Annotated in this window: 95 protein-coding genes, 3 tRNA genes, 1 other RNA gene and 1 pseudogene (1 of these 100 running past the window's edge); 33 read left to right on the top strand and 67 right to left on the bottom strand. The window is 58.4% G+C overall.

Annotated features, from left to right (window positions below; translation table 11 throughout):
- Positions 1-244 precede the first annotated feature (244 nt).
- Positions 245-1,093, top strand: coding sequence for a carboxylating nicotinate-nucleotide diphosphorylase (gene nadC, locus V9L13_RS24805; protein ID WP_338800794.1), 849 nt, complete (start codon positions 245-247; stop codon positions 1,091-1,093).
- A 51-nt stretch (positions 1,094-1,144) separates the two neighbouring features.
- Here nadC and V9L13_RS24800 read toward each other — a convergent pair whose 3' ends face one another.
- Entirely contained in the window at positions 1,145-1,444 is a 300-nt protein-coding gene (locus V9L13_RS24800) for a DUF6388 family protein (RefSeq protein ID WP_003221556.1), read from the bottom strand.
- A gap of 467 nt (positions 1,445-1,911) precedes the next feature.
- Here V9L13_RS24800 and V9L13_RS24795 point away from each other — a divergent pair, with 467 nt between their 5' ends.
- Complete coding sequence (locus V9L13_RS24795) at positions 1,912-2,799, top strand: formyltransferase family protein (protein WP_338800793.1); 888 nt, start codon at positions 1,912-1,914, stop codon at positions 2,797-2,799.
- A gap of 76 nt (positions 2,800-2,875) precedes the next feature.
- Here V9L13_RS24795 and V9L13_RS24790 read toward each other — a convergent pair.
- The 16 genes from V9L13_RS24790 to rlmE form a co-directional block, all read right to left on the bottom strand.
- A tRNA-Thr gene (locus V9L13_RS24790) sits at positions 2,876-2,951 on the bottom strand.
- A 128-nt stretch (positions 2,952-3,079) separates the two neighbouring features.
- Positions 3,080-5,185, bottom strand: a complete 2,106-nt coding sequence (gene pnp, locus V9L13_RS24785) for a polyribonucleotide nucleotidyltransferase (protein ID WP_003221554.1) — start codon at positions 5,183-5,185, stop codon at positions 3,080-3,082.
- A 193-nt stretch (positions 5,186-5,378) separates the two neighbouring features.
- Positions 5,379-5,648, bottom strand: a complete 270-nt coding sequence (gene rpsO / locus V9L13_RS24780) for a 30S ribosomal protein S15 (protein ID WP_003221553.1) — start codon at positions 5,646-5,648, stop codon at positions 5,379-5,381.
- Positions 5,649-5,763: 115 nt separating this feature from the next.
- The gene (gene truB / locus V9L13_RS24775; protein WP_166220454.1) at positions 5,764-6,681 is read right to left on the bottom strand and encodes a tRNA pseudouridine(55) synthase TruB; all 918 of its coding nucleotides are present in this window, start codon (positions 6,679-6,681) and stop codon (positions 5,764-5,766) included.
- 4 nt (positions 6,682-6,685) lie between these two features.
- Complete coding sequence (gene rbfA, locus V9L13_RS24770; protein ID WP_003221549.1) at positions 6,686-7,084, bottom strand: 30S ribosome-binding factor RbfA; 399 nt, start codon at positions 7,082-7,084, stop codon at positions 6,686-6,688.
- A gap of 160 nt (positions 7,085-7,244) precedes the next feature.
- Entirely contained in the window at positions 7,245-9,764 is a 2,520-nt protein-coding gene (gene infB / locus V9L13_RS24765; protein ID WP_139055473.1) for a translation initiation factor IF-2, read from the bottom strand.
- A 27-nt stretch (positions 9,765-9,791) separates the two neighbouring features.
- A complete protein-coding gene (nusA, locus tag V9L13_RS24760; RefSeq protein ID WP_003221546.1) occupies positions 9,792-11,273 on the bottom strand; it encodes a transcription termination factor NusA in 1,482 nt (493 codons plus the stop codon).
- Between the two features lie 47 nt (positions 11,274-11,320).
- Complete coding sequence (gene rimP, locus V9L13_RS24755) at positions 11,321-11,779, bottom strand: ribosome maturation factor RimP (RefSeq protein WP_007973115.1); 459 nt, start codon at positions 11,777-11,779, stop codon at positions 11,321-11,323.
- A 138-nt stretch (positions 11,780-11,917) separates the two neighbouring features.
- Positions 11,918-11,994, bottom strand: a tRNA-Met gene (locus V9L13_RS24750).
- Between the two features lie 97 nt (positions 11,995-12,091).
- Positions 12,092-12,177, bottom strand: a tRNA-Leu gene (locus V9L13_RS24745).
- 22 nt (positions 12,178-12,199) lie between these two features.
- Complete coding sequence (gene secG / locus V9L13_RS24740) at positions 12,200-12,586, bottom strand: preprotein translocase subunit SecG (RefSeq protein ID WP_045122288.1); 387 nt, start codon at positions 12,584-12,586, stop codon at positions 12,200-12,202.
- Positions 12,587-12,590: 4 nt separating this feature from the next.
- Complete coding sequence (gene tpiA / locus V9L13_RS24735) at positions 12,591-13,346, bottom strand: triose-phosphate isomerase (RefSeq protein ID WP_003221542.1); 756 nt, start codon at positions 13,344-13,346, stop codon at positions 12,591-12,593.
- Between the two features lie 65 nt (positions 13,347-13,411).
- The gene (gene glmM, locus V9L13_RS24730) at positions 13,412-14,749 is read right to left on the bottom strand and encodes a phosphoglucosamine mutase (protein WP_338800792.1); all 1,338 of its coding nucleotides are present in this window, start codon (positions 14,747-14,749) and stop codon (positions 13,412-13,414) included.
- A 16-nt stretch (positions 14,750-14,765) separates the two neighbouring features.
- Positions 14,766-15,617, bottom strand: coding sequence for a dihydropteroate synthase (gene folP, locus V9L13_RS24725; RefSeq protein ID WP_338800791.1), 852 nt, complete (start codon positions 15,615-15,617; stop codon positions 14,766-14,768).
- A gap of 8 nt (positions 15,618-15,625) precedes the next feature.
- Positions 15,626-17,533: an ATP-dependent zinc metalloprotease FtsH gene (gene ftsH / locus V9L13_RS24720; RefSeq protein ID WP_027610779.1), complete on the bottom strand. Its 1,908-nt coding sequence runs from the start codon at positions 17,531-17,533 to the stop codon at positions 15,626-15,628.
- Between the two features lie 202 nt (positions 17,534-17,735).
- A complete protein-coding gene (gene rlmE, locus V9L13_RS24715; protein WP_003221536.1) occupies positions 17,736-18,365 on the bottom strand; it encodes a 23S rRNA (uridine(2552)-2'-O)-methyltransferase RlmE in 630 nt (209 codons plus the stop codon).
- 101 nt (positions 18,366-18,466) lie between these two features.
- Here rlmE and V9L13_RS24710 point away from each other — a divergent pair, with 101 nt between their 5' ends.
- A complete protein-coding gene (locus V9L13_RS24710; protein ID WP_003221534.1) occupies positions 18,467-18,775 on the top strand; it encodes a YhbY family RNA-binding protein in 309 nt (102 codons plus the stop codon).
- A 9-nt stretch (positions 18,776-18,784) separates the two neighbouring features.
- On the opposite strand, the gene V9L13_RS24705 is transcribed toward V9L13_RS24710, so the two are convergent.
- The 8 genes from V9L13_RS24705 to grpE all read right to left on the bottom strand — a co-directional run bounded on the left by V9L13_RS24705 (position 18,785) and on the right by grpE (position 29,256).
- Positions 18,785-19,189 carry a hypothetical protein gene (locus V9L13_RS24705; protein WP_003221532.1) on the bottom strand — a complete coding sequence of 135 codons (405 nt, stop codon included), beginning with the start codon at positions 19,187-19,189 and terminating at the stop codon, positions 18,785-18,787.
- A 28-nt stretch (positions 19,190-19,217) separates the two neighbouring features.
- The gene (gene greA, locus V9L13_RS24700) at positions 19,218-19,694 is read right to left on the bottom strand and encodes a transcription elongation factor GreA (protein WP_003221530.1); all 477 of its coding nucleotides are present in this window, start codon (positions 19,692-19,694) and stop codon (positions 19,218-19,220) included.
- Positions 19,691-22,912, bottom strand: coding sequence for a carbamoyl-phosphate synthase large subunit (carB, locus tag V9L13_RS24695; protein WP_007961429.1), 3,222 nt, complete (start codon positions 22,910-22,912; stop codon positions 19,691-19,693). The genes greA and carB overlap by 4 nt, the downstream gene beginning before the upstream one ends.
- A 126-nt stretch (positions 22,913-23,038) precedes the next feature.
- The gene (gene carA / locus V9L13_RS24690; RefSeq protein ID WP_003221524.1) at positions 23,039-24,175 is read right to left on the bottom strand and encodes a glutamine-hydrolyzing carbamoyl-phosphate synthase small subunit; all 1,137 of its coding nucleotides are present in this window, start codon (positions 24,173-24,175) and stop codon (positions 23,039-23,041) included.
- A 257-nt stretch (positions 24,176-24,432) separates the two neighbouring features.
- On the bottom strand, positions 24,433-25,239 hold the full coding sequence (gene dapB, locus V9L13_RS24685) for a 4-hydroxy-tetrahydrodipicolinate reductase (RefSeq protein ID WP_338800790.1): 807 nt from the start codon (positions 25,237-25,239) through the stop codon (positions 24,433-24,435).
- 9 nt (positions 25,240-25,248) lie between these two features.
- Entirely contained in the window at positions 25,249-26,373 is a 1,125-nt protein-coding gene (dnaJ, locus tag V9L13_RS24680) for a molecular chaperone DnaJ (RefSeq protein ID WP_003221522.1), read from the bottom strand.
- Between the two features lie 297 nt (positions 26,374-26,670).
- On the bottom strand, positions 26,671-28,587 hold the full coding sequence (gene dnaK, locus V9L13_RS24675; RefSeq protein ID WP_003221521.1) for a molecular chaperone DnaK: 1,917 nt from the start codon (positions 28,585-28,587) through the stop codon (positions 26,671-26,673).
- A gap of 102 nt (positions 28,588-28,689) precedes the next feature.
- The gene (gene grpE, locus V9L13_RS24670) at positions 28,690-29,256 is read right to left on the bottom strand and encodes a nucleotide exchange factor GrpE (RefSeq protein ID WP_007961425.1); all 567 of its coding nucleotides are present in this window, start codon (positions 29,254-29,256) and stop codon (positions 28,690-28,692) included.
- Positions 29,257-29,496: 240 nt separating this feature from the next.
- Between grpE and recN the strand changes: the two genes are divergently transcribed.
- On the top strand, positions 29,497-31,170 hold the full coding sequence (gene recN / locus V9L13_RS24665; protein WP_338800789.1) for a DNA repair protein RecN: 1,674 nt from the start codon (positions 29,497-29,499) through the stop codon (positions 31,168-31,170).
- A 75-nt stretch (positions 31,171-31,245) separates the two neighbouring features.
- Here the strand turns inward: recN and fur are convergent, their stop codons facing one another.
- On the bottom strand, positions 31,246-31,650 hold the full coding sequence (gene fur / locus V9L13_RS24660) for a ferric iron uptake transcriptional regulator (protein WP_003221515.1): 405 nt from the start codon (positions 31,648-31,650) through the stop codon (positions 31,246-31,248).
- A 97-nt stretch (positions 31,651-31,747) separates the two neighbouring features.
- Here fur and V9L13_RS24655 point away from each other — a divergent pair, with 97 nt between their 5' ends.
- Entirely contained in the window at positions 31,748-32,275 is a 528-nt protein-coding gene (locus V9L13_RS24655; protein WP_003221514.1) for an outer membrane protein assembly factor BamE, read from the top strand.
- A gap of 61 nt (positions 32,276-32,336) precedes the next feature.
- Here V9L13_RS24655 and V9L13_RS24650 read toward each other — a convergent pair whose 3' ends face one another.
- The 3 genes from V9L13_RS24650 to V9L13_RS24640 are packed head-to-tail and all read right to left on the bottom strand — an operon-like array spanning position 32,337 to position 34,489.
- On the bottom strand, positions 32,337-32,651 hold the full coding sequence (locus tag V9L13_RS24650) for an RnfH family protein (RefSeq protein ID WP_338800788.1): 315 nt from the start codon (positions 32,649-32,651) through the stop codon (positions 32,337-32,339).
- A complete protein-coding gene (locus V9L13_RS24645) occupies positions 32,644-33,078 on the bottom strand; it encodes a type II toxin-antitoxin system RatA family toxin (RefSeq protein WP_003221509.1) in 435 nt (144 codons plus the stop codon). Before V9L13_RS24645 ends, V9L13_RS24650 begins: the two co-directional genes overlap by 8 nt.
- Positions 33,079-33,085: 7 nt before the next feature.
- Positions 33,086-34,489 carry a sodium-dependent transporter gene (locus V9L13_RS24640; RefSeq protein WP_338800787.1) on the bottom strand — a complete coding sequence of 468 codons (1,404 nt, stop codon included), beginning with the start codon at positions 34,487-34,489 and terminating at the stop codon, positions 33,086-33,088.
- A 119-nt stretch (positions 34,490-34,608) separates the two neighbouring features.
- Here V9L13_RS24640 and smpB point away from each other — a divergent pair, with 119 nt between their 5' ends.
- The gene (gene smpB, locus V9L13_RS24635) at positions 34,609-35,091 is read left to right on the top strand and encodes an SsrA-binding protein SmpB (protein WP_003221505.1); all 483 of its coding nucleotides are present in this window, start codon (positions 34,609-34,611) and stop codon (positions 35,089-35,091) included.
- Between the two features lie 142 nt (positions 35,092-35,233).
- Here smpB and V9L13_RS24630 read toward each other — a convergent pair whose 3' ends face one another.
- Complete coding sequence (locus V9L13_RS24630; RefSeq protein ID WP_045122286.1) at positions 35,234-36,001, bottom strand: GntR family transcriptional regulator; 768 nt, start codon at positions 35,999-36,001, stop codon at positions 35,234-35,236.
- A 261-nt stretch (positions 36,002-36,262) separates the two neighbouring features.
- Here V9L13_RS24630 and V9L13_RS24625 point away from each other — a divergent pair, with 261 nt between their 5' ends.
- The 13 genes from V9L13_RS24625 to V9L13_RS24565 all read left to right on the top strand — a co-directional run bounded on the left by V9L13_RS24625 (position 36,263) and on the right by V9L13_RS24565 (position 52,322).
- Positions 36,263-37,957 carry a lactate permease LctP family transporter gene (locus V9L13_RS24625; protein ID WP_338800786.1) on the top strand — a complete coding sequence of 565 codons (1,695 nt, stop codon included), beginning with the start codon at positions 36,263-36,265 and terminating at the stop codon, positions 37,955-37,957.
- Between the two features lie 150 nt (positions 37,958-38,107).
- Positions 38,108-38,932: a (Fe-S)-binding protein gene (locus tag V9L13_RS24620; protein ID WP_226501744.1), complete on the top strand. Its 825-nt coding sequence runs from the start codon at positions 38,108-38,110 to the stop codon at positions 38,930-38,932.
- The gene (locus tag V9L13_RS24615; protein WP_338800785.1) at positions 38,929-40,383 is read left to right on the top strand and encodes a LutB/LldF family L-lactate oxidation iron-sulfur protein; all 1,455 of its coding nucleotides are present in this window, start codon (positions 38,929-38,931) and stop codon (positions 40,381-40,383) included. The genes V9L13_RS24620 and V9L13_RS24615 overlap by 4 nt, the downstream gene beginning before the upstream one ends.
- Positions 40,383-41,054 carry a lactate utilization protein gene (locus V9L13_RS24610; RefSeq protein ID WP_338800784.1) on the top strand — a complete coding sequence of 224 codons (672 nt, stop codon included), beginning with the start codon at positions 40,383-40,385 and terminating at the stop codon, positions 41,052-41,054. Before V9L13_RS24615 ends, V9L13_RS24610 begins: the two co-directional genes overlap by 1 nt.
- Positions 41,051-43,861 (top strand): FAD-binding and (Fe-S)-binding domain-containing protein, encoded by a 2,811-nt coding sequence (locus V9L13_RS24605; RefSeq protein ID WP_338800783.1) that lies wholly within the window; start codon positions 41,051-41,053, stop codon positions 43,859-43,861. Before V9L13_RS24610 ends, V9L13_RS24605 begins: the two co-directional genes overlap by 4 nt.
- 129 nt (positions 43,862-43,990) lie before the next feature.
- Positions 43,991-44,269, top strand: a complete 279-nt coding sequence (locus tag V9L13_RS24600; protein WP_338800782.1) for a hypothetical protein — start codon at positions 43,991-43,993, stop codon at positions 44,267-44,269.
- A 96-nt stretch (positions 44,270-44,365) separates the two neighbouring features.
- Positions 44,366-44,755: a transfer-messenger RNA gene (gene ssrA / locus V9L13_RS24595) on the top strand.
- A gap of 187 nt (positions 44,756-44,942) precedes the next feature.
- Positions 44,943-46,199 carry an integrase domain-containing protein gene (locus V9L13_RS24590; RefSeq protein ID WP_338800781.1) on the top strand — a complete coding sequence of 419 codons (1,257 nt, stop codon included), beginning with the start codon at positions 44,943-44,945 and terminating at the stop codon, positions 46,197-46,199.
- 914 nt (positions 46,200-47,113) lie between these two features.
- Positions 47,114-48,100 (top strand): integrase domain-containing protein, encoded by a 987-nt coding sequence (locus V9L13_RS24585; protein WP_338802902.1) that lies wholly within the window; start codon positions 47,114-47,116, stop codon positions 48,098-48,100.
- Positions 48,097-48,384 carry a hypothetical protein gene (locus tag V9L13_RS24580; protein WP_338800780.1) on the top strand — a complete coding sequence of 96 codons (288 nt, stop codon included), beginning with the start codon at positions 48,097-48,099 and terminating at the stop codon, positions 48,382-48,384. The genes V9L13_RS24585 and V9L13_RS24580 overlap by 4 nt, the downstream gene beginning before the upstream one ends.
- 669 nt (positions 48,385-49,053) lie before the next feature.
- On the top strand, positions 49,054-49,854 hold the full coding sequence (locus V9L13_RS24575; protein WP_338800779.1) for a hypothetical protein: 801 nt from the start codon (positions 49,054-49,056) through the stop codon (positions 49,852-49,854).
- A gap of 1 nt (position 49,855) precedes the next feature.
- Positions 49,856-51,301, top strand: a complete 1,446-nt coding sequence (locus V9L13_RS24570) for a DEAD/DEAH box helicase (protein ID WP_338800778.1) — start codon at positions 49,856-49,858, stop codon at positions 51,299-51,301.
- Entirely contained in the window at positions 51,282-52,322 is a 1,041-nt protein-coding gene (locus tag V9L13_RS24565; protein ID WP_338800777.1) for a hypothetical protein, read from the top strand. Before V9L13_RS24570 ends, V9L13_RS24565 begins: the two co-directional genes overlap by 20 nt.
- A 172-nt stretch (positions 52,323-52,494) precedes the next feature.
- On the opposite strand, the gene brxL is transcribed toward V9L13_RS24565, so the two are convergent.
- The 14 genes from brxL to V9L13_RS24495 all read right to left on the bottom strand — a co-directional run bounded on the left by brxL (position 52,495) and on the right by V9L13_RS24495 (position 72,223).
- Positions 52,495-54,588: a BREX system Lon protease-like protein BrxL gene (gene brxL, locus V9L13_RS24560; protein ID WP_338800776.1), complete on the bottom strand. Its 2,094-nt coding sequence runs from the start codon at positions 54,586-54,588 to the stop codon at positions 52,495-52,497.
- 12 nt (positions 54,589-54,600) lie between these two features.
- Complete coding sequence (gene pglZ, locus V9L13_RS24555; RefSeq protein WP_338800775.1) at positions 54,601-57,114, bottom strand: BREX-1 system phosphatase PglZ type A; 2,514 nt, start codon at positions 57,112-57,114, stop codon at positions 54,601-54,603.
- A gap of 171 nt (positions 57,115-57,285) precedes the next feature.
- Positions 57,286-59,031 carry a BREX-1 system adenine-specific DNA-methyltransferase PglX gene (gene pglX / locus V9L13_RS24550; protein WP_338800774.1) on the bottom strand — a complete coding sequence of 582 codons (1,746 nt, stop codon included), beginning with the start codon at positions 59,029-59,031 and terminating at the stop codon, positions 57,286-57,288.
- Positions 59,028-59,204: a hypothetical protein gene (locus V9L13_RS24545; protein WP_338800773.1), complete on the bottom strand. Its 177-nt coding sequence runs from the start codon at positions 59,202-59,204 to the stop codon at positions 59,028-59,030. Before V9L13_RS24545 ends, pglX (V9L13_RS24550) begins: the two co-directional genes overlap by 4 nt.
- Before the next feature lie 103 nt (positions 59,205-59,307).
- Positions 59,308-59,865, bottom strand: a complete 558-nt coding sequence (locus V9L13_RS24540) for a hypothetical protein (RefSeq protein ID WP_338800772.1) — start codon at positions 59,863-59,865, stop codon at positions 59,308-59,310.
- Complete coding sequence (locus V9L13_RS24535) at positions 59,865-61,004, bottom strand: AAA family ATPase (RefSeq protein ID WP_338800771.1); 1,140 nt, start codon at positions 61,002-61,004, stop codon at positions 59,865-59,867. Before V9L13_RS24535 ends, V9L13_RS24540 begins: the two co-directional genes overlap by 1 nt.
- Positions 61,001-62,809 (bottom strand): BREX-1 system adenine-specific DNA-methyltransferase PglX, encoded by a 1,809-nt coding sequence (gene pglX / locus V9L13_RS24530; RefSeq protein WP_338800770.1) that lies wholly within the window; start codon positions 62,807-62,809, stop codon positions 61,001-61,003. Before pglX (V9L13_RS24530) ends, V9L13_RS24535 begins: the two co-directional genes overlap by 4 nt.
- Positions 62,810-62,888: 79 nt before the next feature.
- On the bottom strand, positions 62,889-66,443 hold the full coding sequence (gene brxC / locus V9L13_RS24525) for a BREX system P-loop protein BrxC (RefSeq protein ID WP_338800769.1): 3,555 nt from the start codon (positions 66,441-66,443) through the stop codon (positions 62,889-62,891).
- Positions 66,444-66,453: 10 nt separating this feature from the next.
- Entirely contained in the window at positions 66,454-67,110 is a 657-nt protein-coding gene (locus tag V9L13_RS24520) for a DUF1788 domain-containing protein (RefSeq protein ID WP_338800768.1), read from the bottom strand.
- The gene (locus tag V9L13_RS24515; protein WP_338800767.1) at positions 67,107-67,721 is read right to left on the bottom strand and encodes a DUF1819 family protein; all 615 of its coding nucleotides are present in this window, start codon (positions 67,719-67,721) and stop codon (positions 67,107-67,109) included. The genes V9L13_RS24520 and V9L13_RS24515 overlap by 4 nt, the downstream gene beginning before the upstream one ends.
- Positions 67,718-67,915: a helix-turn-helix domain-containing protein gene (locus tag V9L13_RS24510; protein ID WP_338800766.1), complete on the bottom strand. Its 198-nt coding sequence runs from the start codon at positions 67,913-67,915 to the stop codon at positions 67,718-67,720. Before V9L13_RS24510 ends, V9L13_RS24515 begins: the two co-directional genes overlap by 4 nt.
- 303 nt (positions 67,916-68,218) lie before the next feature.
- Complete coding sequence (locus V9L13_RS24505) at positions 68,219-68,404, bottom strand: transposase (RefSeq protein ID WP_338800765.1); 186 nt, start codon at positions 68,402-68,404, stop codon at positions 68,219-68,221.
- A 220-nt stretch (positions 68,405-68,624) separates the two neighbouring features.
- Positions 68,625-69,929, bottom strand: a complete 1,305-nt coding sequence (locus tag V9L13_RS24500; protein WP_338800764.1) for an McrC family protein — start codon at positions 69,927-69,929, stop codon at positions 68,625-68,627.
- Positions 69,926-72,223: an AAA family ATPase gene (locus V9L13_RS24495; RefSeq protein ID WP_338800763.1), complete on the bottom strand. Its 2,298-nt coding sequence runs from the start codon at positions 72,221-72,223 to the stop codon at positions 69,926-69,928. The genes V9L13_RS24500 and V9L13_RS24495 overlap by 4 nt, the downstream gene beginning before the upstream one ends.
- A gap of 524 nt (positions 72,224-72,747) precedes the next feature.
- Here V9L13_RS24495 and V9L13_RS24490 point away from each other — a divergent pair.
- The 3 genes from V9L13_RS24490 to V9L13_RS24480 all read left to right on the top strand — a co-directional run bounded on the left by V9L13_RS24490 (position 72,748) and on the right by V9L13_RS24480 (position 76,000).
- Positions 72,748-73,752 carry an ankyrin repeat domain-containing protein gene (locus V9L13_RS24490; protein ID WP_338800762.1) on the top strand — a complete coding sequence of 335 codons (1,005 nt, stop codon included), beginning with the start codon at positions 72,748-72,750 and terminating at the stop codon, positions 73,750-73,752.
- Between the two features lie 110 nt (positions 73,753-73,862).
- Complete coding sequence (locus tag V9L13_RS24485; RefSeq protein WP_338800761.1) at positions 73,863-74,267, top strand: hypothetical protein; 405 nt, start codon at positions 73,863-73,865, stop codon at positions 74,265-74,267.
- Between the two features lie 278 nt (positions 74,268-74,545).
- Entirely contained in the window at positions 74,546-76,000 is a 1,455-nt protein-coding gene (locus tag V9L13_RS24480; protein WP_338800760.1) for a DUF726 domain-containing protein, read from the top strand.
- A 160-nt stretch (positions 76,001-76,160) separates the two neighbouring features.
- Here V9L13_RS24480 and V9L13_RS24475 read toward each other — a convergent pair whose 3' ends face one another.
- From V9L13_RS24475 to V9L13_RS24465, 3 genes are read right to left on the bottom strand one after another with little or no spacing between them, the layout of a single operon-like run.
- Positions 76,161-77,894, bottom strand: a complete 1,734-nt coding sequence (locus V9L13_RS24475; RefSeq protein WP_338800759.1) for a LeoA/HP0731 family dynamin-like GTPase — start codon at positions 77,892-77,894, stop codon at positions 76,161-76,163.
- Entirely contained in the window at positions 77,866-79,605 is a 1,740-nt protein-coding gene (locus tag V9L13_RS24470; RefSeq protein ID WP_338800758.1) for a hypothetical protein, read from the bottom strand. The genes V9L13_RS24475 and V9L13_RS24470 overlap by 29 nt, the downstream gene beginning before the upstream one ends.
- A 1-nt stretch (position 79,606) precedes the next feature.
- Complete coding sequence (locus tag V9L13_RS24465) at positions 79,607-80,401, bottom strand: hypothetical protein (protein ID WP_338800757.1); 795 nt, start codon at positions 80,399-80,401, stop codon at positions 79,607-79,609.
- A 147-nt stretch (positions 80,402-80,548) separates the two neighbouring features.
- Here V9L13_RS24465 and V9L13_RS24460 point away from each other — a divergent pair.
- The 5 genes and pseudogenes from V9L13_RS24460 to V9L13_RS24440 all read left to right on the top strand — a co-directional run.
- Positions 80,549-81,104: pseudogene (locus V9L13_RS24460) on the top strand (WYL domain-containing protein); the annotation flags it as partial.
- Between the two features lie 585 nt (positions 81,105-81,689).
- Positions 81,690-82,127: a hypothetical protein gene (locus tag V9L13_RS24455; RefSeq protein ID WP_338800756.1), complete on the top strand. Its 438-nt coding sequence runs from the start codon at positions 81,690-81,692 to the stop codon at positions 82,125-82,127.
- 254 nt (positions 82,128-82,381) lie between these two features.
- Complete coding sequence (locus V9L13_RS24450) at positions 82,382-83,788, top strand: DUF2252 domain-containing protein (protein ID WP_338800755.1); 1,407 nt, start codon at positions 82,382-82,384, stop codon at positions 83,786-83,788.
- Between the two features lie 220 nt (positions 83,789-84,008).
- Positions 84,009-84,596, top strand: a complete 588-nt coding sequence (gene rimJ / locus V9L13_RS24445) for a ribosomal protein S5-alanine N-acetyltransferase (RefSeq protein ID WP_338800754.1) — start codon at positions 84,009-84,011, stop codon at positions 84,594-84,596.
- 30 nt (positions 84,597-84,626) lie between these two features.
- Positions 84,627-86,105, top strand: a complete 1,479-nt coding sequence (locus V9L13_RS24440; RefSeq protein WP_338800753.1) for a glycosyltransferase family 39 protein — start codon at positions 84,627-84,629, stop codon at positions 86,103-86,105.
- Positions 86,106-86,180: 75 nt separating this feature from the next.
- Here the strand turns inward: V9L13_RS24440 and V9L13_RS24435 are convergent, their stop codons facing one another.
- Positions 86,181-86,849: a histidine phosphatase family protein gene (locus V9L13_RS24435; protein ID WP_003221481.1), complete on the bottom strand. Its 669-nt coding sequence runs from the start codon at positions 86,847-86,849 to the stop codon at positions 86,181-86,183.
- 255 nt (positions 86,850-87,104) lie between these two features.
- Here V9L13_RS24435 and V9L13_RS24430 point away from each other — a divergent pair, with 255 nt between their 5' ends.
- The gene (locus V9L13_RS24430) at positions 87,105-89,024 is read left to right on the top strand and encodes a methyl-accepting chemotaxis protein (protein ID WP_338800752.1); all 1,920 of its coding nucleotides are present in this window, start codon (positions 87,105-87,107) and stop codon (positions 89,022-89,024) included.
- 171 nt (positions 89,025-89,195) lie between these two features.
- Here the strand turns inward: V9L13_RS24430 and V9L13_RS24425 are convergent, their stop codons facing one another.
- From V9L13_RS24425 to V9L13_RS24395, 7 genes are all read right to left on the bottom strand, one after another.
- Positions 89,196-89,432 (bottom strand): plasmid stabilization protein, encoded by a 237-nt coding sequence (locus V9L13_RS24425; protein WP_217436894.1) that lies wholly within the window; start codon positions 89,430-89,432, stop codon positions 89,196-89,198.
- A gap of 187 nt (positions 89,433-89,619) precedes the next feature.
- Positions 89,620-90,993, bottom strand: coding sequence for a DUF1329 domain-containing protein (locus V9L13_RS24420; protein WP_338800751.1), 1,374 nt, complete (start codon positions 90,991-90,993; stop codon positions 89,620-89,622).
- A gap of 150 nt (positions 90,994-91,143) precedes the next feature.
- Positions 91,144-93,102, bottom strand: a complete 1,959-nt coding sequence (locus V9L13_RS24415; protein ID WP_336837834.1) for a DUF1302 domain-containing protein — start codon at positions 93,100-93,102, stop codon at positions 91,144-91,146.
- Between the two features lie 48 nt (positions 93,103-93,150).
- Entirely contained in the window at positions 93,151-94,440 is a 1,290-nt protein-coding gene (locus tag V9L13_RS24410; RefSeq protein WP_338800750.1) for a phospholipase, read from the bottom strand.
- 240 nt (positions 94,441-94,680) lie between these two features.
- Positions 94,681-96,249 (bottom strand): FGGY-family carbohydrate kinase, encoded by a 1,569-nt coding sequence (locus V9L13_RS24405; protein WP_338800749.1) that lies wholly within the window; start codon positions 96,247-96,249, stop codon positions 94,681-94,683.
- Between the two features lie 20 nt (positions 96,250-96,269).
- Positions 96,270-97,865, bottom strand: a complete 1,596-nt coding sequence (locus V9L13_RS24400) for a glycerol-3-phosphate dehydrogenase/oxidase (protein WP_338800748.1) — start codon at positions 97,863-97,865, stop codon at positions 96,270-96,272.
- A 5-nt stretch (positions 97,866-97,870) separates the two neighbouring features.
- Entirely contained in the window at positions 97,871-99,466 is a 1,596-nt protein-coding gene (locus V9L13_RS24395) for an FAD-binding oxidoreductase (protein ID WP_338800747.1), read from the bottom strand.
- Positions 99,467-99,677: 211 nt separating this feature from the next.
- On the opposite strand from V9L13_RS24395, the gene V9L13_RS24390 reads away from it, so the two are divergent.
- Both V9L13_RS24390 and V9L13_RS24385 read left to right on the top strand, forming a co-directional pair.
- Positions 99,678-100,694 carry an AraC family transcriptional regulator gene (locus V9L13_RS24390; RefSeq protein WP_282412674.1) on the top strand — a complete coding sequence of 339 codons (1,017 nt, stop codon included), beginning with the start codon at positions 99,678-99,680 and terminating at the stop codon, positions 100,692-100,694.
- A 522-nt stretch (positions 100,695-101,216) separates the two neighbouring features.
- Positions 101,217-101,582, top strand: coding sequence for a hypothetical protein (locus V9L13_RS24385; RefSeq protein ID WP_338800746.1), 366 nt, complete (start codon positions 101,217-101,219; stop codon positions 101,580-101,582).
- Between the two features lie 124 nt (positions 101,583-101,706).
- Here V9L13_RS24385 and V9L13_RS24380 read toward each other — a convergent pair whose 3' ends face one another.
- From V9L13_RS24380 to V9L13_RS24340, 9 genes are all read right to left on the bottom strand, one after another.
- Positions 101,707-102,075 (bottom strand): glyoxalase superfamily protein, encoded by a 369-nt coding sequence (locus tag V9L13_RS24380; protein ID WP_007962133.1) that lies wholly within the window; start codon positions 102,073-102,075, stop codon positions 101,707-101,709.
- Positions 102,076-102,226: 151 nt separating this feature from the next.
- Positions 102,227-103,684: a D-aminoacylase gene (locus tag V9L13_RS24375; RefSeq protein WP_338800745.1), complete on the bottom strand. Its 1,458-nt coding sequence runs from the start codon at positions 103,682-103,684 to the stop codon at positions 102,227-102,229.
- 25 nt (positions 103,685-103,709) lie between these two features.
- On the bottom strand, positions 103,710-104,348 hold the full coding sequence (locus V9L13_RS24370; RefSeq protein WP_338800744.1) for a YdcF family protein: 639 nt from the start codon (positions 104,346-104,348) through the stop codon (positions 103,710-103,712).
- A complete protein-coding gene (locus V9L13_RS24365; RefSeq protein WP_338802901.1) occupies positions 104,345-105,019 on the bottom strand; it encodes an HAD family phosphatase in 675 nt (224 codons plus the stop codon). Before V9L13_RS24365 ends, V9L13_RS24370 begins: the two co-directional genes overlap by 4 nt.
- Before the next feature lies 1 nt (position 105,020).
- Positions 105,021-106,196 carry an MFS transporter gene (locus V9L13_RS24360; protein WP_226501770.1) on the bottom strand — a complete coding sequence of 392 codons (1,176 nt, stop codon included), beginning with the start codon at positions 106,194-106,196 and terminating at the stop codon, positions 105,021-105,023.
- A gap of 62 nt (positions 106,197-106,258) precedes the next feature.
- Positions 106,259-107,980 (bottom strand): carbamoyltransferase C-terminal domain-containing protein, encoded by a 1,722-nt coding sequence (locus V9L13_RS24355; protein WP_338800743.1) that lies wholly within the window; start codon positions 107,978-107,980, stop codon positions 106,259-106,261.
- 563 nt (positions 107,981-108,543) lie between these two features.
- The gene (locus V9L13_RS24350) at positions 108,544-109,437 is read right to left on the bottom strand and encodes an NAD-dependent epimerase/dehydratase family protein (protein WP_201135858.1); all 894 of its coding nucleotides are present in this window, start codon (positions 109,435-109,437) and stop codon (positions 108,544-108,546) included.
- Between the two features lie 103 nt (positions 109,438-109,540).
- A complete protein-coding gene (locus V9L13_RS24345) occupies positions 109,541-110,452 on the bottom strand; it encodes a LysR family transcriptional regulator (protein ID WP_139055498.1) in 912 nt (303 codons plus the stop codon).
- A gap of 207 nt (positions 110,453-110,659) precedes the next feature.
- On the bottom strand, positions 110,660-111,250 hold the full coding sequence (locus tag V9L13_RS24340) for an NAD(P)H-dependent oxidoreductase (protein WP_338800742.1): 591 nt from the start codon (positions 111,248-111,250) through the stop codon (positions 110,660-110,662).
- A gap of 183 nt (positions 111,251-111,433) precedes the next feature.
- Between V9L13_RS24340 and V9L13_RS24335 the strand changes: the two genes are divergently transcribed.
- On the top strand, positions 111,434-111,748 hold the full coding sequence (locus tag V9L13_RS24335; protein ID WP_338800741.1) for a putative quinol monooxygenase: 315 nt from the start codon (positions 111,434-111,436) through the stop codon (positions 111,746-111,748).
- Here V9L13_RS24335 and V9L13_RS24330 read toward each other — a convergent pair.
- Positions 111,738-112,502: a sulfite exporter TauE/SafE family protein gene (locus tag V9L13_RS24330; RefSeq protein WP_338800740.1), complete on the bottom strand. Its 765-nt coding sequence runs from the start codon at positions 112,500-112,502 to the stop codon at positions 111,738-111,740. The two genes, V9L13_RS24335 and V9L13_RS24330, sit on opposite strands and share 11 nt — an antisense overlap.
- A 215-nt stretch (positions 112,503-112,717) precedes the next feature.
- On the opposite strand from V9L13_RS24330, the gene V9L13_RS24325 reads away from it, so the two are divergent.
- The gene (locus V9L13_RS24325; RefSeq protein WP_338800739.1) at positions 112,718-113,617 is read left to right on the top strand and encodes a LysR substrate-binding domain-containing protein; all 900 of its coding nucleotides are present in this window, start codon (positions 112,718-112,720) and stop codon (positions 113,615-113,617) included.
- Positions 113,618-113,712: 95 nt separating this feature from the next.
- On the top strand, positions 113,713-114,063 hold the full coding sequence (locus V9L13_RS24320) for a cupin domain-containing protein (RefSeq protein ID WP_003221437.1): 351 nt from the start codon (positions 113,713-113,715) through the stop codon (positions 114,061-114,063).
- Between the two features lie 267 nt (positions 114,064-114,330).
- Here V9L13_RS24320 and mmsB read toward each other — a convergent pair whose 3' ends face one another.
- Entirely contained in the window at positions 114,331-115,218 is an 888-nt protein-coding gene (mmsB, locus tag V9L13_RS24315; protein WP_338800738.1) for a 3-hydroxyisobutyrate dehydrogenase, read from the bottom strand.
- 9 nt (positions 115,219-115,227) lie between these two features.
- Positions 115,228-115,343, bottom strand: the 3' end of a protein-coding gene (locus tag V9L13_RS24310) for a CoA-acylating methylmalonate-semialdehyde dehydrogenase (RefSeq protein WP_338800737.1). It continues 1,411 nt past the right edge of the window; only the last 116 of its 1,527 coding nucleotides appear in the window; its start codon lies off the right edge, out of view; the stop codon is at positions 115,228-115,230.

Here is a 115,343-nt window from a genome sequence, read left to right as displayed (position 1 = left end):
CGGTGGGAGCGAGTTGCACGTCAAAGCTATGACGTCAAATGCAAGGCGGATTATCTTGCAAAACTTGTCCCCGGCGCTATAGCCGTCAGGGTTTCCCCTATGCCTGCAACACCTTTCAGTGACCACGAAAATCGGGCTTTGCTCAAAGAAAATCGACCAGATGCAGTCAGGCACGCGAGTTCTCGCCTTGGGTTGGCTCTCGCCATGCCCCTATAATCGGCGCACTTAGTCTGTGGAGCCCGTTATGCCGAATCTACGTCTCGCCGATTTGACCGCCGAAATCGAAGCCAACGTGCGCCGTGCGTTGCTCGAAGATGTCGGCAGCGGCGACATCACCGCGCAACTGATCCCGGCCGAACGCCTGGCCAAAGCCACCATAATCACTCGCGACGAAGCAGTTATCTGCGGTACGGCGTGGGTCGACACGGTGTTTCGCCAGCTCGATCCGCGGGTCGCGGTGCACTGGCAGGTGCGGGACGGCGAACGGGTCAAACCCAATCAGCCGCTGTTTCATCTGGAAGGCCCGGCCCGCTCGTTGCTGACGGGTGAGCGCAGTGCGCTGAACTTCCTGCAACTGCTGTCCGGCGTGGCAACGCGTGCGCAGTACCTGGCGGACTTCGTGGCGCAGACTCAGGTCAAGCTGCTGGATACCCGCAAGACCCTGCCAGGCCTGCGTCTGGCGCAGAAATACGCCGTGACCTGCGGCGGTTGCCACAACCACCGCATCGGCCTCTACGACGCGTTCCTGATCAAGGAAAACCACATCGCCGCCAGCGGTGGCATCGCGCAGGCCATCGCCGCCGCGCACAAGATCGCGCCGGGCAAACCTGTGGAAATCGAAGTGGAGAGCCTGGAGGAACTGAAGGAAGCGCTGGCAGCCGGCGCCGATATCGTCATGCTCGACGAGTTGAGCCTGGACGACATGCGCGAAGCCGTACGCCTGAACGGCGGCAAGGCCAAACTGGAAGCCAGCGGCGGCATCAACGAAAGCACGCTGCTGCCGATCGCTGAAACCGGCGTGGATTACATCTCGATCGGGGCGATGACCAAGGATGTGAAGGCGGTGGATCTGTCGATGCGTCTGAGCCTCTGAGGCCGTCGCGCAATAAAAAACGCCAGCCCGGTTGAGGCTGGCGTTTTTGTTTCAGACCACCAGATTGTTCATCTCGCAGTACTCGTCCCACTCGACGCCCAACACTTCGGCCGCCTCCTTGTGCAGCTCCAGACGCTTGGCCTCGAACTCTTCAGGGGTGCTGGTGTACTTGAGCGTCAACTCCCACGGCTGCAAACCCTGAGCTTCGGCTTCGTCTTCGAATGCCCACTGGATCTGGTCTTTCTGATCATCAGGACTCAGGTCCTTGATCTCTTCTTTCAGATCCGGCACGTCCAGAATGTATTTTTCCAGCGCTTGTTCGTGACGTTGCTCTTGAGTTAATTCGGTCATGGCGTTCTCGCTGATCGTAAGAATGGAGGATGGATCTGGATCATCAAGGATCTCTCTGACGCGGATTGTCCGGCCTTCGGAACCATTCGGGATCATCTGAAAACTGCTAAGCGATGCTCATGCAGGCACCGAATATAGGACGTTTGCATGACGAATTACACGGCTCTTTACATCTCTCCCACAAAAAGTTGACCTGAGAAACATAAATCGGGATTTGAGCCGCTCCTTCGAAAAATCGGGCAAAGGGGTGAAGCAGGCGAAGTCGAGCGTTGATCAGCGGCATCGGACGAGGCCCACCATGTGGCATGATTCGCACCATCGCTGTCAACGTGGAACATCATGAAGATCCCATGCAAACCGCGGGAGTCATCCGTGTCGGCCGCCGCGTACACCGTCCCAACGGCTGCCCCTTACGGCGACACAGTCAATATCCAAAGCGCAGATAAATTCAATCGGAACAAGCCAACGTGACCACATCGAATCTATTGACCCTGTTCGTAATGACGGAAAAAGGTCTGACATTCGTCGAGCAAGCAGTCGCTCAATTCAAGGAAATCATTGCCGAAGTTGTCATCGGCCAAGACAGCTCTGTGCTCAACGACTATTCAAATGAAATCGTTGCGGTATGCCAGTCCGCCGGCGTGAAGTTCAGCCACCGAAAAGACTTCCAGTCGATCAGATCGGAATACGCTATGGCCATTTCCTGGCGCTGGCTGATCAACCATCCGGCAGAGAAGCTGATCGTTTTTCATGACTCGCTGCTGCCCAAGTACCGAGGGTTTGCGCCCTTGGTCAACGCATTGATCAATGGGGAAAGTACGGTCGGAGTTTCGGCAATATTCGGCGCAAGTGAGTACGATCGCGGCGACATCATTCATCAGGCGTCCGTCGATATCCGTTACCCGATCACGATCGCCGATGCGATCACCGCTGTGGGCCACTGCTACCTGCGCGCAGGTCTGGCTGTTCTGAAAACATTGGCCAGCGGTGAACCGCTGAAAGCCACAGAGCAAGACCATAGTGAGGCTACCTACAGCCTTTGGCGCGATAATGACGATTATAAAATTGACTGGAGTCTGTCGGCGAGCCAGATCCGGCGCATGATCGATGCCGTCGGGCACCCTTACAAAGGAGCGTTCTGCCTGGTGGACGGCGTTCCCGCGCGCATCCTCGCGGCGGAAGACCTTGATGACGTACAGATCGAGAACCGAACTGCGGGGAAAGTAATATTCGTTGAGGGCGGGTTACCGCTAGTTGTATGTGGCATCGGTCTGCTGCGGGTAACCAACTGCGTCACGGATGACGGCGGCGACACGCTGTTGCCGCTTGCAAAGTTCCGCACGCGGTTTGGCTGACGGGTAATTGCGGTGCATCGTTTCCGGCGCATGCCCCTGGGAAATCCGACTCACCGAACGTCGGTGAAAACGAGTATGGTGCCCGAGACAGGAATCGAACCTGCGACCTTCGCGTTACGAGTGCGCTGCTCTACCGGCTGAGCTACACGGGCGGTGGGCTAAACCTAGCACCGGTTACGAGGGTCGGCAACTTCGTACGGCAATCCTATATGTCGCAGACAAAAAATGCCCCACCGTTTTCACGGTGGGGCATTTTCATTGCGCTAAAGCTGTGGGGTGATTAAACGCCCGAAGCCTTGGCCGCTGCCACGTCTTTGATGGACAGCTTGATACGGCCGCGGTTGTCCACGTCCAGTACCAGCACTTCCACTTCCTGGCCTTCTTTCAGGATGTCGGTGACTTTCTCTACGCGAGCGTCGCTCAGCATCGAGATGTGCACCAGACCATCCTTGCCCGGCAGGATGTTGACGAATGCGCCGAAGTCGACGATGCGCTCAACCTTGCCGACGTAGATCTTGCCGATTTCAGCTTCTGCAGTGATGCTCAGAACGCGCTGACGAGCAGCTTCTGCGGCATCCTTGGTTTCGCCGAAGATCTTGATCGAACCGTCGTCTTCGATGTCGATCGAAGCCTTGGTTTCTTCGCAGATCGCACGGATGGTCGCGCCACCTTTACCGATAACGTCACGGATCTTGTCGGTGTCGATCTTCATCGCGATCATGGTCGGAGCGTTGGCCGACAGTTCGGTACGCGACTGACCAATGATCTGGTTCATCTGGCCGAGGATGTTCAGGCGCGCTTCCAGGGCTTGGCCCAGAGCGATTTCCATGATCTCTTCGGTGATGCCCTTGATCTTGATGTCCATCTGCAGCGCAGTAACGCCTTTGGCGGTACCGGCTACCTTGAAGTCCATGTCGCCCAGGTGGTCTTCGTCACCCAGGATGTCGGTCAGGACGGCGAACTTCTCGCCTTCTTTAACCAGACCCATGGCGATACCGGCAACCGGCGCCTTCATTGGAACGCCAGCGTCCATCAGGGCCAGGGAAGCGCCGCAAACGGAAGCCATCGAGCTCGAACCGTTGGATTCGGTGATTTCCGAAACCACACGGATGGTGTACGGGAACACGTCAGCGGCTGGCAGCATGGCCGAAACCGAACGACGGGCCAGACGGCCGTGACCGATTTCACGACGACCAGCACCACCCATGCGACCACACTCGCCTACCGAGAACGGCGGGAAGTTGTAGTGCAGCATGAACGGGTCTTTCTTCTCGCCTTCCAGGGTGTCCAGCAGCTGTGCGTCACGGGCAGTACCCAGCGTCGCGACTACCAGAGCCTGGGTTTCGCCACGGGTGAACAGCGCCGAACCGTGAGTCTTCGGCAGAACGCCGACTTCGATGTTCAGCGGACGTACGGTGCGGGTGTCGCGACCGTCGATACGTGGCTTGCCGTTAACGATGTTTTCGCGAACGGTGCGGTATTCGATTTCGCCGAAAGCCGCTTTGACATCAGCAGCCGAAGGCTGGCCTTCTTCGCCGGACAGCTTGGCCACAACCTGGTCTTTCAGCTCGCCCAGACGGGCGTAGCGGTCAGCCTTGACGGTGATGGTGTAAGCCTGGGAGATCGCTTCGCCGAACTCGGCACGGATCGCGCCCAGCAGTTCGGTGGCTTCTGGAGCAGGCGCCCAGGTCCAGGTTGGCTTGGCAGCTTCAGCGGCCAGTTCTTTAACGGCGTTGATCACCACCTGGAATTCGTCGTGAGCGAACAGTACCGCGCCCAGCATCTGGTCTTCGGTCAGCTCTTTGGCTTCCGACTCAACCATCAGCACGGCGTCCGCAGTACCGGCAACGACCATGTCCAGGCTCGAAGCAGCTTGCTGCTCGTAGGTCGGGTTCAGCAGGTAGCCGGTGCTTTCGTGGAACGCTACGCGAGCGGCGCCGATCGGGCCGTCGAACGGAATGCCCGAGATGGCCAGGGCAGCCGAGGTACCGATCATCGCAGCGATGTCCGGATCGGTCTTCTTGCTGGTGGAAACGACGGTGCAGACAACCTGCACTTCGTTCATGAAGCCTTCTGGGAACAGCGGACGGATCGGACGGTCGATCAGTCGGGAAGTCAGGGTTTCTTTCTCGGAAGGACGGCCTTCGCGCTTGAAGAAACCGCCAGGGATCTTACCGGCAGCGTAAGTCTTTTCCTGGTAGTGAACGGACAGAGGGAAGAAGCCCTTGCCTGGATCGGCTTGCTTGGCACCGACGACGGTCACCAATACGCTGACGTCGTCGTCAACGGTGACCAATACTGCGCCGGAGGCCTGACGGGCGATACGGCCAGTCTCGAGGGTAACGGTCGACTGACCGAACTGGAATTTTTTGATTACCGGGTTCACGGTGTCCTACCTTCTTTGTGGCTCTTGGGGGAACTGGTTTCTTGCGAAATTCTTGGGCAATGTCGGGAATCGGCCCGCTGACTGTCCGGGTAAAACGGTAGTGCAGATAAAACTTGAGGCTGGGAGCCTGCCAGCCACCAGCGGAAAACCGCTGATGCCTGACAGACAACCAACCTCATAGCGCAATCGCTGATTAGCGACGCAGACCCAGGCGGCCGATCAGAGCGCTGTAACGGCTCAGATCTTTGCCTTTCAGGTAGTCCAGCAGCTTGCGACGCTGGTTTACCATGCGGATCAGACCACGACGGGAGTGGTGGTCTTTACCGTTGGCCTTGAAGTGACCTTGCAGTTTGTTGATGTTGGCGGTCAGCAGTGCAACTTGCACTTCTGGCGAACCAGTATCACCAACAGCTTGCTGGTAGTCGGCAACGATTTGAGCTTTTTCTTGAACGTCGAGAGCCATGAGGCAATCCTTTTATCAGGAAACTGTTTCAAAAACAGTTTCAACAGGCCAGGGACAAATCCCTGTATCTATAAATGAGTAGTGACCGTGCCTGTTAACAGCCACACTCGTTCGGTCATTCTGACCGAATCAGTCGACGCGGCGCGATGCGCCCGTCTTCGCTCACTTCACCGATACCGATGAAGCGACCATTGTGATCCTGTACCCGTACCATGCCGAACTTCGGAGCATCCGGGGCGCGTACCGGCTGGCCGTTGAGCCAGTAGAACGCACTCGCTTCGGAGAAGTGCAGCAGCGGCCAATCCTGCAGGCCGCTGTCCGATGGCATCAGGAAACGGTCGACCGCTTCGTTGCCGCCTTCGGCATGTACCGCTTCCAGCTCTTCGAGGGTTACGGTCTGCGCCAGGGTGAAAGGCCCGGCCTGGGTACGACGCAATTCCGCGACGTACGCACCACAACCGAGTTGCTCACCGATATCCTCCACCAGGGTGCGGATATAGGTGCCCTTGCTGCAATCCACCGCAAGACGCGCAGTATCGCCTTCGAAGGCCAGCAATTCCAAGCGCGCAATAGTAACAGAACGCGGTTCGCGCTCCACTACTTCGCCTGCACGGGCCAGCTTGTACAGCGGCTGACCGTCACGCTTGAGTGCCGAGTACATCGGCGGTATCTGACTGATTTGCCCACGAAATTTCGGCAGAACCGCTTCGACATCGACGCGACCAACGGTCACCGGACGCTCCTGCAAAACCTCACCCTCGGCGTCCGCCGTGGTGGTGGTCTTGCCCAGTTGCGCCAGGGTCTCGTAACCCTTGTCGGAATCGAGCAGGTATTGCGAAAACTTCGTTGCCTCGCCAAAGCACAGCGGCAAGACACCGGTGGCCAGCGGGTCGAGACTGCCGGTGTGACCGGCCTTCTCGGCGTTGAGCAACCAGCGAACCTTCTGCAACGCGGCGTTGGAGGTGAACCCCAGCGGCTTGTCGAGCAGGATGATACCGCTGACGTTACGACGGATACGTTTGACCTGAGCCACCGAATTACTCCTTGGTGTCTTCAGGTGCAGCGGCCAGGTGCTGATTGTCCTCAGCCACGGCGCGCTCGATCAGGGCCGACAGGTGCGCGCCACGCACGACGCTTTCGTCGTAGTGGAAGTGCAATTGCGGCACGCTGCGCAGCTTCATCTCACGGGCCAGCTGCATGCGCAGGAAACCTGCGGCAGCGTTGAGCACCTTGATGCTTTGCGCGATGTCTTCGGCGTTGTCCTGCCCCATCACGGTGATGAAGATCTTCGCGTGACCGACGTCACGGCTGACTTCCACAGCGGTAATGGTGACCAGGCCGACGCGCGGGTCTTTGACTTCACGACGGATCAGTTGGGCCAGCTCACGCTGCATCTGATCGCCGATACGTTGGGTACGGCTGTATTCTTTTGCCATGATTTTGTTACCTGTTACTGCCCCACGGTGAAACCCGCAAGGTCTGAAAGCGGCAAACGCCCGGCCTGACAAAAGCCAGACCGGGCGTTGCGTTTAGAGTCCTGACGCCGTGGCGCGCATCTGCATGCGGCGGCTCGGCGTGGCCCTTGAAGTGCGCGAGTCAGAGGCTGCGAGCAACCTGAACCTTCTCGAAGACTTCGATCTTGTCACCGACTTTGACGTCGTTGTAGCTCTTCACGCCGATACCGCACTCCATGCCGGCACGTACTTCGGAAGCGTCATCCTTGAAGCGGCGCAGGGATTCCAGCTCGCCTTCGAAGATAACGATGTCTTCACGCAGTACACGGATCGGACGGTTACGGTGCACAACACCTTCGATCACCATGCAACCGGCGATCGCGCCAAACTTCGGCGAACGGAACACGTCGCGCACTTCGGCCACGCCCAGGATGTTCTCGCGAACATCGCTGCCGAGCATGCCGGTCAGGGCTTTCTTGACGTCTTCGATGATGTCGTAGATCACGTTGTAGTAACGCATGTCCAGACCTTCCTGCTCGACGATCTTCCGTGCGCCAGCATCGGCACGCACGTTGAAGCCGAACAGTACAGCGTTGGAAGCCAGTGCCAGATTGGCGTCGGACTCGGTGATACCACCGACACCGCCACCGACTACGCGCACTTGCACTTCGTCATTACCCAGGCCGTTCAGAGCGCCCTGCAAAGCTTCCAGCGAACCACGGACGTCGGATTTGAGGACGATGTTGAGCGTCTTCTTCTCTTCCTGACCCATGTTTTCGAAGATGTTTTCCAGCTTGCCGGCGTGAGCGCGAGCCAGTTTGACTTCGCGGAACTTGCCTTGACGGAACAGAGCCACTTCACGGGCTTTCTTCTCGTCAGCAACCACGCTCATCTCGTCGCCAGCGTCTGGTGTACCGTCAAGACCCAGGATCTCGACCGGAATGGCCGGACCTGCTTCCTTGATCGGCTTGCCGTTCTCGTCGAGCATGGCGCGCACGCGGCCATAGTTCGAGCCGACCAGCACCATGTCGCCTTGACGCAGCGTACCGTCCTGAACCAGCACGGTGGCCACTGGGCCACGGCCCTTGTCCAGACGCGATTCAACGACAACACCACGGCCAGGAGCCGATGGAGTGGCGGTCAGTTCGAGAACTTCGGCCTGCAGCAGAACGGCTTCGAGCAGTTCGTCAACGCCTGTACCCATTTTCGCCGAAACCGGTACGAATGGAGTGTCGCCGCCCCACTCTTCGGAAGTCACGCCGTGAACCGACAGTTCGCTGCGGATGCGATCGAGGTCGGCACCAGGCTTGTCGATCTTGTTCACCGCAACCACCAGAGGAACGCCAGCCGCCTGAGCGTGCTGAACAGCCTCGATGGTTTGCGGCATCACGCCGTCGTCCGCCGCAACCACCAGGATCACGATGTCGGTCGCCTTGGCACCACGGGCACGCATTGCGGTAAACGCAGCGTGACCCGGGGTGTCGAGGAACGTCACCATGCCACGGTCGGTTTCAACGTGGTATGCGCCGATGTGCTGGGTAATGCCGCCGGCTTCGCCCGCTGCAACCTTGGCACGACGGATGTAGTCGAGCAGGGAAGTCTTACCGTGGTCAACGTGGCCCATTACGGTCACGACGGGGGCACGGGAAACTGCCTCACCTTCAAACTTCAGGGACTCGGCCAGGGAATCTTCCAGGGCGGTGTCGCTGACCAGGGTCACTTTGTGGCCCAGCTCTTCAGCAACCAGTTGAGCAGTTTCCTGATCGAGTACCTGGTTGATGGTCGCTGGAGTGCCCAGTTTGAACATGAACTTGATGATTTCAGCAGCCTTGACCGACATCTGCTGGGCGAGATCGCCAACAGTGATGGTCTCGCCGATCTTCACTTCACGCACGACAGGACCGGTAGGGTTCTGGAAACCGTGAGCGTTGCGTTTCTTCAGCTTGGCCTTGCCGCGACCACCACGACGGAAGCCATCGCTTTCTTCGTCGGTAGTGCGTGGTGCCACACGTGGAGCCGGCGCTTTTTCTTTGACCGATGCGCGATGCGGAGCGTTTTTGCGCTCGCCATCGCCACCACCGCCGCGACGATTGTTATCGTCGGCACGTGGCTTGTCCGGACGGCGCTGTTCGTCACGCTTGCGAGTGTCGGCAGCTGGCGCAGCAGCAACCGGCGCGGCATCGCGCACAGGTTCAGCGACTGGCGCAGGTGCTGCAACAGCTTCGGCAGGAGCGGACGGCGCAGCGGCAGGCTGGCGACGCGCTTCTTCTTCAGCGCGCTGCTTGGCTTCTTCTTCAGCCTTCTGACGAGCAGCATTTTCTACTGCGCGACGCTCTTCCAGTTCACGCTTGCGCTCGGCTTCGATTTCTTCCGGGCTACGCTGTACGAAAACTTTCTTTTTGCGGACTTCAACGCTGATGCTCTTGCTACCAGCCACACGTAGGGTGCTGGTGGTTTTACGCTGCAGCGTGATCTTGCGTGGTTCTTCCACTTTCGCCTTGTGGCTGCTCTTCAAGTGAGTCAGCAGGGATTGCTTCTCACTGTCAGTCACATTTTCTTCGGCGGCGGTGTGCGGCAGACCTGCCTCACGCATCTGCTGCAACAGGCGCTCTACCGGTGTTTTGACCTCATCGGCCAGTTGTTTCACCGTGACTTGCGTCATGCACTTCTCTCCTCAGGCCGCGCCTACTTACTCGAACCAGTGGGCTCGGGCGGCCATGATCAACTTGCCGGCACGATCATCGTCAATGCCGTCGATGTCGAGCAGGTCGTCAATAGACTGCTCGGCCAGGTCTTCGCGGGTAATTACGCCGCGCACCGCCAGTTCCATCGCCAAATCCTTGTCCATACCCTCAAGCGAGAGCAGGTCTTCGGCCGGATGGGCGTCTGCCAGCTTTTCCTCAGTAGCGATGGCTTTGGTCAACAAACGATCCTTGGCACGAGCGCGAAGCTCGTTGACGATATCTTCGTCAAAGCCGTCGATGTTGAGCATTTCTTCCAACGGTACGTAGGCAATCTCTTCCAGGCTGGTGAAGCCTTCATCTACCAGCACCTGAGCCAGTTCTTCGTCGACTTCCAGCTCGTCGATGAAGTTGCGCAGGATGTCGCCGGTTTCTGCTTGCTGCTTAGCCTGGATGTCCGATTCGGTCATCACGTTCAGGGTCCAGCCAGTCAACTGGCTCGCCAGACGCACGTTCTGACCACCCCGACCGATGGCCTGAGCCAGATTGTCTGCGCCAACGGCGATGTCCATTGCATGGGCATCTTCGTCAACGATAATCGCCGCCACTTCTGCCGGCGACATGGCATTGATCACGAACTGCGCCGGGTTATCGTCCCACAGGACGATGTCGACACGCTCGCCACCCAACTCGCCCGACACGGCCTGGACGCGCGAACCGCGCATACCAATGCACGCGCCCTGCGGGTCGATGCGTTTGTCCTTGGAACGGACAGCGATCTTGGCACGCGAACCCGGATCACGGGACGCTGCCATTACTTCGATCAGGCCTTCAGCGATTTCCGGCACTTCGATGCGGAACAACTCGATCAGCATTTCCGGCGCGGTGCGCGACAGGATCAGCTGCGGGCCGCGGTTCTCGGTGCGGATTTCCTTGAGCAGTGCACGCAGACGCACACCGACACGGAAGGTTTCGCGAGAAATGATGTCTTCACGGGCCAGCAACGCTTCAGCGTTGTTGCCCAGATCGACGATCACGTTGTCGCGGGTGACTTTCTTCACGGTGCCGGAGATGATTTCTCCCAGGCGCTCGCGATAGGCGTCGACCACTTGAGCGCGCTCGGCTTCACGCACTTTCTGCACAATGACTTGCTTGGCAGTCTGTGCAGCAATGCGGCCGAACTCGATGGATTCGATCTTTTCTTCGACGACGTCGCCGACCTTGGCACCAGGATGCGTTTCGGCAACCTTGCTTGGCCAGGTTTCGATCGCAGGATCGTCGAGGTCATTCTCTTCGACGACTGTCCAGCGACGGAAAGTCTCATAGGAACCGGTGTGGCGATTGATCTCCACACGCAGGTCAACTTCGTCTTCAAAACGCTTTTTGGTAGCAGTGGCCAGAGCCAGCTCCAGCGCTTCAAAAATCACGCTTGCCGGTACGCCCTTTTCATTGGATACCGACTCAACAACCAGCAGTACTTCTTTGCTCATCGTACGCCTCGCCTTTCGCAAGCCATTGGATCCGCGGGATCCGCGTCTCAGTCAAAACTGGGAATAATGTTGGCCTTGTCGATCATATCGATCGGCAACAGGAACTCATGGTCTTCTACCTGCACCACGACGTCCTGTTCTTCTACACCGCGCAGAAGGCCCTGAAAGTTGCGTCGACCTTCGAAAGGCGAGCGCAGCTTGATCTTCACTTGTTCACCGGCAAATTTTGCAAACTGCTCAAGAGTGAACAGTGGGCGTTCCATGCCAGGCGAGGAAACTTCGAGGGTGTATTCAACGGAGATCGGATCTTCAACATCCAGGACACCGCTGATCTGACGGCTGACAATGGCGCAATCGTCCACCAGCACGCCACCCTCTTTATCGATATAAACACGCAACATCGAGTGACGACCTTGAGCCGAAAACTCGATACCCCAGCATTCATAGCCTAGGGCCACGACCACCGGGGCCAACAAGGCCTGCAACTCTTCTAGCTTGCTCGACACCTGAACCCCCTCGTGCATGTAAATGCATGCGCTGCAAAATAAAAAAATGGGCGAAACGCCCATCCTTGAAACGCCGTCGAACAGCGGCGCAGAAAGTGTCCAGCTAACAAAAAGCCCCTGAAAAGGGGCTCCTTAAACTGGTTGCGGGGGCCGGATTTGAACCGACGACCTTCGGGTTATGAGCCCGACGAGCTACCAGACTGCTCCACCCCGCGACAAAGCTGGGGCGGAAGTATACGACCGATCCCTTATAGGGTCAATGTAACCTTCCACCTGCAAGAAAGCCCGCAACAGCGGGCTCTCCTGACTAATTGGTACCGAGAAGGGGACTCGAACCCCTACACCCTATGGGCACAACCACCTCAAGGTTGCGTGTCTACCAATTCCACCACCTCGGCAAAACTACGTTTGAAACCCTTCTTACTTCTGCTCTTGAGCTGGAGGTACGTCAGTCGCTGGAGTAGCCGACTTTTGCTCTTGAAGCACCGGGACATCATCAGAAGCCGGTTTTTGTTGCTTAGGTACTTCCAACACTGCTGGATCTGGCAAACCTGCTTGAGTCAGCTGATGAGCTTTCTCTTTAGCAAAGTAACCTAACCCCAAGCTGGTTATGAAGAAACCGGCGGCAAGTATAGCAGTAAACTTACTAAGAAAGGTAGAGGAACCTTGGCTTCCGAACACAGTATTTGAAGCACCTGCTCCGAAAGACGCGCCAGCGTCCGCACCCTTACCCTGCTGCAGCAAAACCAGAGCAACTACGCCCAATGCACCCAGCAGATGAAAAACGACTACGACTGTTTCCAGCATTTTTTCAGTTTCCCGCGGCGCGACAAATCGCACCGAACTCATCTGCATTCAGGGAAGCTCCACCAATGAGCCCCCCATCGATATCCGGCATGCCGAACAGTTCGACCGCATTGGCCGCCTTCACGCTGCCGCCGTATAGAAGTCGCACACCTCGTGCGACTTCAGAATTCTCTGCCGCCAACTGCTCGCGAATGGCTTTATGCACATCCTGAGCCTGTTGCGGCGTTGCAGTCAGTCCGGTACCAATGGCCCAGACAGGCTCGTAAGCAATAACTGCATTGGCAAAGGCACCAACACCCAGCTCCTCGATGATGCTGCCCAGCTGACGCCCGACAACCTCAAGAGTTTTTCCGGCTTCGCGCTGCTCGAGGGTTTCCCCTACACACAACACCGGAATCAAGCCACATGCCTGTGCCGCTGCGAACTTGCGATTCAGCATCCCGTCTCGCTCGCCCATTATCTGGCGGCGTTCGGAGTGCCCGACAAGCACCAGGGAACAACCTGCATCCACCAACTGACTCGGTGCAATTTCACCGGTCAACGCACCTTGCATGGATTCCACCGCAGAATTCTGCGCACCGACCGAAATCGATTTGCCTTTCAAACCATCAATCACTTGATTGATATGCAAGCAAGGCGGGAATACCGCGACATCAACACCGCTTGGCAAGGCCAGATGACGAAGGCCGTTGATCAGCTCAGCGACGCTGGCGCGGGTACCGTGCATCTTCCAGTTACCAGCTACCATAGGGCGACGCATGCTGTACCTCGTCGGTCAAAGTGGGCGCAGATGTTACCCAACACAATCATGGCTGGCAAGCCGAATCAGGCAGAAACTTCACTAACCAGTTTTGCCAGTTCTTCGGCATAGCTGCGAACCTGAGTTTCATCCTCGCCTTCGACCATCACACGCACCAGCGGCTCTGTGCCGGACTTGCGCAGAAGCACACGACCTCGACCCGCCATCGCCTGGGTTACGCGTGCACTGGCTTCCTTGACAGCCGGATGCTCAAGCGGGCTTTCGCCACCACCGAAACGCACATTGATCAGCACCTGAGGGCACTTGCGCAAGACCTGACGCGTTTGCGCAAGACCTTCATTGCGGGTTTTCAATGCCATCAACACCTGCAACGCAGCAATGATCGCATCACCTGTTGTGGTGTGATTGAAGCAGACGATGTGGCCCGAATTCTCACCACCTACCAGCCAGTTGCGCTCCAGCAGCTCGGCGATCACATAGCGATCACCGACATTCGCTCGAATGAACGGAATCGAGAGATCCGCCAACGCGAGCTCAAGACCCAGGTTGCTCATCAGAGTACCGACCACGCCACCCTGCAACTTGCCACGCTCGTGCAGATCGCGCGCAATGATGAACAGCAGCTCATCACCATCGACGATGGCGCCAGTGTGATCGACCATCAACACCCGATCACCGTCGCCATCGAAGGCGATACCCAGATCAGCGTGCTCAGCCAATACAGCAGCCTGCAACGGCCCCATATGGGTCGAACCGCAATTTTCATTGATGTTCAGACCATTGGGCTGAGCCGAAAGCACGACCACTTCAGCACCCAACTCACGGAATACACTTGGAGCAACCTTGTAGGTCGCACCGTTTGCGCAGTCGATCACGATTTTCAGGCCGGAAAAACTGGTGCCGGTGGGAACACTGCTTTTGCAGAACTCGATGTAGCGACCCGACGCGTCGTTAATGCGCGACACCTTGCCGATCTTGCTCGACTCAACCACAGCCATCGGGGTGTCAAGCAGTTCTTCGATCATAAGCTCCAGCTCATCAGGCAACTTCGTGCCCTTACCGGAAAAGAACTTGATTCCATTATCATCATGCGGATTGTGCGAAGCACTGATCACGATGCCTGCTTCGGCCTGGAAAGTACGCGACAGATAGGCAATCGCCGGCGTCGGCATCGGACCAAGCAGCATTACATCGGCGCCCGCCGACGTCAGGCCCGCTTCAAGAGCCGACTCGAACATGTAGCCGGAAATTCGCGTGTCCTTGCCGACCAGCACCTTGCAGGCGCCCATCTTGCGAAAGGCCATGCCAGCCGCCCAGCCGAGCTTGAGCATGAAGTCCGGAGTGATCGGATATTCACCGACACGACCACGAATACCATCAGTACCAAAGTATTTCTTGCTCATAAGTGCTCCATCATTCTTATTCGGCTGATTCCACGGCCGCGAGCATACGCACCACGTCTACCGTTTCCGCCACATCATGGACGCGCAATATACGCGCTCCTTTCACCGACGCCAGTGCCGCGAGTGCCAGACCACCATGCAGACGCTCGCCCACCGGACGATTCAGCGCCTGACCAATCATGCTTTTGCGTGAGACACCGACCAATAGCGGACGCCCCAGCGCATGCAGGGCTTCCATATGCTTGAACAAGCTTAGATTGTGCTGCAGGGTTTTGGCGAAACCGAAACCGGGATCAAGAATGATCCGCTCGGCAGGAATACCCGCCGCCGCACATTGAGCCATGCGCTCGGTCAGAAACTCACCCACTTCCCGAGTGACGTCCTGATAGTGCGGATTGTCCTGCATGTCACCTGGCTCACCGAGCATGTGCATCAGACATACCGGCAACCCGGTCGCCGCAGCGGCATCCAGCGCACCATCACGGCGCAGCGAGCGCACGTCATTGATCAACCCGGCACCGAGCCGCGCAGTTTCGCGCATCACTGCAGGGGTCGAAGTATCGACCGAGATCACCACATCCAGCTCGCGATTGATCAGCTCCACGATCGGAGCTACGCGCTCCAGCTCTTCCAGCGGCGAAACCGCTCGAGCGCCGGGCCGGGTCGACTCACCGCCGACATCAATCAGCGTCGCGCCAGCAGCCACCATGGCTTCGGCGTGACACAAGGCCACGTCGAGCTGACTGTAGCGGCCGCCATCGGAAAAGGAATCGGGAGTGACATTGAGAATGCCCATGACATGCGTCCGGGCCAAATCAAGAACCCGGTTGCCGCAAGGCAACCGGGTCAGGGACTGTGCAGAAGTCATTTCAAACCTTAAACGTCAGCAGCCGGACCGCCGATCGGTGTTTCCGGACGCTCATCCTGGATCACTGGAGGCGGAGGCGTACCCGTGCCACCTGTCCAGTCACGCGGTTCGCGGGGCGTACGACCCGCCATGATGTCGTCGATTTGCTCGGCATCGATGGTTTCGTACTTCATCAGCGCATCGGCCATGGCATCCAGCTTGTCACGGTTGTCCGTGAGGATCTGCTTGGCCGTGCCGTAGCACTGATCGATGATGCTACGCACTTCGGAGTCGATCAGCTTGGCGGTCTCACCGGAGAAACTGGCATTCTGACCACCACCACCGCGACCGAGGAACACTTCGCCCTCTTCTTCGGCGTACATCAGCGGACCGAGTTTTTCCGACAGGCCCCACTTGGTCACCATGTTCCGCGCAATCTGACTGGCACGCATGATGTCGTTGGAAGCGCCGGTGGTCACACCGTCGAAACCTAGAGTCATTTCTTCGGCGATACGGCCGCCGTACAGCGAGCAGATCTGACTGATCAGCGCACGCTTGGACAGACTGTAGCGATCTTCTTCCGGCAGGAACATGGTCACACCCAGCGCACGACCACGCGGAATGATCGAGACCTTGTAGACCGGATCATGCTCAGGCACGACGCGACCAACAATGGCGTGGCCAGCTTCGTGATAAGCGGTGTTCTGTTTTTCTTTCTCGGACATGACCATCGACTTGCGCTCGGCGCCCATCATGATCTTGTCTTTGGCCAGTTCGAATTCTTTCATTTCAACGATGCGCTTGCCGCTGCGTGCAGCGAACAGCGAAGCCTCGTTGACCAGGTTGGCCAGGTCCGCACCGGAGAAGCCCGGGGTACCGCGTGCGATAACGGCCGGAGCAACGTCGTCGCCCATTGGCACTTTGCGCATGTGAACCTTGAGGATCTGCTCGCGACCACGGATGTCCGGCAAACCTACAACCACCTGACGGTCGAAACGGCCCGGACGCAGCAGCGCAGGGTCGAGTACGTCAGGACGGTTGGTAGCGGCGATCACGATGATGCCGTCATTCATTTCGAAGCCATCCATCTCCACCAGTAACTGGTTGAGAGTCTGCTCGCGCTCGTCGTGACCACCGCCCATGCCGGCGCCACGGTGGCGACCGACGGCGTCGATTTCGTCGATGAAGATGATGCACGGTGCGTGCTTCTTGGCCTGCTCGAACATGTCACGAACGCGGCTTGCGCCGACACCCACGAACATCTCAACGAAGTCGGAACCGGAAATAGTGAAGAACGGTACCTTCGCTTCGCCGGCAATCGCCTTGGCCAGCAAGGTTTTACCGGTACCCGGAGGACCGACCATCAGCACACCGCGAGGAATACGACCGCCCAGGCGCTGGAACTTGCCCGGATCACGCAGGAACTCAACCAGCTCGCCGACTTCTTCCTTGGCTTCGTCGCAACCCGCAACGTCAGCCAGGGTGGTTTTCACCTGATCTTCGGAGAGCAGGCGCGCCTTGCTCTTGCCGAAGCTCATCGGTCCACCCTTGCCCCCGGCGCCACCCTGCATCTGGCGCATGAAGAACATGAACACCGCAATGATCACCAGGATCGGGAAGCTGGCCACCAAGAGTTGAGTCCAGATGCTTTGCTGTTCAGGCTGCTTGCCTTCAACCACAACGTGATTGTCGACCAGGTCGCCAATCAGACCATTGTCCTGGATCGCCGGACGAATGGTCTTGAAGCTGTCACCATCGTTGCGTTTGCCGGTAATCACATAGCCGTCGACGGCTACGCGCTCGACCTTGCCATCCTTGACCTGCTGGATGAAGTCGGAATAGTTGAGGGTCTGCGGCTCGTTAGGGCTGGAGAAGTTGTTCATCACCGTCACGAGGACTGCCGCGATGATCAACCACAGGATCAGATTCTTTGCCATATCGTTCAATTAACTACCCTCTGAAGCAAGCTCCGCTACTGGCGCGCGCTTCGCATGATATTCACCGGCCTAACTTACTACATTACCTACAACTCTGGCAGGCGCCGTCTGTAACCCTTTGTGAAACACTTTCTACACAATATTCGCTTATGCACGCGGGGCAAAATACGAAAAACCTATCACCCCGGCCAAAAAACTCGTTTTACTCGTTGCCGCCGCGGTAGCCCCAAGCCAGCATATATTGCTCGCGGGAGCTGCCACGGGACGAATCCGGCTTGATCATCTGTATCTTGTCGAATTTCTTGCGAGCATCCTTCAGGTAAACATCGAAACCTTCGCCCTGAAAAATCTTGATCACGAAATTACCGCCCGGCTTGAGTATCCGCTCCGCCAGATCAAGCGCCAGCTCACAAAGGAACATAGCTTTGGGCATGTCTACTTCAGGCGTACCACTCATATTGGGGGCCATATCGGAAATCACAAGGTCCACCTGCGAATTACCCACGGCTTCAAGGATCCGCGCGAGCACTTCGTCCTCGGTGAAGTCACCCTGGATGAAAGTCACGTCCGGGATGCTGTCCATTTCCAGGATGTCCGACGCAATCAGACGGCCCTGACCGCCGATCAACCGGCTGGTGACCTGCGACCAGCCGCCGGGCGCCGCGCCCAGGTCGACAACGCTCATGCCGGAACGGATCAGCTTGTATTTCTCCTGGATCTCCAGAAGCTTGTAACTCGCACGCGAGCGGTAGCCATCCTTCTGCGCCTGCTTCACATAAGGATCGTTGACATGTCGTTTCAGCCAACCAAGGCTTGTCTTGGAACGCGCCATTGGGCACCTCGATAATAAGGGTCGTGATTAATTGGGCGGATCCACGAACCCTCGGGTAAAATGGCCGCCATTTTACAGAATCCAGACGAAAGGGTCAGATTATGCCGCTCACTCCAGAGCAGAAGAAACAGTACAAATCCATTGGCCACCATCTGAAACCAGTTTTGACTGTGGCTGACAACGGTTTGACTGAAGGTGTGTTAGCCGAACTCGAACGCGCATTGGCGGATCATGAGCTGATCAAGATCAAGCTCAACATCCTCGACCGCGAGTCGCGCCTGGCGCACATTGCAGAACTGTGCAAGGTCGGCAAAGCGGACCTGGTTCAGGTCATCGGCAAGATGGCACTGGTTTATCGCAAGAACTTCAGCGTCAACAAGCAGCTGTCGAACGTTCATCGCTTCAAGTGATGACAAGGGTCAAGGGTGTGCTTCGCGCACCCTCCCACTCCATCCCGGAACCGGTTGCAACACCAGCACCAGACCGGAAAAGCCCAACACCAGAAAACTGAACTCCTGCCAGCGCTGCGCTTGCGGCCAGCCGACACGCACGGCGACGAACATCGCACACGCATACAACGCCATCAGCAACACCTGCCCACGAAAGTCCCGCCATAGACTGGCAAGGCCCTCGGCCTGTACCAGCACCAAAGCCTGAAAGATCACGCATGCGGCGGCAAAACTCACCACCGGCACTTCGAACGCATCGGCAATCTCATCGATCAGCAATGGTGCCAGGCCAATCTTGCCCAACACCGCTCGCAAACCGAGATGAATCAGCCAGAAGCCGCCGACCCACAACATCTGGGTCAGCTGCCAAAGCATGGCGCCCGCACGTAGCGGGCGCCTGCCTTCAGATGTGACGGACTTCGACAATCTCGTACTCGATAACGCCGCTTGGCGTTTTCACTGCGACCACATCGCCCTCTTCCTTGCCGATCAAGGCGCGGGCCAGAGGCGAGCCAACCGAAATCTTGCCGAGTTTGAAGTCAGCCTCATCCTCACCGACGATGTGGTAAGTGACGCTCTCATCCGTCTCGACGTTGGCGATCTCGACGGTAGTACCGAAGATCACTTTGCCGGTGTGCGGAATGGTCGTCACATCAATGATGACCTGATTCTGGATCCGGCCTTCGATATCACGGATCCGCGCCTCGACCATGCCTTGCTGTTCGCGGGCGGCATGGTATTCAGCGTTTTCCTTCAGGTCACCCAACTCGCGAGCCGTACCGATGTCCTGGCTGAGTTTCGGACGAACGACCTTGGTCAGATGAGCGTGTTCTTCTTCCAGGGCTTTCGCGCCCTGGACAGTCATTGGGTATTTGATCATGCCTTCAATCCTGCGTGTAAATCCTGCAAGCGGCGCACGGTCTTCTCGGGACCGAACTTCAGCGCTTCACAGATAGCCTCGCCCGCAGCAATGGTGGTGGTGCAGTAGATCTTGTGCTGCAGGGCATTACGACGAATGGAGTAGGAATCAGCGATCGACTGACGGCCTTCGGTGGTGTTGATGATCAGGGTGACTTCGTCATTCTTGATCATGTCGACCACGTGCGGACGACCCTCGGTCACCTTGTTCACACGGCGCACTTTCAGGCCTGCGGCTTCGATCAGCTTGGCAGTACCGGCAGTGGCGACCACTTCGAAGCCCAAGTTGATCAGATCACGGGCTACGCCTGCAACCAGCGGCTTGTCATCGTCACGCACGCTGATGAACGCGGTACCGCCGGTCGGCAGCACTTCGCTCGCGCCCATCTGGGCCTTGGCGAATGCTTCACCGAAGGTGTCGCCGACGCCCATCACTTCACCGGTGGACTTCATCTCCGGGCCGAGGATCGGGTCAACGCCAGGGAATTTGGCGAACGGGAACACCGCCTCTTTCACGCTGTAGAAGTTCGGGATGATTTCCTTGGTGAAGCCGATTTCCTTCAGGGTCTTACCGGCCATGACGCGAGCAGCGATCATTGCCAGGGAAACACCGATGCACTTGGACACGAACGGTACGGTACGCGAAGCGCGCGGGTTGACTTCGATGACGTAGATGTCTTCGCCCTGCAGCGCCAGTTGCACGTTCATCAGGCCGACAACGCCCAGTTCCAGGGCCATTTTCTTGACCTGTTCGCGCATCTCGTCCTGGATGTGCGCCGGCAGCGAGTAAGGCGGCAGCGAGCACGCGGAGTCACCGGAGTGAACGCCCGCCTGTTCGATGTGCTGCATGATCGCGCCGATCACCACGTCTTTGCCGTCGCAGACCGCATCCACGTCCATCTCGATGGCGCAGTTGAGGAAGTGGTCGAGCAGCACCGGGCTGTCGTTGGAGACTTGCACCGCATCACGCAGGTAGCGCTTGAGTTCGTCTTCCTTGTAAACGATTTCCATCGCGCGGCCGCCCAGTACGTAGGACGGGCGCACCACCAGCGGATAACCGATTTTCGCGGCAGCACGAACAGCTTCGTCTTCGCTGCGCACGGTGGCGTTTGGCGGCTGACGCAGGTTCAGGCGCTCGACCATTTGCTGGAAGCGCTCACGGTCTTCGGCACGGTCGATGGCGTCAGGGCTGGTGCCGATGATCGGCACGCCAGCGGCTTCCAGAGCACGCGCCAGTTTCAGCGGCGTCTGGCCGCCGTACTGGACGATCACGCCTTTCGGCTTCTCGACGCGGCAGATTTCCAGCACGTCTTCCAGGGTTACCGGCTCGAAATACAGACGGTCGGAAGTGTCGTAGTCGGTGGAAACGGTTTCCGGGTTGCAGTTGACCATGATGGTTTCGTAGCCGTCTTCGCGCAGTGCGAGGGCCGCGTGTACGCAGCAGTAGTCGAACTCGATGCCCTGGCCGATACGGTTCGGACCGCCCCCCAGAATCATGATCTTGTCACGACCGGACGGCGCGGCTTCGCACTCTTCCTCGTAAGTCGAGTAGAGGTAAGCGGTGTCGGTGGCGAACTCGGCGGCGCAGGTGTCAACGCGTTTGTAGACCGGGAACACTTCCAGTTTTTGACGGTGAGTACGCAGATTCTTCTCGGTCACACCCAGCAGTTTTGCCAGACGCTGATCGGAGAAGCCTTTGCGCTTGAGTTTGAACATCAGGTCGCGGTCGATGGCGGACAGACCGAGGGTCTTGACCTTCTCTTCGTCCTTGATCAGATCTTCGATCTGCACCAGGAACCACGGGTCGATCATGTTCATGCCGAAGATGTCTTCGACAGTCATGCCGGCGCGGAAGGCGTCCGCCACATACCAGATACGCTCGGCGCCCGGCACGGTCAGCTCGCGCTTGAGGATGCTCATGCTTTCCGGGTTGCTCAGGTCGAGCTTCTCGTCCAGACCGCAAACACCGACTTCCAGACCGCGCAGGGCTTTCTGCAGGGATTCCTGGAAGGTGCGACCGATGGCCATGACTTCACCGACCGACTTCATTTGAGTGGTCAGGCGTGCGTCAGCGTTGGCGAATTTCTCGAAAGCGAAACGTGGCAGCTTGGTCACGACGTAGTCGATCGACGGCTCGAAGGACGCCGGGGTCTTGCCGCCGGTGATGTCGTTCGACAGTTCGTCGAGGGTGTAGCCCACCGCCAGTTTGGCCGCGACTTTGGCGATCGGGAAACCGGTGGCTTTCGAAGCCAGTGCCGAGGAACGCGATACACGCGGGTTCATCTCGATCACGACCATGCGGCCGGTGTCCGGGCAGATGCCGAACTGTACGTTGGAACCGCCGGTCTCGACGCCGATCTCACGCAGTACCGCCAGCGAGGCGTTACGCAGGATCTGGTATTCCTTGTCGGTCAGGGTCTGTGCCGGAGCCACGGTGATCGAGTCACCGGTGTGCACGCCCATCGGATCGAAGTTTTCGATCGAGCAGACGATGATGCAGTTGTCCTTTTTGTCGCGGACAACTTCCATTTCATATTCTTTCCAGCCGATCAGCGACTCGTCGATCAGCAGCTCTTTGGTCGGCGACAGGTCCAGACCGCGGGCGCAGATTTCTTCGAACTCTTCACGGTTGTACGCGATGCCGCCACCGGTGCCGCCCATAGTGAAGGACGGACGGATGATGCACGGGAAACCCAGACGCTCGAGGACGGCGTTGGCTTCTTCCATGCTGTGGGCGATACCGGAACGCGGGCATTCCAGGCCGATCGACTTCATGGCCTTGTCGAAACGCGAACGGTCTTCAGCCTTGTCGATGGTGTCGGCGTTGGCGCCGATCATTTCCACGCCGAATTTTTCCAGGACGCCTTCGCGCTCCAGGTCCAAGGCGCAGTTCAGTGCAGTCTGGCCGCCCATGGTTGGCAGCACCGCATCCGGACGCTCTTTTTCGATGATCTTGGCCACGGTCTGCCACTTGATCGGCTCGATGTACGTGGCGTCAGCCATGTCCGGGTCGGTCATGATGGTGGCCGGGTTGGAGTTCACCAGGATGACGCGGTAACCCTCCTCGCGCAGGGCCTTGCAGGCCTGGGCGCCGGAGTAGTCGAATTCGCAGGCCTGGCCGATAACGATCGGGCCAGCGCCGAGAATCAGGATGCTTTTAATGTCTGTACGTTTTGGCATGGGTTTGTCACTCAAATCCGCAGGTCAGTCGGCAAGCCGTCTTGATCGATTTCTGAAGCCCTGAGGGGCGCCACCGGTATCGGGGCCGCCCTCGAGGGCTTCTCGCTACAGTCTCAAGGCGAACGCTTAGCGTCGCTTGGCCATCTCGTTGATGAAGCGGTCGAACAGGGGCGCCACATCGTTCGGGCCCGGGCTCGCTTCAGGGTGGCCCTGGAAGCTGAACGCGCTCTTATCGGTGCGCTCGATGCCTTGCAGGGTGCCGTCGAACAGCGATTTGTGGATCGCACGCACGTTGGCCGGCAGGGTCGCTTCGTCAACCGCGAAACCGTGGTTCTGGCTGGTGATCATCACGACGCCAGTGTCCAGATCCTGCACCGGGTGGTTGGCACCGTGGTGGCCATGGCCCATTTTCAGGGTCTTGGCGCCGGAGGCCAGAGCCAGCAACTGGTGACCGAGGCAGATACCGAATACCGGGATCTCGGTTTCCAGCACTTCCTTGATCGCCTTGATCGCGTAGTCGCAAGGCTCCGGGTCACCAGGGCCGTTGGACAGGAACACGCCGTCCGGCTTGAGTGCCAGCACATCGGCAGCCGGGGTTTGCGCCGGCACCACGGTCACGCGGCAGCCGCGCTCGACCAGCATGCGCAGGATGTTCAGTTTGACGCCGTAGTCGTAGGCAACCACGTGATATGGCAGCTCGGAGGCATCGATGGTCGCGTGGCTGTCGGTCTTCAAATCCCAGACAGTGGAGCGCCATTCGTACTTTTCCTTGGTGCTGACGACTTTCGCCAGATCCATGCCTTTCAGGCCCGGGAAGCCTTGCGCGGCGGCAATTGCAGCTTCTTCGGAGATGTTGTCGCCGGCCATGATGCAGCCGTTCTGTGCGCCTTTTTCACGCAGGATGCGGGTCAGGCGACGAGTATCGATACCAGCGATTGCCACAACATTGTTGGCTTTCAGGTAGTCGGACAGGGACATCGTGTTACGCCAGTTGCTCGCTACCAGCGGCAGGTCACGGATCACCAGGCCAGCGGACCATACGCGGTCAGACTCGGCGTCTTCCGGCGTGGTGCCGGTGTTGCCGATGTGCGGGTAAGTCAGGGTAACGATCTGCTGGGCGTAGGAAGGATCGGTAAGGATTTCCTGATAGCCGGTCATTGCGGTGTTGAACACCACCTCACCAACGGTTTGACCGTCGGCTCCAATGGCTTCGCCGCGAAAAATGCTGCCATCAGCAAGGGCGAGTATGGCTGGCTTAGTCAAGAAGACCTCCCGTAAATAACGCATGAAAGGGCAATCGCAGGTTGTAAAAAAGCGGAGTGACGTATGGACACGTCACCCCGCTTCTTCACTGAATTATTCTGCGCGCTTTTAGTGGACACACTAAAGCTGTAGCTTACAGAAAAAGGCTTTTTTGGTCCACCGCTAAAGAGCCTAAAAGGCCGGAGAATGCGACAGGCCGTCGCGCGGTGTAGAAAAACCAGCGCAAACCGGGCGTTTGCGCTGGGTAAAACAGTCAATCAATGCAGGTCGAGCACGTCCTGCATGTCGTATAGACCCGGCTCGCGACCATCCAGCCACAACGCCGCACGCACCGCACCCTTGGCGAATGTCATGCGGCTGGAAGCCTTGTGCGTGATCTCCAGGCGCTCGCCTTCGCAGGCGAACAGCACGGTGTGATCGCCGACCACATCACCACCACGCACGGTAGCGAAACCGATGGTTTCTCGCTCGCGCGCACCGGTATGGCCTTCACGACCATAGACCGCGACCTTCTGCAGATCACGACCCAGCGCATCGGCAATCACCTCACCCATGCGCAGGGCAGTACCCGAAGGCGCATCGATCTTGTGCCGGTGATGCGCCTCGATGATCTCGATGTCAGCATCATCGCCCAGCACCCGAGCGGTCATTTCGAGCAGCTTCAGCGACAGGTTGACCCCAACACTGAAGTTGGCCGCGAACACGATCGGAATATCCTTACCCGCCTCGGCCAGCAATTGCTTCTGCGCATCGTCGAGCCCAGTGGTGCCGATGACCATGGCCTTGCCAGCCTTGCGACAGAACGCGAGGTTTTTCAGCATGACTTCCGGCAAGGTGAAGTCGATCAGCACATCGAACTCTTCAGCCACCGATTCGAGATTGCCGGACAACGGCACACCGATGCGACCCAGCGAAGCCAGCTCACCGGCGTCCACTCCGATCAGCGTACTGCCGGGACGAACGATCGCCGCGGTCAGGCCGGTCAGCGGCGCGCGCTGTTGCACGGCCTCGACCAGAATCTTGCCCATGCGCCCGGCGGCGCCCATCACAGCTATACGTCGCATGCCAACTCCTTACAGATCGCCGAAGAAGCGCTTCACACCATCGAACCAACCGGTGGTTTTCGGCGAGTGACTGTTGTCGTCCGCCAGCGAGCTGCGGAACTCTTCGAGCAATTCGCGCTGACGACGATTCAGATTGACTGGCGTCTCGACAGCCACACGGCACATCAGGTCGCCCGCACCACCGCCACGCACTGGCGCCACGCCTTTGCCGCGCACGCGGAACTGCTTGCCGGTCTGAGTACCTTCAGGGATTTTCAGTTTGACGCGACCGTCGAGGGTCGGGATTTCCAGTTCGCCGCCGAGCGCCGCATCAACGAAGCTGATCGGCACTTCGCAGAACAGGTGTTTGCCATCGCGCTGGAAGATGTCGTGCTCGCGTACGTTGATCACCACGTACAGGTCGCCAGTCGGGCCACCTTGAGTACCCGCTTCGCCTTCGCCGGACAGACGAATGCGGTCGCCGGTATCGACGCCAGCCGGCACTTTCACCGACAGGGTCTTGTACTCTTCGACGCGACCATCGCCGTGGCAGGAATCGCACGGATCGGAAATGATCTTGCCCTGGCCATGGCAACGCGGGCAGGTCTGCTGCACCGAGAAGAAGCCCTGTTGCATGCGCACCTGACCGATGCCGCCGCAGGTCGGGCAGGTCGATGGCGACGAGCCTTTCTTCGCGCCGGAACCATCGCATGGCTTGCAATTGACCAGTGTCGGAACGCGGATATTCACGGTAGTGCCGCGCACCGCTTCTTCCAGATTCAGCTCCAGGGTGTAGCGCAGATCGCTGCCACGCTGGGCGCCGCCACGGGAACCGCCACGACCGCCACCGAAGAAGTCACTGAAGACATCGCCAAAGATGTCGGAGAAGTTCTGCCCGCCGAAACCGGCGCCACCGCCACCCATGCTTGGGTCGACACCGGCATGACCGTACTGGTCGTACGCCGCGCGCTTGCTCGAATCGGACAATACTTCGTAGGCCTCGTTGGCCTCTTTGAACAGTTCTTCCGACGCTTTGTCATCGGGATTACGGTCCGGGTGATGCTTCATCGCCAGACGACGATAGGCCTTCTTCAGGTCTGCATCGCTTGAACCACGCTCAACACCCAATACTTCGTAATAGTCACGCTTTGCCATAATTCTTTTGCACTCTTGAGGACGTCCGGCAAACCCCTCCTGAGGATGGCCAAACTCGTTGAGCCCCAATACAGGCCCGGACCCAACTCACGTCAATTCAACGATCCTGGTCTTTGCTTCGTTTGGTACTTGCAGCGCGAAAAGCAGGAGCATTCCCGGCCATACCAGCAGCAAGCGAACCTTGTCGCATGCTGTAAAAATTCGTGTATTCCAGATACGCCAACGCGGGAGCAAGCTCCCGCGCGGCGACATCCTACCAGTCACCGCCGCAAGGCAGTCAACCGGGCGACCAACAACTTACTTGTGGTCTTTGACCTCTTCGAACTCGGCATCAACGACATCGTCAGCCTTTTCAGCTTTCTCGTCGTGCGGCGCCGCGCCTTCAGCAGGCTGAGCCTGTTCGGCGTACATCTTCTGAGCAACCGGAGCCGAGACTTTCGACAGCTCTTCGATCTTCGCTTCGATGGCAGCCTTGTCGTCGCCTTTCACAGCGGCTTCCAGTGCAACCACAGCGGCTTCGATCGCGGTCTTCTCTTCAGCGCTGACCTTGTCGCCCGCTTCGGTAACCATTTTGCGAGTCGAGTGAACCAGTGCGTCACCCTTGTTACGGGATTCAGCCAGTTCAGCGAACTTGCGGTCTTCCTCGGCGTTCAGCTCGGCATCGCGAACCATCTTCTGAATTTCTTCATCCGACAGACCGGAGTTGGCCTTGATGGTGATCTTCTGCTCTTTGCCGGTCGCCTTGTCTTTCGCGCCAACGTGCAGGATGCCGTTAGCGTCGATGTCGAAGGTCACTTCGATCTGCGGCACGCCACGTGGAGCTGGCGGAATGTCGGCCAGGTCGAACTTGCCCAGCGATTTGTTCTGTGCAGCTTGCTTACGCTCACCTTGCAGGACGTGAATGGTCACGGCGCCCTGGTTGTCGTCGGCAGTCGAGAACACTTGCGATTTTTTGGTAGGAATCGTGGTGTTTTTCTCGATCAGCGCGGTCATCACGCCACCCATGGTTTCGATACCCAGGGTCAGCGGGCTGACGTCGAGCAGCAGAACGTCTTTCACGTCACCAGCCAGAACGGCGCCCTGAATCGCAGCACCCATGGCAACCGCTTCGTCCGGGTTCACGTCTTTACGTGCTTCTTTACCGAAGAAATCGGTGACCAGCTTCTGTACCAGCGGCATACGGGTCTGACCACCGACCAGAATCACGTCGTTGATCGCGCCAACGTCGATACCGGCGTCTTTCATGGCGATACGGCAAGGCTCGATGGTGCGCTGAACCAGGTCTTCAACCAGTGCTTCGAGCTTGGCACGCGAAATCTTCACGTTCAGGTGCTTAGGACCGGTAGCGTCTGCAGTGATGTACGGCAGGTTGACGTCGGTCGACTGAGCGGACGACAGCTCGATCTTGGCTTTCTCAGCGGCTTCTTTCAGGCGCTGCATCGCCAGCGGGTCACCTTTGAGGTTCATGCCGCTTTCTTTCTTGAATTCGTCAACGAGGTAGTCGATCAGACGAATGTCGAAGTCTTCACCGCCGAGGAAGGTGTCACCGTTGGTGGCCAACACTTCGAACTGGTGCTCGCCGTCAACTTCAGCGATCTCGATCACGGACACGTCGAAAGTACCGCCACCCAGGTCGTAAACGATCACGGTATGATCGCCCTTGGCCTTGTCCATACCGTAAGCCAGAGCAGCTGCGGTTGGTTCGTTGATGATACGTTTAACGTCCAGACCGGCGATGCGGCCGGCGTCTTTGGTCGCCTGACGCTGGCTGTCATTGAAGTAGGCCGGAACGGTGATCACCGCTTCGGTCACAGGCTCGCCGAGGTAGTCTTCGGCGGTCTTCTTCATCTTCTTCAGGATTTCAGCCGAGATTTGTGGCGGCGCCATTTTCTGGCCGTTCACTTCAACCCAGGCATCGCCATTGTCAGCCTTGGCGATTTTGTACGGGACCATCTTGATGTCTTTCTGTACGACTTCTTCGTCGAACTTGCGACCGATCAGACGCTTCACCGCGTACAGGGTGTTGTGCGGGTTGGTCACTGCCTGACGCTTGGCCGACTGACCAACGAGGATTTCACCATCGTTGGCGTAAGCGATGATCGACGGCGTGGTACGCGCGCCTTCGGCGTTTTCGATAACTTTGGCTACGCCGTTTTCCAGCACGGAGACGCAGGAGTTGGTAGTCCCCAGGTCGATACCGATAATTTTGCCCATGTTCACTCTCCCGAAACTTTGGATTTTGTTGCCGCAGCAGTGGTGGCTAACTGCGGTAATACTTAAACGCTTGACTTCTAAATGGGGGCCTTGCGGCTAATTTCAAGCCTTCTCGTCAATCGAAGGCGAAATTGGCGCCGGCGCCTTGCTGACCACAACCATGGCCGGACGCAACAGGCGACCATTGAGCTGGTAGCCCTTCTGGAACACCTTCAGAACGCTGTTCGGTTCGACGTCGGCGCTTTCCTGCATGGCCATCGCCTGATGGTGAACAGCGTTGAACGGTTCGCCATGCGGATCGATCGCTTCAAGCTGATAACGCTTGAGGGTGTCGTGGAACATTTTCAGGGTCAGCTCGATGCCTTCGCGCATCGGACGGATGCTTTCGTCGTCCGGGCTCGACAGCTCGAGGCCGCGCTCCAGACTGTCGACGATCGGCAGCAGGTCACCGGCGAATTTTTCCAGCGCAAACTTGTGCGCCTTCTCGACATCCTGCTCGGCACGACGGCGGACGTTCTGCAGATCGGCAGCTACGCGCAGCGACTGATCCTGCGCGGCGGCCAACTGCTCTTCGAGCACTTGTACACGGGTCGCCAGGTCGTCACCCGAAGTTTCGGGCGCCTGATTGGCTTCTGGATTTTGCGTATCTACTGTCTGTTCGTCAGCCATAGAATTCTCCTTTCAATTACGTCCGCGAGCTCTACTCGCGCTTCTGCCCCGATATATGGGGCCGCAAAATCAGGCTTCAAGGGCCTGCAATGATTAACCCTACAAAAAAGTGCTGCATTGTCATTCCCACTCGGACTAAGCATTTGATCGGATCAAGCAAATCGAGCTAAGCGAGGGCATTGTCAGCCTGAAACAAAACACTGTATAAATAACCAGACCTAAAGCCTGGGAGCGGCCTTTATGCTGGTGCACCTGTCCGTACATAACTACGCCATCGTTGAACATCTCGATCTCGAACTCGATCGCGGGATGAGCGTGATCACAGGGGAAACCGGCGCCGGCAAGTCGATCATGCTCGACGCCCTGGGCCTGACCCTGGGCGATCGCGCCGACAGTGGCGTGGTTCGCCCGGGCGCCGACAAGGCCGACATTCTGGCCACCTTCGATCTGGTCGACATTCCCGAGGCCCATGCGTGGCTGGCCGAGCGCGATCTCGAAAACGACGGCCCGTGCATCCTGCGCCGGGTGATCACCGCCGAAGGCCGTTCGCGTGGCTATATCAATGGCACGCCCTGCCCGCTCGGCGATCTCAAGGCTCTCGGCGAACTGCTGATCGATATCCACAGCCAGCACGAACACCAGTCCCTGCTGAAAACCGATACCCATCGCCGCCTGCTCGATGAATACGCCGGTGCCACCGATCTGGCCCGCCAGGTTCAACTGGCTGCGCAGCGCTGGCGCCAGACTCGCCAGGAGCTGGAGCGCCTCTCCAACTCCGGCGACGAACAACGCGCGCGCCACCAACTGCTCAGCTACCAGCTCGAAGAACTGGAAAACCTCGGCCTCGGCGAAAACGAGCTGGACCAGTTGGAGCAGGAACACAAGAACCTGACCAACGCCGAAACCCTGCTCGGCATTTGCCGACAAGTGGTCGAACAATGCAGCGAAAGCGATTCCGGCAACGTACTGAATGCACTGACCGCCAGCCTCAATCGCCTGTCGAGCGTGAACAACTCGGTGGGCGCGCTGGGCGAAGCCAGCAGCCTGCTGACCAGCGCACAGATCCAGGTCGAAGAAGCCGTGGGCGAACTCAATCGCTTCCTCGACAACTTCGATGCCGATCCGGCGCGCCTGCAATATCTGGAAGAACGCCTCGACGCGATTTACACCCTGGCCCGCAAGCACCGGATCCAGCCAACTGAAGTCGCCGAGCTGCAGCAAAAGTTGCTGGATGAGATCGAAACCCTCAACGCCAATGACGAATCCATCGAGCGTCTGGGTGAAGAGCTGGCTTCCTACGCACGCCACTATCAAGAGAAAGCCCGCGAGCTGAGCGACTTGCGTCATCAAGCCGCCGGCAGCCTCGCCAGCGCCGTGGAACAGGAAATCCAGCGCCTGGGCATGCCCGGCGGTCGCTTCACCATCGAATTGCGCGCCAACAGCAGCGACGAATTGCTGCCCAACGGCCTGGAGCAAGTCGAGCTGCTGGTCAGTGCCAACCCCGGTCAGCCGCTGAAAGCGCTGGCCAAAGTGGCCTCCGGTGGCGAGCTGTCGCGGATCAGCCTGGCGATTCAGGTGATTACCGCGCAGACCTCACGGGTACCAACCTTGGTATTCGACGAAGTGGACGTGGGGATCGGCGGGCCGACAGCGGAGATTGTCGGCCAATTGTTGCGACGTCTTGGCGATCGTGGGCAGGTGCTGACCGTGACGCACTTGCCGCAAGTGGCAGCGCAGGGTCATCAGCATTTGTTCGTGCACAAGGTACGGGGCGAGCAGGCGACTCACACCGCCGTGTCCAAACTGAGCAAGAACGACCGTATAGAAGAAGTAGCACGGATGCTGGGCGGCATCGACCTGACCAAAGAGTCTTTGGCTCACGCGAAAAAAATGGTGGTCACCGCAAAAGTTTAAGAGCAGCAGAAAGCACGAAGGCGACCCTTGGGTCGCCTTCGTTCGTTTCGCGAACCTGAAATTCGCGTGACATGCTTACTTTTTCTTGCGTACGTACAGCACCAGATTGTGATCTACCAGATCGACACCGTGCTCCTCGGCAATTGCCTTCTGGAGCTTTTCGATTTCCGGGCTGACGAATTCGACGACTTCACCGGTTTCCACGTTGACCATATGGTCGTGGTGGCCACCGTCGGCCAATTCGAATACCGCGTGGCCACCGTCGAAGTTGTGACGGACCACGAGGCCAGCGGCTTCGAACTGGGTCAGAACACGGTAAACCGTGGCCAGACCGACGTCCTCGCCCGCTTCCATCAACGCCTTGTAGACGTCCTCGGCACTCATGTGACGCTGCTCGGTAGAGTCGAGCATTTGCAGGATCTTGACCCGTGGCAGGGTCACTTTGAGGCCGGCTTTGCGTAGTTCGCTATTTTCAACCATGGTCAGCTTTCTCGCGATGCTGCTTCGCAGCTTCTCTTAATGCGGGTATGATCGGCGTTTACGTTGTCCCAGCCAAGATAGTGGAAGTCGCCCACCGATGCAAAACACCAAGCTCTTGCTAACCAGTTTCACCTTTGTGGGACTGCTCGCACTCGCCGGTTGTTCATTCCCCGGGGTTTACAAAATCGACATCCAGCAGGGCAATGTCGTCACGCAGGACATGATAGACCAGTTACGCCCGGGAATGACCCGTCGGCAAGTACGGTTTATCATGGGTAACCCTCTGCTGACCGACACGTTCCATGCCGATCGCTGGGATTATCTGTACAGCCTGCAACCTGGTGGCGGTGAACGCCAGCAGGAACGCATGAGTGTTATTTTCAACTCTAACGACCAGCTTGTCAGCCTGTCCGGTGACTTCATGCCGGGCGTGAGCCGTGACGAAGCCATTCTCGGCAAGGACAGTGGCACCAGCGTGACCGCCCCTGCTGAAAACGCCGAGAAGCCGAAGCCGGAACAACCAGCCAAACCTGGCTCCTTGCTGGATTCGATCCAGAAGGACGTGGATGGTGTTGAAACCGTTCCGGTTCCGACGCCTGAGCCGCTGGACACCTCGCCGCAGTAATGTGCGAGGCAATAAAAAACCCGGAATTTCCGGGTTTTTTATTGCCTGCGATTTGCTCGTCCTACTGATTTCGCGCCTTGGCTTCGGCAGCCTTCGCCGCCCGCAGGCGTCGTACTTCTTTCGGATCCGCCAGTAGCGGCCGGTAGATCTCGATGCGATCACCGACCTGAATCAAGCGAACCAAGGGATCAGCCACCACCTTGCCGAAGATCCCCAGCGGACAATCACTCAGATCCAGCTCAGGAAATTCATCGCCGATACCTGACTTGAGCACCGCCTCACGCACTGTCGTCCCTTCAGGGACGCTCAAAGTGCGCAGGATCTGACGATCCACGGCGGCATACACCACTTCAATCTCGATCACCGGCTCAACCATGCATCTGCTTGGCACGCTGGCAGAAAGCATCCACCAGCGTGTTGGCCGCCTGATTGAACAGCGGACCGAGTGTCGCGCGAACCAGCGGCCCGGCATAGTCGAAAGACAGGTCGAGACTGATCTTGCAGGCCTTCTCGTTCAACGCCTTGAACACCCAGACGCCATGCAACTGATTGAACGGGCCTTCTTCCAGGTTCATCTCGATCGACTGCCCCGGCACCAGCGTATTGCGCGTCACGAAGTGCTGACTGAGACCGCCCTTGGCCACACCAACGCTGGCGCGCATGTGCTCGGGCGAGCTCTCCAGCACCTCGGCGGACGAGCACCATGGCAAGAATTCCGGGTAACGCGCGACGTCGTTGACCAGGTCGTAGAGGAATTGCGCCGGGTATGGCAGCAACGCCGAACGTTGAATATGTGTCGTCATGTAAGCGTTACTTCCAGAGCTGAGCGGCAAACACTACAAGAATGCCGATAGGCGCCACGTAGCGCATCAAGAACAAGGACAGGGTAAACAGCGCCGGGTTACGAATCGACAACTCGTCACGCACCGCATCACGCCCCATCACCCAACCAGCAAACAGCACAAAACACAGGCCACCGAGCGGCAACATGATCCGCGAGGTGAAGAAATCGATCACGCCGAAGAAGTCCAGACCGCCCGCCGCACCCCATTGGTAGAGATGGAACAGCCCGCCATCGTTCACGAAAAATTTGGCTTCCTTCCAGATATTGAAGGAGAAAACCGTACCCAGACCAACGAACCAGCAGATGAAGGCCAACCAGAAAGTCACCCAGCCACGGCTGATTTTCGTGCGTTCAACCAGATAGGCAACCATCGGTTCGAGCAGGGAAATCGCCGAACTCCAGGCGGCAATTGCCACCAGGACAAAGAACACCACGCCCATCAACTGACCGAAAACCACGTTACCGAAGGCAAATGGCAGACTGACGAACATCAGGCCCGGGCCTTCGCTAGGGTTCAAACCGCCGGCAAACACAATCGGAAACAATGCCAGACCGGCCACTAGCGAAACGAAGGTGTCGAGCAGCGCGACACCGACTACGGTGCCGGACAGCGAAGCTTCCTTGGTCATGTAAGCGCCGTAGATCATGATCGAACCGACGCCCACGCTCAGGGAAAAAAATGCGTGACCCATGGCAGGCAGCAAGCCGTCGAGGACTTTTTCCGGGTGGAAATCGAACATGAAATGCACGCCGTCCATGAAATGCCCGGTGGTCATGCTGTAACCCAGCAGCACCAGCACCATCACAAACAGCAGCGGCATCATGATCCGCAGGCTGCGTTCAAGCCCGGCAACCACGCCTTTGGCGATCACCACGGCCGACAACAGCATGAAAACTGTGTGCCAAAGTGTCAGGCGCCAGGGATCGGAGATGACATTGCCGAAATAAGCGCCGACCTGCTCTGCCGTAGCGCCCTGAAAGTCCCCGCGCCCCATGTCGATGATGTAATCCAGCGACCAGCCGCCGACCACACTATAGAAAGACAGGATCAGCAGCGCCGTGATCATCCCGGCAAATGCGCCCCACGACCACTTGCCCGAGTGCCCGGCTTCCAGCGCCAGCACCTTCAGGGCATTCGCCGGACTCTGCCGCGCGCGGCGGCCGATCAGGGTCTCAGCCAGCATGACCGGGATCCCGATCAACGCGATGCACGCCAGGAACATCAGCACGAAGGCGCCGCCACCGTAGACCCCGACCATGTAGGGGAATTTCCAGATGCTGCCCAGTCCCACGGCTGAACCGGTCGCGGCGAATATGAAAACCCAGCGGCTAGCCCAACTGCCGTGGACAGAAACCTTGTCTGTCGACATTGAATATCACGCCCAAGCGTTAGAAAAAGAGGCCGCATTGTCCGGGATTCACTCAACGTGCTCAAGCACGCAGCATCACCGTAGCCGAGGACCGTTTATCTCCATATAATGCCGCCCCTATGGCTAAACAGAAGAAACACCCAACAGGGACCATCGCGCAGAACAAAAAGGCGCGACACGATTACTTCATCGAACATCGGTTCGAGGCTGGTCTGGTCCTGGCCGGCTGGGAAGTAAAAAGTCTGCGGGCAAGCAAGCTGCAACTGGTCGACAGTTACGTCCTGCTCAAGGACGGCGAAGCCTGGTTGCTCGGCAGTCACATCACACCGTTGATGACCGCCAGCACCCACGTCATTGCCGATCCGACCCGCACCCGCAAACTGCTGCTCAACAAACGCGAGCTGGAAAAACTCGCCGCTGCCGTGCAACAGAAAGGCTACGCCTGCGTGTGCCTGTCCTTCTACTGGAGCAAGCACATGGTCAAGTGCGAGATTGCTCTGGGCAAGGGCAAGAAGGAATACGACAAGCGAGACACCGAGCGCGAACGCGACGCCGGTCGTGAGTTGCAGCGCGCCGTGCGCAACAAGGGCAAGGAAGAATAATTTTTTCTGCCTGATACTGTGGCGAGGGAGCTTGCTCCCGCTGGGGCGCGTAGCGGCCCCCGCTTTCAGACAGTGGCGAGAGCCGAGGGCGCCTGCTGCGCAAGCAAGCGATAGCAAGCCCCCTTGCCACAACTGAATTGCGTCACATCCCCTTGCGCCGCTCCGCCCGAGCCATGCGCTGAACCTCCTGCCGCACCTCTTCCAGCACTTCCTGCACATACAGAATGTGCCGACTGGAAACCTCGCGCGCCTGCTCCGCACGCCCCTCGATAATCGCCAGATACAGTTCCCGATGCTGAGCGATCAGCATGTCGCGGGTTTCCGTGCGCTGCTTGTACATGCCGCCAATGTTGGTCACCACGTTGCGCTTGAGCAGATCGAACAGCCCGCGGATGGTGTGCAGCAGCACCGCGTTGTGGCTGGCTTCGGCGATCGCCAGATGAAACTTCGCATCCGCCGCCCCCTCTTCCGCCCGGCTCACTTCGTCATGTCGCGTGTAGCAATCCTGCAGCTCGTTGAACGCTGCAGTAAGGCGCTCACGATCCACATCCGTGGCGCGCAATGCGGCGTAATAGGCACACGATGCCTCCAGAGTGTGCCGAAACTCCAGCAAGTCGCGCTGCGCTTCGGGGTTGCTCTCAAGCAGCAATAGCAGGGGATCGCTGAAGGTCGAGCCAAGCGTATCCACCACATAGTTACCGCCACCCTGGCGACTGACCAGCAAGCCCTTGGCCGCCAGTTTCTGAATCGCTTCACGCAGCGACGGGCGCGATACGCCGAACTGCTCGGCCAACGTTCTCTCGGCCGGAAGCCGTTCACCGGACTTCAGCGTGCCCTCAAGGATCATCCCCTCGAGTCGCTCGACAATATCGTCAGACAAACGGCGCTGACGAATCTGATCAAACCCCATAACTCAACTCTCCACGATCCCGACCGCACGCCGGGCTCTCTATTCTGGCCGATCGGCGCCGCGCCGACACCTGTCAGTGCGCAATCGTCCGACCGGGTCAGATGCCCTCTGCACCGCTTATTCGACAAAAGTTTCAGGGCGACAAATTGACACACCGACATCAAGGCTTTTACCCTAGCCAACAGCGATTGTAAATTGGTATTACCAATTAACCAAGAACGCTGACAGTGCCTGACCAACAACAATTAGGGGCCACCCCATATGCAAACCTGGCAACAGCTCTATACCCCGCTCGGCAGTCTCGGCGTCTCCGCACTCGCGGCCGTCATCCCCATCGTTTTCTTCTTTTTGGCTCTGGCGGTGTTTCGCCTCAAAGGTCATGTGGCCGGCAGCATCACGCTGGCCCTGTCGATTGCCGTGGCAATTTTCGCCTTCCACATGCCGGTCGACATGGCCTTCGCCGCTGCTGGATACGGCTTTGCCTACGGTCTGTGGCCGATTGCCTGGATCATTGTCGCGGCAGTGTTTCTCTACAAACTGACGGTCAAGAGTGGTCAGTTCGAGGTCATTCGCAGTTCGGTACTGTCGATCACTGACGACCAGCGCCTGCAGGTATTGCTGATCGGTTTTTGCTTCGGTGCATTCCTGGAAGGTGCCGCCGGTTTCGGTGCGCCGGTAGCGATTACCGCTGCGCTGCTGGTCGGTCTCGGGTTCAACCCGCTGTACGCCGCCGGCCTGTGCCTGATTGCCAATACCGCGCCGGTAGCGTTCGGTGCCTTGGGAATTCCGATCATTGTGGCCGGCCAGGTGACCGGCATCGACGCGTTCAAGATCGGCGCCATGACGGGCCGCCAACTGCCACTGCTGTCGCTGTTCGTGCCGTTCTGGCTGGTGTTCATGATGGACGGCCTGCGCGGCGTGCGCGAAACCTGGCCCGCTGCGCTGGTTGCCGGCCTGAGCTTTGCCGTGACGCAGTACTTCACCTCGAACTTCATCGGCCCGGAACTGCCGGACATCACCTCTGCCCTGGCCAGCCTGATCGCCCTGACCTTGTTCCTCAAAGTCTGGCAACCAAAACGCACCGCCGGTGCACAGATCGCCGGCGCCACCTCGAGCACGGCGGTGACCGCCAGCGTCGGCGGTTTCGGCCAGAAGCGCACCACCGTAGATTCGCCCTACAGTCTTGGGGAAATTTTCAAGGCGTGGTCGCCGTTCCTGATCCTCACCGTACTGGTCACGATCTGGACCCTCAAACCCTTCAAAGCCATGTTCGCCGCCGGCGGATCGATGTACGCCTGGGTATTCAACTTCGCCATCCCGCACCTTGATCAACTGGTGATCAAGACCGCGCCGATCGTAGCCACCCCGACCGCGATTCCGGCGGTGTTCAAGCTCGACCCGATCTCGGCGACCGGCACCGCGATTTTCTTCTCGGCGCTGATCTCGATGCTGGTGCTGAAGATCAACTTCAAAACTGGTCTGACCACTTTGAGAGAGACCTTCTACGAACTGCGCTGGCCAATCCTGTCGATCGGCATGGTGCTGGCCTTCGCCTTCGTCACCAACTACTCGGGGATGTCTTCGACCATGGCTCTGGTATTGGCCGCAACCGGCGCAGCCTTCCCGTTCTTCTCACCGTTCCTCGGCTGGCTCGGTGTGTTTCTGACCGGTTCCGATACTTCGTCGAACGCCCTGTTCAGTTCGCTGCAAGCGACCACCGCACACCAGATCGGCGTCAATGACACCCTGCTGGTAGCCGCCAATACCAGCGGCGGCGTGACCGGCAAAATGATCTCGCCACAATCGATCGCCGTGGCCTGCGCCGCGACCGGCCTGGTGGGCAAGGAATCCGATCTGTTCCGCTTCACCCTCAAGCACAGCCTATTCTTTGCCACGATTGTCGGCCTGATCACTCTGGCCCAGGCCTACTGGTTCACCGGCATGCTGGTGCACTAAACCTATAAACAAAATGGAAATGACCGACGCCGGTTCGTGATTCCGGCGTCAGCAATTCACACCCCGGTCTGTAAGGCTGCTGAAAGCAAGGCTCTTTATATTCAGCAGTCTCAACAGACGGATAACCGGGCCCACCCGGAGACACGCCTGATGAGCGAGCTTTTTTACAACGCTGTGCCCAACGCCACCCGCGTAGCACCGCCACTGCCCGAACCTCGGCAGTACCCCAGCGAGAAACCGTCGCGGGTCTATCTGTTCGGCACGTGCGTGGTCGACCTGTTCTACCCCGAAGCCGGGATGGACGCGATCCACTTGCTGGAGCGCGAAGGCATCCGCGTCGAGTACCCGCAGGGGCAGAGCTGCTGCGGGCAACCGGCCTACACCTCGGGTTACACCGAGCAGGCGCGGACGGTCGCGCGCTCGCAACTGGCGTTGTTTGCCGGGGATTATCCGGTGGTGGTGCCGTCGGGTTCCTGCGCGGGCATGCTGCGCGAACATTACGCCGACTTGTTCAAGGACGAGCCGGAAACCTTGAAACAGGTGCAGGCCCTCGCGGCCCGCACCTATGAACTGGCCGAGTTCCTGCTGTTCGTCTGCAAGGTGCAGCTCAAGGACAGCGGCGAACCGGTCAAAGTCGCGCTGCACACCTCGTGTTCGGCACGCCGTGAAATGAACACCCACCTGCACGGCCGCGAGCTGTTGGCGCAGTTGAGCAACGTGGAACGGGTCAACCATGACCATGAAAGCGAATGCTGTGGCTTCGGTGGGACATTCAGCGTCCGTATGCCAGACATTTCCGGCGCGATGGTGGCTGACAAGACCCGAGCGTTGAAGGAATCCGGCGCGCATCAGGTCTTGAGTGCCGACTGCGGCTGCTTGATGAACATCAACGGCTCGCTGGAAAAACAGCAGGAAGCACTGCGCGGGCAACACCTGGCGAGCTTCCTCTGGCAGCGAACCGGAGGTGCGAAATGAGCACCTCGACGATTATTCCTACGGTTGCCGTAGAAGAAGACTTCCGCACCCGGGCGCACAACGCCTTGGGCGATCAGCAGCTACGGAACAACTTCCGCACTGCGATGGATTCACTGATGACCAAGCGGGCAGCGGCTTTCAGCGATGCCCACGAAAGAGAACACTTGCGCGCTCTGGGCAACTCGATCAGGGCGCGTGCGCTCTCCAAGTTGCCCGACCTGCTCGAGCAACTGGAACAGAACCTGACCCGCAACGGTGTGACAGTGCACTGGGCGGAAACGGTGGACGAGGCCAATGGCATCGTCTTATCGATCATCCGCGCTCACGAGGCGCGGCAAGTGATCAAGGGCAAATCGATGGTCAGCGAAGAGATGGAGATGAACCATTTCCTCGAGGCTCAAGGTGTTGAATGCCTGGAGTCCGACATGGGGGAATACATCGTCCAGCTCGACCACGAGAAGCCTTCACACATCATTATGCCGGCGATCCACAAGAATGCCGGTCAGGTCGCGTCCTTGTTCCACGACAAACTTGGCGTGGAGTACACCAAGGACGTTGACCAACTCATTCAGATCGGTCGCAGGGTCCTGCGGCAGAAATTCTTCGAAGCGGACATCGGCGTTTCCGGCGTCAACTTCGCCGTGGCCGAGACCGGCACCCTGCTGCTGGTGGAAAACGAAGGCAACGGGCGCATGACCACCACCGTGCCGCCGGTGCACATCGCCGTTACCGGCATCGAAAAGGTTGTGGAAAACCTGCGCGATGTGGTGCCACTGCTATCGCTGCTGACCCGCTCGGCGCTGGGCATTCCGATCACCACTTACGTCAACATGATCTCCGGCCCGCGCAAGGAACATGAACTCGACGGCCCACAGGAAGTGCACCTGGTCCTGCTCGACAACGGTCGCAGCCAGGCCTTTGCCGATAGCGAGCTGCGCCAGACCCTGAACTGCATCCGCTGCGGTGCCTGCATGAACCATTGCCCGGTCTACACCCGCGTCGGTGGTCACACTTACGGCGAGGTGTACCCGGGACCGATCGGCAAAATCATCACGCCGCACATGGTCGGTCTGGCGAAAGTCCCGGATCATCCGAGCGCTTCGTCGTTGTGCGGTGCCTGCGGTGAAGTGTGCCCGGTAAAAATTCCGATCCCCGCCCTGCTGCGGCGTCTGCGCGAAGAAAACGTCAAAGCCCCGGACAGTCCGCATCAAGTGATGCGCGGCCAGGGCAGCAAGTATTCGCGCAAGGAACGCTTCATCTGGAACGCCTGGGCGAAACTCAACAGCTCGCCGACGCTGTATCGGTTGTTCGGGTTCTTCGCCACGCGCTTGCGCGCCCTGATCCCGAGCCATATCGGCCCATGGACGCAAAACCACAGCGCACCCAAACCCGCCGCCCGCTCACTGCATGACATGGCCCGCGAACATCTGGCCAAACAGGGAGACCGCTGATGAGCGCCAAGCAAAATATCCTCGCCAAGCTACGGAAAAGTCTGACCGGCGCCACACCGATTGCCGACGACTTCGACGTCGATCTGGTGACGCAGCCTTACACCTACAGCGCCGAGCAACGTATCCCGCAACTGCGCAAACTGATGGAAGCGGTGCACACCGAGATCCATCTGACTACTGGCGCAGACTGGCCGGCGCTGCTCGCGCAATTGCTGCGTGACCGTCAGCTACCGAGCCTGCTGATCGCACCGACTACACCCCACGGGCAGCGCATCACACAACACTGGGCGAACAATCCTGATCTGCCGACGCTGAAGTCCTACAACCGGCCGATGGAAGAATGGAAAGCCGAGCTGTTCAACGACACCCCGGCCAGCCTCACCGGCACCCTCGGCGCCATCGCCGCGACCGGTAGCCTGATCCTTTGGCCAACCCGTGAAGAACCGCGACTGATAAGCCTGGTGCCGCCGGTGCATTTCGCCCTGCTCAAGGCCAGCGAAATCCGCGACAACTTCTATCAAGTGCAACAGGAATTCGAGTGGGCCCAAGGCATGCCGACCAACGCGCTGCTGGTGTCCGGCCCGTCGAAAACTGCCGACATCGAACAAGTGCTGGCCTACGGCGCCCACGGCCCGAAAGACCTTGTGGTGCTGATCCTGGAGGACCAATGACGCTTCCGGTGAATTTCCTGCGTGATGCGCAGCAACTGATACCAGCGGAACGCCGTTTCGACGATCCGCTGTCGACCTTGGCCTTCGGCACCGACGCCAGTTTTTATCGGCTGATTCCCAAACTGGTGATCCGCGTCGAGTCCGAGGACGAAGTGGTGGCGCTGTTGAAACTGGCCCAGCGCGATCAGGTCCCGGTGACCTTCCGCGCCGCTGGCACCAGTTTGTCCGGGCAGGCGATCAGCGATTCGGTGTTGATCGTGCTGGGGGATAACTGGAACGCTCGTGAGATTCGCGGCCAAGGCATGCAGATTCGCCTGCAACCCGGGGTGATCGGCGCGCAGGCCAACGCGTGGCTGGCACCGTTCGGGCGCAAGATCGGCCCGGATCCGGCATCGATCAACGCCTGCAAAATCGGCGGCATCGTCGCCAACAACGCTAGCGGCATGTGCTGCGGCACCGCGCAAAACACCTATCACACACTGGCCGGGATTCGTCTGGTTCTTGCCGACGGCACGCGCCTCGATACCGAAGACGCCGCCAGTGTCGCCGCGTTTCGCGCCAGCCACGGCGATCTACTGGAGCGCCTGGCGACATTGGGCCGCGAGACCCGCGCCAATGCCGAACTGGCGGCGAGAATTCGCCACAAATACCGTCTGAAAAATACTACCGGCCTGTCACTCAACGCCCTGGTGGATTTCGACGAGCCTGTGGATATCTTGAGCCACCTGCTGGTCGGCTCCGAAGGCACGCTCGGCTTCATCAGTGCGGTGACCTACGACACGGTGATCGACCATCCGAACAAGGCCTCGGCACTGATCGTGTTCCCGGATGTGGAAACCTGCTGCAACGCGGTCACCGTGCTGAAAAGCCAACCTGTATCAGCCGTCGAACTGCTGGATCGACGCAGCCTGCGTTCGGTGCAGGAAAAACCGGGCATGCCGGATTTCGTACAACACCTGTCGAACAATGCCTGCGCGCTGCTGATCGAATCCCGCGCCGCCTCATCCACTTTGCTGCAGGAACAGCTGGCGCAGATCATGGCTTCGCTGGCCAGTTTCCCGGTGGAAAAACAGGTCGACTTCACCGAAGACCCGACCGAGAACGCCAAGCTCTGGGCGATCCGCAAGGACACCTTCCCCGCCGTCGGCGCCGTGCGCAAAACCGGCACCACGGTAATCATCGAAGACGTGACCTTCCCGGTCGAGCAACTGGCTATCGGCGTCAATCGCCTGATCGCGCTGTTCGACAAACATGCCTACGATGAAGCGATTCTTTTCGGACACGCACTGGAAGGCAATCTGCACTTCGTCTTCACCCAAGGCTTCAACAGTCCGGAAGAAGTCGCACGCTATCAGGCGTTCATGGACGACGTGGCGCAACTGGTGGCGGTGGAGTTCGGCGGTTCGCTCAAGGCCGAACACGGCACCGGGCGCAACATGGCGCCGTTCGTTGAGCTGGAATGGGGCAGCGACGCCTACCAGTTGATGTGGCAGCTTAAACGCCTGCTCGATCCCAACGGCATCCTCAATCCGGACGTGGTGCTCAGCGAAGATCCGCAGATCCACCTCAAGCACCTCAAGCCGCTGCCGGCGGCTGACGAGATTGTTGATAAATGCATCGAGTGCGGCTTCTGCGAACCGGTCTGCCCGTCGAAAGGCCTGACCCTCAGCCCGCGTCAGCGCATCGTGATCTGGCGTGACATTCAAGCGAAGAAACGCGCCGGCGTTGACACCACCGAGCTGGAACAAGCCTACGAATACCAAGGCATTGAAACCTGCGCCGCAACAGGCTTGTGCGCGCAGCGCTGCCCCGTAGGCATCAATACCGGCGAACTGGTGAAAAAGCTCCGCGCCCGCAACGCCACGCATCAGAAAACCGCTGACTGGATCGAAGGACATTTCGCCAAGACCCTGCAAGGCGCACGTTTCACCCTGCACGTGGCCAACGGCGCACGGATGCTGCTCGGCGCACCGCGTCTGGCCAAGCTTTCGGCGACGCTGACGCGCTTGTCCAAAGGCCAGGTGCCGCTGTGGACCAATGCGATGCCGCAACCGGAAAAAGCCATTCGCTTCAGCCCGAGCGTGTCGGACGAACGGCCGCGCGTGGTCTATCTGGCCGCCTGCGTTTCACGGGTGATGGGCCCGGCAGCCGGCGACAAGGAGCAGATGTCGCTGTACGACAAGACCCGTGGCCTGCTGGAAAAGGCCGGTTACCAAGTAGTCTTCCCGGACAACCAGGACAACCTCTGCTGCGGTCAGCCGTTTGCCTCCAAGGGCTACGCCGAACAGGCCGAACACAAACGCCAGGAACTCATCAGCGCCCTCCTCCATGCCAGTCGTGGCGGGCTCGATCCGATCTACTGCGACACCAGCCCGTGCACCTTGCGCCTGGTGCAGGACGTGGGAAATGTGCGCCTGGATCTGTACGACCCGGTGCGCTTCATCCGTACGCATCTTCTCGATCGTCTGGAGTTCACCCCGCAGGAAGCACCGATTGCGGTTCACGTGACCTGCAGCACACAGCATCTGGGCGAAAGCCAGGCGTTGATCGATCTCGCGCGCAAATGCAGCAAGACCGTAGTGATCCCGGAAGGCATTCATTGTTGCGGGTTTGCCGGCGACAAGGGCTTCACCACACCGGAGCTGAACAGCCATTCGCTGCGCACCCTCAAGGACGCGGTGCAGCACTGCAGCGAGGGGATCTCCACCAGTCGCACCTGCGAGATCGGCCTGACGCAGCACGGCGGCATCGACTATCACGGACTGGTCTATCTGGTGGATCGGGTGACCCGCGCCAAGGCCTGCTGAAGAAAAATAGAACCCTTGCGCGCGACCGTAGTCCACAGAACAGACCCCGAAAATCGGGGCTTTTCTTCCACTCGGTTGCCCGTCCTGACGGCCAGCGAAGTCTGGAACCCTCAGTTCAAGGAGATACACATGAAACGTTCTGTACTGTTAGGTCTGTTCGTTACTGCCTCGATGCTGGCCTCCACCTCGTTCGCCGCCGACAAGCCTGCCGACCTGTGCGATGCCAATATCCAGACCATCGACAATGCCAAAGGGCAGTTGTCTTCGAATCCAGAACTGACTCAGCGCGCTGAAACCAGTGTTGCCAAAGCCAAGGCGCTCAAGGCCCAAGGCAAAATCGACGACTGCATTGCGGAAACCTCGCAAACCATCGTGGAACTGCGTAAATCCAGCGGCACCAACAACTGATTCACGCCCCGGCCAACCTTCGGGTTGGCCTCGGGGGCCGTTTGGCGTACACTGCGCAAGCTTGTTGCCTCACCTGATGTACGAGGCAATGAGTTCGGGGCCGATTAGGATTCGACGCCGGTGACGAAACTTTAGGTGCATGCCGACTTGGTAACAGAAGTCGTAAATCCACTGTTGCAACTTCTTATAGTTGCCAATGACGACCAATACGGTGCTGCTCTCGCTGCTTAATTGCAGCTGACATGCACTCCTGGTGCCTTCGGGCCCAGCAATCATCAGGGGATGTCTGTAAACCCGAAATGATTGTCATATAGAACAGAATCGCCGTGCAGTACGTTGTGGACGAAGCGGCTAAAACTTACACAACTCGCCCAAAGCACCCTGCCCGTCGGGTCGCTGAGGGTTAACTTAATAGACACGGCTACGCATGTAGTACCGACAGCGGAGCACTGGCGGACGGGGGTTCAAATCCCCCCGGCTCCACCAAATGATCAAAAAAAGACGTCCACGGGCGTCTTTTTTTGTGCCTGCGATCCAGTAAACACGCGGCCTCCAGCGCTTTTGCGGTCTTTTGAGAGTTTTTGAGTTCCAACCGTTCGGGTATTCCAGGCGGTATTCCACCTCACCCGGTGCTAATCTTTGGAATACCGAATCAGTGCCTGAGGAGAATCTCATGCCTGCCCAGAACCTCCGTCTCTCCGATCGACAGCTCAAGGGAGTCAAACCCGCGTCCAAGGATTACGTCCTCACTGACGGCGACGGTTTGCAGCTCCGCGTACGCAGCAACGGCTCGTTGCTGTGGAATTTCAACTACCGCGAACCAGTGACCAAAAAGCGCATCAACATCGGCTTCGGGACCTACCCCGAACTGTCACTGGCGAACGCACGAAAGAAAGCAGTCGAAGCCCGCGAGCTGCTCGCCCAAGGCATCGATCCAAAGGTGCAGCGCAATACGTTGAATGAAGCCAAGCGCGCAGAAACTGAACATACCTTCGAGAACGTGGCCACCGCCTGGTTCGAGCTCAAGAAAGACTCGGTGACCCCGGCCTACGCCGAGGATATTTGGCGGTCGCTCACGCTGCATGTGTTTCCCGATATGAAGACGACACCACTGACGAAAATCACCGCGCCGATGGTGATCGGATTGCTTCGTCCAATCGAGGCGAAAGGCAGCTTGGAGACGGTGAAGCGTCTAAGCCAGCGGCTAAACGAGATCATGACCTACGGCGTAAACTCCGGCCTGATCTTCGCCAACCCGCTCGGCGGCATCAGGGCAGTATTCAAGAAGCCTAAGAAAGAGAACATGGCTGCGCTGCCACCCGAAGAGCTCCCCGAGCTCATGCTGGAGATCGCGAACGCCAGCATCAAACGCACCACCCGCTGCCTGATCGAATGGCAGTTACACACGATGACTCGCCCCGCCGAGGCAGCGACTACTCGCTGGGCTGACATCGACTTTGAAAGGCGTGTTTGGACTATCCCTGCGGAGCGGATGAAGAAGCGCCGCCCACACAGTATTCCGTTGAGTGATCACGCGGTCGCACTGCTGGAGTCACTGAAGACTCACAGCGGCCATCGCGAGTACGTCTTCCCGGCTGACAGAAATCCACGCACCCACGCCAATAGCCAAACGGCCAACATGGCATTGAAACGCATGGGCTTCCAGGATCGCTTGGTCAGCCACGGCATGCGCTCGATGGCCAGCACCATCTTGAATGAACATGGGTGGGACCCCGAACTCATTGAGGTCGCACTGGCGCATGTCGACAAGGATGAGGTGCGCAGCGCTTACAACCGGGCCGATTACATCGAGCGCCGGCGCCCGATGATGGCTTGGTGGAGTGAGTACATCCAGAAAGCCGCCACCGGCAGCCTGCTCGCCTCAGCGTACGGCCAAGTCAGAGACAAGAACGTGGTGCCGATCCGCTAGCTCTGTACCGCGCAAGAACGGCAGCAGCAACAACTGAACGTTCAAGATTCGGGGCAAGCAGCCTCGCTTATCCGCTTCTCAGCACGGGTCCTTCCAAACAGGGCTGCAAAGCCGCCCTGTTTGGAAGGACCTCACTTTGAAGAGCTAAAAGCGACTACGTTGTCCAGGATTTACCATGGAATTCCAGCGGTGGATAACCGCTCTTAAAGTCCAAAATGGCGCTGAATTTCGTACCTTGACCGCGTTTATCCACAGGCGTAGAACTGGGCGTGCAAGCGCTGTCGATGACAGCAACCCAGGTGGCCCGAGCCTTGAAGGTCACGCCGCTGTCGCGGTGGTTCTCCCCCCAAATGGCGATTCGCATCCGGCAGCTCGCCCGGTCACCTCCCCGGTGATGGATGCCCCCCTTCAGATCATGGCCGTCGTGCGCCAGACAACACCTCCTACTTCGCTGCCCTGCAGCAACCTATCCGCTTGGCCGAATCTTGCGCCAACCTGTGCCCGTCTCTTTCTCCTGGAAAGAGACGGGCGCTTCTAACACTGCTGCAGCCCTCATCGCACTTGGCTTTGCGGCAACTCCCCTCGTGACAATCGGCGTGACAAACGCCGATGTCACCAGCAACAGCGCTGTAGATGATGGTGCCGCAGACCACGGAATGGACTGCACCTGACTGACAGTCAGGCATGCCCCGATCATCGCATTGCTGCGTTCACCCGGCTCAGGATCTCCAGGCGCTGGTCTCGTCAGCCAATGCAGCCTCCACCCGCCCACCGGTAACGGTGCTCAGGAGGACAGATCATGAGATGCCCTTGCTCCCGGTCGTAAGGAGCCGCCAGTCCCGCGAAGAGGACATTCCCCACAGGTCGCAGGGGCCTTGATCCCTGATAACACTCAACATTCTTGGCGGGATGACGTGGGGCGGGGATTGGTGGGTAGACGCGATGGCCGCAATTTTGGCTACGGCAGGCAATTGAGCTACGCAGGGCCGCAAGCGCTAAAGGACAGGTTCGGCGGTGGCCACTACGGCACGGTTAAGGCGCACTGTGATCGGTGGCAGGCATTCGTCAGATGGTGCCGCTCCGAACAGGGGCCCGGTATCAATGATGCGCGGCAGGTTGATCGGAAGGTGTTGGCCGACTATGCGGCATATCTGAGCGACGTGGTTAGGCGCGGTGAGCTTGCTGTCAGCACCGCACAAAACCGGCTTTCCAGCGTGAACAGGACCATGGCGGCGCTTCGCGGTGATCAGTCCGTGAAATTACCCAGCCCGAGCAAGGCGTTGGGTATGCAGCGTAGCGGGGTTCGACAGTCGGTGCCGCAGGGCCAAGACCGCGCAAAGGTTAAACAGATCGTCGATGCACTTTGTCGCCAACATCAGCTACGGGCCGCCGCAATCGTTCTGTTGGCGCGAGCCACCGGAATGCGCTTGCGTGAGGTAATCTTGGCTGATCTGCCACGGCTAAGCCGTGAGACTGAAGCCTGCGGCAAAATCAACATCCAGGACGGCACCAAAGGTGGTCGCGCCGGCGCCTCGGCACCACGTTGGATTGAGGTGGATAACCATATTCGTCATGCACTGAGGTTCGCGACGCTAGTGTCGCCAACCGGTAGCCGCAACATGATTGCGCCACACGAAAGCTACCTGGGCGTACTGCAAGAAGTCATCCGCCCTGCACGGGACATCCTGCATGACCACGACCTTAAAGGTTTCCATGAGCTTCGAGCGGCGTATGCCTGTGAGCGCTACGAGCAGATCACCCAACACCCCGCGCCAATCAATGGTGGCAAATGTTGCCAGGTAGATAGGGACCTTGATCGCGAGGCCCGGAGGCAAATCAGCTATGAGTTGGGGCACGGTCGGATAGACGTGGTAGCGGCCTACATTGGTGGCCGGGCATGAGCAAGCCATTCGATATGGAGCTGTTCTTGGCTGGCGTTCTGACCGGCTCGCACGCAACCCGGCAACGACATGTACGACAAGCGAAAATCGTCCAGGCTGAAATCGCAATGCGGTGGCAGCGAGAAACCCCTTGGGCTTGGCAGAGAAAACATGTGTCTTGGTTCCTTGAGCATCGCCTAGATCAACGCAGCGACGCGACGCGGTACTACTATTTGCTGACCGTACGGCTGCTCACTCGTCGTTTAGAAAAACCATGGACGTTCTACCTCAGAGCGAGCATATGATTTTGATAGTCACGACCAACTACAGACGATCCAAACTTCCCTCAGCAAGGCTGCAGTTGAGCAAGCGTTTCAGGACATCGCAGTAGGTCATACTGCCAGCCCCTACTTCATCCAACTTTATTGGTTATTGTCGTCTTTCTTTGCTGCCTGTACGGAGGAGCTTTCGGGTGTGTGATATGTCGGGAATGATGGAGCGAGCTCAAAAGCAGGAATTCGCTGCGTCATCCCGCCCCAATCGCTAGCTTTATTCCAGATCGCAACTTCGATACTTGCTTGAGGATCAGGGGCACAGATGCCCGCGCGATGCCCACTCTTTGCTGTTGAGGTCAAGGATGATGAGGTTTATTACGGAAGCTTGTAATCAGTAAAATTCGGGGCGGCTTCATCTCTGTCAATGACAAACGCCATTCAAACACCTGTATATAAACACAGCAAAACGTAATCTCCGACTATCTTCATCAATATTTTTTGCAGTTTTCTTTACCACCACCGATTGATCACGCTAATTTGAAAGGATGCAGGCACAGTGCCGCTATTGGGGATGCTAGAATAGCATTCGCATGCGCGTACCGATGCCCATCAGGTGCCTACCCTTAATCAGGGCGGGATCATTGATCGTGCGCAGCAACCGCATGAGGACTCTGCGGTTTCGTGCTTGTGGGAAGTGTTATGGATGGCGTGAGCTTCAAGCAGGTAGACCAGTATGCTCTGTGTTGTGTTGAAGACTTTTCTGATGAGCTCAAGTTCGCGCTGAGGGAGAACCTCACGCGGATCTGCCACGGCACCGATCAGGCCAGCAAGGACAGGGCAATCTACAAGTACCCTGCGACGATCAGGCATTTCTGGAACGAGCGCTACTCCAAGAAGCCCTGGGAAACCCGGATCGGCATGCTCGGCGAGCTTCTGTCGCACGTCATCATCCTGAAGCTTTTCCCCGACTTCGACGTCGTCTCGCCGTTCTTCAACATGGAAGAAAAGAGCATCCGGAAGGGCTTCGATCTCCTTCTGTACGAGACCTCAACCAACAACGTTTGGATCACCGAGGTCAAATCGGGAGGTCGAGGGGCCGACAAGACTTCTTGCTCGGCCACCAGTGCACTGTTGCGCCTAGCTCGGGATGATCTCAAGAAGCGCTTGGCTGAGCCGGAGCTCAACCATTGGCTCAATGCGATCAATGCCGCGAAAAACGCCATCCACAACAAAGCCAATTACCGGGACTCCGTCATTGAGATCTTGGAGCTGGAAGGCGATTTAGCCGAAGAAGATGAGGCGACTGCTTCGGACAACAATGTGTTTCTGATCTCTGCCTTGTTCAGCGATGTGTCCCAGGCCATCGCCGAAAATACCGTTTCAAAATTCACCACCAAGCTGGTGGCTGAGGCAGTGTTCAAAACGGTGTGGGTGCTATCCCTCCACAAAGGCACCATGGAAAAGCTGGAAGAGTTCTTGAGGCAGGAGGCGGAGCAGTAGCATGGAAGAGCTGACCATCAGGAAGCTGGGCAACACCAAGTTCAAGGATCTGTATTTCCAACTCCTCAAAGGAGACGAACTGGGTAACACGCAGACCGTGAAGCTTCTGGCTATCGCCGTGCTGCTCCTGAACCATAGGACGCCCGAAATTCAGCGTCTTGGCTATCGCATTATCCTGTTTTACGGGAACGCTTCGGGCCAGTACCAGGCGCTGTACGATGTAGCACTGAACAGCGGCCTACACCCTGTCTCAGCAGTGATCAGCAGCTACTTTTCCAAGGACGATCACCGCAGCGAGTCGTTCATCCGAAACATCGTGGGCAGCTATGTCGATACCTTCCGTGATCAGGGCATCGTGCTGACTGAGCAACAGGACGCCCTGCGAACATTTGTGCAGTCGGAGTACCGTAAGTCGTCAGTCGTGGTTGCTCCGACCAGCTACGGCAAATCAGAGCTCATCATCCAATCTGTGAGGGAAAATCCGGGGCTGCGGGTGCTGATCCTCGTACCCTCAAAAGCCCTGCTGGCCCAGACGAAGAAGCGGTTGATCTACGCGGACATCGAGGGGTTGGGCAAGGTGGTGACCCACCCCGAGATGTATTCGGTGGAGCGGAATAACAGGGCATTTGTCCTGACCCAAGAGCGGCTCAACAGGCTCTTGAATGAGAACGCCGGGCTGAGCTTCGATATGGTCTTCGTCGATGAGGCCCACAACCTGCTGCAGAGCGACCGCAGAAGTGAGCTACTGGCGGCCATGCTATGCATCTTGGGGGCTCGTAACCCGGAGACGTCATTCAAATTCCTGACCCCCTTCCTCTGCGATGAGCTCAACGTCCGTGTGCGCTTCCTGGACATGATCCCGACCGGGTTCAAGATCGATGAGTACATCAAGTCGGAGCGCTTTTACGTCAAGGACTTCAGAACAGGGAAGGGCCAGACGAAGCTCAAGCTTTATGACCATTTCCTGAATGACTGGATGGAGTTCGATCGGAGGTATACCAACTGCTTCGAGCTCATCAAACACGAAGCGCTGTCCAAAAACATCGTTTACGGCAATAAGAAGAAAAGCATTGAGTCGTTCGCGGTCGAGCTGGCAGCGGTTCTGCCGCCTGTGGACTGCCCATTGATTCAAACTGCCTGTGACGAGCTCACAGAGCTTTTTGACTGGCGCTACAAACTGATCGGCTGCCTGCGCAAAGGGGTCATGTACCACCATGGTTCGATCCCTGACACCATCCGGCTGTACCTGGAAAATCTATTCAGCAGCTCCAAGCAGATGAGGTTTCTGGTCTGCAACTCTACGCTTTTGGAAGGGGTGAACCTGCCGATCGAACGACTCTTCGTCTTTGATTTTTTCAAAGGGAAGAAAAAAGCTGACGCCCTCTCAATTCAAGAACTTAGTCGGGCGCGTCAACCGGTTCAGCGAGGTGTTCGCGCCTGGCGCTGAGGCTGCGCTGAGAAAGCTGGAGTCTAGCATTTACCTCTTGGGGGTAAATGGCTACACGCGCGACAACGCAGCGCTTGAGACTTTCTACGATAAATCGGTCAACGTCTCTAAAGTCGTCACGGACACCGTCAGCAACGTTCTGCTTGAAGCTACCAAGATCATTGATGGGAAGGTCTCGGAGCTCTACGATGACGCAGTGGCTCGCCTTGAGAATTTGCATCCTGGCGTGGTTCAAGGTCGGGAATATCGGTACGTCACCACTCAGGTAGGCAAGCTCCTCATCGCGAACAGTGTCACTGAAATTGACGTGTTCTCTGAGGAGGAGGCAATTGAACGGAAGATCAAGCGTGGCATCGAGGCGAACGGTGTGATTAATACCGTGGACAGGCTGATGCTTGCCATCTCCAAATCGTTCGTTGATCACTTCGATGACAGCCGAGAGTACAGCGACCTCGTGCGCCTCAAGCAAGAGCCTGCCCGGAACTTCTACGCCATGATTCTGGATTGGAAGCTTAAGAAACTCAGCGTCAAGCAGACGATCCGACAGACGCTTGCCTACTGGAAAAAGCTAGTTGAGACTAGCCATAGCGATCACGTGTTCGTGGGTAAATGGGGGGATACCAAGTACCGTGACAGCAAGTACGAGAATTGGGTGAGGATCTCCCAAAAGGATGACGGCGAGCGGATCAACTTGGCGATCGTCCGCCTGAAGGATGAGGACGACTTCTTTGACAACAAGATCTTCAAGTTCGTCGAAGTGCTAAATGGCGTCGGTGCCCTGGATGCTGGGTTCTACAAGCTTATCAAATACGGCACTGCGGATGACACCAAGATCAAGCTCATCCGCGACGGCTACAGCCATGGCCTGGCGGATCTGGTGTTGGAACGGTACCCCGAAACCGTGCGTGCGACGCTCGGCGGCGAAATCGACGTGAGCCCTCGCCTTGTCAACATGATGATCAATAACCAGGAAAGCGATTTGTTGATATTTGAGGCCAAGATGAATCTCAAACCAGCCTAATTTTGACCATAAGTGGGAGTACGGGAAGAACCAATGAATATAGGGCCGCTCCGGAATTGGAGCCGGACTCCCTGGCTCCTCGAATATCACTTAGATTAGGCGCTAGCTAAAAGCACCAAGAGCTTGTAAAAAGCGCTGAAGATCTTGGGCCGGAAACACCTCCTCCAGCGTATCACTGCCCAGCATCCTCGACCCGAATGAACGTTGCGCTGAACTCCTTGCATTGACGATGTTGCTGTAGGCGATTCGCAAAGCTAAACGCGTCGTTCAGCTCGAATCGCTGGAAGATGTCCAACCCCCGCCCGAGAACGATTTTCCAGCCCCTATCAGTGGTGATGTCGCGATCGTGCTTGGTCCCTGTCGTGTCATACACCCAAGTGAATTGAATACCCACCCCAGCACAAGCTCCCGCGATTTTCTGCAGACTTTCGGTCTGGCGATCACCGTTAAACTCATCCTCAACGGTAACCACGTGCACAGCCACCTCCTCACCGGAGGCAAGCTGCTTACTGATCGTCTCCATCAGTTCCATAAGGTTACGCAATTGGTGGAACATCCGGAGGTATGGATCTACAACGATGACCCGCTTGACCCCTTTTAAGTAGGGCCCAAACAGCTGATCGAAGGTGACGCCGCGCTGGTTCTCCTGGACTACCAGGTGCTGAGGTTTCAGCTCAGACTCGTTCCTCACCAAGACAGCAGCATGAACAGGCTGAGGACATACCGCATCGGTATCCCCCGTGGAAGCGGCGTTAGCAACATCGAATAGATCTAATTCCGAAACTTCGCTCGCCACTCGTCGGTGGTACTGGTTTGGGTACTCGCTCTCCTCTAAGTTGTAGACCAACCTCTCTACACCATCCGCTCCCTTATAGGTAAAACGCACAGTTGGGTAGGTTGTGTCGATACGCAGCAACTGATCTTTGACCCGCTTGCGTCCCTCTATAGCGCAGCGCAGCACATCTTCGACCTCGGACTCAGTTGCCTCACCATGAGGAAAGAGGATCTTCATTAACCCCGAGAAGGTCTTGTTGATACCGTCACGATCACGTGTGGAGATTTCATCCGACAAGGTGAACAGCCCCTTGTAACGATCCGAGAAGTCATGACTACGCAGTGAGCGAAGGATCTCGGCCAGATAATCGACCACAAAGCCGTAGCCGCCGGAGAACATCTCCCCACGGATCACGTCCACCTCCCAGCCCGGAATGTAACTGTGCAGACGGTCGAGGAAGGCCGAGTCGTGGAACTTCTCCGGCAGCGGGTCGAACAGGTCGCTGTGCTTGAGCATGTACGGCACTGTGTGATCGGTGTTGCCCACAAACACCATGCTGGCCTCGGCCCCAAGGGTTTCCACTCCCCGAGAAAACGACTTGTTGGCCATGTAGTTCTTCATGATGTCGACCAACGCCTTGTCCACCCGCTTCTGCTTGCCGGCAAATTCGTCGAAAGCCACTACATCCCAGTAGCCCACCAGGCCGAGCTTGCCTGTGCCGTTGTGGACGAACAGCTTGGGAACCGTCACCTCGCCACCGGAGATCAGGATGCCGTGCGGGGAGAACTCGGAATAAACGTGCGACTTACCGGTGCCCTTCGGCCCTAGCTCAATCAGGTTGTAGTTTCGCTCGCAGAATGGAATCAGACGGATCAGTTGCAAGAGCTTGTTGCGCTTGCCGAACATCTGCGGATTGAAGCCAATGCTCTGAATAAGTAGATCAATCCACTCATCCGTGGTGAACTGCTTGCGGGACTCCAGATAACCATCGAAATCAAAACGGGAGATCTGGATAGGCTTGAGCGAGGCCAGCACCCAGGGAGAAGCCGATTTATCCTCGGTGTAGTCATACTCCAGATCAGCGATGCACCACACCCCTCCGACCAACAGCTTCTGATGTGCCTTCACCGTGCTGGAGTCGATCAGCACCTTTTTTATCCCGAGGTTAGCGAACTCAGCCTCGTACACATCGTCTTTGTCGTTGAGAGAAACGCTGACCCGGTCGATGACCTTGTGGCGCCCTTTCTCCTTGATGGTCGAACGCACCAACCCCGCTTCGTTGCGATGCACATAGTGCTTGCGCAGAATTTCCTTAACCGTCTCGATGCCGGTTTGAATCGTCGACTCATCATTCGTTGCGCAGTACTGGCCCAGCAGGTACTCCAGCACGTAGGACGGCACGATGGCGTTGCCCTTAACAGCTTTGACCAGATCCTTCCGAACGACTAAGCCTGTAAAATGCTGGTTGATCTTCTCATCAAGCTGACTCATGAGGGCTCCCGCCTAAAAATCGAATTCACTGGTGAATGAACGACGAATCGTATACCGAGCGGCCTTGTACTGGGTGACATGTGAGGTGCCTTCAATCTGCTCTTCGAGTCGCAGCTCAACCTGCTGGTTGTTTGCTGCATCAGCTTTACGGCTCAGGATGAAGCGCACCGATAGCTCTCGCTCACGCGGATTTTCGGACGCGAAATCGAACGTCAGTTCATGCGAGTCGGAGATTAACTCACTGTCCAAGGTGTACAGCCCAGCACGCAACCGGCGAGCTTGTTTCTTCTCGGTGACCGCTTCGGACTGATACAGCACAACAGCCAATTGGCCAGTCGTGATGCTTCTGCTCCCGCCTCCGATAAACTCGACTTCCACACTTCCAACATCGCTCTGGCGCTTTTTGTTGATGCGCACAACCGGGATCACCACCTCTTGCAACGTGGCACCACCATGCACGAACCGGCTGCCAGAACCTTTGAGACGCAAGCGGTTGATCGACTTAGGGATCTGTACATCCAGCGATCCTTCCAGCCCCAACTGTTCAGGGGTGAATGTCCGGAAACCTGCTTGACTACGCAGACCACGCCCAATGACGAAACGCCGGTCGCGATAGAGCACCTCATCACCATCCGGCACATTGCTGAGAAAGTCGCTCTCTTCCAGCGGTCGATGCTGGTAGATGAAACCATGGTCTGCGGTGACCAAAAGGTTGCTGGCATTGGCGTTGGTCAGCTTCTTCACCAGGCGGACAAGCTCGGACAATGTCTCTTCTGCCGCGGCAAACACCCGCTCCTCGGTATCTCGCGTATCGCCAGTCTTGTCGATCAGGTTGTGGTAAACGTAAACCACATCGTGATCCCGCAGCAGCGCCCGTGAATCCGCCTGATTCATAGCCAGCAGGTCTTTGGCCAACACAACAGCAGAACTAGGCACCGCAGCAGCAAGAATCTTGCCGCGATTGGTCGAGCCCTGAGCGCTCTGACCATCCACTATCGCATCGCCGCTGTCGTTTTCAGCCAGCAGCAGTGCCTGGTTAGGTAGCAGCGCAGCCATCCCCAACTGCGTGTAACTCGGCAACATGGAAAGCGCCGGCTCCAGCTCGGCCTCAAAGCGGTCTTCACGGCGAATCAGGCTCTGCAGCTCTTCACCTACTTCATAACGGAAGGCATCCGAGATCAGCACGCAGACCTTAGTCTTTCGCTCAAGGAAGGGCTTTACGCAGCGACTGAAGAAATTCCGCTGCAGCATGATCGGAGCAGCCGTCCAGCTCGGAGCAGAGTCCACAAACTGCTGCCAACGACCATTGAGACGAGCCAGATAGTTGTTGGTGTACTGGTTTTCGATCTGAGCGCTGAGCTCCTCCAGCAAGGAGGCCTGGCCAGACTTGCGCGCGTGATGGACGAACTTTCGGTACAGCTGATCCAGCCGATACCAGCTCTTCGCATATTTCTCCACGCCATCTGACAAGGAGGTCATTTCCAGCTTTGCTGCATCCAGTGTCTGCAGAAACTGCGCGGCATGGTCCAGCGCCAGATAGACATCCTCGAAATGGTGGAACCAATGACTCTGGCGTCGCAGACGAACAGACTGCTCCACATCGGCAGCAGTCGCAGTTCGGGCTACCGTCGCGCGAACCAGTTCACTGAGGATCTTGCGGTCGATCAGCTCGAAGTAGTCGAGCTCCAGGAGTATCCGGTAATCAAGCTTATGTAGCTTGTCACCAATCTGTAGTACCTCTGCACACTGAGCAGAGAGCAGCTCGAAGCTGCTCTCATGTGAACGACTGTCTTTCCAGCGTCTGAGAAAAACCAGCGACTCGGCTGACAAGCGCGCCTTGTACTCAGGGTCCGTGCCCATCATGAAGCAGGCCTTGAACAGCTCGATCACGAAATCGTGCAATCCCGGCTGGTCCGACACATAGCCGTAGGCGCGCTTCATCTGCTCCCAGAGGAAGCTGCCCAGGCCGCTTGTTTCGATGAGCTTGATGCACGCACTTTCAGCATTGGCGAGCTCAGCCAGCAGCTCCTCAACAATCACATCCAGTCGCGGCTCACCCTTTGCGCCAGCGCAGACAGCAAGCATCTTGAAACGTAGCATGCTCTGCGAGTCGCCTGGCTGCAGCAGCTTATGCAACTGCTCACGCCGCTTGGCCGCGGTGAAGAAGGCTGCATGCTCCTCCAGCACCGGATAGCAGTCCGGCCCCAACTCCAGCTCAGCCAGCCACAAGGCAAGCTGGTCCGTGCGGAAAGTATTGCCGCTGGCCAGTTGCACATCGAGCAACCAGTTATCCAGATAGGCGGGCTCGGCACCCTCGCGGTATAGCAGAAACTTCTGCAAGGGGTGTTCGCGCAAGACTCGGTACTTAACACCGAACTCGTTGTTGGCCAGCTCGATTTTCTCTATACCCGGCAGCTCTAGCGATTCGAAATCCGCACGGAACTCCAGGCGATTGTCGTACCAGAAGACAATCCGCTGTTTCTCGAACAGGTTGGTCAGCGCCTGGGTGATCTTGGAGTTGCTCATCGTTGAGCCATCCTCGCCTGTAAAGTCTCAACGAAACGCCTCGCCCACGGCGAACCATTAGGCCCTATGATCACGTTCAGCGACTCCAGCGCTACCGCTGCGGTAGACTCGCCAAAGCTGAGGAAATTGGTAAGCCGTATCGATTGAATAAGCATCTTTCTCTCCTGCACCTCAGTCCTCGCCCTTGGCGTCCAGCCCGACGATCTTCTTCAGCGCCCCCCCCAATTTGAGGTAGTTGACCTTGACGCCATCGTCCAGATCCAGCTCACGCTGCTCGGTAGCCAACGGATAGAGCGTGTCGCGCTCGTAGTCGTCCAGCTCCAGCAACTGCTTCTTGACGACTTCAGCCTCCTTGATGGCCTTGGTCTTTTCGCTCGGGCTGGCAGAGCTGCTGATGGCCACCTGCTGCAAATAGTCCAGACGCGAAGCGAGCTTCTTGCGAAAATCACGCAGGTAGCTGAGCACCACGCTGACGGTGTCCGGGCGGTAACGATGCAGATAGACCAGCGCGCTGAAGGTGCCCTTCGGACTGCTGAACAGCCAGTAGATAGGACGCTTCTTGTAGCGTTTCACATGATCAGCATAGAACTCGCCGAGGAAGTAATCGCGCAGGCTGTAGTTGCGCTTGCCCTTAGCATTAAGCGCTTGTTCGATAAAGGCGAGGTTGTCCTCATAATGCACATCACCAAACGCCACGCGCAGAAACTGGCGGAAACGCAGGGTAACGTCGTCCGGGAACCAGTCACCGTCGAGCAGCGGGATCACATTGTCGTCATCGGCAGGGAAGCTAGGCTGTGGCACCTGGGCTAGATAGTCAGCCAGCGTCTCGCCCTGATTGGCCAGAACCAGTCCCGCCCTCTCCAAGCTGTAGCGGCCGAACATGCAGCCCACGGCGTAGCTCACCAGCTCGCGCATGGTGTCAGCCAGCAACAGGGCTTCCAGCTCTTCTTCGGTCTTGTTGCCAGCGTAGCGGTAATGGGGGTTGCAAGTGAGCGTGATCTCGTTTAACCGAACTTCGGGCTTCAGCTCGTCTTGCAGGCCGTAAGCGTCAATGAAGATACGGTTGTTTTCTTCCTCCAGGCGCTGCATTTCCAGCACCATCTCTCGCCAGTAAGTGCGCAGTTTCTGATAGGTGCCCTTGAGCGTTGGCTGGCGATAGTCGGGTTGTAACAGTGGGAGACTGGTGAAGTCCCAAGAACTTTCTGATGAGTCCCAATCTGTTCGGGAAATTGCGATGCACGACTTTGCTATTGACCGATCTGCCAACGCCAAAGCCGATTCAAGAATTGGAAACTTTTCAATATCACCTGCCTGGAAGTTCAATGTCGGATTCAAGCTTTGAATTATACCAAGCAACTTGGTTGAAAGAAGACATAGAAAAAATTCAGGATCGCTAGGGAATATTGCCGTGCATGCATCTGCATAGATTTCGGCGACTTCCTTCACTCTGAAAGAAAGATTGCCAGACGTGACGCGAGATGTAAGCAGCCCTGCCTGAAAATATGTACTTTCATTTTTAACTACTAATGCGTAATTGCCTTTTAGGTATGGATACTTGTCTGCAACGTAAGTCTTGATTTCACGACCATCATCCTCCCAGTTGACAAGATGCTCAACGTTGCCGAACCATTTTCTGAATCCTCCACCTTTGGCGAAACGGAACCACTTCTCCCCGATAGATGAAGCGGAAGGTTCATGAACGTATCGAACGAAGGTGGCACTATCACTAGTCTGAAGGCCCGTCGAGCCCTTTGAATACGCGCGCAGTGGTTCGCCTTCGTTGAATGCCTTCAATACGAAGTCGCTAAGCCAGTAGGCGACTGGCCCCCCTGGAATTTTCTTGAAGTCTGCAGCAGAAGCCCGAAAAAAATACTTCTCCATGCCCTGCTCGTGACTGTTGTTATGGCTCTCACTCACTCTTTCTCTCCCGCCGGCAATACCTTGCGGCCAAAGTCAATTTCAAATCCATCCGGCACCGGTTTGAACGGTTTGGCCGGTGAGCGATGGCTGCCCTGGAACTGGCGCAGCGCGTGCACGTCAATTTCGCCGACTACGCAATAACGGGTCAAACCGCCCGTAACTCGCAGCACATCACGCTCGCATAGTCCGCAATCGCGTCCAGCGAGGCATGGGCCGATTAGTACAGGTCTACCTTGGCTTTGCGATAGGCTAAGCCGAGATCTTGCAGAATGATCACTGAATAGCCGCCTCCGGAACGAGCCGAGCCATGGGCGCTTCACGACGCAATGGCCACTCAGGAAACTGATGATTCCATGAGTCAACCGAGAGCACCATACAGTCTGCAATGTGCTGACGTTTCCAGGCCTCGAAGGATTCCTCCCGGATATCTGACAGCAGACGGTCCTTAAAACCGAACATGAGTGCCTTCTGGAGATCTGGGTCAAATGCATCCAGGCCGAGCAGCACCACATATTTGAAGGGCTTGCTGTCGCGCTCCATCAAGTGAAGATAGAGGTAGGAGTCACGTGCCTTGGGTGTTAGCTCCTGTGACAGGACTGAGTTGTCAGCCAACCGCTTCAGATATGCATTGCGGTCCTTGTCCTGGCTTCGCGAGTGCGATGGATCTTTGATCTCGACTAGGAGAATGTCCTTATCGCGCTCGATCACTAGGTCGACGAACTTCATTCGCACAGGCAGCTTGACACCTTGTTTGTCCAGCTCACTCCAGCTCAATCCATCAGGGAAATCGAACAGCAGCTCAGCGGTTTCTTCAGCGCGGTATGCCGGCATCACTCGCCTCCCAATGCGCGCTTGACGTCTTCGTCGTAAAGCTCAGCGAAGGTGTTGCTGATAGCGCTGCGACCGACAATGCTGTAGTCCGCTTGGCTTTCTCGCAGAATGTCGTCACTACCAGCTTCGCGATACAGACGATGGAAGATCACGTGATCCCCTTTGCCCTTGTCCATCAGCAGGTCGAACCACTTGAGCAGCACGTAGTCGTGCGTGGCGAGGATGATTTGCTGGCCGTTGCGGGCCAGCTCCAGCAGGGCCAGCACCAGATCCTTCATCAGCTTGGGGTTAAGGTTGGATTCGGGCTCATCCCACAGCAGTGGGCCGGAGGTGCCGGGGTTGAGACTGCCGTTGCTGAGCAGGCGCTGCAGAACGCCGATCTTACGGAAGCCCTCGGCCGTCATGCCACTGGAAAGGCGGTGTTTGCTGCCGGGCACGAACTTCCACTCGGTGCTGTCCTGGTACATCTGCGCGTGCTGCGCTTTGCTGCGCGTGGCGGCGTCCTTCTCTTCGTAGCGGCCCGGCTCGAACACGAAGCGGCCGTTTTCCAGCAGGTACTGACCACCGATCAGGTTGGCCAGGCGGGGCACGATGTTGGCGAACTTCGGGTCAAGCTGAACCTTGACGTTCAGGTCATTGGCGCCTTCCCTAACCAGCTGGCGTGCCAGGTCCAGGTAGCCATCGTCGAAGATGCGCTCGATGGTGGGCAGGTCGGGCTGCTCGGCCGTCAGGCCACGCACCAGCGACAGCACCTCCTTGGTCGGGATGAAGATGGCGGGGGCCGGCGCCCCCCCGATAGGAGCAGTGACATTGGCTACGGTGTCCTTGCCATAGAACTTGGCTGTAATCACTTGCTCCATTGCGAAGGTGCTTTTGAGTACAGACTTCCCTCGGGTGCCAGCACGACGCAGCTCGCCCACTTGCCCTCTGAGCGGGTGGTAGAGCCGACACAGCTTGCGGGCCAGTTGCTCATCGGCCTGCTCTCCTCGGGCTTCTAGAGCGCTCAGCGCCAGTACGGCCTTGAGCAACTGGGTCTTGCCGGTGCCGTTCTCACCAAGCACGATGTTGATGCCTGGCGAGAAGTCAATGGTCAGATCGGTGAAGGCAGTGAAGTTCTTGAGCTGCAGATTGGCGATCATGCGACCCTACCTTGAACGATGGCCTTGGCCATCATTTCCATCTTTTCCGATTCCGAATTGCCATCCACCAGGCGCATGTAAGCGCCCCGGTAATCGGGCTTGTGAGCATTTTCCAGCACAAAGGCCGTAGTCGAAACAACCTCACCACCGATGCTATCGAAGGCCCGTGTCCCCAAATGCGCCATGGAGAGGATGGTATGCTGAGTCAGAATACGACTGCGCAGGGACTCGAATGAGGAAAGGAACATCCAGCTCTGCATGGTGATCATGGCGACAGCTCCGCCCTTCACCGCCAGATCTAGGTTGCGTTCGATGAACATCGCAAACAGGTCAGATTTGCTGCTCGGGAAATTCTCTTTAGCCCAAGTGCTCAAGCGCGGATTCATCCCCTTGCCCCCCATATAAGGTGGGTTGGCTACGACCACCGCGTAGCGCGGACTCAAGGCGTCAGCCATGCGCAGAACGATCAGCACTTTTTTATGTGTCTCGGCCAGGAACAGGTTATTGCTCATGTCCTTGCTCTCCAGCGTGTCCAGCACATCGGCCACATTAGCAACCTTGGGCACAATCAACGAACCGAAGTTGTCGGCTTCGCTGAACTGTTCCAGCGTTTCGCGCAGGCCGTAGGTGAATAAGTCACGCCCGACAAAGCCAATGTACTCGTCCAGCTCTTCGCGGCTGAAGCTCACCTTCTCCAGCATGCAGATATTGGGCTTGACGCCTTTATTGAAGAAGCGCCGCTGGCGGGTGCGGGCTTTCATGGTGAGCGAAAAGGCAGCTAGCTCTCCTGCACGCTCATCCAGCTCGACGCCAAATAGGTTGTGGGTGAGAATCTTCTCGGGGATCTCAGCCGGATCAAAGCCCTCCTCTTCGTACATCGCATATAACAGGTCAAAGGCGTAGGTGAGCATGTGGCCGGAGCCACACGCAGGGTCGCAGACCTTGATGTCCTCGGGGCCGGTGATCTTGAGGAAATCACCCTCTGGCTTCTCCGGTGGGATGTAGTAGTCCATCTGCTCAACTAGCCGGGAGTTAGGACGGTTGAGCAGCCAGAGACGACCCAGAGAGTTGTCCACTAGGTAACGCACGATCCAGTGCGGGGTGAACAGCTGAGTGGCGGCGGGGATGTTCTCCGGGGTGATCTTCTGGTTCTTCTTCAACCCCTCGAAGACGGCGTCCTTCTTCTCGGAGATGTAGAACTGGTACAGCCAGCCGATGACTTCCACGTCTTCGCAAGCGTCCGGCGTCATGGCCTCGCGCGTGTAGGCCAGGATGGAATTGCCCGAAAGTAAGTCGTCGGGCATCAGCAGCTCGGTGTAGTCATCAATGCGTTCGAACAGAAAGGGCATTGCCTGGTACCAAGCGTTGCACGCTGCAACAAGCAGCAGACGGTAGGCTTCGCCCTGAGCGTCGTTGCTAGGTGCGCGCCCCGCTAGAAGATCCAGGATCTTCTGACGAACCTGGCTCGGTACCATCTCTTCGTCAATATGCCCCATCTTGGCTTCAGCCAGGATCTCGGGCTGGAACTGGCCCTCAGCCGGTGACACCACGCCAATGCGGGTGTAGCGGTTTACGTCCATGAAGCGCAAGGCACAGAAGCGGTTGAACCAGATGTAGGCAACCCGCTCTTCCACATGCTCGCGACCGGAGCTGCTAATCACTTTTTCCAGCTCAGCCACTACCTGGGCTCGCTCACGGCGTGCAGCACTTTGCGGTGCCAGTACCACATCCAACTTGCCGCTCACCTGATCAAGCAAGATGCGACGTGCATATTGGGCAAATTTCTTGAGTTTGCTGGTATCCATCAATCCCCCACTCAGCCATTCAACCGAACGACCAAAGACTTAGCCTCGCATCGGGCAGGCCAGTTGTATTTATTCAGTGTCAAATCTGCACCCGGTTGCCGGCGTGGATTTCCCTCAGCCAAGCCTCGCGTTGCTTCTGCAGGTAATCATCCAGCTCGGCTTCACTGGTCAACCAGGGCTTTGCGTACCCGACTTTTATTTGACGGGACTGCACTATGCGAGGCTCCGCCACTTCAAGCTTCGGCTGTTCAGGCGTGTCAGCCCCTGGCTTGTCACCGCTCGCGGGTCGGTTATATTGCGCAGGCGGCTTCGAGGAGGCCGGTTTCGGGCGCGCCAACTGATCGAGCTTGAGCAACAGCTGAGGGTATTGTTCGTCCTCGAAACGATTGCGCTGGTCACGAATGACCGCAATGAGCTTCTGCCCTTTCAGCTGCTGCTTAGACTGTGCGAAAGGGGCTAAGAGCTGCTGTTTCTGCCCCGCGTCGAGGGCTTCGTAACCCTCAGCACCTTGCAGGCGTTGCTCTAGCTCATCTAGCAACTCCTCACTGGCTTTTTGTTCGCTGGCCAGTTGGTTGGCAATGGCCAGCTGAAGTGCCTCCAATTGCTGCCGAGCTTGTTGAAGTTGATTGCCTTGCCAGGGCTTTGCATCTGCGAGTACCGCTCGAATTACGTCAACCTCAGCCGAGCCGACGTAGGCAAAATTATCTCGCTGTTCCTGTACAAGCAGACGCGCCTGATCATAGATCTCTTTCTGCGGGCTTTTCATAAAGCGCTGCACTGGGTCGATGACCTGCTCCTTGGCCTCTAGCAGCGCATCTTCTGCGCGGGAGAGCTCCGTCAGGAACCATGCTGGATTCTTGGCAGCTATTTCCTTGAGGGTCGCCAGCACACCGTCCAAGGCAATGAGGAAGGGATACTGCACCTTCTGACCGTGCAATTCAGCCAGATCGATTTCCAGCTCCTTGATGGCGTCTATAGTTTCACGCGCCAGAGCGCGGGCTTCATTGCTGCCGGCCGGCTGGTCAAAGAAGTCCGCGAAGAAATCCTTCAGCGCACGCACCTGGGAAGCGCTGAACTCAATCTGCGGTTCCAATACTAAAGTGGCATGGGCATTGGTATTGCGCAGGCTGCGCTCCAGCAGATCCCCTTCCAGGGGATTGCTGTCCTGACGCACCTCTACCTTTCCTCGCGCGCAAAGCAGGGCGAGGTTGCAGAGAATTGCGGCGTAGTACCAGCCGTAACTCTTGCGCTCAAAGCGCTCCAGCAAGCTTTTGACCGTTGTGCGAACGCCACTGCGAGCGTTGGTCTGAATAAAAGCCAATAGCTCCTGTTCGGGCTCACTCAGGCTGGTAGCATCGTTGCCCAGCAGCCCTTCCTGGCCCTGGCGCAAGTACTTGCCAATATCAGCCTCGCTGAACGGCACATCACGTAACATGCGCAGGTTCGGATAGGTAATTTGGATGAGCTGATAGAAGCCTTTCAGAATTCGTGTCTGGCCATCGGTACTGGGTGCTTCAATATCGGCAGCATTGATGATCAGCTGAGCACCCGCCAACAGGTGCTTGGCACGCTCCTGGATATCTGCAAGGCGCTCGGTATTCTGGAAGCTCTTGGAGTCGAGGATTCGTTTGACAGCCTCCTGTTGAGTGCTGCTGTTCTGACGAATGTACGTCTCAGTGCGCTTGTACATGGTCAGGTCTTGCATGAAACGCGCATCGGCAGGCAACACGACACGCAGCTCATCACGCCCCATGCTTTGCATGCGCTGCACGGTGAGATTGTCGAAATTGTCGCTGAGCGGTGTTACGACGTGGATAGTGAGCTCATGCTCCCGACTGAGCACCCGATCATCCATCTTGCGGGTATAGGAGTAATCCTGGCCGTTCTCGTAGCGGATCTTCCGCTGCTTGATTGCCCCATCAAACAGTAGGACCTCCAACTCCTTGAGGATGTCCGCAGACTCCACCTCAGTGTTTTTGATCTCCTCCTCAATGTCCTTCTCTTCGTCCGTGAGGTACTCATATAAATCGCCGTTGCGCTGGATGTAGGTCTGCTGCTCAAGCAGGTTGAGTGCAGCTTCCAGCTTCTTGCGCTGGGCGGGCACGTCCTCGCCAAAACGCTCCAGCATCAACACACCGAGATTGCGCAGGGTGGCCTTGAACTCCTTGACGTACTTGACCAGGAACAGAGCCTTGAGGACACGAACAGCGTACTCATCACCCAGGTGATGCTCAGCAGTGTTGATCGCACTCTGGATCGCACTTTTCAGCGCGCCACGAATGCCTTCAAACATTCGATCAAAGGTGGCCAGCTGCCCAACCGGCTCGTTATCAATGGCGATGGCCACCTCGCGGAAGACACCGAGCATGGAGCGCTCACCCACCGAGTTGGCCTTACCTTCAAAGCCGTTGTGCAAAGAAATGCCGCGGATGGCCGACTGGAACAGCGGGAACTGATACGGCACAAACGGATAGCAGTAGGTGAAATGCTCCAGATCTCGGAAGTTCTGGTAATGCTGGCCACCATCGGCGAACTCGAACAGGGTCTTGAAGTTGTTGAACTGCTGGTCGTAGACGGTTTTCAGCTGATCTACACCGCTATCGTTCTTGGCCAGCAGACGCTTCTGGATCACCTCAGCCACGTCAGCGCTGGTGAGCTTGAGACGGTTAGCAAAGCGAGCCTGAATCTTGGTGAAGTCGTTACTCTGCTGCTTGCTCATGTCACCGAGCACGGAGTTCATATCCTCCTGGGCGGTGATGATGATCCAAGCCCTCCCTTGACACTTAGTCGCCAAACTTTCGGCGACTGTCTGCAGGTTGGTCATCAGTTTGGTGTTTTCGGCGATGTATTGGCCTACCTCATCGACGAAGAAATTCAGGCGAAAATTGGCCGGCTGTTTGTCTAGCCAGGCTTTGACCTGGTTACCGAAGTCCTCGATGGAGACGCTGTACTGAGTTCGGTATTTGTCGAGGATTCCCTTGGCCAGAGTCGGATCTTCACCGGTGATCTGCGCATAGGCCTTGGCAATGTTGCCGGACTCCAGTAAGGCCTGCTCGCGACCGCGCTCCCAGGGCTTTTTGGCAATGCTCTGGTAGGCGTCCTTGAAGGCGTGGAACTGTTCGCGACTGTCGAGATCACGCTCGAACTGGGCAATATAGCCCTGCTTGCCGAAGTAGCCGCACATCTCGTTGAAGACCTTCACGAAGACCGACAACAAGGCGTCGATTTGCGTCTTGCTGATGATGTCGGCCTTCTGGTCGATGTTGAACAGAATGCTCTTCGAAGGAATGGCAACGGCCTGCTTGAGCTTACTGCGCAGCAGTGCATCGTCCTCGTGGATCTTGGGCTGGAAGATATCCAGGGCAGAAGAGCCATCGATGCGGCGGTTTTCCAACAGAAGCGCCAGCATCTTCAACAAGTGAGATTTACCCGACCCGAAGAAGCCAGACACCCATACGCCGTTGGCACCGTGATAGTCGGTGTAAGCATCAAGGAAGTGCTCCAGGCGCTTGGCGACCTCGTCGGTCAGCACATACTCGTTCAGCTCGTTGTACAGGCTGGCTTCATCATCAGCCTTGATCACCCCTTCAATAGGACGGCTGACGGGGTTCAGGAAAATGCCGTTGAGTTCCATCTACTGCTCCTCAGGCCTGAGTCTCGAAAATGTTGAATGCGCGGTAGTACTTGTCGTCATGCAGCAAGCCAAACAGTTCCAGCGAAGCCCCCTGTTCCAGCGAGTACCGGTACTCGCCGGGGAAGAACATGATCGTAGGCTTGGACTTGGCAGTGCTCTGCAGGTTGTTTAGCACGTTGTGTGAACGGATATAGGGGAACACCTCACCAATCCCAGAGAGGAATAAAACGTCGTACTCAGCAGCTACCAGCCGCTCACCAATAGCGGGGATCAGATACTCCTCAATGCCCAAAACGTTCTGCAGAGTTTCCAACAGCTGCTCTTTCTCTGACTCTTGCTCAATGGCAAGGAGGTCATCCCAGAGGCTGCCTTCCTCACTGCTGCCCTCCCGGGCCTTGAGCAGCTCAATGGACAAGTCATACAGGTTGATTTCCAGAACCTGGATGCCTCGGCCCTGGAGGCAGGGGATGCTCATGTTCGCCAACCGCGTTACCAGCTGTCGACGCACTCGCCCCATCTCCACCGCTTCGGCAGCCTTGAACTCGCAGATGTAAAAGGGCAGATCGTTGTTCAGCCCTTTCATCTCTAGAAAGCGCCGGCTGCTGATAACGCCCAGCAGGTGCTCGTAGCGTGTGGCCAGCGGCTGCTGGCTGATTTTCCGGCTCATTGAAGCCACCTCTGAATTTCGCTATCCGTGGCAGGAAAAACCAACAGATGCTCACGCCCATGCTTGGCTATCAGCCGGGCTAGATACGGGCTAAGCAGCGCAGGCTGGATCTGACCTTGTTCGGAGAGCAGATCAGCCTCGCGCAGCATCTGAAATACACCATGGCGCAGACGCTTTTGGGTGGAGACTGCAATCTCGTCCAGCTCCTTGTGCCAAAGTGCCTTAGCGTTGTAGAAAGCCTCGTAGTCAACAGTCATGATCTGGTGACGTCGGTTGAGGTAGTATTCGCGCAGTACCTCAATGGCGAAATCGCGGATGAAGCCATAACGGCGACAGACCGCCGACCAGAGCAAGTAACTGCGCGCGCGCCGGCTACCTTCGACCAGAGCCTCTAGCTCTTCGACGTCAAGTAGTACAAGTCGCCCGAACAACTCGATGCTAATGCGCTTAGCAGCGCTGGCTGTACGCGCCTGCAGGAGGTTGCCATTACGTACATCTGTACGGGTCTGCGACCAGTCGCGCAGCGATAGGTAACGCTCAGCAACCAGCGGGGCTTCCTGTAGAAATAGGCCACCTGTTGTAAACGACAGACGGTAGCGTTGAGTGCTCATGCTGGCTCTCGTGTCACATCGTCGTTCGCCCCACCGCCTTTGACCCAAGCGTCTACATCGCACCTCTGGAACTTCCACAAACGACCCACCTTGTGTGCAGGCATGCTGCGTTTGGAAATCCATGAGTAAACGGTGTCTTTGCTGACACCCAAGTGTTCTGCAATCTCATCGACGCTCAGCCAACGGTCAGTCATCGAATTTGCCTGAAAAAAACACCGATGTTAACCTATTTATACGGGTTAAGCAGGAATAAGCATGAGCGAATAGCCAAATTCAGCAAGCGACCATTAAATCGCCGACGTATCCTTCAACCTATCAACAAATCACGACGAGGCCGCTGCCCACCATGGGTTGAAAGACTCGCTTCGAGAGGTAGCAGGAACTCTTCACGCATCATTCAGGCCGCCTTGCGGATGATGCCAAATAGCCACACCCCAAGCAAAATGGCTGGCGACGTCCATGTTGGCTGTTCATACAGGTAAACAGATAGAGCAGGTTTAAGCGCTAGGCTCAGCCGGGAACGCTGCGGGTGGCTGATCCCGGTAAAGCGGTAGCCACTTACGGATGACGTTAGCATTGATGCCATGGCTGATAGCAACGCTAGCAATGGTTGCGCCGGGATGCAGGCACTCCTGGACGACCTGGGCTTTGAAGGGTCTTGGGTAAGAGCTTCGCTGGCGCATTAAGGGCTATCGCGTCCGATCGAAATTAGGCGGACAGCATCGCCCTTAATTTTTGAGTAAGGAAGGTGTGTTTGCCATTCGCTTACGTATCTTGGACGGATAGTACATTTCGAAAAAAGGGCTGACCTGAAAAGGGCGGCCCTAATCAGCAGCAAAACACCTTTGGTAATGACGCTGCATCGCCACCTGATGTTCATCCGTGCAACCGCAGCCAGCAACGCTATCCCCTAACCGCACCAAGCGCTCTCCCCACCAGCGGCATACTCGCTACCTCCGCATCTACCAAGCACCCTGCTTCCAAATCAAACGGCAGCGCCCACAACTGCAGCCCCTCCCCGTAATCAAACACTGGCAACGCCCGCTGCAAACCAGCCCAGTATGGATAAATCAGTACCAGTCTCGGCACACTTCCGCCGTTACGGTATTTATGGCCGTACGCGAACAGTTGGTAAAAATCACTTTGGCTCAGGTTGTAGTTCTGCTCAGCATTGCGTTGATCAATGCGTTTCCACTTAGTGTCCAACACCCAGCGTTGCTCGGCAGTATCAATGAGCAAGTCCGGCTTCAACCGGAATATCCCTCTGTTGCCATGGCGGCAGAGGTCCGCTTGCGAGGTCTGAGCTGTGAGCTCAACACCCGGCATTAACTGCTTGCCAAGTGACTGCTGCACATAGTTCTCGAACAACCGCTCCATCGGGAAAAGCAAGCTTACCCCTTGCCAAGCACCCTGCACCGCAACCGGCATCTGCTGGTTCAATACCAGCTCGCACCAGGGCCTGATGGCGCCGTAATGTGCCATCAGGCGATCACGGCTCCACAGGCGGAAATCCTGTGCGACGTGCCGGCTGGCAGGTATCTCTGCTAACAAGGCGCGCAGCTCATTGGCGAGACGCCAGTTGGCAGGCAGTTGGGTTACTTTGGCGACCTGTTCCAGCGCGAGTTTCAGCAACCGGTTTTCCGCACGGTCCAGCAGGTAGACATCATGACGCACTTGAAACTGGTGCTGCCGGCCCGGGGGCTGGCGGAGCTGGGCCACTACATTGAGCTGGCCACGCAAAAAGGGTCGCTCCTCCTCAACGCGTGTGTAGTCGAATCGAATACCGCGTTTTACTAAGGCATCCAGCTCATTCAGATACTGTCCCATCACCCATTCAGTGAGCGGTGCTTCGAACAATTCCAGCGCCGTAACTGATACCTGTCGTGGCTTTAAAAACAGCGCCGCTTGAATCAACTTTCGTAACAGCGTGCGGCTCTTGAGCACACAGTCACCTTGTTCAAAATGCTTGGGCAGTATTTCAAGACGTGTGCCGCAGGGAGTTTCAATAACTCCCACATAGCTGTCCCATTTTAGCGACTGCCGGCCCTCGACCTGCAACAGGGTCGCGCCAGCGCGGTTGAAGTTCGCACTGAGGTCGCACAGCCAGTCGAACGCCGTTCCCGAGATATGCGCACAATCCAGGTTGCCCGGCGGCACCGGCGCCGTGGTTAGCCTGGCGTACTCCCGAACGATAACGTTCGTACTCACGCCGTTTGCTCCTCCGGATTAATGGCATCCTGAGTGCTGACAAGGGCACTGATCACTCCGGCATAGGCCGTGGGCCGACTGAAAGCCAACGGGTTGATACGCCACACCTGGTCTTGCGCAGGTACTTTGTCGCCAAATAGCGCCAGCAAATTCTGCGTTTCGCGCAGCACGAAACAATCAGTAGCGGGTTTACGGTGGTCGTTCAATACCCATTGGATGCGTTGCCAATCTTCGAAGAAGTATTCCTGCAACAGCGGCAGTACTTGGTTGCGGAAAATCAGCTCCAACTGCGCCAGCGTGCCACCGTTCAGCAACGGCATAAAGTAGGCGTGCCCCAGGCAGTGCTCGCGATCAAGCAGCACTTCGATACGTTGGTTCATCACCCTCAACAATTGGCCAATGTTCACCCCCTCGACCGTAGCACCATCCAGTAAATGCGGCTCTGGCAACATTTCTCTGAATACAAAGCGCCGACGCAACGCGATGTCGAGCCCGGCCAGCGAACGGTCTGCGGTATTCATGGTGCCGATGAGGTGCACGTTCTGAGGCACGGTGAACGGCTTTTTCGAATAGGGTAGTTGTAGGCTGAGCGCTTCATCCGCACCATCGCGCTTGGAAGGCTCTATCAGTGTGATCAGCTCGCCGAAGATACGCGACACATTGCCCCGGTTGATCTCGTCGATGATGAGCACATAAGGCGTGTCCGCTGGCGAGGAGGGTACTGAGGGTTCGACGGCTTTAATACCCTCGTGCTGCAGATAGGTCAGCAAGTCTGCCCAGGTGAAGCGGTTCATTGCATAGACGGTTTTCAACGTGAACTGACGGCCATCGTTGATGGGCAGAATGGACAGGTTGATACCCCGATAAAGCCAACGCACTGAACGCACATGCTGATAGTGAGGGTTCACCCCAGCAGGCACATCGGCTTCATACCGATACTCGCTGGTTACTACGCCAATGGCGCCGACCTTCTCAGCCGACTGGATACATAACAGAATATCCCCCACTGCCATTTGCTCAGCGAAGTAGTGGAGCGTGCCTTTATCACCTGAGCCTAGGCCCTGGTAATAGTCATTGGCTTCGTAGTTTTCTCTCAAGTCCCCGCAGTGGCCCCATCCAATGCGGGCCTCGCCATGCATCAGGCAATAGTTTTTGCTGGGTGACATGCCCGAGCCATCGATAGAAATTTTCCAGATAGCGGCATTGGAGCGAACCCCCAAGTCTGCAACCGGCTGCGTCTTGGCATCGTCACAGATACGCTTGAATACACCCGCCTCTATGGGGTAGCGCAACTGTCCCGTTTCACTGTCTGAGTCCGCGCGGATGCCCTCGACGAAATCTTCATAGCTGAAGCTCTGATGGAAGGTCACGAATCGCACGCGCCCCGCAGAAGCAAAGCGCTCGAACTCGGCTTTCAACCGCTGGCGAGCTTCAGGAGAATTGCCGGTGTTCTGCGCCAGGAACTCGGGCGCGAGAATTGCCAATGCCTGGTTGATGGTGGCGTACGTTTTGCCGGTACCGGGCGGGCCGAACAATATTTGATTGAGCGGGGGCTTGGTTGCCGACAAGTCGATAGCAGCCTCCGGACCTTCTGGTTCAGCCTGGCCATAATCACTAGGTACCAACCCACTCCCCTTCAATGGTAATTGCCGGTTCTCAAGTACCTTGTCGACGGTGCTGATCCAAGCCTCTACATCGGCTTGAGTGGGACAGCGTTGCGCACTGATTTCCCAGCCTTCCTCCTGCGCGTCCATCAGCGCCCGATGATCTGCGACTCCGCGAACTGAACAGCAAATTTCACCCCCGTACCAGTAAAGAGTGAATGCGGGCTTCCCTTTCAAACTGTTTTGCTCACGCACACCAATTCGAATATCCGCAGGGGTAATATTCACTGTCCAGTGGTCGGCCTGAGGATAGTGTTCACGGAAGCACTTGAGCAGCCTCCAGACCCACGCCTGCTCCTCAGCGGTACCTTTGTCCAGAAGTTGAATCACACGCTGATCTGCATAGCCCTCAATTGCACCTCGCGCGATCTGCCGCTGGTACTCAAGCCACTGCTTTAGTCCGTTCTGCACGTTGTTGCTGTTGCTCGCACCAATCTGCGCAAATTCACCACCTGGGCCGTATTGCCCGTAGAGAGTCGTCAGCTCATCCACATCCGTAATCAGAAGCACTTGGCGCCCCAAGTGGTTGCTGATGGTATTGAGGCCAGAACGGTAGCTACTGGCGGTATTCGGTGTTTTTCCGGTATCGGTCAACCAGACTTTGAACAGCTTTCCTTGCACATCACTCACAGACGTACTCCAGTTTTTTGAGTGTCAAACAGGCGCAACCGAGGTCATGAAAAAGCTCGATAACGCTTCGACTTGAGCCCGCATGACCCTAGCAATATCCGATCTCGATCATATATGAGCCCAGCACCTCATCAAACCAGCCCGCTGCCACCGTATTAACGATCCATTCTCCCCAACAAAATAACCCAACATCATTTCGCCACTAAAGGTTATCGTTCACCCGTCGACACCAAACAAGGTGCGAATCATTCACACGTCCCTAGAGCTCCTCAATCTCTACCTTCACGCCGGCCAACCGCAGCGCTGGCCCTGACGTCGCCGCGGCAATCAAGACAGGGATAAGTCACCATCATGAGTCAGCCTTACAGCACGATCGTACGGACACCAAAAGCGGCCGTGGCTTACCTGGCCGTCGACCTGCGGGCCATTTCCCCCAGACTCAAGCCAATTTCTCCAAATTTATCGGGGAGTTCGCCGAGTTGTGGGCATACAAAACACCGCAGCAACGCCCCGCAACTCTCTGGATGAAAGATAACTGGGATACAGGCGTGGGCAGCAGCCCCGAGCTTCACCTTGCAGGCAGCAGTAAACTCCCACATGGATTCTTGCGCCAACTGGCTGATCATCTCAGCCAATGGATCGGGACGCCGCTGAGAGTCAAAGGCCATGTCATCATCGAGGCCAACGATGATTGGCGTCCGATTTGTCACTGGCAGGACGGCAAAGCCTGGACCTGGAATGACCTGCACCATTGGCAGGACCGAGATCAGAGCCCCGCAGCATACGATCCCTCCTCGCTCTCCATCGACCAGGACGGCTACTTCGGGCAGAGAGCGCCGAAACACTACAGCGCACAGCAACTCAACACCCGAGCATTCAAAACGGCGTGCGAGTCTGGCGACAAGGAGGATCTGGGCGAGTATCTGCAAGAGCAGCGCTACATCTTGAGCGACGCGGAAGCATACGAGAACGGTAATACGCCTTTGCATCTCGCGGCGGCAGCGGGCGATCTAGAGGCCTGCGAAGCGCTGCTGCGTTTCGTACCAGACGACGTACTCAACGAGCGGCACCAGACGCCCCTGATCTATTTGGCCGATATCCGCGGCAAGCACCCCCACGGTGCCGTCGTTTCCCGCCTGCAACCAACGGTGGATTTCACCGATGCCAAAGGTAGGACTGCACTGATGTACGCCGCGCGCGGCGCTCATGTACGTAGCCGCGCGGGCCATCTCACGCTGGCGAAGGCACTCCTGAGCGCTGGTGCAGAGGTCACAGCCATTGACTCAGATGGCCTTACGGCACTGGGCTGGGCGAAGAAGGACCTGTCGTTCGCCAAACCAGATGCCAACTCAGAGGTCGTCGATTACCTCCAGCGCCATTACTACCTGGTGGAGATGGAGCGGTTCTTCCGCACCCATTACACGCATCAATTCAATACTAAAGGTGTGATGCACATCGAGCCAGTAAACAGCTCTTCTTTACACACCGTGGCTAACCCAGAAAATGTTTTGACCGATATCGTCGAATGACCCCTGCGCAGCAAAACCCGCCTGCACTCCCTGGAAGGGGTGGCCGAGCCGCTCTCCAGCTAAGCCGTACCAGCTCAAGGCAGAGTTTCGCTGCGTGACGCCGCCTCACCATGAAACGTGACGTCGAGATGTCGTGCGCGCTATTGCAACAACTGGAAGAGCGGTCGCCAACATCGAGCATTATCAGACAGTCTACTTCGAGTGAGGCTTTGCCGCAGTGGGCCCAACTGGCAGGGCACGATCCTGAACTTCATGGCCCACCAGGTATCGGCAGGATACTGACGACTAAAGCCTTCGCCGCCAGCCTTAGCAAGAAGATCATGCTGGTGAGCATCGCGAACCTAGAAAGCAAGTTTATGGGTGTGGAGGTCGAGCGCCGCTCACAAATCCGTTTAATATTTGGAGATAAACCTCTGCGCACCATTGCTTTCACTGCACCGAAATACAAAATCAGTATCCCAGTCTGTACTCCACAGGTAAAACCTAACTGCCAAAAACATAGAAAGTTCATATGAATATGCGGTTATTTCAGATTATCCAGATCCGTAACCAGGGCCACTTTTCCTGACAGTTCATTACTTATTTTTGAAAGTCCAATCGGCGTTGAGAGGAGTATCGATGCACCAATCTAAACCTGCGAATTGCACAGAAAAACAGCACAAAAACTATTTCTGTATCCACTGGACTGGACAACTCCCGCTGCAATGTAGACGAGAGGATACGCTGGCAGTTTGCCACCCAGCCTGACATGCTAAGCCTCTGTGGATCGCGCCCTCGCACGGAGCTCTCGCCCTTGAAACCCCAACACTTCAGTTTCACCACCCAATCCTTCAACAGCACTACCACCACCGCCAACGTGTTTATCCACGGTTACTCCGCGGGCCACAACTTCACCGACCGGGCACTGCTGGTCAGCCAGATTCCGCAGGCCCTGAATACCGATATAAACCTGCTGATGTTCTGGGAATCCAGCCACTTCGGTTCAATCAGCAAGCTTTCGCGCAATGTCATCTTCGGCGCCTCGCGCCTGCACCCCGCAGCAACGCTGGCGGCGTTTGCTGGGGACAGGGCGGTGCATTTCGCGATGTCCCGCAAACGCGCGAATCTCGTTGGCGAAGCCCTGCTCGATGAGCTGGGGGACTACCTGCTGGAGCACTACCCCTACGTCACCCACGTAAACCTTGTCGGCCACTCTTTGGGCGGACGAGTGGTGATCAGCGCGCTGCGCAAACTGGCCCAAAACCGGGATGCGTGCGACTTGGTCATCAATGACGTGCTGTTGATGGCTGCGGCTGTGGAAGTGTCGGCGGATGAAGCGCAGGCGTTGAACGGCACCGCAGAACGTGTAATTAACGCCTACTCCAAGTCAGACGGTGTGTTGCTGCTCAATGCCGATGAAAAGTGCCTGGGGCGGCATGAAGTTAAGCCCTTCGATAACGTTGAAATGACCAAGTTCGGCCACCTGGATTACTGGCCGAAACTGCACGACGTGCTCATGCGCACGCAGTTTTCCGGCTTCAACGGCCAACAACTCGGCCAGACCCAGTTGCAAGACCCGGTGCTCAACGACGTCCTGCTGTATGGCCTGCTCCAGCGCGTCCCGCAAGAGGTACTGGCCCAAGGCATCAAACACCTCAAAACCAGCAGTTGGATCAGCATCGACGAGCAACAGCCGCTGCACTCCTTCATCCGAGAAATGCAGCACCTGGGTGGCCACTGCATGGTGAATTTCTTGCGGGGCCGGGGCATTGCCTACGCCGCGCTGCTGGACATGCTGGTGGAGCACTTCGACTTGGGCAATGACCGACAACGTTGCGGCGCCGTCGTGGAGTTAGAGGCGCTGTTGGTTCGGCAAGTGTTCGACAACGCGTTCCCGGAAGGCCATGCCTTCAGCAGTTCGCCTATTGCCGCAGTGAAGGCCATGCCTGCGGACACCTATTTCAGCCACGTCGACGCACTGGCTGAGCGATTGACCCTGGCCTCCTACGTCAAGGCTTCAGCCCCTGCTCCTCAGGTGGAAACCTCCCAATCGCTGACAGTCACCGGCGGGACGCTCAACATCACGCAACTGGCAAGCTGGAACATGCTGTCGGCGTTACCCGGATTGCTAGGCAAGCAGATGAAAGGCCGCTGGGCGACCAACTTCAAGACCGCACTGAAACCTGGCTACTCGGCGTTGGTGCCAGCAGTGGCAATAGTATTTTTTGCGCGGGTTCATTGGGGGAGTGAGCGCGGGTTCAGGAAGTGAAGATGTGCGCCAGATACCGTTAGGCCGCTTTGCGGCCCTTCGCGGGCAAACCTGCTCCTACAGGTACTGCGCAATCTTGTAGGAGCAGGTTTGTTCGCTAAGGTCTGCAGGGCAGCCCAATTTGGCTCAACTGACTGGCACTACTCCTTGCCGAGCTTTTTCATGCAGTTGCCTCAAGCCGCGCAGGCGATGATGTCAGGGCATTCAGCTTGGCTTTCACGGTTTGCAGCTTGGCTTGGTTGGCACTGATGAAGCGCGAGCGCTCTTCCACCGTCTCGACAATCTTCTCAAACGCCTTGAGCTGCGGAGCGAAGAAGTCCAACAGCTTTTCGTCGTCAGAAATGATGTCGTAGATATCCTTGAAGGCGCTTTTGATCATCTCGGCAATCGACTCCTTGGCGTTCTTCAACTCCTGTTCCAGTTCATGCGCTTTATAGGCGTTGAGCAGGTCCGAGGTAAGTGTGATTGCAGCGCCTGCAGGGCCTGCCCACTTTGAAATGGCGCCGGCGATTTTGGTCGCTTGCCAAGGCTTGAATTTGATCGCCACGCCAGTCACTGCACTGAGCGCATCGCGGGCTGCAAACACCGCCCCCTTGATGATGTCTGGGCTCAGGCTGGCAATGCCCTTGGCAGCCCCGCCCATCGACTTCAATGCACTGTCACCCATGGCATTGAGGAAGCTCTCGCTGGAGTTGAGCTGACGGCCAATATCCTGAGAGATGCGGCTGGTTACTTTGGAAGACTGGTCGAAGGAGCGGTCAATTGCGCCCTTGATTTTTAGGTTCAACTTGAAACCTACGCCATCCTCGGTGTAACCCAGCTCGTCCTCAAGGAATTCACGAATGTTTTCCAAGCCAAGCGGACGTAACTTGCCCAGCATGCCTTTCTCAAGGTTCTGAAGCTCTTCGAACAGCTCACCGGCCAGGCGTTTGACTTCACGACGACCCGATTCAATGTCTTGGGTGATACGTGCCGATTCTTCGGCATTCTGATCGGCAAAAGCCTTGAGCCGCTCCAACTGTTCTTCGGCGCGCACCACATGCTGGCCGACGACATCTCGCACTACATCCATGCCCGTCTTTGCAATCAGCACCGCAGGCACATTGTGCCGCAACACTTGCGTGGTCATGGCTTTGAGGTCGTTGATGCGCGAGCGGCTTTCATAGTGCTCTGGCTTGCCAAACCAGAACGGCAGGCCGCGTCCATTCGGGTTGGAGGCCAGGCAGACGATATTCACCTTGGCCAGTTCATCCGGGCTCAGGTTGGCTGCACGCTGCAGTTTGCCTTTGAGGTTGTCCTTCTTGATCGTGGCCTGAGCATCGAACAGTACTTGCTCGGTGAGGTCAGTCACTTCGTCCATCTTGTTGATCACGAAAATGGTCGAAGACAGCTTGTTCAAGTCCCGCAGCACCCACTTGACGATGTCGTTGTGGCTTTCCTTGAGTGGGTTGGTAGCGTCCACGACATACAGAATCAGGTGCGCCTCGGAGATGTAGCGTTTGGTCAGGTCTTCATACATGACCTGCTCGCCGTCGACACTTTTTTCCTTGTCGCCGAACAGGCCGGGGGTGTCGACGATTTCGCACTTCTCCGGCAGCCCCTCTGGAGAATAAATTGCCAAGCGATCAGAGGACTCGTCCATATTGATGTTCATGTCGGCCATGATCTTGCCCAGCCAAGCGGCAATAACGCTTGTCTTGCCGTCGGAAAAGGCACCCAGTAAGGCGATGCGCAGCACATCGGACTCGACGGCTTGTACTGCCGAGTCGATCTTGTTCAACTCGCTACCGACGTCGACGCCCATCTCCCCCAACTCGTCGAGCACCGCACGCAGTTGCTCCAGCCCCTTGAGCGCAGCCTGCTTCTCAACTTTGAACTGATTGAATTGTTCCATACGGCATGTTCTCCAACTGCTCTTTAATAAGGGTCATCCGCGCGATCTGCTGCTCGATGACGTCCAGAGGGCGCTTGAGCGACTCCTCAAGCTGCTGCACGCGGGGCAATACGGTTTCGTCAATGTGCTTGCGAACAGGGGTAAACAGCGTTTTGCGTTCTTCCTTCAAGGCGTTACGGGCTTCGGTGCATGCGTCATCGATCTTCTCCTGAACTTGCCCCTGTGCTTTTCGAATGCGTTTTTCCTTGCTGGTAAAGATGCTCAACACACTCACAAAGATGCCCACCACAGCGCCAGCAACGGCGCCGATCAGGTTGCCGATCACCGGAAACGCGGTGCCGATGCCTGCACCAGCCAATGCGTAGGAGCCTATGTTGAAGGCCATCCACCCGTAGTCACCCAGTTCGAAGCCAAGGTCCAAGTCAGGTGTTTTGTAGTTGATATTCAGGGATTCGGCGTCATAGAGAAGCTGCTCGAACTCTACCCGTGCAACGTCCTCCATCAGACGCTGGATGGCTTGATGCAGGTCCTGCCCCAAATCATTTAGGTAGGCTTCGAACTGCTCCTGGAGTTTTTCCTTGAGCTCATTCTGCCCACGCTTGAAAGCACGATTGATCTGGGTGGAAATAACGTCGTTTTCACCGAAGTTCTTTTCGACGATATCGTCGGCATCTTCCTTGAGGTCGTTGAAAAGGCTATCCCAAAGATTCCGCCTTCCCGCAACGACCAGCCGTTCGAATCGCTCCCGGGCCGCCTTGATCGCTTCGCGGCACTTCTCGAATTCCGGCTCAGTCCTGGCAACGAAGGCTTCATGGGTTGCGTGCAACGCTTGCAAGGTCGAAATGTTTTCAACCAGCAATTCGTACACCTTGGTCTTGTTGCTTTCGATCATGTCCTCTCGGAACGTCGCGAGCTTGGTATGCAGCACCTTGGCGACGGACTTGATCTGGCTGAATTCATACATCTCTTTCGACGAGGCGAAGTGCTTCTGATAATTGCGCTGCTGAATCACCAGGTCTTGGCTACGGGCGGGGTCGATTGTGGTACGCCCAGTTTGCGCATCGCTCGCCAACGACGAAAATGCCAGCAAGCCCTGCACGTAGTGGCCTGTCTGTAAAACTTTGCTGCCCAGTACCGAGCGCAGTACGTCCTCGGTCTGTTGCAAGGCGGCGGTGGAGTCGCCGTGCGCAGTCAGTGACTCGCGGTCTTCCTCGAACTCGTAGGCGTCGGCATTACCACGCACGTTGACCAAGGGGCACACCTGAGTACCCAAACGTAGATAAGAACGAATTTTCTCTGCGGTGGCTTTCTCAGGCTTTTTATTGGTGCCGTTTACATAGAAAACGAGATGCGCCTTGGCAACGGCCTCGCGGACCATATGCGCATACTTGGCCTCGTCACCCTCAATACCAGGCACGTCGATCAACTGAAAGCGTTTGCCCTTGTAGTTCAGGGGGTAGAGCGTATTGCCCTTGGTGAAATCGGCTTCACCCGTGCCGATGATCGAGCCGTCTACACGATGTGCCTGGGCCTTCTTATGTTCATAAACCAACAGATCGTCGTGCAGCCCTTTGAACTGCTGATTGAGCAGGCCATCCAGTGCAGGAGAGCGCGTCTCAATGCGTTGGAGAACCGGCGTGTCATCGGGGGAGACAGGCGAAGGGGTCGAGACGGCCTCATCGAACAACTCATCAAGTTCGTGCTGGGACATTTCAAGCTCCTGCCAACTTCAGTACCGCCACCGCAGCAACAGCGCCGAACAGCACTCCACCGATGGCGAACATCGACAGCCGGGCCTTGAGGCTCGATATCGCGTGCGCTCGCGCAATGTCCAGACGCTGTGAGGCTTCCTGTTGCTCCAGTGCCAGGCGAGCGCTGGACTCCTGTTCGGCGAGGGTGCGCTTGGCCTCCGCTTCTGCCTCAACTACTTGTTGGCGATGCACGGCTTCATGCTGCTGCAACTCTAGCCGTGCCTGAGTTTCTTGCTGGGCAAGCCGCACTCTAGCATCGGCTTCAGCTTGATCAATCGCATTTCGCTCCTGGGCTTCGCGCTGAACGATTTGCGTCAGCTGGGCTGTGCTTTGGCGAATGCTGACCACTTCACCCGTGTACTCGCTGTACAAGGCGTGCAAGCCTTCGCGCACATGCTCGAAGCGAGCGGTAAGGGCTTGCGAGAACTGCTCCAGGTCATCGGCATGCTGTTGCAGCAGTGCCTCGCGGGATTCTTCCTTGAACAGGATGCGCAGTGATTCGATGATCGTGCTCTTGCCAGCGTTGGTCTCACCGAAAAACGCCAGGGTGAACGTGTCCCACTCAGCGTGGGTTTTCAACTGTTCCAGTTCGCTGTCGAACCGCCCCCGAATGTCACGCAGTTTTTCGGTGATGTTACCGATTTCACGCTTGCCATCTTTGTGCTCGACGTTAAGCGCGAGGATGTCTTCCATGGCGCTGCCAATACTGTCCGAGACATCGGTATAGAGGCGGTTGAGATCTTCAGTGGCGTTCATTGCGCGTCCTTGTAATGAAGTAATGTCAGGCAGGATTTTGTTTGCCAATAAACGCAATCAACTGGAGCCCTGAACATGCGGGGTAGCCGAGGCTATGGTAAACGCTCGACCATAAATGGCATATAGCCATAATGTTGATATGCCCTGCACATCGACGGGCTGGCACTGGCTTATGCGCATACCAGGGTGCTGGAAGTGCCTGATCGGCCCATTCGGCCCGAGGTGCTGCGCCCTTTGCTCAAGGGCTGCCGCAAAGGCCTGCGCCTGGAAACCGAATACGTTTCCTTCAACACCCCCAACGTCGAGGTGCGCCTGATCGCACCGCACACGCAGGTCTACACCGGCATGCGCTGGCACGTGCGGGCCTACTGCGAAAAGAACGGCCAGTACCGCGACTTTGTCCTCAGCCGCCTGCGTGGGCAGCCAGACTTGCTCGACGCATCGCCAAACACCCGCGAGCAGGACGAAGACTGGAATGTCGAGGTACCGATAATCTTCGAGCCTGACTGGCGGTTGAACGCGGCGCAGAAGGCAATTATCGAAACAGACTTCGGCATGACGCATGGGACAACTGGTGGTCTCCAGCCGCCGGGCACTGGTGAAGTATGTGCTGCAGCGCTATCAGATCGACCACCGCAACATGGCAATACTGCCTGAGGCCCAGCAACTTGTGGTGAGCAACCTCCAGGAACTGCAGCCGTGACTGATGAAGTTCTGACACTTAGCTCTTCGAAGCTTCAACCGCGATCAAATGCATGACTGCGCCAACCCGGCACGCGGCTTCCACTCATTGTTCTGCTGATGCTGGACAGACTAGAAACGCCTGTTACGCCGTAGTGCTTTAGCTCAGTGTTTTTTCTGGGAACAGGGTCGCCCGACAGTGGGCGACCGCGCTGGTTATCGGTAGGCCATGAATACGTGCCGCAGTATTCCAATCGGTATTCCAGCTCAAAATACAAACCGGAGTTCCCACAATTAATCAATATGTTGCTAACCTAATTCAACTCACCCCGGCCCACCAAACTCAACAAAAAAAGACGTCCAAGGACGTCTTTTTTTGTGCCTGAAATTCATCACCCCCCCTCGTTTGATCAGTCAAAATGACAGCAAGTGGCTAAAAACCACCTTGTTGACGCACAAGAGCCGGCGTAGATTCGCCCCCTCTCAGCCTGGCTGGAACGCTTTTCGCAATTCGACATGGACAGTTATGACCGACCTCCCCCGCTTGATCCCACCTCCACTCCCCCCATCAACCGGCATCTCTTACCGATCCAGGCTGTTCATTGGGATGAAGTGGGTCTTTTCGATAATCGGTGTTCTTAGCGTATTGAAGTACGCCGCAATTACTTTGATCGGCATGACTGCCGACGCCGATGACGATGTGTATTCCAAGGTTTTCGTTTCACCTGGTGGACATTACAGCGCAGCCCTGATTTCTCGCTCGGGCGGTGGGGCGATTGCGCCGATGTGTAACGACACTGTGGTCGTGTTCAACAGCCGGATGCCACTGGAGGAGGTGGTACAAAGCAAGAACTACGACGTTTATTCAGGCGAATGCGACAGCTTCGTTGACCACTCGGCTTCGCCAGATATTCAGTGGAATTCCGATTCGGAAATCCACATTGATTTCGCAATCAGCGCGACCCGGGTTGACAGTCGCCGGGTTGACTTACGTGCAATGGATGCTTCAGGAAACGTACAAGTCAGGTTCTCCGCTCATCGCTGAACATCAGCCACTTTAATCACTGGACGAATGGACTCTCGTGGAATGGGTAAACGCTTCCCGGTGTATGACAGTGCCGACGCTGGCGCGGGGAAGATGCGGCAGGTTCAGTAGAGGTTGGGGGCCGGTAAGCCGGGTGGATTTTGCGTGAGGACAAGGTCACGGCGTTCTGAAATAACTGGGCGCGTTGCGGCCGGAGGATAAACCTTCAAACCGCTTCTAAACTCACACCGCCCCCACCGCCACGACGAGCGCTCATGACCACCCTCCAAGACCGCATGAAGCAAGGCAAGGACGCCCGCAAGAATTGCTCGCGCAGCGCCCACGCCACCACCGGAAAGATGAACCGCGATCCGATCCCGCTGATCAAGGCCTCCAGTCAGGGCCGCGTCGCCTCACTGGTGGAATTGCGTTACGGGCGGATGCTGGTGTCGCCGTTCGCCTTCTTTCGCGGCAACGCGTTGGTGCAGGCGCACGATTTGTCGGACACCGAGAACATGGGGCTGGTCGGGCCAATCTGCGGTGACGCGCATTTGATGAATTTCGGCGGGTTTGCCACGCCGGAGCGCAATCTGTTGTTCAGCGTCAACGATTTCGACGAGGCGCATCCTGGTCCCTGGGAGTGGGATGTGAAGCGGCTGGCTGCGAGTTTCGTGGTGGCGGCGCGGGATTTGCGCCATGGCGATTCGGCTCAGGAAGAGGTGTGTCGGCAGATGGTCGGCGCCTATCAGGCAACCATGCTGGAGTGCGCCGAGCAGAGTGCGCTGGAAACCTGGTACGACTCGATCAAGTACGAAGACTTGCTCGATCAGGCGCGCAAGAGTGCGCTGGAGCATGTACAGCGTGCCGTCGATAAAGCCGAACGGCGCACCCACGCCGAGTTGCTGCCGAAGATCAGCGAGCGCGACGCCAACGGGCGGCTGGTCATTCGCGACGACTTGCCGGAAATCTTTCACCTGCACAACAACACCACACTGCTCGACGCCGATGATGACTGGCTGCGGCTGTCAGACTGGCGTCCGCTGTCCGAAGCGTTCATGCGCGATTATCGAACCACGCTGCAGGCCGACCGGCGGGAATTGCTCTCGCGGTTTCAGGTGCAGGATCTGGCGTTCAAAGTGGTCGGCGTGGGCAGTGTCGGCACCCGCTGTCTCGTGGCGCTGCTGACTGACGAACGGGAATCGCCGCTGTTCCTGCAATTCAAGGAAGCGCGACGCTCGGTGCTGGCCGACTATGTGAAAGCCAAATGCCGGACGCGCCATGAAGGTCAGCGAGTGGTCGAGGGTCAGCGCCTGATGCAATCGGCCAGCGACCTGTTTCTTGGCTGGACCACCGGCCCTACCGGTCGGTTTTTCTATGTTCGGCAATTGCGCGACATGAAGATCTCCGCCGAGCTGGAAAACTTCGACGCCGAAACCTTCGCCGCCTATGCCCGGGTCTGTGGCCGCGCGCTGGCCCGGGCGCACGCCAAAGCTTCGGGAAATGCGGCGGTCATCAGCGGCTATATCGGCAAGGGCGATGCCTTGGCCGACGCTTTGTTCAAATACGCCCGCAGTTACACCGCGCAGAACGAGCGCGACTTCGAACGCTTTCAGCAGGCCTGCCGCAAGGGCCGACTGACCGCACGTTCGGAAGCGGATTTCGCCGCGGATCATCTACCCTGAAGCGTTGCAGAGCGGTCGCCGCCGAGATGAATTTTTCTTCACTGCCCCCGTTCGATCAACACGGTACAGTCCGCTCGCTCATTCAAGAAACTACGGTTCGCCCGCGCTCTCCCGCGGGCTTTTTTTTGTCTGGCGTTTGCCGCCGAAGCGATACACCCGGTTTGTTTTTTTCCATTTCGTGGGCAATCCTGTCCCTCGATCCTGCCAACCGGAGCGTCCGATGTCACTGCTGAGTCTGCCCTGCCAACGCCTGACGCTCGCCATCCTCGCCCCGGAACAGGCCGAGCTGGAAAGTGACTTCTACGCACGCAACCAGCGCCACCTCGCCCCCTGGTCGCCGATTCGCACCACCGAATACTTTTCCACCGGACAGATTCGCCGACGCCTTGAAGTCCAGGCCAGTGCTTTCGAGGCCGGGCTGGCGATGCATTTCGCTCTGCTTACGCCGGACGGCCAGCAGATGATCGGTGCGTGCAATTTCAGCGGGATCATTCGCGGGGCGTTTCAGGCCTGTTATCTGGGTTATCACATCGACCACGCGCATCAGGGCCAGGGCTTGATGCAGGAAGGTCTGGAGGCCGGCATCGGCTACATGTTCGACACGCAGAACCTGCATCGAATCATGGCCAACTACATGCCCGGTAACGAGCGCAGTGCGCGATTGCTGGAGCGTCTGGGTTTCGAGCGCGAGGGCTATGCCAAGGCTTATCTGAATATCGCCGGACGCTGGCAGGATCATGTGCTGACGGCGCTGGTCAATCCGTTATTCGAAGCGCCGGAACAGCGCTGGTCGCGCCAATTAGCGTGAGTTTCACAATTTGTTAAGCATTGGCGAAGTATGCTCAAGGCTCCTGCCCTTTCCGGTTGCCTGAAATCCATGCCGCGTGCCGCCACTTCACTGTTTCTACTCGCCGCCCTGCTGTTTTTTTTCGCTTTGGGTAACCACCAGTTGCAAGGCTCCACCGAGGCCCGGGTCGCCGGGATCGCCATGGAGATGCATCTGGACGATGACTGGGTGACGCCGCGCCTGTTTGGCGAGCCGTTTCTGGAAAAACCACCGCTGAGCCTGTGGCTGGACGCCGGCGCCATGCGCGTGTTTGGCGTTTCGCCGTGGGCAGTGCGGCTGGCGTCGGCGGTGGCCGGGTTGCTCAGCGTGATGCTGCTGTACGGCATGTTGCGCCGCTTCGGACGCCCGCAAGCGGTCGCCTGGACAGCGGGAATTCTGCTGGCAACCATGGCCAGCTACTGGAGCAACGTGCGCGGGGTCGGCGAAGATGCGCTGCTGGCGCTCGGCGTGACCACGGCGCTGCTGGCGTTCTTTCAGGCACAACGCGCACCGAGCGCCGGTAGCTCGCTGCTGTTTATCGTCGGGATCGCTATCGCTACTTTGAGCAAGGGCGTGCTCGGCCTGGCGATGCCTGGGGTAGTGATTTTCGCCTACCTGCTGGCTGATAACCTGATCGACAAACGCTTGAAGATCGGCGCCTGGCTGCGTCCCGGCCTGCTCACGGCCGTGGGTCTGATTCCGTTGCTGATCTGGCTCGCCGTGCTGTATCAGCGCGGTGGCTCGCACGCCGTCGCTGAAGTGCTGCTGACCAACAGCGTCGGGCGCTTCAGCGGCTCGTTCGTCGAGGCCGGGCATTATGAGCCGTTCTATTACTATCTGGCCAAACTGCCGGAAGCGTTTCTGCCTTGGAACATTCTGGTGTACCTGGGCCTATGGCATTTCCGCAAGGAACTGAAGGCCAACCGTTACCTGCTGTTTTTCAGCCTGTGGATCGTTGCGCAGTTCATCATGCTGACCCTGGCCTCAAGCAAGCGCACGGTGTACCTGATGTCGATGACCCCGGCGGCTGCGGTGATCGCCGCGGAGTACGCGCGCGTATTGTTCGAGCGCTTGCAGGCGCGCGAAACCACCGACCGCTTCATCGGAAAAGTCGCCCGTCATCGTCAGGCGATTGCCGCAGGACTGCTTACGGTGGTGATCGCCAGCTACCTCGGCGCGGCCCAGTGGGCACTGCCCAACGCCGACAAGGAGTTGTCGTTCCTGCCATTGACCGAACACATTCAGAGCCTGCAAGCCAACGGTCATCAGGTCGCGCTGTTCCAGGCCAATGAACGGGTCGGCGGTGCCAGCGTGTTCTACACCCAAAGCGTGCTCAAGGGGCTGGACACCGACGCGCAACTGCATGATTTCCTCAGCGCGTCACCCTCGAACGTCGCGGTGATCTCGGCAGACCGCGAACCCGCCGCACCGCTCAAAGTGCTCAAGACCATGATGGTCGGGCGTCAGGCGTACTACTTCGTCGGCTACTGACGCCCTCGCGCCAGACAATAAAAAACCCGCCGGACTGGCGGGTTTTGTTTGGGCTGACGCTTTGCGCACCTCAGTTCATCGAGTGGTCACTGAGTGCCAGTCGGAGGCCTCGATAAAGCCAAGCATGCGCGGGGCGGCCTTGTTCGCGGCGGAAACGAACAGCGAAGAGCCGTAGCCAGGGTCAGACACCGGTACATCCAGATCCTTTTCCAGCTCCGCCATGCATTCACTGTGGGTCACCAGAATCAGATTGCGTCCCGGGATCTTGTGCGCCAGCGCTTCCTGCAAGATGCGCCCCTTGCAACTGATCAGCCAGTCTTCGCTGGCCGCGCGGTTGAACATGTAACCGGCGGTCTGCACGGTGCGCAGCATCGGGCTGTTATAGATGTCGACGCGGTTCAGGCCCAGATGCTCGAACTGTGCGCCGACACCCACCGCGACACTGCGCGAGCGGTCGGTGATGCCATCATCGCCGCTCAGGCACGGCGCCGGGGAGTGATCGCAGCGCTCGACGTGACGCACCAGCACGATCATGTCGCCCTTGGCCCACCCGGCCGCCAGCGCGCGGGCGCCGGACACATTGCCATGCGCCAGGTCCGGCACCGCCGCCGGGGCGAGCAGCCACAGGGTCAGCGGAATCACCAGCAGCGACGCGGCGAGCACCACCCAGGTATTGCGGTAACGGGCCAGTCCGCTCAGGGAGATCGAGCGTTTGACGCCGAACAGACTCAGTCTCAATTCCACATCGGGCCGCCTCGTCGGCATGCATCACAGTCAATTCGATGCGGTAAGGGTAAAGAGGCGTGCGTAAGTGGCCGGTGAAACGTATGTGAAAAAAGTCTTGAAGTGCCCTTGTTACAAATTCCGTAGGACAAAATCCTTTCAGCTCTCGTGTTTGCGGCCGATACAAACCTGCTAACACCCTTGCTGGCTCAAAAAAACAACAATCTTCCAGCCTGACCGACGATCAAGTAGCTCTACGTTCCTGGAGGAATTGTGATGAATAGCTGGTTCGGCAACATCAGCGTGAACATGAAATTGGGTCTGGGCTTCGGCCTGGTCCTGGCCCTGACCTGCGTCCTCGCCCTGACGGGCTGGACCAGCCTCGGCGGCCTGATTGACCGCAGCAACTGGATGAGCGACATCACCCAGCTCAACGCCGGCCTGACCAAGCTGCGTGTGGTGCGCCTGCAATACATGCTGACCAACGGCGACGAAACTGCCGCGCAGAACGTGCAGACCACCCTCGAAAGCTTCGCCGCGCAACAACAGGCGCTGATCAACAAGTTCAAGAGCCCGGAAAACGTCAAGCTGCTCAAGGAGCAGGCCGCGACCATCGCCGAATACCAGACCTCGCTGAACAAGATGCGTAACGCCTACCGCACTGGCAACAGTGCCCGCGACGTGATGGGCACCAATGCCGACACCGCTTATAACCTGATCGAGTCGATCAGCAACCGCGTTCAGCAGTTGCCCCTGAGCGACGAGCGCTTCGCGCAGTTCCAGGCCATCACCGAAGCCAAGGAAGCGTTCATCCTCGCGCGCTATGAAGTGCGTGGCTACACCGCCACCACCAATGCCGAAACCGAGCAGAAAGCCGTCGCCCAACTGAACGTGGCCATCGACAGCCTCAAGCAGTTGAACACGCACTTCTCGGGTACCCAGCAAGACACGCTCCGTCAGCTGGAAACCGCCCTGGCCAATTACCGTAGCGCGTTGCAGGCGTACAAGAACGCCAACACGGAAGCGGTGCAGGCGCGTAAAGAGATGACCGATCAGGGCACCGCGATCGTCAACACCAGCGAGCAGCTGTACCAGATCCAGCTCGACCGTCGCGACATCGAAAGCGCCCAGGCTCGTACCTTCCAGTTGATCAGCACCCTGCTGGCGCTGCTGGTCGGTGTGATTGCCGCCGTGATCATCACCCGTCAGATCACCCGTCCGCTGCAAGAGACCCTGGCCGTGGTCGAGCGCATTGCCAGCGGCGACCTGACCCAGAACGTCACGGTCACCCGCCGCGACGAACTTGGCGTGCTGCAACAAGGCATCGCGCGCATGGGCGTGACCCTGCGCGACCTGATCAGCGGCATCCGCGACGGCGTCACTCAGATCGCCAGCGCCGCCGAAGAACTCTCGGCCGTGACCGAGCAGACCAGCGCCGGTGTGAACAGCCAGAAGGTCGAGACCGATCAGGTGGCCACCGCCATGCACGAGATGACTGCCACCGTGCAGGAAGTCGCGCGCAACGCCGAAGAAGCCTCGCAAGCCGCTGCCGCCGCTGACGGCGAAGCCCGTGAAGGCGACAAAGTGGTGAACGAAGCCATCGCGCAGATCGAGCGTTTGGCCAGCGAAGTGGTGCGTTCCACCGAAGCCATGAGCGTGCTGCAACAGGAAAGCGACAAGATCGGCAGCGTCATGGACGTGATCAAGGCCGTGGCCGAACAGACCAACCTGCTGGCGCTCAACGCCGCAATCGAAGCGGCGCGTGCCGGTGAAGCCGGTCGTGGGTTTGCCGTGGTCGCCGACGAAGTCCGTGGCCTCGCCCAGCGTACGCAGAAATCCACCGAAGAGATCGAAGGCCTGGTCGCCGGTCTGCAGAACGGCACCCAGCAAGTCGCTGCCGTGATGAACAACAGCCGCGCCCTGACCGACAGCAGCGTGGCCCTGACCCGCAAGGCTGGCGACTCCCTGGAAAACATCACCCGCACGGTGTCGAACATCCAGTCGATGAACCAGCAGATCGCCGCCGCTGCCGAACAGCAAAGCGCCGTGGCCGAAGAGATCAGCCGCAGCATCATCAACGTACGCGACGTGTCGGAACAGACCGCCGCGGCCAGCGATGAAACCGCAGCGTCCAGCGTTGAACTGGCACGCCTGGGTGGTCAGTTGCAGCAGATGGTCAGCCACTTCCGCGTCTGATCTTCAGTCAGCGCCAAAGGGTAAATCCAATCGCGGGCAAGCCCGCTCCCACAGGAAACGAGTCGAACACGGAATATGTGAACGACCGAAAAACCTGTGGGAGCGGGCTTGCCCGCGATTGCGTCAGATTTACTGCCACTGAAAATTGGCGATGCCGAGAAAATACTGGCTTCAGCGTGAAGGCACATCCAATTCAACGTCACCGACATTATTAAATCGTCTATGAATTCGAGTCCCCAAGCCAGCGGCAGATTGATTCTGCTCGAGCGCTTTCTGCAACATCACACGCGCGTGCTCTTCAATCGAACGATTATTAATATCTGCCGCTAACTGCAGTTCTTCATAGAGCTGAAGGTCAAGATTGCTGATAGTCAAACTCGCCACAATGTACTCCAGCGATACAGCCATCGAAGCAGCGAGACTACCACTCGGTTTACGAATCTTCGTTTTCAGGCTGTAACGCCATTTGATCGAGCCTTTGTAGGAGCTGCCGCAGGCTGCGATCTTTTGATCTTGTTTTTAAAATCAAAGTCAAAAGATCGCAGCCTGCGGCAGCTCCTACAGGGATTGCGTTCGATCAGCAGTCCGGTGCCCCTTAGCGCGTCCCGCGCTGGCGCAACGCCGACGGCATGAAATACGCGTCTTCCGGCACCGGTTGCGAGAAGTCGACGGTGGAGGCTTCTTCGTTGTCGAGGTTCTGCACGTAGTAACGGCGGGCCTGCAGGTCGTGGAACACGTCCAGTGCGCTCCAGGTGGTCGGCAGGTCGTAGAAGTTTTTCAGGTAGGCCATCGACACCCGCCACAACTCCCCTCGCCCATCGTATTGATCGACCAGCGCCGCGCCCCAGCTGTCCTCGTCGAGAAACAGCACGCGCTTGGAATAGATATGCCGCGCCCCCGGTTTGAGGTTGCCTTCGACCACCCACACACGGTGCAGCTCATAGCGGGTGAATTGCGGGTTGAGGTGGCCCGGGGTCAGCAGTTGTGCGTACTTCACGTCGGGGCTGCCGACCTTGTAGTTGTTGTAGGGAATGTAGATTTCCTGCTTGCCCTTGAGCTTCCAGTCGTAGCGGTCCGGCGAGCCGTTGAACAGGTCGGTATCGTCCGCCGTGCGCAGGCCATCGGATGAGGCGATCGGCGTGTCATATGCCAGGTTCGGCGCGCGGCGCACGCGGCGTTGGCCGGCGTCGTAGACCCAGGCCTGGCGCGGGTCCTTGAGCTGATCGAGCATCTCGTGCACCAACGCCGCACCGCCGGCCAGCCGCGCCGGACTTTTCACGAAGGCGAGGTAGTAGAACAGGATGTTTTTCAGGTCGGCGTACTGCCCGCCCGGACGGTAAAAATTGAACAGCGCTTCCTGCTGCGAGGTGACCAGCGCAAAGCTGCCGTTGCGCTGCACCGGGGCTTCGGACGCGCGGCGCACCACGTAAATCCCGCGATAACGGGTGATGTGGTTCCACAGCACTTCGATGCCGTCCTTGGGCACCGGGAATGGCACGCCACCGTAGGCATCGGCGAATCCGCTGCCGCCCTCCAGCAGCTTGGCCGAGGTCGCGTTCTTCAGGGTGTTGTCATACAGCCACTGCGGCGCCGAACCCGAGCGACGCGACGGATAGACCGGCATCTGGAACGTGTCCGGGTAGCTGGTGAACAGCGCAATCTGCCCGGGACTGAGGTGGGCCTTGTACTGGTCGAGATTGGCCTTGGTAATGGTGAACAACGGCTTGTCCGCCGCATACGGATCCGGGTGATGTTGGCCCGGTTTGTAGCCGGCGGGAGCCTGGGTGATGCCGCCGGTCCAGGCCGGAATGGTGCCGGCGGCATTGCCGGCGCGCTCGGCGCCCATGGGCGTGAGGGTGGTTTTCAGTTGTTCGGCTTGTTGCGGGGTAATGGCGGCGAGGACGCTGCCAACGGTGAGGCCCAGAACCAGCGCCAGCGTGGTTTTGCTGAATCGTGATGTGTAAAACATGATCGATCTCCGTGTGAGGTCTGCAGGACACCGCAGTTCCCCTGTGGGAGCGGGCTTGCTCGCGAAGGCGGTGTGTCAGTCACCAACCACTTCAATGACACACCGTATTCGCGAGCAAGCCCGCTCCCACAATGGATCTGCGTCTAGTCCTTAAAGGAAATACTTGAGGTTGAACCCGACGTTGTCGCGGTCGCGAATCCCGTTGTTCTGTCCGCCGCCCCAGAAGTTGGTGTATTGCACCTCGGCTTCGAGCTTGTTCTGGTAGTTGGCCTTGATCCCCAGGGTGTAGGCCTTGCGCCCGTCGATGGTGTTGCCGGCCTGATAGCTGTTGCCCTTGAAGTCGTCCTTGTAGACGACGTAAGGCGAGACGTTGACCCCGGCGTACACATCGTTCCAGGTGCCGTTGAACATCACCGTGTAGCTGTAGGAGTTGCGGTTGACCTGATCGTCACGATCACCGCCGGACACATAAGAAGTGTTGCCGGTACCGGCGTAGTAGCGCGTGCTGCCGTCGTAAGCGGTGTATTGCAGACTGCTGCCGCGCAGGTGTTCGGAGGCCAGTTCGAAGATGCCGAACATCGAGTCGAACGACAGCGTCGGGCCGAAGTTGTAGATGCTGCCCAGCGAGGTATTGAACGCCTCCACGCGCTCGGCGTTGTTGATCTCGCTGTCGAGGGTGACCATCTGCCCGCCGACGTTGATTGCCTTGCCGGTCACCGCCACAGCGGCACCGTTGGCCAGATCGCCAATCAGATCGTTGGTGGCCGCGATGCCGATCGGCAGGTTCGGTCGATAGGCAATTTCGCCGAATACCGAGGCCTGGCCCAAAGTGGTGTTGAAGCTGAAACCGTACATGCGGATGTCTTCGGCATAGCGCCGATGCGCCTGAATATTGCCCATCACATCGGCCGTCGCCAGACCGTTGGCCAGCGCCCCGGCCTGACTGCCGGCCACGCTGGACAGCATGTTGGTCAGGGCATTCATGTCGATGCCCTTGTAGCCCCCCAGATCAGCGGCGATGGTCGGCTCCTTGGCGTGGTAATTGACCAGGTACAGGCCGAACTCAGTGCTGTTGAGCTCCTCGGCGATGTAGCGGAAGGCGAAGCCGAACTGGCCGTCGTTGCGCGCGTTGTAGTCCTTGCCGATCGACGCCACTTTCAGCGTGTTGCCGTAGGCCGGGGTCACACCGTTGGCGTACAGGCCGGTGCTTTTCAGCGCCGGGCCGAGCAACGGGTTGTTGCCCAGTGCGCTGTACAGGCCGATGACGTTGCCGAAGCCCGGCACCGGGGTATCAAGCGCGGTGCCGCTGAAGTTGTTGTAACCGGTGTTGCCGCCATCGGCGAACAGGTCGGTCTGCGAGTAGAAGGTGCCGACAGGGTCGATGCGGGTTTCCTTCCAGTTGGTCTGGTAGAAGCTCTCTAGGGTCAGCGAATCGCTGAGGCCGATGTTGAAACTCACCGCCTCCACCGGCATCAGCACTTCCTTGACCTCGGCCCCCGGCAAACGGTATTTGGCCGCGTCCACCGGGTTGGTGGTGTTGATCCCGCCGCGATAGAAAATCCCCTCGCCCCAGTTGAACACCTGACGCCCGACCCGTGCAGTCACCGGCATCTGCGCCACGTCCCAATTGCCGTAGACATAGGCGTCGAGCATCTCGATCCGGCTGCCGGCGATGTCGCGGGTCTGGCTGGTGAAACGGTCATCCTGCGGGTAGCTCTGACTCGGCTGCGACGGGTTGTTGTTGCGGTAGTAATCGTTGCGCTTGTCCATCAACTGGGTGTCGTAGAACGCCGTGCCGCGCAGGAACATCCCGTAGTTCTGGTAGTTGGCCTCCAGCTCCGAAGTGATCTTGTACACCTCGGAAACCAGCCCGGTGTCGAAGTTGCGATTGCCGTCGTTGGTGTTGACGTCATCGTTGTTCTTGTCGCGGCCCTGCACCCGCCACAAACGCCCATAGGACAGGGTCGTGTCGATCGAGCCGGTGACTTGATTGTCCAGCACGCTGAACTCGGCAGCCTGCAGCGCATCCACCGCGCAGAGTTGCAGCAGCCCTGCCAGGCCGACACCGGGCAGTGCCACGCCGGTGAGGCGCAATCGAGTGTTGATCATGGGTTCCTCCTTCCTTGTTCTTATTGTTTTTTTGCGTGGCCGCGATGGCTACGGTGCCAGTCCCGCACGGACATAAATCCGGCTGTGCGCGCCGAAATGCCCGAGCAGTCTGAACAGCTGCTGATTGAGTGCCGGATGCTCGAATGTCTCGCGCTGCAACTGATTGCCGCTGCTGAAATCACTGGTCACCGGCGCCGTTTCCAACCACTGGCCGATGGCTTCATCGAACGCCGCCGAGTCCTCGACCGACTCGGCGCTGACCACTTCGCGCAAGTAGTCCACCGAGTACGGCGGATACTGTTGGTCTTGAGCGACATCGGCGTAGGCCGCAAGCATCGGATGCGCCTGACCGGCGCGCAGCACGCGGCGCAGCCAGGTCGATTGATACTTTTCGATTTCCATATGGCGGGTGGCGACGCGCTCGATCGAGGCTTTTTTATCATCGGCAAAACCGGCCAGCGCCTTGCCTTCCAGCAGCAACAGGCTCGGCAGTTCGACCCCGGGCAGCGGCTTGGCGTGATACGGCTGAGTCAGGTCCTGCACGTGGTGCGCGCCCCATCCGAGAAAGCGGTAACCCCAGTAAGAATGGCCACTGGCAAACGCCAAACGCGCCAGGCCCAGATACTGATAGGCGCGCCAGTCCGGCCAACTGCGCTGAAGAAATCCGGCAGCGGCATACACCACCGGGCTTTCATGGAAGAAGCCCATGTGGAACGGCGCCTGCGAGCTGTACTGAAAACGCGCATCGCCGAACGGCTGCGGGCCGAAGCCATACAGCGCGCCGACCTCGCCGGGGTTGTCGCTGAACAGGTTGATGTCATGACCGTAATCCGGCTCGTCGGCGGCGCTCGCCAGTACCGCCAGCGCCGCGACTTTCTCGCCGTCCGCTACGCGATTGAAACGCTGACGATTCCATGGCGAAAGCGTCTGCTCGACCATCACCTGATCGGCACTGAGGTGTTCGCGCTCGGGCAGGTCTTGACCCGGCAACGGCTGAATGACCATCGCCAGATGAATGCGCGGATTGAGCCGCAACGCCGTGAGAAAATCGTGGCGCAGATTGTCGCCCGGCACCGCGGGCAGCTTCAGATTGTCGGGGCGCGGCGGGTACTGGGTGAAGTGTTCACGGGCGAAGTTTTCCTGTTGTTCCAGCAGTGCGACCACGGCCGGATATTGCTCGGCGAGAAAACGCTCCAGCGGCTCGACCTCGACCGACGGCGCATCGCGCAGCGCCGGCAGTTCCTGCAACGCCAGATAGCTGCCCACCGTGTGGTTCGACCAGCCCCACGCCGTCGGGGCCATTGCACAAAGCAGCAACAGGAGAAATGTCAGCTTCATTGCTTTTAATTCTTATTGGAGGTGCCGTGGGGGTTGAGCCTAACAACCGCCCCCGGCGCTGACACTGTCCGATCTCACCAGAAAAAGTCTCCGATAGCGCCACATAAGAGGTTCCGATTCCACCGCATAACCTTGTGGGAGCGAGCTTGCTCGCGAAAGCGGTGGGTCAGACAAGACAATAGTGACTGACACTCCGCATTCGCGAGCAAGCTCGCTCCCACAGGGGACGGTGGTGGTCAGCTAAGCGGGGTAACCGGTGATTTTGCGGATGCTCTGGTACAACGGTTTGAGCTGGCGATACATGCGCAGGTACACCTCTTTGTACAAACGCTCATAGACCTGCTGCGCCTCGGGCTGCGGTGTGAACACCGTGCCCACCCGCGTCATCGCGGCGATTGCCGTGGGGAAATCCGCATACAAGCCCAACCCCACCGCACAACAGATCGCCGCGCCCAGCCCGGACGCTTCGTACACATGCGGACGCTCCGCCGGCAGGCCGAAAATATTCGCCGTCAGCTGCATCGCCGCATCACTCTGCGAGCCGCCACCGGCCACTCGCAGGCGCTTGATCGACACCTTCGAGCGCTTCTCGATGTTCTCCAGGCCTTGGCGCAGCGCATACGCCAGCCCTTCCAGAATCGCCCGGTAAATGTGCGCGCGGGTGTGCACGTCGCCGAAGCCTATCATCGCGCCCTTGGCTTCGACACCCGGCTCACGAATCCCCGGCGACCAGTACGGTTGCAGCATCAGCCCCATCGATCCCGGCGGCACCGCATTCACCAGCGCATCGAACAGTTGCTCGGGTTCAATGCCCTGCTCTTGCGCCTGCTGCATCTCGCGCAGGCCGAACTCGTTCTTGAACCAGCTGACCATCCAGTAACCGCGATAAATCATCACCTCGCAGTTGTACTGATCCGGCACCGCCGAGGGGTACGGCGGGATCAGCGGGACGATTTCCAGATAGCGCGAGCGAGTGCTGGTGATCGTCGCGGTGGTGCCGTAGGACAGGCACACCGTGCTCGCATCGACCACGCCGGAGCCGACCACTTCGCAGGCCTTGTCAGCGCCCGCAGCAATCAGCGGCAAGCCCTCCGGAATCCCCGTGTGGCGGCTCGCTTCGGCGCTGATGTAGCCAAGGGTTTCGCCGGGCTTGTGCAAGGTCGGCAATTGTTCCGGACGCACCGCCAGCGCCTGCCATTTCCAGTCGCTGGGCGCGGCCCATTTCAACCGTTTGAAGTCGAACGGCAGATAGCCGACGCAGCAACCCACCGAGTCGACAAAGCGCCCACACAAACGATGGGTGAGAAACCCCGAGAGCAGCAAAAACTTGTCGGTCGCTGCCCATACTTCAGGCTGGTGTCTGGCGATCCAGTTGGCCTCGGCCTGAGCGCGAAAATAATCCACGGTGGCCTGCGCGCCGACCAGTTTGAACAGCCAGCCCCACGGCCCCTTGATCCCGCCCTCGACTTCGCTCTGGCGCTGATCGAGCCACAGAATGGCCGGGCGCAGTGGCTTGCCCTGAGCATCGACATTGATCACCGTGCCGCGCTGAGTGGTCAGCGACACCCCGGCAATCTGCGAGCGATCAATCCCGGTTTGCGCCCATACCTGCTGACAGGCCTCGCCGAGTTTTGCCCAATAATATTCCGGGTCCTGCTCGGCCCAGCCCGGTTGCGTCGAGTAATACGCCTGCAACTCGACCTTGCCTTTACCGAGCAGATTGCCCTGCAAATCGAAGAGCAATGCGCGCACGCTCTGGGTGCCGTTGTCGATTGCCAGCAGGTAACGCTTGTTCGGGGGGGTGTCCATGGCGCTCTCTTCAAGGGGCCTCAAGGCGTGGCATCCGGCAGACCGTGATGGCGTTGCCACAACGCCCGGTAACGTTGCAGCTCTTGCTGCCAGTGTGCATCGTCCCACCCCAGGCGGGGCTGGCAGAGTTGGCGGATGGCAGCGAAATGTTCTTCGCCACCGCGCGCCAGCAACAGGCCCAGACGGGTGCGGCGCAGCAACAGATCATCGAGGTGCAGGACCATTTCCGCCTCGCAGGCGAAGGCCAGCTCTGCCCACAAGGTGTCGGTGTTGCCGACCGTTTCGTGGCCCAACTCGGTGATCAGCTGCGCCAGTCGCGGCAGGTCACGACCGTGGCGTCCGGCCAGCCGTCGCCACTGTTGCGGGCTGAGTCCGGGAATGGTCAGTGGCGGGACGGCTGCGAACACCGGCGCGCCGTCATCTTCGAAATCGCGGCCAAGCATGTCGGCGCAGGCCTTGAGCACTTCGATGGCTTGCGGGCGAAACGTCGTCAGTTTGCCGCCGGCCAACGTGACACAACCCGGCTCCTGCCACAGCACATGTTCACGGGTTTCATTCGACGGCTTGCCTTGCTGTTCACCCGCCGCGCTGCCGACCACCGGACGCACGCCGGACCAGGTCGACAGCACATCGCTCGTCGTCACTTCGGCACCTGGAAATTGTTGCGTGCAGGCCGCCAGCAGATAGTCGAGTTCGTCAGCGCTGATGCTCGCGCTCTGATCCAGATTCTCGCGATGATCGAGGTCGGTGGTGCCGACCACCGTCGCCCCTTCCCACGGAAACACGAACACTGGCCGACGGTCGCGCGCATGCAAAAAAGTGAAGGCCTGCGCCACCGGCAAACGCCAGCCCGGCAACAGCAGATGGCTGCCGCGCAATGGCCGCAACTGTCGCGGAGCCTCGGGCAAACGCAGGCGCTCAGCCCACGCCCCGGTCGCCACCGCCAGCACGCCGCAACGCAATTGCAGCGATCCACCTGCTTCGCAGTCCTCGATCTGCACCCCACACACCCGACCGTTTTCGCGCAGCAAATGTTCGACGCGCACCCCGTTGAACACCGCCGCACCATCGGCCCGCGCTTCGCGCAACACGCGCATCACCAGCCGTGCGTCATCGGTCAGCGCATCGACAAAACAGGTACCGCCGAGCAGGTGATTTTCCTTCACCCCCGGCGCCAGAAAACGCAGTTGCTGCGCATCATGAAAACGATGGCTGCGGCGTCCCGCCAACGCGTCGTACACCGACAACAAGCCACCGAGCACACGCGGCCCGGGAAAGCCGCCGCGATAGTGCGGCATCATGAAACTCATCGGCTCCACCAGCCCCGGCGCTTCGTCGAGCAGACGCTGGCGCTCGCGCACCGAATCACGGGTCAGGCGCCACTGGCCCTTGGCGATGTAACGCAAGCCTCCATGGACCATTTTCGATGATCGGCTAGAGGTGCCCCAGGCGAAATCCCGTTGCTCCAGCAGCAGACAACGCCAGCCCCGCCGCGCCGCTTCGCGCAGGATGCCGGCACCGCTGATGCCGCCGCCGATGACGATCAGATCCCAGCTTGCGTCAGCCAATGTCGGCAAGGTTTGCTGGCGCCACGCGGCGTTCCAGTCCGGGTGCATGGCCGTCACTCCTGCAACAGCGTGCCGGGGTTGAGGCGCCCGGCCGGATCGAAGTGCTTGCTCAGCGCCTGCAAGGTGTCCATCGCCAGTGCGCCTTTCTCGCGTGGCAGATACGGCGCGTGATCCTTGCCGACGCCGTGCTGGTGGCTGATGGTGCCGTGGTTGTCGACGATGGTCTGGCTGGCCGCGTGCTTGAGCGCCTGCCAGCGCGCCAGCGTCGCCGGATAATCCGCCGCCGGGCGAAACACATACGTGGTGTAGATGCTCGAGCCTTCGCCGTAGACATGGGACAGATGGGTGAACACATGCACCCGTTCACCCTGCGCCGCCAGCGCGTCACGCAGGCTGTTTTCGATCAGGTTGAGCAGGTGGTCGACATTGCTCCAGTCGGTGGCGGTTTCCAGGGTGTCGACCACGTAGCCGGCGTTCCACAGGTTCTCGCGCAGGTAGGGGAAGCGGAAGCGGTTCTGCGCCCATTTCTTGCCAAGCAAGGTGCCGGTGAACACGCCACCGAAGGCTTTCAGATGCTGCCGCGCCTGGCTCAGCGACAGCGCGTTTTGCCGGCGGTTGCCGGTCACGCCGAAGGTCAGCAGGCATTTGCCTTCACCGGCACCGCGCAGGTTCAGATACTTCTCCAGCCAGGCGATCTGCTGCGGATGCCCGGCCAGCGCCAGTTGGGTTTCGGTCTCCACCGCGTTCGACAGGCGCAGCATCGACAGCGGCACTCGCGCCTGGGCCAATTGGCGGATCGCTTGCAGCGCCTTGCTCCAACTGGGCAGGAACACCCCGTAAAAACGCTCATCGGTGGGCAGCGGACTGACCCGCACTTTGACCTCGGAAATGATCCCGAAGCGGCCCTCGCAACCGAGCACCACTTCGCGCAGATCAGGCCCCGCCGCCGAGGCTGGAAAGGTAGGGATTTCCAAGGGCCCGGCAAAGGTTTCCAGGGTGCCGCCGGCGAACAATTGCTCGATACGCCCGTAGCGCAATGACTGCTGACCGCTGGAGCGACTGGCGACCCAACCGCCCAGCGTCGACAACTCCCACGACTGCGGGAAATGCCCCAGCGTGTAGCCGCGAGCGCGCAGCTGACTCTCCACCTGCGGGCCACTGGCACCGGGGCCGAACGTCGCCAATTGGCTTGCCTCGTCGAGATCGATCAGGCGATTCATCCGTGCCAGCGACACGGTCACCACCGGCCGCGTCGAATCCGGCGGATTGATGTGCCCGGCCACTGAGGTGCCGCCGCCGTAGGGAATCAGGCACAGGTCCTGCTCATGGGCAAGGACCAGCAATTGACGGATCTGCTCGGCGGTTTCCGGGAACGCCACCGCGTCCGGATAGATGCCCAGCGCACCCTCGCGCAGCGCCAGCCAATCCGGCAGGCTCTGACCCCGGGCGTGCAGCAGACGGTCATGGGCGTCGACGCTGTACAAGGTGTGCGCCGCCAATCGTGAGAGCGGCACCCGCGCCAATGCCGACTCCAGCGTGGCATCGGGCAACGCGCGCCCGGCCCCCAGCCGTTCATGGAGAAAATTCGCGCCCTGGGCCGGCAGTTCGACCACCGTTGTTGCCTCTCCCCAGCCGTTCCAGCGTCGCATGCGTGTGTCCTTCTTATGCAGTCTGATCAGTGATGTGGCAGGCCTCCATACTAGTCAGCGGCCAAAAAGTGTCACGGTCGCATCCGGCCAGTTCGAGTAGCCAATTGAGTCAAACGTCGCGCAAGTGCCAGCCATTTACTTTAGTCGGGGTTTCAAATTACCTTTCAGCCATTCATTCGCTCACGCAGACCTTGATCAAGGAATTCGGATCATGCAATCGCTCGGCTTCACCTCGGTTCCGCCGCTGCTCAAATACGTGCGCCATGCCGAGCAACTGGGCATGGCCATCGAGCCGGCGTTGGCGGCAGCCGGATTGCAGGCGCAGCAACTGAGCGACAACAGCCTGCGCCTGCCGGGCGAAACCCATGAGCGCCTGCTCGATTATTTCTGCGAGCACTCGGGCGATCCGCTGTTTGGTCTCAACGCGGCAAACTTCGTCCTGCCCAACTCCTGGAGCGTGCTCGGTTACATCACCATGAACTGCGCGACCCTGGGCGATGCCATGAGCCGGATCATGCCGTTCGAAAAACTGGTGGGCGACATGGGTGTCAGCCGTGCCGAGGTGCAGGACGGCCACGTGCACCTGATCTGGACTTGCCGCTACGAGCGTCCGCGAATCCGCCGGCATCTGGTGGAAAACGTCCTTGGTTCATGGCTGCAATATGCGCGCTGGATCGCCGACACGCAGATGTCACCCGCCGCCGTGTGGCTGGAACATCCGTGCCCGACAGACGCTACGCAGGCGCAGTACGAAGCGTTTTTCGATTGCCCGGTGTTGTTCGAGCAGGCGTATTCGGCGCTGATCGTGCCGCTGGCGTATCTGCAATTGCCGCTGCGCCAGGCCGATGCGCAGTTGCTGCGTACCCTGGAAGAACACGCGATGGGCTTGATGGCGACGCTGGAGGATGCGTCGCTGGAACAGCGGGTCAAAAGCATCCTGCGCCAGTTGCTTAAGGAAGGTTTGCCGCGCAAGGAACAGGTGGCCGAGCAGCTCGCGGTGTCGGTGCGCACGTTGCAACGCCAGTTGCACCAGGCGGGGACGTCGTATCAGCAGATTCTGGATGACTTGCGTCAGGAGCTGGCTGAGCATTATTTGCTCAACAGCACGTTGCCGATTCAGGACATCGCGCAGTATCTGGGGTTTACCGAGCCGCGGTCGTTTCATCGTACGTTCAAGAGCCGGCGCGGGATGCCGCCGGGGGAGTTTCGGCAGATGCATCGGGGGTGATGCTGCCGGCCTCTTCGCGAGCAAGCTCGCTCCCACAGTGGATCTTCAGTGAATGCAGATTTTGTGTACGACATAACCCCCCTGTGGGAGCGAGCTTGCTCGCGAAGGCGCCAGTCGCCTCACCTCAATCCGACAGACAATTCCTCAATTTCAGCAGCCCGATAAACCCACTGCAGCACACGTGTTTAAAGACACTCAGTGTTACGCCCTACTGCCTACAAATCCTTGCGCCACTGCCTACGGCTACGCCAGAATCCGCCGGCTTGTGCGCCCTGGAGCCCGTCGGTAACTTGAGTCCGTCACTGATTTCCAGTGATCGGGTTTAGTAGCCCGAGGTTCTTCCAGGGTGCATTGCACATCAAACAGTCAGGCATTTTCCGCCTGCACTCTATGGTGGCTGTGCGTAGGGCGCTTTCGAGCGCGCCGGTTCCCTGGGTCCCCGGTCTACTAACCTGCGCACAGCTGCCACCTCTTCTTATTAGTAGAGAAGCGGTGATGGCTCCTACTTCAGGACCCAAAATCATGTTCAAAGTTACCCCCAACCCGCCGCCCACCGACGCGGCCTCCCCCTACCAATCCCCCGACTCAAAGAAATTCCACGAAGCCGCCGAGCGTGCTCTCGACCACTACCTCGGCCCACCGACGCCCGCCATCATGGCCACCCCGTACCAGCCCAATCGTCTCTACATGGCCAATCCGGCCAGCGGCACCGAACCGTTGCTGGCCGATGCCTGCGAATCCCTTGGCTCGGCCACCGTGATGCTCAACGACTTCGCCGGCCTGCTGGAAGGCTCGCACCGCAAGACCCTGCAAGGCATCGCACAAGTGGTGATGGTGGCGGAAATCGCCGTCAATCGCGTGCTGGATCAGTTAGTGCCAACCGAGTAACGAAAAAGCCCGCGGCAAAACCTTAGTGGTTTAGCAGCGGGCTTTTTTGTATGGCGTGAATCTTTTTCCCTCACCCCAACCCTCTCCCGGAGGGAGAGGGTTAGGGTGAGGGGCTCTTCTCAGCTCAAACACTGATCGCGTTGGTAAACACCAACCGATTACCAAACGGATCAGCAATCGTCATGTCCTGACTGCCCCACGGCATCGCCTGAATCTGTGGGTGCGAGAACTTGTAGTCCTTGGCCACCAATTGCTGCTGGAACGCCTCCAGCTCATCGGTCTCGATACGCAGTGCCGAACCCGGCGTCGCGTCGCCATGATGCTCGGACAGGTGCAGCACGCACTCGCCACGCGACACCTGCAGATACAGCGGGAAGTTCGCTTCGAAACGGTGCTGCCAGTCGATCTTGAAACCGAGGAAGTCGACGTAAAATTCCAACGCCTTGGCTTCATCGAAGATCCGCAGGATCGGAGTGGTTTTGCCGAAGCTCATGGGGTGCTCCCTGACTGGTTGGCCCAAGAGTTTAGCTGGGCTGGATGTCAGCAATTCGGCTTGGTTTCGACATTCTTTAATCTCAGAGTGCCACCATGAGACGTAGATCAAAGGATCGCAGCCTTCGGCAGCTCCTACAGGGGCTTGGCAATCAATGAAATCCTTCGCGCAAATCCCCGTTCCGGGCCAGAAATCGTCCTTCCCGACGACCGTTCGCCTGTCCGTCGCGATAACTCAACACACCATTGACCCACACCCCATCAATCCCCTGCGCTGGCCGCTGCGGATCAGTGAAATCTGCCACATCGCGCACGGTCGCCGGATCGAACAGCACCAGATCCGCCCAATACCCTTCACGAATTTCACCGCGCTCCTTCAAACCAAACCGCGCCGCCGACAGGCCGGTCATCTTGTGCACGGCGGTGTGCAGCGGAAACAGCCCGACATCACGACTGAAATGTCCGAGCACTCGTGGGAAAGCGCCCCACAGGCGCGGATGCGGGAACGGATCTTCCGGCAGGCCGTCAGAACCGACCATCGACAGTGGATGCGCGAGGATTTTTCGTACATCGGCCTCGTCCATGCCGTAGTACACCGCGCCCGCCGGTTGCAGGCGCTTGGCGGCTTCGAGCAGTGGCACGTTCCATTCGGCGGCGATGTCGATCAGGTCGCGTCCGCTGACTTCAGGATGCGGTGTCGACCAGGTGATGGTGATGCGGTGGGCGTCGGTGACTTGCTTCAGATCCAGGGTCGAAGAACTCGCCGCGTAGGGATAGCAATCGCATCCTACGTGCTGGGTTTTCGCTGCTTCCTCCAACGCCGCGAGCAACTGCGGACTGCGCCCCCAATTACCGACACCGGCACATTTGAGGTGGGAAATGATCACCGGGGATTGTGAGTGACGGCCGATGCTGAACGCTTCGTCCATTGCCTCCAGCACCGGCTCGAATTCACTGCGCAAGTGGGTGGTGTACACCGCGCCGAATGCCGTCAGCTCTTCGGTCAGTTGCTTCACTTCGTCGGTGGAGGCGTTGTAGGCGCTGGCGTACGCCAGGCCTGTGGATAAACCGAGCGCGCCGGCTTCAAGGCTTTCACGCAATTGCTCGCGCATGGCGGCGACTTCATCTGGCGTGGCGGTGCGGAACAGGTCGTCGAGGTGATTGCTGCGCAGCGCGGTGTGGCCGACCAGTGCGGCGACATTCAGCGTGGTGTTCGCCGCTTCGACGGCGGCGCGGTAATCGCTGAAACGTGGATAGACGAACGCCGCTGCGCTGCCGAGCAGGTTCATCGGATCCGGTGGATTGCCTTGCAAACTGACCGGCGAGGCGCTGATCCCGCAGTTGCCGACGATCACCGTGGTCACGCCCTGGCTGAGTTTGGGCAGCATCTGCGGCTGGCGGATGACCACGGTGTCGTCGTGGGTGTGCACGTCGATGAAGCCTGGGGCGAGCACGCGGCCGGCGGCGTCGATTTCTTCCGTGGCGCGAGCATCGTGCAAGTCGCCGATACGTTCGATGCGCCCGTTGAGAATCGCCACATCGGCGCGGTAGCCGGGGGTGTTGCTGCCATCGATGACGGTGGCGTTGCGGATCAGCGTGTCGTATTGCATGTCTGTCTCCCGGCGGGAGTCAGCGTCAACTCCTGCCCTTGATCAAATGGTGATCGAAGCCTTGCTCCACCAGATACCGCCAGGCTACCTGAACCTCTTCGGGGATGACCTGCTCGACCTGAAAACCCAACGAAGGGTAAACCATGATGCGGTGCACATCGCCGACCATTTCGTCGATCAGGCCCAAGACCCCGATCAGATTGCTGACGTCATCGGGAAATCGGAACGACGGCGCATCCACAAAGGCTTCCAGTTCGGGCCATTGCACGGGCAAGGTCAACGCCACGCGCCGGATCGAATTGGGCTTGGTCAGAAAGGTCGCGCGACGCACGTCGGGAAACATCGCCCGGGCCAACGCGATGTTTTCGGCAAAATTGGTCGCGCGGGTTTCCAGGGTGAACTGCTCAGCCCTCACCCCTTGCATCAACGCGTGTTGGGCAAAAATATCGGCTTCGGTGCGTTCCCACAAATGCCGGGTCCAGTTGCCGGTATTGCCGGTGAATAACAGGTGGGGCGCCACACCGTCTTTCAGGAGTTGGCAGGCGTAATCGCAGACCCGCAGGTCGTAGGAGCCGCAGACTACGATCAATTCACTGGCGCTGTGTTGGCGCCCCGCACCGAGGAATTTCCAGAGCACGCTGGCGTGCTGCAACGTCAATGTCATGAGCGGGCAAACCTCTGGGTCGGGTGAGCGTTAATGAACAGCGCTCCATCGGCATAACCGTGCGCGCCCACACCGTTCAGCCTAAGCGCAAGCCGGGTGAAATCGGCATACACGCCTGCAGCGCCATGCGCAGTCAGCGTCGGGTCGTCACCAATGCCGATACACAGCGCACCGCTGCTGATCGCCGACTGCACACCGCTGACGGAGTCTTCGAAGACCAGGCATTCATCACTTTGCCGGCCCAGTTGTGCCGCCGCCAGTCGATAGGGATCGGGCGCCGGTTTACCGCTGCGCACGTCGTCGCGGCAGATGATGCTGTCGAACGCCGACGTCAGGTCGTGTTGCTGCAGAACGTGGTCGACCCGCGCCCGCCAACTGCTGGTGACCAGCGCCAGGGGCACGGCGTGCTCGCGGAGTCGGGCGATCAACGTCGCGACGCCCGGCACCAGCGCACAGTTCGTCACCTGCTCGATGGCGTCGACTTCACGCTTGATCGCCACCCGCTGTGCTTCGTCGAACTCGGCAAACAAGGTCTTGAGGGTGTAACCACCGGGACGGCCGTGGATGTGCTCGTCAATGAACGCCTGATCGACGCTGATCCCGTACTCGCGCGCCACGGTGGTCCAGGCGTGTTCAATCACCTCGCGCGACTGAATGAGCACGCCGTCCATATCAAAGCAGACGGCTGTAAACGTTTGTTGAGCCATGAGTTGAACTTCGCATTTTCTGATGAGCAATGAACGCCAGCACCGTTCCGACCAACGCGAACAGCGCCATCACGTAGTAGGACCACTGCGGCCGGGTCTGGTACAGGTAGCCGGCGAAAGGTGTGGCCAGGCCCATGGGCAAGGCCACCGCCAGGGAGTAATAAACCCCTTGAGTAAAGACCTGAATATCCTGCGGTGCCTGGTCGCGAATAAAGCGCATGATCGCCGCGTGGTAGGCGGCAAAGCTCAGCGCGTGCAGGCACTGGCCCAGCAGGATCAGCGACACCGCGTCGCTGTTGGAAAACAGCGCCCAGCGCAGTGCCGCACAGACACTGGAAAACATCACCAGGGACAACGGCGCGCAAAACGCCAGGACCTTGTTGGAGAGCGCGAACCAGGTGATTTCCGCAATCACCGCCACCGCCCAGAACATGCCGATCGCCGAGGAAGAGAAACCCTTCACCCCCCAACCGATCGAAGCCGTGGAAAAGTACAGGGTGTGGCTCAGCTGAATGAAGCTGGCGGCAGCAATCGCGATCAGCAGGCTCTTGTGTGCCAACAGCGCTTTCCAGTCCGGCCGTTTGCGCGCCGGGCCGGGCGGCGCCAGATGCGCCCGCGACACTTGGCGCTTCAGGCGCAAACACGCCACGGCGGTGAGTAACATGCTCGCCGCGATCACCAGCGGCACCCACGACTGGCTGTACTGCGCAAACAGAAAGCCGCCGAGCGTCGAGGTCAGGATAAACGCCGAAGAGCCTACCGCCCGCACCCAGCCGTAATTCTGCAGGGCCAGTTTGTCGCGCTTGAGCAGGTAAGATTCGGACAGCGGCAGCACCACCATCCACAGCCCGCCAAACAGCACACTCAGGCACACGAACATCCACAAATGCGCCGGGATGAAGTAGAACAGCAACGTACACAACGCGGCGGTAACGCTCAGAACAGCGGCGAGCCGCAACTGATCCACGCGCCAGTCGGCCACATAGGTGATCAGCACCCCGGTCACCACCTGCGGCCAATACGCCGCGGCGATCAGCAAACCGATTTCACTGGCACTGAAGCCCAGGGAGTCCAGCCAGGTCGGCCAGAACGGATAGATGATCCCTTCCGCCGCAAAGAACCCGAAAAAGATTAAATACATTCGTCAACCATGCGCCTGACACTCCAGAAACAGGGCTCCCCAGGAGCCCTGAATACCATCCATTATTCGAAGCGTTGCTGGGTGAAGCTGTTTTTGCCCTTGCGCCAGACGATCAGCGATTCACTCATGACCACCAGATCGACCATGCCTTCCTTCAGCGCATCCAGTGCGTCCTGGGAAGAGCACACGATCGGTTCTTCATGGCGGTTGAACGAGGTGTTGATCAAGGCTGCCTGACCGGTTTTCTGGTGCCAGGCCGTCAGCAGGCGATGCATGAACGGGTCGTTCTGCGGGCGAATGATCTGCGGGCGCGCGGTGCCGTCGATGTGCACCACGGCCGGACTTGCCTCGCTGAATTGCGGATGACAGTCGTAGGTCATGGTCATAGTGTCGGCGGCCACTTGCTCCTCGTCCCAACCGACGTAGCAGGCCGGCGCCTGCTCGATGGCGGTGACCGGGCCGAAGGGCATGAACTCGGTGCGATGCATGCGTTTGTTGAGCCAGTCGTTCACCTCGGCATCCTGCGCGTGATAGACGATGCTGCGATTGCACAGCGAACGCGGGCCGAACTCCATCTTGCCCTTGAACATGCCCAGCACCTGATTTTCCGTCAGGGCCTCGATCAGCACGTCGATGATGTTCGACGGCGTGTGATAACCGAGCTCAGGGTAGTCGCGATTGATCAGGTTGATGTTCTGCGAAACGTTGCGCGATTCCGGGCCAAGCATCATCGACGGATTCTTGAAACGGGTGCCGTTTTCCAGGTACGCGACACCGACTGCCGCAGCCAGTGCCAGGCCGCCATCGCCCATGCACGGCAGCACGTAGACGTCTTTCACGCCCGGAATCTCGCGCAGGCGCTGGTTGAGTTTGACGTTGCCGAACACGCCGCCGGCCAGGCACAGGTTGGCGCTACCGCGCTGCGCCAGATGATGGCTGACGGTCGCCACCAGCAGATCTTCACTGTGACGCTGTACAGCGGCGGCGATGTCCTCGGGGGTTTCCCGTGCAAACAGGGTTTCCAGCGGCGCGCTGTAGGTGTTGTAGGACGGCAGGAACATATCGCCGCAGCGCGCCTTGATGCGGCCGTCTTCGAAACGGATCATCTGCTGCATCACGCCCAGCAGTTTTTGCGGATCGCCGAACGCGGCCAGACCGGTGACCTTGCCTTCGTGGCGGTTGGGTTTGTAACCAAGCAGGTGGGTGATCCGGCCGTAGAAATAACCGAGGCTGTCGACACTGGTTTCGCGTTGCAGCACCGTGGTTTCTGTCGGGCTGTACCAGGTGACGGTCAGCGACTGAAAGTCGCCGCGTCCGTCGCAGGTCAGGGTCAACGCGTCCTCGAACGGCGAGCAGACATAGGCACCGAGCGCATGGCATTCGTGGTGATCAATGTAGTACGCCTTGCCTTGCAGACCGTTGTCGACAATGTACTGGTCGAATTCGCCGCGTTTTTCTTTGTCGTTGTTGATTTCATCAGTCACACGCTGACGGAACTGCGCAAGCCCCTGGGGGTTGTTCCTGACCTCCTCGACAATGCGATCGAAGTACAACTCCAGATGTTTGTCGGCACTGAACCCGGCGTTCCATCCATAGGCGACATGATCGACATCTTCCAGTGACACGCCGGCCTGGCTCAACACAAACTCGATGGACTTGGTCGGCCAGATTTTATGGTCCTTGATGCGGGTGAAACGCTCTTCACTGACCGCTGAAAGAATCTGACCATCGCGTACCAGGCAAGCACCCGCCAAATCATTGTTCGTAATACCCAAAATGATCATAACTATTCCTTGTTTTCGCCAATTGAGGTGACGGCTTCGCCCACGCGCGTTGCGTGCAATTCAACAACCAGAGTCAATGACAGATGCCGGCCGTCATGGCCGACCATTACTCATCGGGAGATAGCGGATTGATGTAGGTCCGCCGGGGGGATACACCTTCACCAGAAGGCATCAATGGGTGTCGCCATCGCAAATTCCTTTTGCCGGAAAACTCCATGGGCGGTGCCGTGCTGAACGGGCCTCATGCCTGCAACACGTGGAGGGCGACGTGCATCGCAGCCGCCCTCGTTTCACCGGGGTAGCAGCCTAGTCGGTAATTTCCCGAGCACCCGGCGAAGTCCCCGCTAAAAATTAAATTCCACTGGCAGCCGCTGTGTTTGCGGGGGGTTACCGGGACAAAAAAAGAACGATGACGGTGTGCCATTCGACTTTTCTGTTGTTTGATCCAGCGCTTTCGCGAGCAAGCCCGCTCCCACAGGTTGATCGCATTGCTTCAGTCAGAATGCGTTCTACTTGTGGGAGCGGGCTTGCTCGCGAATGGCTTCACGCGGTGCAGCGTAAACTCACACCATTTCGTTACGAATCCATTCAACCACCGACGTACGCTTCGGCACCCAGCCCAGCAGTTCGCGGGCGTGTTTGCCGCGAACGCGGCTGTTGGAGCCGAGGCCGTAGTTGGCCATTTCGTAGCCCCACTCGGCTTCGGCGTCTTGCAGTGGCCAGTCTTGTGGCTCGCCGAGGTTCAGCGCCTGGGCCATGGCGGTGGTCATGTCGATGAATGAGGCTTCGCCGCTTTCGACAAAGTAGAAGGTGCCGGGCACGTTTTTGGTCAGCGCCAGCAGGTAGAGGGCGACGACGTCTTCGATGTGCACGTTGGACCAGATGTTCTGGCCAGTGCCGACATGGCGCACCACGCCGCTTTTGCGCGCTTGTTTGAGCAGACGTGGCAACTGCACGCTGTCGCGATTGACGCCCAGGCTGTGGCCGTAGATCAGGGTGTTGCAGATCACCGCCGAGTTCACGCCGTCCTGTGCGGCAGCGAGGATCAGATTGTCGATGGCCACGCGGGCAGCCTTGTCGACGGTGGGTTCCGGCAGGTTGTCTTCGTAGTAGATGACGTCGCTGGACTTGCCGCCCGAGGCATCGCCGACGATGCTCGAACCGCTGGTGTGCAGGAACACTTTGTTCGAACCGCGCAGGGCATCGAGCAACGCTTCGACCGCGCCGCGATGGTCACTGCTGGCGGCGTTGATCACCGCATCGGCGGCGCGGGCCTGTGCGGCCAGCAGCGTGGCGTCTTCGAGGGTGCCGATCACCGGGGTGATGCCCAATGCCTTGAGTTCTTCGGCCTGTTCGGCGCTACGCACCAGGCCCGTGACGGTGTGGCCGGCCTGGACCAGACCGGTGGCGATGGAACCGCCGATGAATCCGGCAGCGCCGGTGATGAATACGTTCATGGAGAAACTCCCTGCGTGAATAAGTGATGCCGCGAGTATCGACCGCTAACCCCGGTGGAAAAACCCGCGACCAGCCAAATCACTGTTGCGCAGGGATCACGAATCAACCCTTGAAATCGGCGCTGGCGTACGCCGCAAGTTTGCTCTGGATGAAGTCGAGGAAGCATTGAATGCGCAGCGCCAGTTGCGAGTTACGGTAGTACACCGCGTTGATCGGCTGGCGATAACCGCTGTTGAATTCCGCCAGCAGCACCTTGAGGCGCCCGGCGCGGATGTCGTCGATGGTCATGAAGTGCGACAGGCAGGCGATGCCCTGGCCTTCCAGCGCCAGATGGCGCACGGTTTCGCCGCTGGAGGCGCTGATTGCCGGGGTGATTGGCCAGCGGTCGCCGTGCACGTAGCGCAGCGGCCACTGGTTGAGGCCTTCGTTGTGGGTGAAACCGAGCAGGGTGTGTTCGCTCAAGTCCGCCACTTGCTGCGGCGCTCCACGCTTCTGCAGATAGGCCGGACTGGCGACGATCATTAGCGGACTGCAACCGAGCGAACGCGCATGCAACGTCGAGTCGGCAAGGGTGCCGATGCGGATCGCGACGTCGGTGCTTTGTTCCAGCAGGTCAATGATCAGGTCATTGCTGTTGAGTTCGAGCTGGATGTCCGGGTACAGGCCACGGAACTCGTCGATGTACGGCACGATGGCGTGCAGCATGAAGGGCGACGCGGCGTTGATCCGCAGGCGTCCGGACGGGGTTTGCTGGCGTGAGGACAGTCGCTCTTCGAGGGCGTCCATCTGATCGAGAATCAGCTTGGCCTGCTCGAAGAAGTACTTGCCCTCCTCGGTCAGGTCCATGCGCCGCGTGGTGCGGTTGATCAGCGTGGTGTCGAGCTTGGCTTCCAGCCGCGACAACGTGCGGCTGACCGCCGAAGGGGTCTGGCCGACCTGCTCGGCAGCGGCGGAAATCGAACCGCATTCGATCACGCAGACGAAAATCTGCAACTCATCGGATCTGGCTTTCACGGGTGTCCCTTATTGATCGACTGCACAAATCCATTGTGGAGAGAGAACACCCCTGTGGCGAGGGGATTTATCCCCGATGGACTGCGCAGCAGGCCTCGCTTTTTGAGATCAAGATCGGGGGGCCGCTGCGCGACCCATCGGGGATAAATCCCCTCACCACAGTTAAAACCCTCACCACAGTTACAACCGTAACCACATGAAATCACCTCAAGCCTTGAGGCCAAACACCTCTTTCAGATGCTGCTCATACCGCGCCACATCATTCTCGATGCTCGGGCGCTTCATCACGTCCACACAGAGGAACGTCGGCAACCCGGTCATGCCCAAAAACTCGTTGGCCTTGTGGAACGGAAAATAAACCGCGTCGACACCCTTGGCTTCAAAGAAATCTGTCGGGTCATCAAACGCCTGCTGCGGTGCGTTCCAGGTCAGCGACAGCATGTACTGCTTGCCCTGAATCAGACCGCCGCTGCCGTACTTCTGCGACGCATCGGAACGGGTGCGGCCATCGCTGGCATAGAGGCTGCCATGGCCTTCGGTGAAGACTTCGTCGAGGTACTTTTTCACCGTCCACGGCGCGCCCATCCACCAGCCCGGCATCTGATAAATGATCACGTCGGCCCAGAGGAATTTGGCCACTTCTTCCGCGACGTCGTAACCCTCATCGATGAACGTGGTTTTGACATCCAGACCACCGCGATCCAGCACGCTCAGTGCAGTTTCGTGCAGGGTGGCGTTGTAACGACCGTCGGAGTGGGCGAATTTCTTGCCGCCATTGAGCAACAACACTTTTTTCATGAGAACGCCTCGGTGCAGCCTTGGGGCTGGAGGAAGATGGGAAAAGGAATGGCGGCAGGTTAACGGCCCATCTCGCGCGGAATAAGCCGCGCTGGCGCAAAATACATTTGATCAAAAAGCACGAATCGAATGCCGATTGTTGCAATAAAATTTCCGGCCATCTGCATTTGAGGAGTTGTTTCGATGAGTGAACGCCACGGTTTCATCCTGCACGCCAAGACCCGCCCGGAGAAAGCCGAGGCCTTCGAAGCGCTGTTTCGCGCCTATGTCGAACCGAGCCGCGCCGAGCCCGGCTGCATCGAGTACCACATGCTGCGCGACAAGGAAGATCCGACGCTGTTCATCTTCTACGAGATCTGGGAAAGCCAGGCGCACCTGGACGTGCACTCGAACCTGCCGCACATGCGCGAGTTTTTCGACAACCGCATGACGTACCTGGAGCGTGATTTCGATATCCGTCGGATCGAGATGCTCAGCACCTCGTCGGCTAGCCGCTGATCAGCAGATGGGCGCCGAGCGCGCCCAGTCCGACGAAAAATACTCGTTTGAACAGCACGGCGCTGATGCGCTGACGCAGCCACTGCCCGAACCACATGCCCAGCATCGCCGGGATCAGCACCAGCAGCGAGGCAGTCAGTTCGCCACTGCCCAGCGCACCGCGCCAGAACAAGCCGCCGGCCAGCGCCAGGGTCGAAACCGTGAACGACAGACCCAACGCCTGCACCAGTTCATCGCGACTCAAACCCAGCGCCTGCAGGTACGGCACCGCCGGAATCACGAACACACCGGTGGCCGAAGTAATGACCCCGGTGATCATCCCGCACAGCGGGCCGAGCCACGGTTCATGCCGAGGATTGACGTGCAGCGTCGGCAGCAGCAACCCACTCAACGCATACAGCAGCAGCGCCGCGCCCAAGCCGCGCACCACCCAATGCCCGCCTGCCATGCCGATCGACAACGTGCCGGCTGCGGTACCGAGAAAGATCATCAGCAGCATCGGCCACAGGCGTTTGATCAGCCCTCTCAGATGCCCGCCGAAGGCCAGTTGCCAGACATTGGTCAACGTCGCCGGAATGATCAGCAACGCCGCAGCCTGCGACGGGGCCATAGCCAGACCGAGCAGGCCCATGGCGACGGTGGGCAGGCCGAGGCCGATCACGCCTTTGACCAGGCCGGCCATGATGAAGATGGCGATGACCAGCAATGACAGGGCAAGGCCGAGGTTCTGATAGAAATCTGCGAGTGTGTTCATGGCGCTACTGTGCGCTTTCACGGATGCGCTGAAAATCTGCCATATACTGAGGCTGCCTCTGCCAATACAAGAGGCTGTTAATTGCGTTGCGGCTGATGGCCCCTTCGCGAGCAAGCCCGCTCCCACAGTTTTGGATTCACCACTGATCCACTGTGGGAGCGGGCTTGCTCGCGAAGAGGCCCGCCCAGACACCACACAAACCAGAGGCTGCCCCGATGCACTTCGACCTCACCGACCTGCGCCTCTATCTACACATCCTCGACACCGGCAACATCACCGCCGGCGCCGCCCGCAGCCATCTTTCGCTGGCCGCCGCCAGTGCGCGCATCCGCGCCATGGAAGCCTCGCTGGGCACCGAATTCCTGCAACGCGGTCGTCGTGGCGTGAGCCCGACACCCGCTGGCAAGGCACTGGCCCACCACGCGCGCATCCTCCTGCAACAGGCCGAACGCATGCAGCAGGATCTGGCCGACTACGCGCAGGGCGTCAAAGGTCAGGTGCGACTGTTGTGCAACACCACGGCGATCACCGAATACCTGCCGGAAGTGCTCGCGGACTTTTTGCGCGAGCATCCCAACCTCGACATCGATCTGCAGGAACTGCCCAGCGCCCGCATCACCCACGCCTTGCGCCAGGGCGCAGCCGATATCGGCATCGTCTCCGATGCGGTGGACACCTCCGATTTACAGACTCAGCCCTTTCGCGATGATCCGTTAGTGCTGATCGTGCCGCGGGAACATCCACTGGCCAACGCCGCCGAAGTCAGCTTCAGCGACGCCCTGCACCATGATTTCGTCGGTCTGAGCACCGACAGCGCGCTGGCGATCTACCTCGAAGAACAGGCGCTGCACAGTGGCTCGCGCATGCAGGTGCGGATCCGCGCCGACGGTTTTGACGGGGTGATGCGCATGGTCGCCCGAGGTGCCGGCCTCGCCATCGTGCCGCTGGCTGCCCTCGAACGCGCGACGCCGCGCGGATTCAACAGCATCGCCCTCAATGAGCCATGGGCGCGCCGCACCCTGATGCTCTGTGCCCGGGATTTCAGCGCCCTGCCGGGTTACGCCAAAGCCTTGCTGCAGGCCTTGACTCCTCCCGAGGGCAAAGCGCGTTTCTGAGCAGCTTGATGTCGAGCACAGACAACTGAGCCCTGTCCGGGCGCTATAGGGTGCGACTTGGTTTCTTTGCCATCCGCCCACTGCCCGGAGTTCTCATGACCGCGACTGCCCCCATCACCGTTCTGCGCGACACCCACCCGCTGCCGGTACTCGATGCCTGCAAATGGGAAAAGCTCGAAGGTGACCCGCACACCGTCAACCTCAACGCCTACACCAGCGAAGACGGCAGCAAGATCATGGGCACCTGGATCTGCACCCCGGGCAAGTGGCGGGTCGACTATGTGAAGTGGGAGTACTGCCATTTCCAGGAAGGCTACTGCATCATCACCCCGGACGGCATGGCACCGATCCACCTGCGCGCCGGCGATATTTTCGTGGTTGAACCGGGGATGAAAGGCACCTGGGAAGTGGTCGAGACCGTGCGCAAATATTTCGTCTTCGCCTGACATGCAAAAGATCGCAGCCTTCGGCAGCTCCTACATGGGCAAGATGTACACCCTGTAGGAGCTGCCGAAGGCTGCGATCTTTTTTGCCTCACATAAAAAGCCCAGAAAACCACCTGTGGCGAGGGAGCTTGCTCCCGCTCGGCTGCGCAGCAGTCGTAACTTCAGTCAATGCGGTTTTTCTGAAGAACCGCATTGACCGGGTTTGGGTCTGCTATGCAGACCAGCGGGAGCAAGCTCCCTCGCCACACAGAATCGCACCCTGCGGCATTATTGCGGCTTGCGATAACTGTTGATAATCGCCGAGAAGTCCTTGCCGCCTTCCCCGCGCTGGCTCATCGCCTGATACAACTGCTGCGCCACCGCCCCCAGCATCACCGGTTGATGCGCCTGACGCGCCGCTTCGGTCGCCAGTCCCAGATCCTTGAGCATCAGTTCGGCACCAAACCCACCGGTATACCCGCGCGAGGCTGGCGCCGTTTCGACGATGCCCGGCCACGGGTTGTACATTTCCGAACTCCAGCAACGCCCGGTCGAACTGTTGATGATCCCGGCCAGCACCGAAGTGTCGATCCCCAGCGCATCACCCAACGCCATCGCTTCGCTGACGCCGACCATCGAGATCGCCAGCAGCAGGTTGTTGCAGATCTTGGCGATCTGTCCGGTGCCGACTTCACCGCAATGCACGATGTTGCGGCCCATCTGCGCCAGCACCGGTTGCAGGGTGGCGAACAGTTCCGGGGTGGCGCCGACCATGAAGGTCAGCGTGCCAGCGGTCGCGCCACCGGTGCCGCCGGAGACCGGTGCATCGGCCATCGCCACGCCTTGTTTGGCGGCAGCGGCGGCCACATCACGAGCAGTCTGCGGATCGATGGTGCTGCAATCCACCGCCGGCACGCCTTTGCCGATACCGGCCAGCACACCATCCTCACCGAGCCAGACGCTGCGCACATGCACCGCCGCCGGGAGCATGGTGATCACCAGTTCAGCGTCTTCGGCTGCTTCGCGGGCCGAGGCGCGGATAGTGCCGCCCAGTTGCTCCAGTTCCGCCAGCACAGTCTTGTTCAGGTCCACCAGGTTCAGCGAGTGACCGGCCTTGATCAGGTTACGCGCCATCGGCGCGCCCATGTTGCCCAGACCGATAAATGCGATTTTCATGGCAGTTCCTCAGCGCAGGTTGATGGTGGTGTTCACGCCGTCGTTGACGCTGTCGTCATCGAACCAGCGCGCCGTGACCGTTTTGGTCTGGGTGTAGAACTGCACCACTTGCTTGCCGTACGGGC

This window comes from Pseudomonas sp. RSB 5.4, from assembly GCF_037126175.1.
GTDB classification, from domain to species: Bacteria; Pseudomonadota; Gammaproteobacteria; order Pseudomonadales; family Pseudomonadaceae; genus Aquipseudomonas; species Aquipseudomonas fluorescens_H.
This window is presented reverse-complemented; position numbering and strand designations above follow the sequence as displayed.

Bases quoted from the DNA above. Each gene is read 5' to 3' on its own strand.
- nadC (WP_338800794.1), top strand. From the start codon at position 245: ATGCCGAATCTACGTCTCGCCGATTTGACCGCCGAAATCGAAGCCAAC.
- V9L13_RS24800 (WP_003221556.1), bottom strand. From the start codon at position 1,444: ATGACCGAATTAACTCAAGAGCAACGTCACGAACAAGCGCTGGAAAAA.
- rpsO (WP_003221553.1), bottom strand. From the start codon at position 5,648: ATGGCTCTCGACGTTCAAGAAAAAGCTCAAATCGTTGCCGACTACCAG.
- rbfA (WP_003221549.1), bottom strand. From the start codon at position 7,084: ATGGCAAAAGAATACAGCCGTACCCAACGTATCGGCGATCAGATGCAG.
- infB (WP_139055473.1), bottom strand. From the start codon at position 9,764: ATGACGCAAGTCACGGTGAAACAACTGGCCGATGAGGTCAAAACACCG.
- nusA (WP_003221546.1), bottom strand. From the start codon at position 11,273: ATGAGCAAAGAAGTACTGCTGGTTGTTGAGTCGGTATCCAATGAAAAG.
- secG (WP_045122288.1), bottom strand. From the start codon at position 12,586: ATGCTGGAAACAGTCGTAGTCGTTTTTCATCTGCTGGGTGCATTGGGC.
- tpiA (WP_003221542.1), bottom strand. From the start codon at position 13,346: ATGCGTCGCCCTATGGTAGCTGGTAACTGGAAGATGCACGGTACCCGC.
- glmM (WP_338800792.1), bottom strand. From the start codon at position 14,749: ATGAGCAAGAAATACTTTGGTACTGATGGTATTCGTGGTCGTGTCGGT.
- folP (WP_338800791.1), bottom strand. From the start codon at position 15,617: ATGACTTCTGCACAGTCCCTGACCCGGTTGCCTTGCGGCAACCGGGTT.
- ftsH (WP_027610779.1), bottom strand. From the start codon at position 17,533: ATGGCAAAGAATCTGATCCTGTGGTTGATCATCGCGGCAGTCCTCGTG.
- rlmE (WP_003221536.1), bottom strand. From the start codon at position 18,365: ATGGCGCGTTCCAAGACAAGCCTTGGTTGGCTGAAACGACATGTCAAC.
- V9L13_RS24710 (WP_003221534.1), top strand. From the start codon at position 18,467: ATGCCGCTCACTCCAGAGCAGAAGAAACAGTACAAATCCATTGGCCAC.
- V9L13_RS24705 (WP_003221532.1), bottom strand. From the start codon at position 19,189: ATGCTTTGGCAGCTGACCCAGATGTTGTGGGTCGGCGGCTTCTGGCTG.
- greA (WP_003221530.1), bottom strand. From the start codon at position 19,694: ATGATCAAATACCCAATGACTGTCCAGGGCGCGAAAGCCCTGGAAGAA.
- carB (WP_007961429.1), bottom strand. From the start codon at position 22,912: ATGCCAAAACGTACAGACATTAAAAGCATCCTGATTCTCGGCGCTGGC.
- dapB (WP_338800790.1), bottom strand. From the start codon at position 25,239: ATGCGACGTATAGCTGTGATGGGCGCCGCCGGGCGCATGGGCAAGATT.
- dnaJ (WP_003221522.1), bottom strand. From the start codon at position 26,373: ATGGCAAAGCGTGACTATTACGAAGTATTGGGTGTTGAGCGTGGTTCA.
- dnaK (WP_003221521.1), bottom strand. From the start codon at position 28,587: ATGGGCAAAATTATCGGTATCGACCTGGGGACTACCAACTCCTGCGTC.
- grpE (WP_007961425.1), bottom strand. From the start codon at position 29,256: ATGGCTGACGAACAGACAGTAGATACGCAAAATCCAGAAGCCAATCAG.
- recN (WP_338800789.1), top strand. From the start codon at position 29,497: ATGCTGGTGCACCTGTCCGTACATAACTACGCCATCGTTGAACATCTC.
- fur (WP_003221515.1), bottom strand. From the start codon at position 31,650: ATGGTTGAAAATAGCGAACTACGCAAAGCCGGCCTCAAAGTGACCCTG.
- V9L13_RS24655 (WP_003221514.1), top strand. From the start codon at position 31,748: ATGCAAAACACCAAGCTCTTGCTAACCAGTTTCACCTTTGTGGGACTG.
- V9L13_RS24650 (WP_338800788.1), bottom strand. From the start codon at position 32,651: ATGGTTGAGCCGGTGATCGAGATTGAAGTGGTGTATGCCGCCGTGGAT.
- V9L13_RS24645 (WP_003221509.1), bottom strand. From the start codon at position 33,078: ATGACGACACATATTCAACGTTCGGCGTTGCTGCCATACCCGGCGCAA.
- V9L13_RS24640 (WP_338800787.1), bottom strand. From the start codon at position 34,489: ATGTCGACAGACAAGGTTTCTGTCCACGGCAGTTGGGCTAGCCGCTGG.
- smpB (WP_003221505.1), top strand. From the start codon at position 34,609: ATGGCTAAACAGAAGAAACACCCAACAGGGACCATCGCGCAGAACAAA.
- V9L13_RS24630 (WP_045122286.1), bottom strand. From the start codon at position 36,001: ATGGGGTTTGATCAGATTCGTCAGCGCCGTTTGTCTGACGATATTGTC.
- V9L13_RS24625 (WP_338800786.1), top strand. From the start codon at position 36,263: ATGCAAACCTGGCAACAGCTCTATACCCCGCTCGGCAGTCTCGGCGTC.
- V9L13_RS24620 (WP_226501744.1), top strand. From the start codon at position 38,108: ATGAGCGAGCTTTTTTACAACGCTGTGCCCAACGCCACCCGCGTAGCA.
- V9L13_RS24615 (WP_338800785.1), top strand. From the start codon at position 38,929: ATGAGCACCTCGACGATTATTCCTACGGTTGCCGTAGAAGAAGACTTC.
- V9L13_RS24610 (WP_338800784.1), top strand. From the start codon at position 40,383: ATGAGCGCCAAGCAAAATATCCTCGCCAAGCTACGGAAAAGTCTGACC.
- V9L13_RS24605 (WP_338800783.1), top strand. From the start codon at position 41,051: ATGACGCTTCCGGTGAATTTCCTGCGTGATGCGCAGCAACTGATACCA.
- V9L13_RS24600 (WP_338800782.1), top strand. From the start codon at position 43,991: ATGAAACGTTCTGTACTGTTAGGTCTGTTCGTTACTGCCTCGATGCTG.
- V9L13_RS24590 (WP_338800781.1), top strand. From the start codon at position 44,943: ATGCCTGCCCAGAACCTCCGTCTCTCCGATCGACAGCTCAAGGGAGTC.
- V9L13_RS24580 (WP_338800780.1), top strand. From the start codon at position 48,097: ATGAGCAAGCCATTCGATATGGAGCTGTTCTTGGCTGGCGTTCTGACC.
- V9L13_RS24575 (WP_338800779.1), top strand. From the start codon at position 49,054: ATGGATGGCGTGAGCTTCAAGCAGGTAGACCAGTATGCTCTGTGTTGT.
- V9L13_RS24570 (WP_338800778.1), top strand. From the start codon at position 49,856: ATGGAAGAGCTGACCATCAGGAAGCTGGGCAACACCAAGTTCAAGGAT.
- brxL (WP_338800776.1), bottom strand. From the start codon at position 54,588: ATGAGTCAGCTTGATGAGAAGATCAACCAGCATTTTACAGGCTTAGTC.
- pglZ (WP_338800775.1), bottom strand. From the start codon at position 57,114: ATGAGCAACTCCAAGATCACCCAGGCGCTGACCAACCTGTTCGAGAAA.
- V9L13_RS24540 (WP_338800772.1), bottom strand. From the start codon at position 59,865: ATGCCGGCATACCGCGCTGAAGAAACCGCTGAGCTGCTGTTCGATTTC.
- V9L13_RS24535 (WP_338800771.1), bottom strand. From the start codon at position 61,004: ATGATCGCCAATCTGCAGCTCAAGAACTTCACTGCCTTCACCGATCTG.
- pglX (WP_338800770.1), bottom strand. From the start codon at position 62,809: ATGGATACCAGCAAACTCAAGAAATTTGCCCAATATGCACGTCGCATC.
- brxC (WP_338800769.1), bottom strand. From the start codon at position 66,443: ATGGAACTCAACGGCATTTTCCTGAACCCCGTCAGCCGTCCTATTGAA.
- V9L13_RS24520 (WP_338800768.1), bottom strand. From the start codon at position 67,110: ATGAGCCGGAAAATCAGCCAGCAGCCGCTGGCCACACGCTACGAGCAC.
- V9L13_RS24515 (WP_338800767.1), bottom strand. From the start codon at position 67,721: ATGAGCACTCAACGCTACCGTCTGTCGTTTACAACAGGTGGCCTATTT.
- V9L13_RS24510 (WP_338800766.1), bottom strand. From the start codon at position 67,915: ATGACTGACCGTTGGCTGAGCGTCGATGAGATTGCAGAACACTTGGGT.
- V9L13_RS24505 (WP_338800765.1), bottom strand. From the start codon at position 68,404: ATGCGCCAGCGAAGCTCTTACCCAAGACCCTTCAAAGCCCAGGTCGTC.
- V9L13_RS24490 (WP_338800762.1), top strand. From the start codon at position 72,748: ATGAAAGATAACTGGGATACAGGCGTGGGCAGCAGCCCCGAGCTTCAC.
- V9L13_RS24485 (WP_338800761.1), top strand. From the start codon at position 73,863: ATGAAACGTGACGTCGAGATGTCGTGCGCGCTATTGCAACAACTGGAA.
- V9L13_RS24475 (WP_338800759.1), bottom strand. From the start codon at position 77,894: ATGGAACAATTCAATCAGTTCAAAGTTGAGAAGCAGGCTGCGCTCAAG.
- V9L13_RS24470 (WP_338800758.1), bottom strand. From the start codon at position 79,605: ATGTCCCAGCACGAACTTGATGAGTTGTTCGATGAGGCCGTCTCGACC.
- V9L13_RS24465 (WP_338800757.1), bottom strand. From the start codon at position 80,401: ATGAACGCCACTGAAGATCTCAACCGCCTCTATACCGATGTCTCGGAC.
- V9L13_RS24455 (WP_338800756.1), top strand. From the start codon at position 81,690: ATGAAGTGGGTCTTTTCGATAATCGGTGTTCTTAGCGTATTGAAGTAC.
- V9L13_RS24450 (WP_338800755.1), top strand. From the start codon at position 82,382: ATGACCACCCTCCAAGACCGCATGAAGCAAGGCAAGGACGCCCGCAAG.
- rimJ (WP_338800754.1), top strand. From the start codon at position 84,009: ATGTCACTGCTGAGTCTGCCCTGCCAACGCCTGACGCTCGCCATCCTC.
- V9L13_RS24440 (WP_338800753.1), top strand. From the start codon at position 84,627: ATGCTCAAGGCTCCTGCCCTTTCCGGTTGCCTGAAATCCATGCCGCGT.
- V9L13_RS24430 (WP_338800752.1), top strand. From the start codon at position 87,105: ATGAATAGCTGGTTCGGCAACATCAGCGTGAACATGAAATTGGGTCTG.
- V9L13_RS24425 (WP_217436894.1), bottom strand. From the start codon at position 89,432: ATGGCTGTATCGCTGGAGTACATTGTGGCGAGTTTGACTATCAGCAAT.
- V9L13_RS24420 (WP_338800751.1), bottom strand. From the start codon at position 90,993: ATGTTTTACACATCACGATTCAGCAAAACCACGCTGGCGCTGGTTCTG.
- V9L13_RS24415 (WP_336837834.1), bottom strand. From the start codon at position 93,102: ATGATCAACACTCGATTGCGCCTCACCGGCGTGGCACTGCCCGGTGTC.
- V9L13_RS24410 (WP_338800750.1), bottom strand. From the start codon at position 94,440: ATGAAGCTGACATTTCTCCTGTTGCTGCTTTGTGCAATGGCCCCGACG.
- V9L13_RS24405 (WP_338800749.1), bottom strand. From the start codon at position 96,249: ATGGACACCCCCCCGAACAAGCGTTACCTGCTGGCAATCGACAACGGC.
- V9L13_RS24400 (WP_338800748.1), bottom strand. From the start codon at position 97,865: ATGCACCCGGACTGGAACGCCGCGTGGCGCCAGCAAACCTTGCCGACA.
- V9L13_RS24395 (WP_338800747.1), bottom strand. From the start codon at position 99,466: ATGCGACGCTGGAACGGCTGGGGAGAGGCAACAACGGTGGTCGAACTG.
- V9L13_RS24390 (WP_282412674.1), top strand. From the start codon at position 99,678: ATGCAATCGCTCGGCTTCACCTCGGTTCCGCCGCTGCTCAAATACGTG.
- V9L13_RS24385 (WP_338800746.1), top strand. From the start codon at position 101,217: ATGTTCAAAGTTACCCCCAACCCGCCGCCCACCGACGCGGCCTCCCCC.
- V9L13_RS24380 (WP_007962133.1), bottom strand. From the start codon at position 102,075: ATGAGCTTCGGCAAAACCACTCCGATCCTGCGGATCTTCGATGAAGCC.
- V9L13_RS24375 (WP_338800745.1), bottom strand. From the start codon at position 103,684: ATGCAATACGACACGCTGATCCGCAACGCCACCGTCATCGATGGCAGC.
- V9L13_RS24370 (WP_338800744.1), bottom strand. From the start codon at position 104,348: ATGACATTGACGTTGCAGCACGCCAGCGTGCTCTGGAAATTCCTCGGT.
- V9L13_RS24365 (WP_338802901.1), bottom strand. From the start codon at position 105,019: ATGGACGGCGTGCTCATTCAGTCGCGCGAGGTGATTGAACACGCCTGG.
- V9L13_RS24360 (WP_226501770.1), bottom strand. From the start codon at position 106,196: ATGTATTTAATCTTTTTCGGGTTCTTTGCGGCGGAAGGGATCATCTAT.
- V9L13_RS24355 (WP_338800743.1), bottom strand. From the start codon at position 107,980: ATGATCATTTTGGGTATTACGAACAATGATTTGGCGGGTGCTTGCCTG.
- V9L13_RS24350 (WP_201135858.1), bottom strand. From the start codon at position 109,437: ATGAACGTATTCATCACCGGCGCTGCCGGATTCATCGGCGGTTCCATC.
- V9L13_RS24340 (WP_338800742.1), bottom strand. From the start codon at position 111,250: ATGAAAAAAGTGTTGTTGCTCAATGGCGGCAAGAAATTCGCCCACTCC.
- V9L13_RS24335 (WP_338800741.1), top strand. From the start codon at position 111,434: ATGAGTGAACGCCACGGTTTCATCCTGCACGCCAAGACCCGCCCGGAG.
- V9L13_RS24330 (WP_338800740.1), bottom strand. From the start codon at position 112,502: ATGAACACACTCGCAGATTTCTATCAGAACCTCGGCCTTGCCCTGTCA.
- V9L13_RS24325 (WP_338800739.1), top strand. From the start codon at position 112,718: ATGCACTTCGACCTCACCGACCTGCGCCTCTATCTACACATCCTCGAC.
- V9L13_RS24320 (WP_003221437.1), top strand. From the start codon at position 113,713: ATGACCGCGACTGCCCCCATCACCGTTCTGCGCGACACCCACCCGCTG.
- mmsB (WP_338800738.1), bottom strand. From the start codon at position 115,218: ATGAAAATCGCATTTATCGGTCTGGGCAACATGGGCGCGCCGATGGCG.